This window comes from Hymenobacter negativus, from assembly GCF_017571495.1.
GTDB lineage: Bacteria > Bacteroidota > Bacteroidia > Cytophagales > Hymenobacteraceae > Hymenobacter > Hymenobacter negativus.
Genome location: NZ_JAGETZ010000001.1, coordinates 1 through 115,343, shown reverse-complemented (window position 1 = coordinate 115,343; position 115,343 = coordinate 1). Strand labels below are relative to the sequence as shown.

At 58.1% G+C, this 115,343-nt stretch carries 82 protein-coding genes, 1 tRNA gene and 1 pseudogene (1 of these 84 running past the window's edge); 48 read left to right on the top strand and 36 right to left on the bottom strand.

Annotation, left to right across the window (positions count from 1 at the left end; genetic code table 11):
* Positions 1-517, top strand: partial view of a helix-turn-helix transcriptional regulator gene (locus J4E00_RS00420; RefSeq protein WP_208173033.1) — the 3' portion only. 359 nt of this gene lie to the left of the window's left edge; only the last 517 of its 876 coding nucleotides appear in the window; its start codon lies beyond the left edge, outside the window; its stop codon occupies positions 515-517.
* 174 nt (positions 518-691) lie between these two features.
* On the opposite strand, the gene mtaB is transcribed toward J4E00_RS00420, so the two are convergent.
* On the bottom strand, positions 692-2,023 hold the full coding sequence (mtaB, locus tag J4E00_RS00415) for a tRNA (N(6)-L-threonylcarbamoyladenosine(37)-C(2))-methylthiotransferase MtaB (protein WP_208173032.1): 1,332 nt from the start codon (positions 2,021-2,023) through the stop codon (positions 692-694).
* 740 nt (positions 2,024-2,763) lie between these two features.
* Between mtaB and J4E00_RS00410 the strand changes: the two genes are divergently transcribed.
* Complete coding sequence (locus J4E00_RS00410) at positions 2,764-2,952, top strand: hypothetical protein (protein ID WP_208173031.1); 189 nt, start codon at positions 2,764-2,766, stop codon at positions 2,950-2,952.
* Between the two features lie 153 nt (positions 2,953-3,105).
* Here J4E00_RS00410 and J4E00_RS29925 read toward each other — a convergent pair whose 3' ends face one another.
* A complete protein-coding gene (locus tag J4E00_RS29925) occupies positions 3,106-4,968 on the bottom strand; it encodes an LTA synthase family protein (protein ID WP_208173030.1) in 1,863 nt (620 codons plus the stop codon).
* A 245-nt stretch (positions 4,969-5,213) separates the two neighbouring features.
* On the opposite strand from J4E00_RS29925, the gene J4E00_RS00400 reads away from it, so the two are divergent.
* A complete protein-coding gene (locus J4E00_RS00400; RefSeq protein ID WP_208173029.1) occupies positions 5,214-7,403 on the top strand; it encodes a glutamine synthetase III in 2,190 nt (729 codons plus the stop codon).
* 161 nt (positions 7,404-7,564) lie between these two features.
* On the opposite strand, the gene J4E00_RS00395 is transcribed toward J4E00_RS00400, so the two are convergent.
* Complete coding sequence (locus J4E00_RS00395; RefSeq protein WP_208173028.1) at positions 7,565-8,104, bottom strand: hypothetical protein; 540 nt, start codon at positions 8,102-8,104, stop codon at positions 7,565-7,567.
* Positions 8,105-8,307: 203 nt separating this feature from the next.
* Between J4E00_RS00395 and J4E00_RS00390 the strand changes: the two genes are divergently transcribed.
* The 3 genes from J4E00_RS00390 (at position 8,308) to J4E00_RS00380 (ending at position 10,331) form a co-directional block, all read left to right on the top strand.
* Positions 8,308-8,673 carry a hypothetical protein gene (locus J4E00_RS00390; RefSeq protein WP_208173027.1) on the top strand — a complete coding sequence of 122 codons (366 nt, stop codon included), beginning with the start codon at positions 8,308-8,310 and terminating at the stop codon, positions 8,671-8,673.
* Positions 8,674-8,708: 35 nt separating this feature from the next.
* Positions 8,709-9,254: a PAS domain-containing protein gene (locus tag J4E00_RS00385; RefSeq protein WP_208173026.1), complete on the top strand. Its 546-nt coding sequence runs from the start codon at positions 8,709-8,711 to the stop codon at positions 9,252-9,254.
* Positions 9,255-9,359: 105 nt separating this feature from the next.
* Positions 9,360-10,331, top strand: coding sequence for an NAD(P)H-quinone oxidoreductase (locus tag J4E00_RS00380; protein WP_208173025.1), 972 nt, complete (start codon positions 9,360-9,362; stop codon positions 10,329-10,331).
* 82 nt (positions 10,332-10,413) lie between these two features.
* Here J4E00_RS00380 and J4E00_RS00375 read toward each other — a convergent pair whose 3' ends face one another.
* Together J4E00_RS00375 and J4E00_RS00370 are read right to left on the bottom strand one after the other, a co-directional pair.
* The gene (locus J4E00_RS00375; RefSeq protein WP_208173024.1) at positions 10,414-11,022 is read right to left on the bottom strand and encodes a thioredoxin family protein; all 609 of its coding nucleotides are present in this window, start codon (positions 11,020-11,022) and stop codon (positions 10,414-10,416) included.
* Between the two features lie 34 nt (positions 11,023-11,056).
* Complete coding sequence (locus J4E00_RS00370; protein WP_208173023.1) at positions 11,057-11,545, bottom strand: TlpA family protein disulfide reductase; 489 nt, start codon at positions 11,543-11,545, stop codon at positions 11,057-11,059.
* A 187-nt stretch (positions 11,546-11,732) separates the two neighbouring features.
* Here J4E00_RS00370 and ispG point away from each other — a divergent pair, with 187 nt between their 5' ends.
* Both ispG and J4E00_RS00360 read left to right on the top strand, forming a co-directional pair.
* Entirely contained in the window at positions 11,733-13,721 is a 1,989-nt protein-coding gene (ispG, locus tag J4E00_RS00365) for a (E)-4-hydroxy-3-methylbut-2-enyl-diphosphate synthase (RefSeq protein ID WP_208173022.1), read from the top strand.
* Positions 13,722-13,723: 2 nt separating this feature from the next.
* Positions 13,724-14,008 carry a hypothetical protein gene (locus J4E00_RS00360; RefSeq protein ID WP_208173021.1) on the top strand — a complete coding sequence of 95 codons (285 nt, stop codon included), beginning with the start codon at positions 13,724-13,726 and terminating at the stop codon, positions 14,006-14,008.
* Positions 14,009-14,024: 16 nt separating this feature from the next.
* Here J4E00_RS00360 and J4E00_RS00355 read toward each other — a convergent pair whose 3' ends face one another.
* Entirely contained in the window at positions 14,025-14,552 is a 528-nt protein-coding gene (locus tag J4E00_RS00355) for a hypothetical protein (protein WP_208173020.1), read from the bottom strand.
* Between the two features lie 36 nt (positions 14,553-14,588).
* Positions 14,589-15,062, bottom strand: a complete 474-nt coding sequence (locus J4E00_RS00350; protein WP_236049364.1) for a nuclear transport factor 2 family protein — start codon at positions 15,060-15,062, stop codon at positions 14,589-14,591.
* A gap of 90 nt (positions 15,063-15,152) precedes the next feature.
* Here J4E00_RS00350 and J4E00_RS00345 point away from each other — a divergent pair, with 90 nt between their 5' ends.
* Positions 15,153-15,887 (top strand): phytanoyl-CoA dioxygenase family protein, encoded by a 735-nt coding sequence (locus J4E00_RS00345; RefSeq protein ID WP_208173019.1) that lies wholly within the window; start codon positions 15,153-15,155, stop codon positions 15,885-15,887.
* Position 15,888: 1 nt separating this feature from the next.
* Here J4E00_RS00345 and J4E00_RS00340 read toward each other — a convergent pair whose 3' ends face one another.
* The 3 genes from J4E00_RS00340 to J4E00_RS00330 all read right to left on the bottom strand — a co-directional run bounded on the left by J4E00_RS00340 (position 15,889) and on the right by J4E00_RS00330 (position 22,929).
* The gene (locus tag J4E00_RS00340; RefSeq protein WP_208173018.1) at positions 15,889-17,247 is read right to left on the bottom strand and encodes a carboxylesterase family protein; all 1,359 of its coding nucleotides are present in this window, start codon (positions 17,245-17,247) and stop codon (positions 15,889-15,891) included.
* Between the two features lie 237 nt (positions 17,248-17,484).
* A complete protein-coding gene (locus J4E00_RS00335) occupies positions 17,485-18,330 on the bottom strand; it encodes an SDR family oxidoreductase (RefSeq protein WP_208173017.1) in 846 nt (281 codons plus the stop codon).
* Positions 18,331-18,651: 321 nt separating this feature from the next.
* Positions 18,652-22,929, bottom strand: a complete 4,278-nt coding sequence (locus tag J4E00_RS00330; protein WP_208173016.1) for a hybrid sensor histidine kinase/response regulator transcription factor — start codon at positions 22,927-22,929, stop codon at positions 18,652-18,654.
* Between the two features lie 370 nt (positions 22,930-23,299).
* Here J4E00_RS00330 and J4E00_RS00325 point away from each other — a divergent pair, with 370 nt between their 5' ends.
* The 11 genes from J4E00_RS00325 to J4E00_RS00275 all read left to right on the top strand — a co-directional run bounded on the left by J4E00_RS00325 (position 23,300) and on the right by J4E00_RS00275 (position 40,438).
* A complete protein-coding gene (locus J4E00_RS00325; RefSeq protein WP_208173015.1) occupies positions 23,300-25,204 on the top strand; it encodes a glycoside hydrolase family 35 protein in 1,905 nt (634 codons plus the stop codon).
* Positions 25,205-25,501: 297 nt separating this feature from the next.
* Positions 25,502-28,609: a SusC/RagA family TonB-linked outer membrane protein gene (locus tag J4E00_RS00320; RefSeq protein WP_208173014.1), complete on the top strand. Its 3,108-nt coding sequence runs from the start codon at positions 25,502-25,504 to the stop codon at positions 28,607-28,609.
* A 22-nt stretch (positions 28,610-28,631) separates the two neighbouring features.
* Positions 28,632-30,176 (top strand): RagB/SusD family nutrient uptake outer membrane protein, encoded by a 1,545-nt coding sequence (locus J4E00_RS00315; protein WP_208173013.1) that lies wholly within the window; start codon positions 28,632-28,634, stop codon positions 30,174-30,176.
* An 88-nt stretch (positions 30,177-30,264) separates the two neighbouring features.
* Entirely contained in the window at positions 30,265-31,764 is a 1,500-nt protein-coding gene (locus J4E00_RS00310) for an RICIN domain-containing protein (protein WP_208173012.1), read from the top strand.
* A gap of 91 nt (positions 31,765-31,855) precedes the next feature.
* Complete coding sequence (locus J4E00_RS00305) at positions 31,856-33,388, top strand: glycoside hydrolase (protein WP_208173011.1); 1,533 nt, start codon at positions 31,856-31,858, stop codon at positions 33,386-33,388.
* A 63-nt stretch (positions 33,389-33,451) separates the two neighbouring features.
* Positions 33,452-35,848 (top strand): sugar-binding domain-containing protein, encoded by a 2,397-nt coding sequence (locus tag J4E00_RS00300; protein ID WP_208173010.1) that lies wholly within the window; start codon positions 33,452-33,454, stop codon positions 35,846-35,848.
* Positions 35,849-35,901: 53 nt separating this feature from the next.
* Positions 35,902-36,900, top strand: a complete 999-nt coding sequence (locus J4E00_RS00295) for a glycoside hydrolase family 43 protein (protein WP_208173009.1) — start codon at positions 35,902-35,904, stop codon at positions 36,898-36,900.
* 146 nt (positions 36,901-37,046) lie between these two features.
* Positions 37,047-37,220 carry a DUF6728 family protein gene (locus J4E00_RS00290; RefSeq protein WP_208173008.1) on the top strand — a complete coding sequence of 58 codons (174 nt, stop codon included), beginning with the start codon at positions 37,047-37,049 and terminating at the stop codon, positions 37,218-37,220.
* 10 nt (positions 37,221-37,230) lie between these two features.
* Positions 37,231-37,581, top strand: coding sequence for an MmcQ/YjbR family DNA-binding protein (locus J4E00_RS00285; RefSeq protein ID WP_208173007.1), 351 nt, complete (start codon positions 37,231-37,233; stop codon positions 37,579-37,581).
* Positions 37,582-37,753: 172 nt separating this feature from the next.
* Positions 37,754-38,842 carry an acyltransferase family protein gene (locus tag J4E00_RS00280; protein WP_208173006.1) on the top strand — a complete coding sequence of 363 codons (1,089 nt, stop codon included), beginning with the start codon at positions 37,754-37,756 and terminating at the stop codon, positions 38,840-38,842.
* Between the two features lie 201 nt (positions 38,843-39,043).
* The gene (locus tag J4E00_RS00275; RefSeq protein ID WP_208173005.1) at positions 39,044-40,438 is read left to right on the top strand and encodes a discoidin domain-containing protein; all 1,395 of its coding nucleotides are present in this window, start codon (positions 39,044-39,046) and stop codon (positions 40,436-40,438) included.
* Positions 40,439-40,546: 108 nt separating this feature from the next.
* Here the strand turns inward: J4E00_RS00275 and J4E00_RS00270 are convergent, their stop codons facing one another.
* Positions 40,547-42,205: a T9SS type A sorting domain-containing protein gene (locus J4E00_RS00270; protein WP_208173004.1), complete on the bottom strand. Its 1,659-nt coding sequence runs from the start codon at positions 42,203-42,205 to the stop codon at positions 40,547-40,549.
* Between the two features lie 165 nt (positions 42,206-42,370).
* A complete protein-coding gene (locus J4E00_RS00265) occupies positions 42,371-45,289 on the bottom strand; it encodes a leucine--tRNA ligase (RefSeq protein ID WP_208173003.1) in 2,919 nt (972 codons plus the stop codon).
* A 243-nt stretch (positions 45,290-45,532) separates the two neighbouring features.
* Between J4E00_RS00265 and dnaG the strand changes: the two genes are divergently transcribed.
* From dnaG to J4E00_RS00240, 5 genes are all read left to right on the top strand, one after another.
* Positions 45,533-47,623, top strand: a complete 2,091-nt coding sequence (gene dnaG / locus J4E00_RS00260) for a DNA primase (RefSeq protein WP_208173002.1) — start codon at positions 45,533-45,535, stop codon at positions 47,621-47,623.
* Positions 47,624-47,771: 148 nt separating this feature from the next.
* A complete protein-coding gene (locus J4E00_RS00255) occupies positions 47,772-48,827 on the top strand; it encodes a potassium channel family protein (protein ID WP_208173001.1) in 1,056 nt (351 codons plus the stop codon).
* 105 nt (positions 48,828-48,932) lie between these two features.
* The gene (locus J4E00_RS00250) at positions 48,933-50,210 is read left to right on the top strand and encodes a glycosyltransferase family 4 protein (protein WP_208173000.1); all 1,278 of its coding nucleotides are present in this window, start codon (positions 48,933-48,935) and stop codon (positions 50,208-50,210) included.
* The gene (locus J4E00_RS00245) at positions 50,207-51,376 is read left to right on the top strand and encodes a glycosyltransferase (protein ID WP_208172999.1); all 1,170 of its coding nucleotides are present in this window, start codon (positions 50,207-50,209) and stop codon (positions 51,374-51,376) included. The genes J4E00_RS00250 and J4E00_RS00245 overlap by 4 nt, the downstream gene beginning before the upstream one ends.
* A gap of 67 nt (positions 51,377-51,443) precedes the next feature.
* Complete coding sequence (locus J4E00_RS00240) at positions 51,444-52,670, top strand: bifunctional 3,4-dihydroxy-2-butanone-4-phosphate synthase/GTP cyclohydrolase II (RefSeq protein WP_208172998.1); 1,227 nt, start codon at positions 51,444-51,446, stop codon at positions 52,668-52,670.
* Between the two features lie 126 nt (positions 52,671-52,796).
* Here J4E00_RS00240 and J4E00_RS00235 read toward each other — a convergent pair whose 3' ends face one another.
* The gene (locus J4E00_RS00235; protein ID WP_208172997.1) at positions 52,797-53,876 is read right to left on the bottom strand and encodes an energy transducer TonB; all 1,080 of its coding nucleotides are present in this window, start codon (positions 53,874-53,876) and stop codon (positions 52,797-52,799) included.
* A 135-nt stretch (positions 53,877-54,011) separates the two neighbouring features.
* The gene (locus J4E00_RS00230) at positions 54,012-54,581 is read right to left on the bottom strand and encodes a hypothetical protein (protein WP_208172996.1); all 570 of its coding nucleotides are present in this window, start codon (positions 54,579-54,581) and stop codon (positions 54,012-54,014) included.
* Positions 54,582-54,875: 294 nt separating this feature from the next.
* Here J4E00_RS00230 and J4E00_RS00225 point away from each other — a divergent pair, with 294 nt between their 5' ends.
* The gene (locus J4E00_RS00225) at positions 54,876-55,433 is read left to right on the top strand and encodes a hypothetical protein (protein WP_208172995.1); all 558 of its coding nucleotides are present in this window, start codon (positions 54,876-54,878) and stop codon (positions 55,431-55,433) included.
* A gap of 272 nt (positions 55,434-55,705) precedes the next feature.
* Here J4E00_RS00225 and J4E00_RS00220 read toward each other — a convergent pair whose 3' ends face one another.
* Positions 55,706-57,007, bottom strand: coding sequence for a competence/damage-inducible protein A (locus J4E00_RS00220; RefSeq protein WP_208172994.1), 1,302 nt, complete (start codon positions 57,005-57,007; stop codon positions 55,706-55,708).
* A gap of 112 nt (positions 57,008-57,119) precedes the next feature.
* Between J4E00_RS00220 and J4E00_RS00215 the strand changes: the two genes are divergently transcribed.
* Positions 57,120-57,935, top strand: a complete 816-nt coding sequence (locus tag J4E00_RS00215) for a DUF4197 domain-containing protein (protein ID WP_208172993.1) — start codon at positions 57,120-57,122, stop codon at positions 57,933-57,935.
* A gap of 102 nt (positions 57,936-58,037) precedes the next feature.
* Here the strand turns inward: J4E00_RS00215 and J4E00_RS00210 are convergent, their stop codons facing one another.
* The 6 genes from J4E00_RS00210 to J4E00_RS00185 form a co-directional block, all read right to left on the bottom strand.
* A complete protein-coding gene (locus J4E00_RS00210) occupies positions 58,038-58,490 on the bottom strand; it encodes a hypothetical protein (RefSeq protein WP_208172992.1) in 453 nt (150 codons plus the stop codon).
* A 117-nt stretch (positions 58,491-58,607) separates the two neighbouring features.
* Positions 58,608-59,240 (bottom strand): ATP-binding cassette domain-containing protein, encoded by a 633-nt coding sequence (locus J4E00_RS00205; RefSeq protein WP_208172991.1) that lies wholly within the window; start codon positions 59,238-59,240, stop codon positions 58,608-58,610.
* 92 nt (positions 59,241-59,332) lie between these two features.
* On the bottom strand, positions 59,333-60,142 hold the full coding sequence (gene lpxA, locus J4E00_RS00200; RefSeq protein ID WP_208172990.1) for an acyl-ACP--UDP-N-acetylglucosamine O-acyltransferase: 810 nt from the start codon (positions 60,140-60,142) through the stop codon (positions 59,333-59,335).
* A gap of 98 nt (positions 60,143-60,240) precedes the next feature.
* Complete coding sequence (locus J4E00_RS00195; RefSeq protein ID WP_208172989.1) at positions 60,241-61,635, bottom strand: bifunctional UDP-3-O-[3-hydroxymyristoyl] N-acetylglucosamine deacetylase/3-hydroxyacyl-ACP dehydratase; 1,395 nt, start codon at positions 61,633-61,635, stop codon at positions 60,241-60,243.
* Positions 61,636-61,727: 92 nt separating this feature from the next.
* Positions 61,728-62,768, bottom strand: coding sequence for a UDP-3-O-(3-hydroxymyristoyl)glucosamine N-acyltransferase (gene lpxD, locus J4E00_RS00190; protein ID WP_208172988.1), 1,041 nt, complete (start codon positions 62,766-62,768; stop codon positions 61,728-61,730).
* A 139-nt stretch (positions 62,769-62,907) separates the two neighbouring features.
* Entirely contained in the window at positions 62,908-64,134 is a 1,227-nt protein-coding gene (locus J4E00_RS00185; protein WP_208172987.1) for an HD domain-containing protein, read from the bottom strand.
* Between the two features lie 466 nt (positions 64,135-64,600).
* On the opposite strand from J4E00_RS00185, the gene J4E00_RS00180 reads away from it, so the two are divergent.
* Positions 64,601-66,169, top strand: coding sequence for a PglZ domain-containing protein (locus J4E00_RS00180; protein WP_208172986.1), 1,569 nt, complete (start codon positions 64,601-64,603; stop codon positions 66,167-66,169).
* A gap of 33 nt (positions 66,170-66,202) precedes the next feature.
* Here the strand turns inward: J4E00_RS00180 and J4E00_RS00175 are convergent, their stop codons facing one another.
* The 5 genes from J4E00_RS00175 to J4E00_RS00155 form a co-directional block, all read right to left on the bottom strand.
* Positions 66,203-66,616, bottom strand: coding sequence for a hypothetical protein (locus J4E00_RS00175; RefSeq protein ID WP_208172985.1), 414 nt, complete (start codon positions 66,614-66,616; stop codon positions 66,203-66,205).
* Positions 66,617-66,774: 158 nt separating this feature from the next.
* The gene (locus J4E00_RS00170; protein WP_236049362.1) at positions 66,775-68,268 is read right to left on the bottom strand and encodes a polysaccharide lyase family 1 protein; all 1,494 of its coding nucleotides are present in this window, start codon (positions 68,266-68,268) and stop codon (positions 66,775-66,777) included.
* Positions 68,269-68,959: 691 nt separating this feature from the next.
* Complete coding sequence (locus J4E00_RS00165; protein ID WP_236049361.1) at positions 68,960-70,216, bottom strand: pyridoxal phosphate-dependent aminotransferase; 1,257 nt, start codon at positions 70,214-70,216, stop codon at positions 68,960-68,962.
* A gap of 71 nt (positions 70,217-70,287) precedes the next feature.
* A complete protein-coding gene (locus tag J4E00_RS00160) occupies positions 70,288-72,747 on the bottom strand; it encodes a TonB-dependent receptor domain-containing protein (RefSeq protein WP_236049359.1) in 2,460 nt (819 codons plus the stop codon).
* Between the two features lie 72 nt (positions 72,748-72,819).
* On the bottom strand, positions 72,820-75,216 hold the full coding sequence (locus tag J4E00_RS00155; RefSeq protein WP_236049353.1) for an outer membrane beta-barrel protein: 2,397 nt from the start codon (positions 75,214-75,216) through the stop codon (positions 72,820-72,822).
* Positions 75,217-75,507: 291 nt separating this feature from the next.
* Here J4E00_RS00155 and tsaE point away from each other — a divergent pair, with 291 nt between their 5' ends.
* Complete coding sequence (gene tsaE, locus J4E00_RS00150; RefSeq protein ID WP_208172983.1) at positions 75,508-75,945, top strand: tRNA (adenosine(37)-N6)-threonylcarbamoyltransferase complex ATPase subunit type 1 TsaE; 438 nt, start codon at positions 75,508-75,510, stop codon at positions 75,943-75,945.
* Positions 75,946-76,036: 91 nt separating this feature from the next.
* A complete protein-coding gene (locus J4E00_RS00145) occupies positions 76,037-77,263 on the top strand; it encodes an alanine dehydrogenase (protein WP_208172982.1) in 1,227 nt (408 codons plus the stop codon).
* Positions 77,264-77,277: 14 nt separating this feature from the next.
* On the opposite strand, the gene J4E00_RS00140 is transcribed toward J4E00_RS00145, so the two are convergent.
* The 3 genes from J4E00_RS00140 to J4E00_RS00130 all read right to left on the bottom strand — a co-directional run bounded on the left by J4E00_RS00140 (position 77,278) and on the right by J4E00_RS00130 (position 80,358).
* Positions 77,278-78,345, bottom strand: coding sequence for a cytochrome-c peroxidase (locus J4E00_RS00140; RefSeq protein WP_208172981.1), 1,068 nt, complete (start codon positions 78,343-78,345; stop codon positions 77,278-77,280).
* Positions 78,346-78,348: 3 nt separating this feature from the next.
* Positions 78,349-79,188 (bottom strand): MbnP family protein, encoded by an 840-nt coding sequence (locus tag J4E00_RS00135; protein WP_208172980.1) that lies wholly within the window; start codon positions 79,186-79,188, stop codon positions 78,349-78,351.
* A 249-nt stretch (positions 79,189-79,437) separates the two neighbouring features.
* Positions 79,438-80,358 carry a flavin reductase family protein gene (locus tag J4E00_RS00130; RefSeq protein ID WP_208172979.1) on the bottom strand — a complete coding sequence of 307 codons (921 nt, stop codon included), beginning with the start codon at positions 80,356-80,358 and terminating at the stop codon, positions 79,438-79,440.
* A 55-nt stretch (positions 80,359-80,413) separates the two neighbouring features.
* On the opposite strand from J4E00_RS00130, the gene J4E00_RS00125 reads away from it, so the two are divergent.
* The 5 genes from J4E00_RS00125 to J4E00_RS00105 all read left to right on the top strand — a co-directional run bounded on the left by J4E00_RS00125 (position 80,414) and on the right by J4E00_RS00105 (position 89,445).
* Entirely contained in the window at positions 80,414-81,352 is a 939-nt protein-coding gene (locus tag J4E00_RS00125) for a M28 family peptidase (RefSeq protein WP_208172978.1), read from the top strand.
* Positions 81,353-81,509: 157 nt separating this feature from the next.
* Entirely contained in the window at positions 81,510-82,982 is a 1,473-nt protein-coding gene (locus tag J4E00_RS00120) for an MFS transporter (protein ID WP_208172977.1), read from the top strand.
* Positions 82,983-83,189: 207 nt separating this feature from the next.
* Positions 83,190-85,106, top strand: coding sequence for an AMP-binding protein (locus J4E00_RS00115; RefSeq protein ID WP_208172976.1), 1,917 nt, complete (start codon positions 83,190-83,192; stop codon positions 85,104-85,106).
* 114 nt (positions 85,107-85,220) lie between these two features.
* The gene (acs, locus tag J4E00_RS00110) at positions 85,221-87,134 is read left to right on the top strand and encodes an acetate--CoA ligase (protein WP_208172975.1); all 1,914 of its coding nucleotides are present in this window, start codon (positions 85,221-85,223) and stop codon (positions 87,132-87,134) included.
* A 130-nt stretch (positions 87,135-87,264) separates the two neighbouring features.
* Positions 87,265-89,445, top strand: a complete 2,181-nt coding sequence (locus tag J4E00_RS00105; RefSeq protein ID WP_208172974.1) for a gliding motility-associated C-terminal domain-containing protein — start codon at positions 87,265-87,267, stop codon at positions 89,443-89,445.
* A gap of 83 nt (positions 89,446-89,528) precedes the next feature.
* Here the strand turns inward: J4E00_RS00105 and J4E00_RS00100 are convergent, their stop codons facing one another.
* Entirely contained in the window at positions 89,529-90,824 is a 1,296-nt protein-coding gene (locus tag J4E00_RS00100; protein WP_208172973.1) for an acyltransferase family protein, read from the bottom strand.
* Between the two features lie 243 nt (positions 90,825-91,067).
* Here J4E00_RS00100 and J4E00_RS00095 point away from each other — a divergent pair, with 243 nt between their 5' ends.
* Complete coding sequence (locus J4E00_RS00095) at positions 91,068-92,183, top strand: phytase (RefSeq protein WP_208172972.1); 1,116 nt, start codon at positions 91,068-91,070, stop codon at positions 92,181-92,183.
* Between the two features lie 134 nt (positions 92,184-92,317).
* On the opposite strand, the gene J4E00_RS00090 is transcribed toward J4E00_RS00095, so the two are convergent.
* The 5 genes from J4E00_RS00090 to J4E00_RS00070 form a co-directional block, all read right to left on the bottom strand.
* On the bottom strand, positions 92,318-92,866 hold the full coding sequence (locus tag J4E00_RS00090; protein ID WP_236049352.1) for a hypothetical protein: 549 nt from the start codon (positions 92,864-92,866) through the stop codon (positions 92,318-92,320).
* Positions 92,867-92,877: 11 nt separating this feature from the next.
* On the bottom strand, positions 92,878-94,035 hold the full coding sequence (locus J4E00_RS00085) for a zinc-dependent alcohol dehydrogenase (RefSeq protein ID WP_208172971.1): 1,158 nt from the start codon (positions 94,033-94,035) through the stop codon (positions 92,878-92,880).
* 303 nt (positions 94,036-94,338) lie between these two features.
* Positions 94,339-96,288 carry a right-handed parallel beta-helix repeat-containing protein gene (locus J4E00_RS00080; protein ID WP_208172970.1) on the bottom strand — a complete coding sequence of 650 codons (1,950 nt, stop codon included), beginning with the start codon at positions 96,286-96,288 and terminating at the stop codon, positions 94,339-94,341.
* Between the two features lie 67 nt (positions 96,289-96,355).
* Positions 96,356-97,840, bottom strand: coding sequence for an exonuclease domain-containing protein (locus J4E00_RS00075; protein WP_208172969.1), 1,485 nt, complete (start codon positions 97,838-97,840; stop codon positions 96,356-96,358).
* 191 nt (positions 97,841-98,031) lie between these two features.
* Positions 98,032-99,243, bottom strand: coding sequence for an AI-2E family transporter (locus tag J4E00_RS00070; RefSeq protein WP_208172968.1), 1,212 nt, complete (start codon positions 99,241-99,243; stop codon positions 98,032-98,034).
* Positions 99,244-99,597: 354 nt separating this feature from the next.
* Between J4E00_RS00070 and J4E00_RS00065 the strand changes: the two genes are divergently transcribed.
* The 9 genes and pseudogenes from J4E00_RS00065 to rplT all read left to right on the top strand — a co-directional run bounded on the left by J4E00_RS00065 (position 99,598) and on the right by rplT (position 112,548).
* Positions 99,598-100,281 (top strand): bifunctional 4-hydroxy-2-oxoglutarate aldolase/2-dehydro-3-deoxy-phosphogluconate aldolase, encoded by a 684-nt coding sequence (locus J4E00_RS00065; protein ID WP_208172967.1) that lies wholly within the window; start codon positions 99,598-99,600, stop codon positions 100,279-100,281.
* 502 nt (positions 100,282-100,783) lie between these two features.
* The gene (locus tag J4E00_RS00060; protein ID WP_208172966.1) at positions 100,784-102,727 is read left to right on the top strand and encodes a DNA topoisomerase IV subunit B; all 1,944 of its coding nucleotides are present in this window, start codon (positions 100,784-100,786) and stop codon (positions 102,725-102,727) included.
* Positions 102,728-103,683: 956 nt separating this feature from the next.
* On the top strand, positions 103,684-106,425 hold the full coding sequence (locus J4E00_RS00055) for a DNA gyrase/topoisomerase IV subunit A (RefSeq protein ID WP_410779739.1): 2,742 nt from the start codon (positions 103,684-103,686) through the stop codon (positions 106,423-106,425).
* Positions 106,426-106,656: 231 nt separating this feature from the next.
* The gene (locus J4E00_RS00050; protein ID WP_208172964.1) at positions 106,657-107,586 is read left to right on the top strand and encodes a hypothetical protein; all 930 of its coding nucleotides are present in this window, start codon (positions 106,657-106,659) and stop codon (positions 107,584-107,586) included.
* A 24-nt stretch (positions 107,587-107,610) separates the two neighbouring features.
* Entirely contained in the window at positions 107,611-108,771 is a 1,161-nt protein-coding gene (locus J4E00_RS00045; protein ID WP_208172963.1) for a tetratricopeptide repeat protein, read from the top strand.
* A gap of 125 nt (positions 108,772-108,896) precedes the next feature.
* Positions 108,897-110,831 carry a threonine--tRNA ligase gene (gene thrS / locus J4E00_RS00040; protein ID WP_208172962.1) on the top strand — a complete coding sequence of 645 codons (1,935 nt, stop codon included), beginning with the start codon at positions 108,897-108,899 and terminating at the stop codon, positions 110,829-110,831.
* Positions 110,832-111,097: 266 nt separating this feature from the next.
* Positions 111,098-111,655: pseudogene (infC, locus tag J4E00_RS00035) on the top strand (translation initiation factor IF-3); the annotation flags it as partial.
* A gap of 203 nt (positions 111,656-111,858) precedes the next feature.
* Positions 111,859-112,053, top strand: coding sequence for a 50S ribosomal protein L35 (gene rpmI / locus J4E00_RS00030; RefSeq protein WP_046242504.1), 195 nt, complete (start codon positions 111,859-111,861; stop codon positions 112,051-112,053).
* Positions 112,054-112,203: 150 nt separating this feature from the next.
* A complete protein-coding gene (gene rplT, locus J4E00_RS00025) occupies positions 112,204-112,548 on the top strand; it encodes a 50S ribosomal protein L20 (RefSeq protein ID WP_070728591.1) in 345 nt (114 codons plus the stop codon).
* A 187-nt stretch (positions 112,549-112,735) separates the two neighbouring features.
* Here the strand turns inward: rplT and J4E00_RS00020 are convergent.
* Positions 112,736-112,809: transfer RNA gene (locus tag J4E00_RS00020), tRNA-Met, on the bottom strand.
* 131 nt (positions 112,810-112,940) lie between these two features.
* Between J4E00_RS00020 and J4E00_RS00015 the strand changes: the two genes are divergently transcribed.
* From J4E00_RS00015 to rpsO, 3 genes are all read left to right on the top strand, one after another.
* Positions 112,941-113,354: an START-like domain-containing protein gene (locus tag J4E00_RS00015; protein ID WP_213017894.1), complete on the top strand. Its 414-nt coding sequence runs from the start codon at positions 112,941-112,943 to the stop codon at positions 113,352-113,354.
* Between the two features lie 96 nt (positions 113,355-113,450).
* Positions 113,451-114,902, top strand: coding sequence for an LptF/LptG family permease (locus tag J4E00_RS00010; protein WP_208172961.1), 1,452 nt, complete (start codon positions 113,451-113,453; stop codon positions 114,900-114,902).
* A 143-nt stretch (positions 114,903-115,045) separates the two neighbouring features.
* Positions 115,046-115,321 carry a 30S ribosomal protein S15 gene (gene rpsO / locus J4E00_RS00005; RefSeq protein ID WP_208172960.1) on the top strand — a complete coding sequence of 92 codons (276 nt, stop codon included), beginning with the start codon at positions 115,046-115,048 and terminating at the stop codon, positions 115,319-115,321.
* Positions 115,322-115,343 lie beyond the last annotated feature (22 nt).

The following is a 115,343-nucleotide window of genomic DNA, read 5'->3' as shown; positions in this document are numbered from 1 at the left end:
TGTTGAGTTGCCAACTTCCCGCCGCCCCAGCCCCGGCGTGGCGGGCAGCCGACTCCAGCCCGCCGAAATTGCGGCTACGCTGGCGCTCGCTTCCGCTGCTAATCAGACTGCTCGTGCCGTTGCGCCAGCACCAGAGGAGACACCAGTACCAAAAGAAATTCCGCAAATAACAACTGCGCCCGTCCCACCAGTCGGCCCAGCTTCAGCAGCTTCTCCAACTGCTGAGGTCGCTTCAATTCCAGTTGCGGAGCCTGCCGCTACGGCCCCACCCGCTCCGCCAGCGCCTACCGTAACGCCTTTGCAAGCACCAACAGTGGCTCCACCAACACCACCCCCAGCGTCGGCAGTTTCAATTCCAATGGCCGGTGTGAATCCGGAAGCCTACGTGGCCGCTGCAATTCATGCGCAACACTTACAACACCAATTGGCAATGGCCGAACTGCGCAACCAGCACCTATTAGAGCAGCAGCAGATGCTTCGCGAGATGCTGGCGATGGCCCGGCAGGCAATGGTCTGAACCACGAATTTGAGCGGATTTTTCGGATTTCACGGATTTTGTGGACGATGTGTTCCTTCAAATAAATTATTCCTAAACAAAAACGCCCGGTAGAACCGGGCGTTTTTTTATGTGCTCTAAATACTAGCTCTCGAATCGTCCACAAAATCCGAAAAATCCGCTCAAATCCGTGGTTTAGACGAGTATTCCCACTTCCTCGGCTTCCATCAGGCCCAGGGCATTTATGCCGGTCAGGCGCAGGGTTTTCATTTCGCCTACCAGCAAGGGGTCGTATTTGGCGGTCACGCGGATGTAGTTGGGCGTGAAGCCTTCCATGCGGCCATCGGTTATATCGTCTTCAAACAGCACTTCAGTTTCCAGGCTTAGGTGCTGCTCGTAGAAGAAGCGCTTTTTCTTCTCGGAGAGGCTACGCAACTGGGTGGTGCGCTCGTGACGCACCCTGTCTTGCACGCGGCCGGGCAGGGTGGGCGCCAGCGTATCGGCCCGCTCCGAGTAAGGGAATACATGTAGGTAGCTGATGGGCAGCTCGTTCAAGAAGTTGTAGGTGTCGAGAAAGTCCGCGTCGGTTTCGCCCGGAAAGCCCACAATCACATCCACGCCAATGCAGGCATGCGGCATCAATTCCTTGATGCGGGCTACGCGCTGGGCGTACAGGGCGCGGCGGTAGCGGCGGCGCATGAGGCCTAGGATTTTATCTGAGCCGCTTTGCAGCGGGATGTGGAAATGCGGCATGAAGCGTTCCGAAACCGCTACGGTTTCCAGAATCTGGTCCGTCAGCAGGTTGGGTTCGCAACTGCTGATGCGGAAGCGGCGGATGCCGGCCACGTCATCCAGCGCTTTCACCAACTGAGTAAAGTCTTCGAGCCGTTCACGCTCGGGCCCCTGCAGACCAAAATCGCCTAGGTTGACGCCAGTAAGCACAATTTCCTTTACGCCGGTTTCGGCCAGCTTCTCCACGCGCTCTACCACCGAAGCCACGCTGCCCGAGCGGCTGCCGCCCCGCGCCAGCGGAATGGTGCAGAACGAGCAGGAATAGTCGCAGCCATCCTGCACTTTGAGGAACGTGCGGGTGCGGTCGCCAAACGAATGCGCGGCCACAAACTCGGTGGCCTCCGAAATGGGCGAGGCATGAACTGCGCCCGGCTGCCCGGCGGCCGGTTTCTTAAAATCGGTCAGAATATCGACCAGCATGAATTTCTCGGCGGCACCCAATACAGCACTCACGCCGGGGATTTGGGCAATTTCCTGCGGCTTAAGCTGGGCGTAGCAGCCCACAATGGCCACAAAAGCGTCGGGGTTGTGCTTCAGGGCCTGCTGCACAACCTTGCGGCACTTGCGGTCGGCGTGGTCCGTGACGGAGCAGGTATTGATAACGTATAGGTCGGCCCCGGCTTCGAAGGCAACTTTAGCGAAGCCTTTTTCCTCAAACTGCCGGCCAATGGCCGACGTTTCGGAGAAGTTCAGCTTGCAGCCGAGAGTATAAAAAGCAACGGATTGAGGAGTCATAATCCTGCAAATTTACGACCGGCCAGCCGCTTATCGGCCTGTGGATTTTGGCTCGTCAGGGCATCAAATGCCAGATGAGTCTTTCTATACTTCGTTTATTGCGCCGCTTACTACCAACGGCCCCGGCTGCTGGCATTGGATTAACCAGTTGTATCGCAAATAAATGGATGCTGCTGGCCCTTCTGGCAGCGGTTGCCCCAGCTATCGCCCAGCCAGCTGCCGGCCTGCGCGAGGTGCAGCGACTAGAGCCGGCGGAGGGACCACCAGGGGGCTATCACCCTTCCGACGGGGCAACCGTTGGGGCTATGCCGACCGTACCGGCCGCGTCGTCATCGAACCCTGGCCTCCGGATGACCCGCGTTTTTTCGTTGGCGGGCTGTGTATTATAAGCTCACCATTTGCGAAGAATAGCCTTTTGGTAATGAACGGAAAGGTAAGTAAATACGCCTGCGCAGACGGCACTGTTTGGTAGCTGATGTGGCTGTGGCCCTGACCGCTGTGGCCCAATCAAGTGCTCTGCCTGACCAGCCAGTGGGGATGCAACTGCTTGAACGCTTTTAGCAAAGTGAGGACGACCGCAACCGCTGGTGCTATACCAGTCCGCCCGCTACCAGACCTTGGAGCAGTATGGCCGGCTGCTAGGAGGCTTCACCCCCGAAGGATTCCACCACCAACCGATTGATGCTGTTTGATGCGCAGGGCCGTCAGTTGCGCGTACTGCCCGGCGTGTGGCACGTAGTATGGTTCACAACCAAGCCGGGCGGGTGCAGGTGGTGCTGCCTGGCTGCCACAACATCAACGAGCTGCCCACCAATTTAGCCCTGCGTCAGCGCCGCTACCTACTCCATGTTTACCCCGAAATAGACCACTTTAATAATGAGAAAATGTCAGGTAGTCAGAAATTTGGCTACTTAAGCACTGCCGGCTAGCGGTTTTGGAAAGAATAGTTGTGTGATGTCACCCGCACCGCAAAATAATCGTTGTCCGTCCCCAGTTTTGGGATTGACAGTCGTAGGAACTCCTCCCGCACGTTATTATAGTCAACGGTTCGGTTATCGTGGAAAGAGCCAGCCGCTGAGGGCCTACTTCCGCGCAAAGTCCTCCAGCGAAACCTGCTCCAGGGCTTTACCGAGTTGTAGCTGCGCGTCGGGTACAGCCGCGTCTCGTTCCCACACCATGCGGCTAACGTTGTCGAAGGTGACCTGACCGGATGGTGAAACGTCGCCGAAACCGTTGTTGAAGCAGTAATGCGCGAACGATACCGGGTGCCGAGCCAGCAAATCCCGGCTCCAGACAAAGTCCGTAGCAGGCATATTCAATTGCCGGAGCAGGGTAGCCGCCACATCCGTTTGCGAGCCAATGGTGCTTATGACCTGGCCCCGCGCTTCCTGCTTCAGGGCGCCACCGGCGAATAGTAGCGGGATGTGAAACTTGCCAGGACTTTGGTTGGCGGAGTTGCCGGGTTGTACGTGACCGTGGTCGGCCACCAGCACCAGCAGCGTGTGGGCATACCACGGCTGCTGACGGGCCGCGCGCAGAAAGCGCCCAAGCTCACGGTCCGTGTAATACACCGAGTTGCGAAACAGGCTGGCCTCGTCCTTGCCTGGAAACTTCGTTTTCATGGGTACATCAAACGGCTCGTGGCTGCTTAGAGTGAAGGCCGTAACGAAAAACGGCTGCTGCTGCTGGTCCAGGTCGCTTAGCAGTCGGTCGAATAGCACACCGTCGTGGGCGCCCCATTTGGAGTTTTGATCAGCTGCAGCAAAGTCCGACCGCTCCGTGAACTTCTCATATCCCGCCGTTTGCAGGTAGCTTTTCATATTGGCAAATGCCAACTCACCGCCATAATAATAGTGTGAGCGGTAGCCCGCCGATGCCAGCACTCGGCACAGGTGGGGGAGATGCTCGGTTTTGCGCGGAAATTTAATGATGCTGGTAGTAGGCTGATTAGGATAGCCCGATAGCAGCGACACTAAACCCTTTTGGCTGCGGTCGCCGGCCGCATAAAGGTTATTGAACAGAATGCCCGTGCGCGCCAGGCTGTCAAGAGTGGGCGTCACGCCTGGTTCCCCGCCGGTGCTACCTACCAGCTTGGCCGTGAAGCTCTCTAGGATAATGAACAGAACGTTGGGCTTTGCCTCGTTGAGGTAGCTCACCGTGGTATCGGGCCGTGGCACCTGGCTCACGGCACGCGGGTACAGGGTTGCCACCAATCGCCGGGCCGTGCTATCGGGCATAAAGGGTTTGGGCGGGTGGTCCTCGCCACGCAGTACCAGCGCACTCATCAGGTTCCAAGGTGCATTCAGCGCGGCGTGGTTGGCAAAGGCAGTATGCGAGAAATACACATCGCTCTGATTCACCGGAATCTGCTGGGTACCGCCCCTTAGCGGCACTACCAGCAAGGCGGTGTAGAGCAGCCCTGCCAGCGCGGCGCGCCCCCGCCCAAACCATTCCGGTAGGGGCGGCAATTTCCCGACCACTCTTTTATATAGGAACCAGCCGCCCAGTAGCAGCCCCAGCAACAATGCCAGCAATAGCCCCACAGGCGAGCTGCCTGCCGAAGCCGCCATTTCGCCCGGCGAATTCAGATATTGCAGCGGAGTATCATCAATCCGGAAACCCCACACCCGATACAATTCCAGGTCGGCCGTCATTAACACCGCCAGTAGCGTTCCGATAGCTACGCTGTATCCCTTCACCAACCCATTGAGTGGCAGCTTGGGCAGCAGACTGCTCACTACAAAAAACAGAAACGGCAGCAGGCAGATATAAGCAGCAGCCGAAGCATCAAGCCGTAACCCGTAGGCAAGGCTCTGCAGCAAAGTGCCTGCTGAAAGCCCCGTCGCCAGCTTGTAGTGATAGGCCAGAAACAGGCATCGACTAAATTCAAAAAACAGCAGCCAGAATAAAAAGTAGCGTGGCTGGAACGCAAAGCGGTTTTTCACCCCCCAAAGATAGCCGCCTCACAAGGTGGTAAAAAAGGAGCGTTAAAAATGGTAATTAGTATTTTCGACGACTAAATTGAACAGTTGAGTTTGGAAAAGAGGGGGTACGATTGGTAAAAGTGACGATTTATCGAAAATGACCCTATTATTTTGGGGTGTTTCGGTTTGAGATATGATTCTTGCTTTATCTTTGCCTCCGAAATAAAAACACAATCTAATTAAACCTCTCGGTTCGATACGCACTTATGGCCATCCTTCGCTTTAAAGCCCTTGAACTTGTCAATCTGCGTCGCCCCCTCACGGTAGAGCCGGCCTCCGCACGTCGCTCCGACAGCTTCGGGCAGAGCGTTTTCAACTTGGATGCCATGCGCGCCACCATGCCTGGCGATTATTTCAAGAAGCTTCAGGCCGCCATTAAGCAGGGCGCAACGGTAGAGCGTAATGTGGCTGACGCTGTGGCTTCGGCTATGAAAACCTGGGCCATGGCCAAGGGCGCAACCCACTATACCCACTGGTTTCAGCCCCTCACCGGTGCTACTGCTGAGAAGCATGATTCCTTTTTCGACCTCAATTCCGATGGTCGCCCGATTGAAAATTTCAAGGGTTCGGCGCTTGTACAGCAGGAGCCCGATGCTTCGTCGTTTCCCAACGGTGGCATTCGCAACACGTTTGAGGCCCGCGGCTATACTGCCTGGGACCCCACCTCGCCTGCTTTCATCATTGAAACGGTAGGTGCCAAAACGCTGTGCATTCCCACTATTTTCGTGGCTTACACCGGCGAAGCGCTCGACTACAAAGCCCCGCTATTGAAGTCACTGGGCGTGCTCGAGAAGGCTGCCCTCGACGTGTGCCACTACTTCGATAAGGATGTGAGCCGCGTGAACACCACGCTCGGTATTGAGCAGGAGTACTTCCTGGTCGATAAGGCGTTGTATGACGCGCGCCCCGACCTCGTGATGACCGGCCGCACGCTATTCGGCCACGCTCCGGCCAAAGGCCAGCAGCTCGATGACCATTACTTCGGCTCGATTCCGGCCCGCGTACATGGCTTCATGCTGGAGTTTGAGGAAGAGGCCAACCTGCTCGGTATTCCACTGCGTACCCGCCACAACGAAGTGGCTCCCAACCAGTTTGAGTGCGCCCCCACTTTCGAGGATGCCAACCTGGCCGTAGACCACAACCAGCTGCTAATGGATGTAATGTCCCGCGTAGCCGAGCGGCACAACTTCCGCGTGCTACTGCACGAGAAGCCTTTCGCTGGTGTGAATGGCAGCGGCAAGCACAACAACTGGGCAATGAGCACCGATACTGGTGTGAACCTGCTCGCCCCCGGCCGTCGCCCTAAGGAGAACCTGCAATTCCTGGCCTTCTTCGTGACTACCATCAAGGCCGTGCACCGCTACGCCGACTTGCTGCGCGCCAGCATTGCCTCTGCTAGTAACGACCACCGCCTGGGTGCTAACGAAGCGCCGCCCGCCATCATGTCGGTTTTCGTGGGTTCGATGCTGGACTCCGTGCTCGACGAACTGGAGCGCACTGCCAAGCTGCCTCTCGACAAAGGCGACAACATCTACCTGAAGCTGGGCATCGACAAGATTCCGCCCATCCTGCTCGACAACACCGACCGCAACCGAACCTCGCCCTTCGCCTTTACCGGCAATAAGTTCGAGCTGCGCGCTGTGGGCTCGTCGGCCAACTGCTCGTCGGCTATGACGGTGCTGAACTCCATCGTAGCCGACCAGCTCATCGATTTTAAAGCATCGGTTGACGCTCTTATTGAACAAGGCAAGAAAAAGGAAGTGGCCATCGTTGAAGTGCTGCGTGAGTACGTCATCTCTTCGAAAAACATTCGTTTTGAAGGCAATGGCTACTCAAATGAATGGAAAGAAGAAGCTGCCCGCCGTGGCCTGAACAATATTGCTACCACGCCGCAGGCCCTGGATGCACTGGTTCGTGACGACGCTGCGGAACTTTTTGCCCGTCATGGCATCTTCTCGCATGTCGAGTTGCATGCCCGCCACGAGATTTTACTGGAAGAATATCAGAAGAAAATTCAGATTGAGAGCCGGGTACTTGGTGACCTTGCCGTTAACCACGTTATTCCGACGGCCCTGGCTTACCAGACCAAACTCGTAAACAACGTGCGTGGCCTGCGCGAACTGGGCCTCGACGACGAACTGAGCCAGGTAACGGTAGACATGATTAAAGACATTTCGCGTCACGTTTCGACCATCAAAACCAACGTGGATGAGATGACCGAAGCACGTAAGCAAGCAAATAAAATCGGAGACGCCCGCGAGCTGGCGGTAGCGTATTGCGATGAGATTAAACCAAAATTCGACCCCATTCGCCGCGCAGTTGACAAGCTGGAGCGCATGGTGGCCGACGAGGACTGGCCTCTGGTGAAGTACCGCGAACTTTTGTTCAGCCGGTAAGTCGTCAGCGGACGGAATCGGGTCCGGTGTTGGGTGGGAATTCTCGCCGCGCCCCGGTTTTGAAAGAGCCATCTCGGGTGAGGTGGCTTTTTTTGGCTAGGGACCGCAATCGATTGTGGTAAATATCCAGGCTTAAAACGACATCTAGCAGTGTCGTAAGCCTACTTTGGCTGTTTGCTGAGGCTATTGGTGGGGGCGGCTAAAAGCAGAGGTAAGCGGGGTATTTGCGCATCCTCGTCATCCACCACTTCGACGCTGCTACCAGGGTCGGGGACCAGCATACGCCAAGTAGCGCTGCGAAGCTCATCGAGTTTGTCGAGCGCCTCGCTGATGGTAGGGTTGGCTTTTAACTTATCAAACAGGCCACTTTTGTTGCCAGCTACAAGCAGCTTTTCGATAACGAAGGGCAGCACCCAGCCTACTACATTAGACGCGAGTGCGCCGCGCAGGCCCAGGCGAAGCAACAGGCGCGTGGTCATCTGCTCCACCAGCAGTACCCGAGCGGCAGGCAGGGCTTTATCGGCCAGGAAGTCGGCTACCAGCTTCAGGTTGCCTTTTTCTACTTCAGCCCGTAGCACATCCTGCACACTATCGAGCGCACGGGCGGCTAGCTGCCGAAACAGGCGGCCAGTTTGCCAGGCGGCAAGCCCGGTGAAACGTGCCGCGTCGATGAGCGCAGGCAGAAAGCGTGGTTTTTTCATTCGATGACGCACCGGATGAGGTCCGGAAATTATTGGCTGCGCTAGGAACGCAGTTGCTACAATTCGGGTTAACCCCGGCAGTAAATAAAAGTGGGAGTGAATGATTAAAAAATGATTAAAAATTCACTTTAGGTAATCAATTCGATAACTGTTACTCGCTTTACTCGTTAAGTTGTTGCCTTTAGGCTGCTTTATTCTTCTGTATGTCAGATTTGCTGCTGGATATAAATTTACAACAATCACCCGACGAGTATTTTGGCGGCGAATGGCAGGTAGCCAACCGCGTGCTGAATCACAACGACCCTGGCAGCCCGCTGGCATTGGCCACGCGCTTGGTGTTGGCTCCGGGCCAGCTGGAAGCCATGCCCATCCCGCCCGGCTCCAGCCAAACCGGCCAGTGGGCCGTGATGCGCGATGAAATTCTGAACCGGCCGTACCTAAGCTTCGAGTTGCCGGATGAGGCTACCCGGGCCCTGGTGACGCGCCTTCGCCGCTCGGCCGATGGCCTGCGCAGCCAGCTGAACCTGTATTTTGCGTCGGGCATGGAAATGCAGCTTGACCGCGCCTGATTCTTTCTTTCCGAACCTTAAATTCTCGTTTGTTCGTGAATAATTCTTCTCCTATTAATCCGTTGCCCGCTGACGCGTTGCCTGCCGGCATTGCGCAGGGTTTGGTTGGGCCAGAGCAGTTTACATTTCTGGCTGATATGATTCCTCAGTTGGTCTGGATTACTGACCCCAATGGGTTTCATACCTACTTTAATCAGCGCTGGATTGATTACACGGGATATGACCTAGCTGGTAGTGTGGGGCCGGATATGTGGAATAACCTGCTGCATCCTGATGACCGGGAACGGGCTCGCAAAGTGTGGGGCTACTCGTTGGAAACCGGCGACGACTATAGCATAGAGTACCGGTTCAAGGGTAGGGAAGGTGATTATCGCTGGTTTTTGGGCCAGGCCCTGCCGCGTCGGAGCGACGACGGGCGGATTATCGCGTGGTTCGGCACTTGCACCGACATTCAGGAGCAGCGCCAGATGCGTGAACAGCTGGAAGCTGCGTATTCCGATTTAGAAGCGAAAGTGATGTTTCGCACCTTGGATTTGGAACGCGAGCTGAAAGAGCTGAGGCAGCAAGCCGGTAAATATTGAACTGATAAACGCTCACTACGCATAAAAAACGGCTCTTCGGAGCCGTTTTTCGTTAGTAGCCTTACCGACGGCTATAGCATGCGCGGTAAAACCTACACCTTACTTATGAACACAATTATTATTCAGCAAGCTGGTGGTCCCGAAGTATTGCAGCTTCAGGAGCAGCCCAATCCCCAGCCAGCAGCACATGAAGTGCTGGTGCATGTTCAGGCGGCCGGCGTGAACCGGCCCGATGTGCTCATGCGGCAGGGCAAATACGGGGGCGCTGGTGACGTGGCCGGCATGGTGCCAGGCTTGGAAATAGCAGGCATTGTGGCCGCGTGCGGGACCGACGTAACCCGCTGGCAGCCTGGTGATGCCGTATGTGCCCTGCTCCCGGCCGGAGGCTACGCCGAATACGCCGTAGTGGATGCCCGGCACTGTTTGCCAGTGCCGGCGGGGTTGAGCATGGTAGAAGCTGCTGCCCTGCCCGAAACGGTATTTACGGTATGGCACAATGTGTTTCAGCGCGGCGCTTTGCAGCCGGGCGAAACGCTGCTGGTGCATGGCGGCAGCAGCGGCATTGGCACAACGGTCATTCAGCTGGCCCGGGCTTTGGGCAGCCGTGTGGCCGTGACGGCCGGCGACGAAACCAAATGCAGCGCCTGCCGTGAGTTGGGGGCTGATTGGGCCATTAATTACAAAGCCGAAGACTTTGAACAGGTCCTGAATAACGAAGGCGTTGACGTGATTCTGGATATGATTGGCGGTGACTACATCGCCAAAAACCTGCGCCTGCTAAAGGAGGACGGGCGCTTGGTATTTGTGAATGCCATGCAGGGAAACAGAGGCGAGTTCAACGCGCTGGAGGTGATGCGCCGCCGCCTGAGCATTACGGGCAGCACCTTGCGTCCCCGCTCGGCTGATTTTAAAGCGGTACTGGCGGCTGAGGTGGAAAAACACGTTTGGCCACTTATCGCAGCAGGCAAGTTCAGGCCGGTTATTTACCAAACATTTCCAATCAGTGAAGCTGCCGCGGCCCATCAGCTGATGGAGAGCAGTGCGCATATTGGAAAAATCGTGTTGGAAGTAAACTGATACCGTTTAGTAACTCAAAACGGCTGTCATCCTGAGCTTGCTCAGGATGACAGCCGTTTTTTTATGCTGACAACTCGTTCGCCTATGCGCGCTTCCACTTAATAGTGCACCCAATAGCTTTGGTGGAGTTGGTGATGGCGGGCTTGCCGGCCAGAATTTCGGTCATGGCGTTTTCCACGTATTTCGTTTTCACCAGCGTGGCGTCTTCGGAGTTGTCATCTATGGCGCCGATGTAGCTAACTACGAAGTCATTGCCCTGGCGGGTGAGGACGTAGAGGTGGGGCGTGCGGGTAGCGCCGTAGGTTTTGGCTACCTGCTGCGATTCATCGACGAGGTAAGGGAAGGCGTATTTCTTTTTCTGCATGTCGGTGTAAGAGTCGCCGGGAGATACGGCCGGGTCATTGGGATTGATGGCGACTACAGGGTAGCCTTTCGAGGCGTATTTGGTGTTCAGGTCGACAATGCGGCTTTCGTAGGCTTTAGCGAAAGGGCAGGTGTTGCAGGTGAACACAACGATGTAGCCTTTAGCTGCTTTATTATCGGCCAGCGACACCATTTTACCGTCGATGTTTTTTAATTTGAAATCGGTGGCTTTATCACCCACTTTGTAGCCATCGGTGGTCGGGCGGGCAATAAAGCTGCTCAGCAGCAGGGCGAAACAGAGGGTGAAATACGGCAGGAGCTTTTTCATGAGGAATGGATTGCAGGTGATGAGTAAAAAATGCCTATTGGGGGAATTTCTGCAAGGCAGCGGTCAGCTCAGCTTGCGAAAGCTCCTGCTCAAAAGTAGTGCGCTGCTTGGTTTTGTTGTTGACAATGAGCGTGAATGGCAGTGCGCCCGACCATTTTGCATCAAACTTGTCCATCCAGGAGTTCGGGTCGGGTTCGTTGAGCAGCAGGACTTCTGATTTCAGGCCGCGCTGCTTCACGAATGGATTTACTTTTTTATCGACCTGCGAGGCATAGTCCATGCTCACAAGCAGCACCTTTACTTTCTTATTGGCATTGGCCGCGCGAAGCTGCTCGAAGTAGGGCAATTCCTTTACGCAAGGCGCACACCAGGTAGCCCAGAAATTAACTACATAGGTAGTATCCGTTGGTTGCGCCAGGCGCTTCTGCAGCTCTGGAAACCTGATGACGGCTACCTGCTGGGCAAAAGCAGGAATGGAAAAAAATAGGCTAACGCTGAGCAGGAATAATTTCGAAGGGTGCATAGGGTGGGAATTGAACGAGGGGAGAGCCGTAAAACGGTAGGGCTTTACTGCGTTCGTGTGGCCAGACAAGCAACAGACAGCTTATCATCGCCAGAAGTTGCGGCATCAGACACGCAAGGCCCGCCCCGAACTGCTTTACCTTTGTACTACGGCGCAACTTTCGCCTTCCGACCGTAGTTTTTGGCTCATGAACAAAACGTATTGCCCCAGCCTCACCGAATACAAGCGCCGCGTAGCTCGCGTGGTCAACATTGGCGGGGTGCCAATGGGCGGTGATTTCCCCATCCGCGTGCAGAGCATGACCACCGTGGACACGATGGATACCCTCGGTTCGGTGGAGCAGACGCTGCGCATGGTGGAGGCCGGCTGCGAGTACGTGCGCATTACTGCGCCCAGCATGAAAGAGGCCCAGAACCTGCTGGAAATCAAAAAAGAATTGCGGAAGCGGGGCTGTAACGTGCCGCTTATTGCTGACATTCACTTCACGCCCAACGCGGCCGAGTTGGCCGCCCGCATCGTGGAAAAGGTGCGCGTGAACCCCGGCAACTACGCTGACAAAAAGAAATTCGAAGAAATAGAATATACCGACGCCACCTACGCGGCCGAGGTGGAGCGCATCCGGGAGCGGTTCCGCCCGCTGGTGCAGATTTGCAAGCAGTACGGCACGGCCATGCGCATCGGTACCAATCACGGCTCGCTGTCGGACCGGATTCTGAGCCGGTATGGCGACACGCCGCTGGGCATGGTCGAGTCGGCACTGGAATTCCTACGCCTGTGTGAGGAAGAAAATTACTACGACGTGGTGCTGAGCATGAAGGCCAGCAACACCCAGGTGATGGTGCAGGCCTACCGCCTGCTGGTGCAGAAGCTCGACGAGGAAGGACTGCAGCCCTACCCGCTGCATTTGGGCGTGACGGAAGCCGGCGAGGCCGAAGACGGCCGCATCAAGAGTGCTGTGGGCATTGGCACACTGCTGGAAGACGGCCTCGGTGATACCGTGCGCGTGAGCCTGACGGAAGCCCCGGAAGCCGAAGCCCCGGTGGCCCGCATGCTGATTGACCGCTACACCAGCCGTGCTGCGCTGGCTCAGCCCATAAAGCCGCTGGAAGGGGAGATGCCGATAAATCCATTCCAATATTTCCGTCGTCATACGCACGAGGTGGCCAATTTTGGCGGGCAAAATGTGCCGCGCGTCATTGTCAGCACTGCGCGCTTGCCCCGGGTAGAGTATGGCGACCTGCGCGCCGCCGGCCACCTTTATTCGCCGTTTCTGGATAAGTTTCAGATGGCCGACCACGGGGCCGACTACCTATTCAGCGGTGAGCGGCCGGTGCCGTTTATGCTGCCCAATGGGCTCAAGGAAATTGTGACATACCCCGCCTGGCGCGATGCCGGCAGCCGCCCGGACCACTACCCGGTACTAACCGCCGACCGCTACGTGGAGGACTCACAGCGCCATCCCCAGCTCAACTTCCTGCTCATCAGCTTAGATGTGCTTGACGCGGCGGTTTTGCAACGGCTGCGCCATGACACCACTGTGGTGCTGGTGCTGTACACTACCAACGCCCACGCTATGCCCGAGTTGCGCCGGGCTTTCTTCGAGCTGATGAAGCACGGAATCACCTGCCCGGTGGTCATTGCCCGCTCTTTCCCCAACCAGCCTTTGGAGCAAACCCAACTCGATGCGGCTACCGACGTGGGGGGCCTGCTCATTGATGGCCTTGGCGATGGCGTGGTGCTGGGAGTAGAACTGCTGAGCGCCCGTTCGCAGGAGGAATGGCTCGACACAGTGAGTGGGCTCAACCAGCTCTCCTTCGGCATTCTGCAGGCGGCCCGCACCCGCATGAGCAAAACCGAATACATCAGCTGCCCCAGCTGCGGCCGGACCCTGTTCGACTTGCAGGAAACCACGGCCATGATTCGCAAGCGCACCGACCACCTCAAGGGCATTAAAATCGGCATCATGGGCTGCATCGTGAATGGGCCCGGCGAAATGGCTGATGCCGACTATGGCTACGTAGGTGTGGGTAAGGGCAAAATCTCCCTCTACCGCGGGCAGGAAATCATCAAGAAATCCGTGCCCGAAGAACGCGCAGTTGATGACCTGATTGAGCTCATGCGCGAGGACGGCCGCTGGATTGAGAAGGAACTGCAGGAGGAGCCAGTGGGGCTATAAAAATGTTAGACTTCTATTTTATTCCTGACGAACTGTCGAATATGACTTCCTCCATGCATTTAAAATACGCTGGCTGCATAGAGGAGGAGGAATTTGAAATGGCGCAAAAAGCGGGTTTGATAGAGAACCATGCCGATTACTATGGCAGGTTCCGGTGGTCTCGTAGCCAGGTTTTGAATAAAGTAGAGTTGCTTGCCAATTGCCCATTTCGCATGAGCATAGCGTTGAATGAAGTTCTTACGCAGGCAAAAGCAACGGATATGGGGCTTCTTGCCATTGGTGACTAGCTGCTAAAAGCAGCATTCACCGCCCCAGAAAAAACGCTCGAAACAACTCCAGCTCTTCCCGCTCCCGTTGCACGTAGGCCCGAAAAAACGACTCCCCAACCTGCCGCTGCAATACGGAAATCCCTACGTCGATTAAGCGTAGGCCTTGTTGCGTAAGCAGAATGTTGTCGTATCGGTCGCCGGGCAGGTTCGATGGGCGGAGCAGGTCGCGGTGGACGAAGCCGGCTCGGTGTAGGGCTTGCAACTCATCCGTGAACACGTCGAACCAGATTTCCCGCATTTCTACCTCGTAAGCCCGGTAATCGAGCGGATAGATGCGTTCCATTACCAACATGTCGGCTTCCAAAGGCTCGTTGGTTTCCAGGCGATGGAACTGGACTACCAAGCCATTTACTGCATTAGCGAAGCGCATTTTTTCGGCCTCCGAGCCAATATCGGAACGGGTATCCTCGCTGAATAATTTGCCAACTTCCGTTTCGGAAAGGGCAATGGCCGCATTGTTGGCCCCGCGAGAAAGTTGCCGCGGATATCGTTTGGGTTCCATTGGTACGCGGGCTGGATTCGGTCAAAAGTACGCTGCCTACCTGCACTTCTCCTTCCGTCGCGTGTCGATAATATGCGCGATTTTCCAGCCCTCGGCTAGCTTCACCAGCTGAAAAGAGTCGTAGCCGCAGTGGCTGAATTTGCTGCCGAGGTAGAATTCATACGGCGCCCACACGCTGGCCAGGTTAGCGTCAATTAATACCTGGTCGAATTGCACCCGCTCGTCCCATACGTCTGCGTGCGGCGTGCCCACGGCTTTCAGAAAGCCGTTGATGCTTTCGGTTTGCAAGCCCACTGGCTGGCCGGGCTTGCTGCCGATGCCGTGGAAAACGGCCCCCGGCGCCAGGGTGCGGCGCACGGCGGTGCTGTCGCCGCGCCGCATACCGTCGAAGAAAGCGGTGACGGTTTGCTTCACGGATTCCATTTCAGCTTTCGCACGCTGAGCACGAGCGGGCTGGGTGGCGGCCAGCGCAAATCCGGTGAGTAGGAGAGCGGTAGCATATTTATTCATAACAAGTCAGGGCTGGTTGAGCTAAGGGCAACTGCAAGTGGCGCGGGTTGCGTCCGGTAGATATCGCGACGAATGTAGCTTTGCAGTTCTATGAAATCCCCCGTTCTCACTGAATCGGCAGCAGCGCAGTTTGCGTGTGATGGCTTTGCCGTACTGCCGAATCTTTACACTCACCACGAAGTAGCGGCGCTGCTGCAAGCCGTTGAAAATGCACCCGTGAGCGGACCCAATTTCCGGCGCAGCCAAGAAGTGTTTGCCATTCGAAATCTGGTAGGGGAAGTGCCGGAACTGTGGCCGTTGCTGGCTACTGAGGGCTTGCACACGTTGCTGGGCCAGCTTTTTCCCGAAGGCTGTCACTTGGCGAAAGCCATTTATTTCGATAAGCCCGCTGGCTCTAATTGGCTGGTGGCCTGGCACCAGGATTTGATGATAAATGTGGACCAACGGGCCGCACTGCCTGGTTTTGGGCCGTGGACAAGCAAACCGGAGGGCGTATCGGTGCAGCCGCCCGTGGCCGTGCTGGAAAATGTGTGCACCATCCGCATTCAACTCGACGATTGCGACGCCACCAACGGCGCGCTGAAGGTAGTGCCGGGCTCGCAGCAGCGGGGCGTTATCCCCGCCACGGAAATCATCCACTTCACCGCCACCGCCACCAGCTGCGCCGTGCCCGCCGGTGGGGCCATGCTAATGAAGCCCTTGTTGCTACATGCCTCCAACCGCAGCACCAGCGACCGGCCGCGTCGGGTGATACACTTGGAGTTTTCGTCAATGGAATTGCCTGCGGGTATGCAATGGCGTGAGCGGCAGCCGGCTGTTGTTTAGTCTATTGCTTGTTAAGTACACCAGATGTGGGCTCCTGTTTGACCCACAGCACGCCGGGCACCTCCACCCGGGATGGCAACACGCCGGTACGCGCAAAACCGGCCCATAGCTGCCGGACTTGCCGGCCGGCGGCCTCTACTGCCGCCCACGTAGCCTGGCCGAGAATAGGGGCGAACGACCAACTGGCCTGCGTACCCAGCAACAGTGGCAAGTCGACCGTGTGCGCGGCCCCAAACTCGCTGTCAGTGGGCCGGAAAGTCACTAGGAAACGGTAGGCGCGCCCACCGGCCCGGGCATGCCGCTTTGCAAAAGCCACCGCCGATTTCAGGTAAACCAGCCCCGAGCTAAAGGAAACCAGCGGCCGGGAAATCAGTCGGCCAAGCACGGGAAAGCCCAACAGCCGGCGGTATTTGGGGTCGAGTATGGCAAAGAAACGAGTTTCCTCCGCCGTGGCGCCGATGAGGACGTCTACGCTGGGCGCAACGGCTTCCCAGGCGCGGTCAATATCGGCTTCGGCCGGCAGGGGATAGGCGCCGTATTGGGTGCCGAATGGCATGCCGCTTTTCAGGCCGAACCGACGGGCGGCTTGCGTGGCGATGCTTTCGCGGGCTAGCACTTCGGCGACGGGAGCCGCGGGCTGCAGGGTGCCGGCAGCATCGGCCATGGCCCGGCTCATGGCCTGACGCTTGCGGGAGAGGCCCAGTGGCGCGCTGTGCATAATGACGCGCCGGAACAGCCCTTTGGCTCCCTGGGCCACCATCAGATGGGCTGCCGCATCGGCCCCAGAGGAGTGCCCAAGTAGGGTAACCAAGGCCGGATTACCGCCAAACGCGGCAATATTACGCTGTACCCAGCGCAACGATTCCAGCAAGTCCAGTAGTCCCAGGTTTGGTGGCGTACCACCTTCGCGGCCCAGAAAACCCAACAGCCCCAGCCGATAAGTAACGGCCACGAACACTACCCGTTGCTCACTCACCAGCACGGCCGGGTCGTAGATGGGCAGGTCGCCTGCGCCCGTTACATACGAGCCGCCGTGCACCCACACCATGACGGGCAGTTGCTCATCGGGTCGCACCTCGGCCGGCCGCGTGATGGATAGGCGCAAACAATCCTCATCGTAGGTGATACCGGCAAACAAGCTACCCATCACTGGTTCCAGAAATGGGTCGGCTACCTGCGGGCAGGCGGGGGCAGGCAAAGTTGCGCGAAAAGGTGAAGCGAAGGTAGGTTCGGCTACCGGCGGTCGGAACCGTTGGGCGCGGGCGTAGCGAATGCCGCTGGCGCGCACCACAGCTCCATCGCGCCGCCCAATAATGGGGCCGGCAGGCGTATGAAATTCAGGAAAGTCAGGTGATTGCATAAGAAGCTGTTTCAGTCATTTTGGACCCTGCCAGTCCTGTTGAGCGCCAGCTACTATCCGATAGCAGGCTGCGATTCAAGCAAAACACTCAAGATGACCAATCGATGGTGTACGGTTAGCGGCCTGAACGTAAAATACCGGGTTAATAGCCGGCTTCCAAGTGTGAAGTGCCTTGGAAGCCGGCTATTAACCCGGTATTTTACTTGTGTTTTCTACCTCAAAAACCAGTGTGCACGCTTACTTGAGCGCCTCGGCCACCACCGTGGCAAGGGGTGTGGTTGGGCGGCCAATAAGCTGTGAAAGCTGCCGGCTCTCGTCATACAGGGCACCGTTGGCGGCATCGGCATCCCAACTGGCCAGGCTATGGGCGAAACCGGCAGGCAAGCCGAATCCAGTGAGCGCGGCAGCGTAATCGGCCACGGATAGGTCCTTATACGGAATCGTTTTGCCACTCTGGCGCGAGATTTCGGCTGCTAGCTCTGCCAGGGTGTAGGATTCGTCGCCTGCCAGCTCGTAGGTTTTGCCCTCGTGGCCTTCGCTGGTGAGCACGGCTACGGCGGCATCAGCAAAATCGGCCCGGGTAGCCGACGAAATCCGCCCTGTCCGGGCACTGCCGATGAAGGCGCCGCCCGCCAGCGCACCGCCAACCGAGCCAGTGTAATTTTCGGTGTACCATCCGTTGCGCAGGATGGTGTAGGGAATGCCCGATGCTTGCAAATCGGCTTCGGTGGTGCGGTGTTCGTCGGCCAGGCTCAGGGGAGAGGTATCGGCGTGCAGCACGCTGGTGTATATCAGGTGCTTGACGCCAGTCTTTTTTGCCGCTTCGATGGCGTTTTTATGCTGGACGGCGCGCTGGCCTACTTCGCTGGAAGAAATCAGCAACAGCTTGTCGACACCTGTGAGGGCAGCCTCTAGGGCTTCGGGCTGGGCGTAGTCGGCTGCGCGGGCTTCTACCCCCAGGTTCGCCGCTTTGGCAGGAGTGCGCACCAGCGCAACAATTTGTTCAGCAGGTATTTGGGCTTTGAGCTTCTCGACAACGAGCCAGCCCAGCTGGCCCGTAGCTCCGGTGATGGCAATTTTCATATTCAGATTGCTTGAAGAGGGAATAAAAAAATGGGTCCTGGCCTACCTATCAGGCTAGAAACGCCACTTTCAAGGCTGAAAAGCCTTTGGTTTGATAGGACAAATTTCAACGCCCTCGTCAAAGCAGCCCTTGACCTATGGTAAGAAAATGGGGATAGAGGGTGCCTTTGAAGAACGTTTAGGGCCTTCATTGCTCCTATACTTAAGCCAATTTGCGGAATAGCCACGTGCAACGACGACTGGTAAGCCGGCCCCAAGACTTGGAAGCAGCTACCAACCATACTACTGTTTTAGGCGCCGTAAAAAGTAGAATGCCGCTTATTATTCGTCCTCGTCCAGCGGGTCATCTTCGACCAGGGCGGCCTCACGGGCGGGGCGGTGCTGGCGGGCATACTCGGAGGGCGGCATGCCGTAGATTTTCTGGAAGGTCTTGCGGAAATATTTCACGTTCTCAACGCCAACTTCGAACGCCACTTCCGACACCCGCAGGTGGGGTTGCGCCAGTAGCTGGGCGGCCCGCTTCATTCGCACGTCGCGAATAAACTCGACCGTGGTCTGACCTGTGATGCTTTTAATGCGGCGGTACACGGCCGACTGACTCATGCACAGCGCGTCGGCTAGCACCAGCACGCTCAGGCCGGGGTCGGTAAGGCGGGTCTCGACCGTGCGCATGGCCTGCTCAAGGAAGAGACGGTCGGCATCGGGAATGACTAGCTCTGTGGGCTCCAGCAATATCTGGCGCTGGTAGAATTCGCGCAGCTGGTGGCGGTTGCGCAGCAGCGCGGCCACTTTGGCTTGCAGCACCAGTGGGTTGAAGGGCTTGCTCACGTAGTCGTCGGCGCCCAGGTCGAGGCCTTCTACTTCGTGTAGGGCGGCAGTGCGGGCCGTGAGCAGCAGCACCGGAATGTGGCTGGTTTTGGGGTGCTGCTTGATTTTCTGGCACAGCTCTAGGCCGTCGCTGCGCGGCATCATCACGTCGCTGATAACCAAAGCCGGGAGTTGTTCGAGTGCTAAGCGCCAGCCTTCCAGCCCGTCGGCAGCGGCCAGTACCTCAAAGTCGTTAGCAAACAGCTGGTGCAGGTACTGGCGCACCTCGTCATTGTCTTCTACCACCAGCAGGCGCGGCGGGGTGGCCGGCGCGGTGGGAGTGTTGTGGCTTACTGCTTTTCCTTCTGGCATCGGCAGCAGCGGCATTTCCGTGGGCTCAGTCTGCTCACTGGTGGGCAGGATGTCATCGGGTTGCAGATGGGATTGGCCGAAGGGTAGCCGCAGGCTGAACGTAGTGCCTGCGCCAACCTCACTGCTGACTGCAATGCTGCCCGCATGGCGCTCGGCAAATTGCTTCACCAGCGACAGCCCAATGCCGGTGCCCGTCATGCGTAGCGTATCGGTGTGCGAAGCCTGGTAGTAGGGGTCGAAAATGTGCGCCAGCTCCTGGGCCTGAATGCCCACGCCAGTATCCACCACTTTTACTTCCAGATAATTGCCCACCAGCTGGCCGTTGGCAAATACAGCTTCGCTGCCGGGGGTACCGACTACACTAGCTGTCAACTCGATTCGGCCGCCTTCTGGTGTGTATTTAAAGGCATTGGCCAGCAGATTGGTAAGGATGATTTCGAGCTTGCTCCGGTCAAAATACAGTTGCACGGGCTCGGTGGGAGCATCCAGCAGGTAGGAGAGGCGGCGTTCGGTAGCCTTCTGCTCAAAAGCGGAGAATACGTCGGTTAGCAGCCGCAGCACGTTGCCGTAGCCCGCCCGCAGCGGAACGTTGCCAGTCTCCACTTTGCGAAAATCCAGCAACTGGTTCACCAAATCGAGCAGCTTGCGCGTCTGCTTGTGCATGAGCTGCACCTTGTCGCGCAGGTGATGCACGGGGCCGTGCGTGCCCATAATCTCCTCCATCGGCCCGAGTATCAGCGTCAAGGGGGTGCGCAACTCATGGCTCACGTTGGTGAAAAAACTCAGTTTGAGGCTGGTCAGCTCTTTCTCCTTTTCGGTCTGGAACTGCTCCAGGGCTAAGTTATTCCGCAGGTCCTGCTGCGTCATTTCCACGCGGCGGTAGAGCGCAATTGCGCCCAGCAGCGCAGCCGTGTAGAGCAGGTAGGCCCACCAGGTTTTGTACCACGGGGCCAGCACCACAAACTCCATGGTGGCTGGTTTTTTGGTCCACACGCCTTCGCCGTTGTCGGCCTTCACTTCCAGCGTGTAGTCGCCGGGTGGCAGGTTGGCGAAGCTGGCCACGCGCTGGCCAGGGCGCGGGCGCACCCAGTTTTCGTTGTAGCCCAGCAGGCGATAGGCGTAGTTGTTTTTTTGCGGATTGGTGTAGTTGAGGGCCACAAAATCGACCGAGAAGTCGTTTTCCGCTGCCCGAATGTTCACCTTCTGCGGTTGGGTTAGGGCCTGGGTCAGCAATACGCGGCCGTTGAAGGGCTGGCCCACTGCCACCGGCTGGTCGCCCACGCGCAGTCCTGTGAGCTGCACCACCGGCGGGTTAGGATTTGCCTGGATGGCCCAGGGCTGGAAGTAATTGATGCCGTTGATGCCTCCGAAGTAGAGGGTGCCGTCGTTGGCGCGGGCCGCCGCTCCAATCTTGAACGAGTTGCTTTGCAGGCCGTCGGCCACGTCGTAGCGCAGGTAGCGGCGCGTGGCCGGTGTGAAGCGGTAGAGCCCCGTGCCGCCCACCCACACGTTGCCGGCTTCATCGGCTAGTAGGCCCTCTACGTCGCTTTCGGGCAGGTAACGGCTGTATTGTCGAATGACGTCGTGCCCCTGTGCATCGGTGCTCAGCTGGTGCAGCCCCCCGCCGATGGTGCCAATCCAGAGCGTGCCGCCCTTGCCCAGCAGCAGCGGCCATGTGTAGTTGACCCGCAGCCGCTTGCCCGGCGCTGAGCGAAAGGCGAACTGTTCCAGCACGCGCAAGGAGTCGGCGGTGACGCGCAGCTTGAGCAGGCCCGCGTTGCGGGTACTGGCCCATAGTACGTTGCGAGCGGCATCGTAGAGCAGGAAGGTGAATCGATTGGTAGGCAGCTGGCTGTGGGCGTCGTCGTAGTGCGCCAGCAAGCGGCCATCGGGGCTGAGCCGGAAGAGGCCCTGCGAAAACGTGGCCACCCAGAGCATGCCCTGACCATCCTGCGCCAGGTGCTCGATGCTTGTGGTGGCCAGGTCGAAACCGCCCGGCAGCTGGCGGTAGGTGGTGAGCTGTTCGCGGCCGCCCTGTCGGCGCAAAGCCACCAGCCCGTTGTCGCGGGTGCCAAACCAAAGCGTGCCATCGGCGGCCCGAAAAATTGTGGCTACGTCGATGCCCCGCACCGTGTCCGACTGCTGGTTGAGGTAGCTGCGGTAGGTGTGCCGGGCCAGGTCGTAGGCCGAAACACCATTGCGGGAGCCCAGCCACAAGGTATTGGTGGCCTCTTCCTTGTAAATGGCGTTGATGTAGTTGTTGGCGTTCGACAGCGCCGGCTGGCCCGTGAGCTGGTGCCGCAGCTGCCCAAAGGCCCGCTGCCGTAGGTCCACCTTGTTCAGGCCGCCGGCCGAGGCACAGAGCCACACCAGCTGGTCGCGCCCCTCAAAAATCTGGTGTACCCGCTCCGAGTTCAGGCCGTGCACCTCGCCGTCGCGGGGTAGGAACAGGGTAGGGCGCTTGACTTGTAAAGGCGGGGCTATGCCCGTCACGGCCCCGGCTTCCCATATGTACAGGCCGTAGAGCGTGCCTGCCCATAGCCGCCCAAACGAATCGAGGTGCAGGGCCTGAATGGGGGGGTAGTGGTGGGGCAGGGGCGTGGCAGTGAGGGACGCTCCCGCGTGGCGGCTGGCCGATGATACCCAGAAAATTTGCCGTTCGGTGCCAACCCATAAATCGCCCCGGCGGTCGAGTTTCACCGCGCTCACCGGCAGGCGCACTGCCGTGGTTTCAACCGGCAGCTCGGGCTCGTCGGCCCGCACCAGCAGCAGGCCCGATGCCATAGACCCAACCCACACGTTTCCATCGGCATCCAGAGCCATACTCGTAAGAGAAGACAGCAAAGCGCGACCTGGAGCCACGACGGGCAGCTGGCGCAAGGCCTGTGGCTGGCCCTGCGCATCGAGGCTTACGATGAACAAGCCATCTAGGGCGGTGGCTACCCAAAGGCGGCCTTGCCCATCAATAGCCAGCGCTTTCACATCGCTCTGTGCCAACCGGTTGGCCGTGGCTCGGTAGGCGGCTGGTGCGGCCCAGGAAGCCAGGGGTACGAAGACATCGTGCGCAGCGTCGTAGTAGCTCAGGCCCGAGGTTTCGGCACCTACCCACAGCTGGCCGTTGGGGGCGGCCAGCAATACCGATATACGGTTGCCCGATAGGCCATTGCGCGGATTGATGGGCAGAGAGTAGGGTTTGAGCTGGTAGCCGTCGTAGCGGTCGATGCCCCGGTTAGTGCCAATCCAGATGAAGCCGTCGTGGTCCTGGGCCATGCACATGGCGTCGCTATGGGTCAGGCCCTGGTCTACGGTAAGGTGCTCGAAGCGAAACTCGCCGGGGGGCGTGTCCTGCGCCTGGGCGGCTGGTCCGGCCTGCATCAGCAGTCCGCAAAGCAGCCAGTACCACCAAAATTTGCGCAGCATATTCATGAAATAGGAAAGAGATATTCTGCCCCGTGCCCGGCAAAGACCAGGGACAAAGGTCATCGACAGCTAGCGACAACGAGGGCGGCAAAAGTGTTCAGCGGGCTGTTTGTCCGGGAAAAAGCTGGGCCGCACCATGACCCGAGACGGGGGTAAAAATGCGCTGGCAAGTAAGCGTGGTGCTGTGCTTTTTCAACGTTTTAAGGCCATTTGAACCCCTTTTTGCTGAAAATGCACCCCCTGATGCCCTCCGTAGGCGGATACTTTTGCTTAGCAAAAATAAGCACTCACTCACCTCTTTCAGGTGGCTCGCTGAGCGCAACATATCCGCCTTTCTGGTTCTTCCACAATTCCGCAATTATTCCCTGCTATGACAAGTACTACCTCCCGAAATAAGCTTGCTGCACTGCTACTCCTCGCCGGCCTAAGCGAGGCGCCGCTGGCCGCGCCGCTCTCCGCCCGCACCACCCCGACCCCCCGCGCCAAACCCGCCACCAGGCGCCTGCCCACCCACACCTTCACGCTGGGCACCGACCACTTCATGCTCGACGGCAAGCCCCTGCAAATGATTTCGGGCGAGCTGCACTACCCGCGCATCCCCCGCGAGGCTTGGCGCTCACGCCTGAAGATGGCCAAGGCCATGGGCCTGAACACCATTGGTACCTATGTTTTCTGGAACGCGCACGAGCCCCAGCCAGGTAAGTATGATTTTACGGGCAATAACGACGTGGCCGCCTTTGTGAAGATGGCCCAGGAAGAAGGCCTCTGGGTGATTCTGCGCCCCAGCCCCTACGTGTGCGCCGAGTGGGAATTCGGCGGCTACCCGTACTGGCTCCAGAACATTCCTGGCCTGAAGGTGCGCAGCCAGGAGCCCCAGTACGTGGCTACCTACAAGCGCTACCTCGAAGCCGTGGGCAAGCAGCTGGCCCCGCTGCAGGTAAGCCACGGCGGCCCTATTCTCATGGTGCAGGTGGAGAATGAATACGGCTCTTATGGTGCTGATAAAGAATACCTAGCACTTAATAAAAAGCTCTTTATCGACGCTGGTTTCGACGGCCTGCTCTATACCTGCGACCCGGTGAAGGACGTGGCCGACGGCCACCTGCCCGGCCTGCTGCCCGCCGTGAACGGCACCGACAAGCCCAGCCAAATCCGTCAGCTGGTGCGCTCCAACCACAGCGGCCAGGGACCCTACTATGTGGCCGAGTGGTACCCGGCCTGGTTCGACTGGTGGGGCACCACGCACCACACCGTACCCGCGTCTAAATACACGCCGGGCCTGGATTCGGTATTGAAAGCGGGCATGTCCATCAACATGTACATGTTCCACGGGGGCACTACCCGGGCGTTTATGAATGGTGCTAACTACAAGGGCGACAGCTCGCACTATGAGCCTCAGGTAAGCAGCTACGACTACGACGCGCCGCTGGACGAAGCCGGCAACCCGACCGCCAAATTTCTTGCCTTCCGCGAAGTCATTGCCAAGTACCGGCCGGCTGGCCAGCCTTTGCCACCTGTGCCCGCAGCCAAGCCTTCCATCGCGCTGCCCGCCATGCAGCTGACCAAAACCGTCAGCCTGCTCGACCGCTTGCCGGCTCCGGTGGCCAGCGCCAAGCCGCTGACCTTCGAAGCCCTGAAGCAGGCCTACGGCTTCGTGCTCTACCGCGCCACGGTTACGGGCGGTGGTAGCAAAAATCTTAAAATCAGTGACCTGCGTGATTATGCGGTGGTGATGGTGAATGGCAAGCGCGTCGGCACCCTCGACCGCCGCCTCAAGCAGGAAAGCCTGGACGTGGCCTTGCCTGCCGGGCAGGTACAACTCGATATTCTGGTAGAAAACCTGGGCCGCGTCAACTTCGGCGAGTACCTGCTCCAGAACAACAAGGGCATTACCAAAAGCGTGAGCCTGGGCGGGAGCGAAGTGAAAAACTGGAAGATGTACGGTCTGCCCTTCGACCAAGCCCCGACGGTAGCCAAGGCTGGTACGGCCACACCCGCAGCCAGCACCGGCCCGGTGCTGCGCTCCGGCACCTTCACCGTCGCCACCCCGACGGATACCTACCTCGACCTGCGCCAGTGGGGCAAGGGCAGCGTGTGGGTGAATGGCCACAACCTGGGGCGCTACTGGGCCATCGGCCCGCAGCAGACGCTGTATGTACCAGCCGAATGGCTGAAAAAAGGTGCGAACGAGATTACCGTGCTGGAGCTGTTAAAGCCCCAGCAAACCACGCTGGCCAGCCTCGACCACGCCATTTTGAGCGACCTGCGGCCCTGATTTGGGGGGTGGCCTAATGGCCACTCCTCATACCAAACAAGACTTACACAATCGATTGACTTTGAATAGAAATGCAATCGATTGAAAAGACGTGAAAAAGGGACAATTGCCAGATTTTATACCCCTTTTTGTTTGAAAATGACCCCTTGAGGCGGATAAGGAGCAAATACTTTTACATCCTCTTCGCGCCTCGCTTCCTATAGCTAACGGCTTCGCTCTGCCCGCTCGCGCTCCAACTCCTGATTCCGTTTTTTCCCACCCATGTCGGCCTTGTTCCGACTCAAAACCTCCTTGCATATGCAGGCAAAATCTTTACTCCTGTGCGGAGCCTTCCTGCCATTGGCAGCGGCTGCCGCACCTGCCACTCCGGCAGCCGCGCCCTTCGCGCTACGGTCGTGGAGCCTGGCCGCTTCCACCATTACGGGCACCGTGCTCGATGAAAAAGGAACGGGCCTGCCCGGCGTCACGGTCCTGCTGAAAGGCACCACCGTGGGCGCAACCACCGACGCCAGCGGCAACTTCTCGCTGACCATCCCTGACGGAGCCAGCGACGCAACGCTGGTGATTTCATCCATCGGTTACTTGTCGCAGGAAGTGCCGGTGGGCAGCCAGACCAGCTTCACGGTGCGGCTGGTGGTGAGCTCCCAGCAGCTCGACGAGGCGGTGGTTGTGGGCTACGGCTCGCAGGAAAAGCGTACTATTACCAACGCCGTGACCACGGTGCAAGGTGCTGAAATTGCGAAAATTACCACCGGCGACCTCGGCGGCGCGCTGCAAGGCAAGGCGGCGGGGGTGACGGTGCTGGGCGCGGGTTCGGAGCCCGGCTCGGCGCCGCAGATTCTGATTCGTGGTATTTCGACCATCAACGGCAACAGCCCGCTCTACGTGGTGGACGGCCTGCCGGTGGCCAATATCAACTACCTCAACCCCAAGGATATTGCCAGCCTGAGCGTGCTGAAAGATGCCGCTTCGGCGGCCATCTACGGCTCGCGGGCGGCCAATGGCGTGATTCTGATTACGACCAAAGTAGGCGTGAAAGGGGAGCCCCGGCTCACCTTCGATGCAACGTATGGCGTGTCGAATCCGACCAAGATTCCAAAAATGGCGTCGGCCAGCGAATACGCCCGCATTATGAACCTGGCGGCCACCAATTCGGGCAACCCGGTGGTGTACCAGAATCCTGGGCAGTACACTTCCACTACCAATTGGTGGGACCAGATTAAGCAGCAGGGCATTACTCAAAACTACTCGGTGGGGCTGTCGGGCGGCAGCGACAAGGTGGTTTATTCCACCGGCCTGAGCTACTATAAGGAGCGGGGCCTGGTGACGGGCTCGGATTTTGACCGCCTTTCGCTGCGCATCAAAACCGAATACCAAGCAGCCAAGCACCTGAAAGTGGGGGAGGATTTCAACATCTCAACCACCAACCAGAATTACCTCAACAGCGGCTCGCTGTTTCGCGATGCCTTTAACGATGACCCGATTACGCCGGCGCGCATGCCCGGTACCTCGGGCAACCCTTACGACTACTACGGCGCTTCGCCGACGGACGTGGGCAACCCGCTGGCCACCATCGAGCGCAACGACGACAAGCGCAAGCAATACTTTTTGGTGGGCACGCTATACGCCAACTACGAGTTTGCGCCGGGCCTGATTTTCGAGACGCGCTTCGGCTCGAATAACAACGTATACCGCCGCAACTCGTTTTCGCCCTTCTACACCATCGACGCCAACGAGCGCAACCAGGTGAACTCGGTGACGCGCGAGCACAACATCGAAATCAACTGGAACAACACCAACACGCTGAACTACACGCACTCGTTCGGCGACCATAACCTGACCGCCCTGGCCGCCGTTACGCTGGAGCGCTTCCAGACCAGCACCGAGTCGGCGTCGGGCCAGGCCATTCCGAGCAACGACCCCAGCCTGCGCTACCCCGAGGCGGCCACCACCGGCTTCGCCATTCGCGGCAACGACTACACCAACACCATTGCCTCGCTCATCGGTCGGATTAACTATGACTACAAGGGCAAGTACCTGCTGGGCGCCAGCATCCGCCGCGACGGCGCCTCGGTGTTCCCGACGGACAACCGCTGGGGCACGTTCCCGTCGGTATCGGCCGGCTGGCTGGTGTCGGAGGAAGAGTTTTTGAAGGACGTCAGCGCGGTGAACTTCGCCAAAATCCGGGCGAGCTGGGGCCGCGTGGGCAACCAGAACATCAGCAGCCTGACCAACAGCGCCTATACCGGCACCATTGGCAAAACCTACTACGCCACCGGTCCTGACCGCACCCTGCAACTGGGCGCCGTGCAAAGCAACGTGCCCAACCCGAACGTGAAATGGGAAACCGTGGAGGACTACGACCTGGGCCTGGACCTGGGCTTCCTGCAAAACCGCCTCACGGCCACCTTCGACTTGTTCCGTCGTAACACCTACGACATGCTCATGTTCCAGTCCATTCCGGGGCACGCCGGCTACGGCTACAACAGCCCCGTAACCAACGTGGGCAGCATGAAAACCAACGGGTTGGACTTCACGGTGGGCTACGCTAAATCGACTGGTGACTTCACCTACGGCCTGAGCGTGAACGCCACCCGCGCCATTAGCAAAATCGACAAATTGGCCAACGGCCAAGCGCTGTACTCGGGCAACACGCCCACTTTCGGTCGGCCATCCAAAACCGAGGAAGGGGGCTACGTAGGCGCATTCTACGGCTACGAGGAAACCGGCATCTTCCAGAACCAGGGCGAGATTGACAACTACCGTTCGACCAGCGGTAGCCTGATTCAGCCCAACGCCAAGCCCGGCGACTTCCGCTTTGCCGACCTCGACGGCGATGGCGTGATTACCGACAAGGACCAGAAGTACATCGGCAACCCGGTGCCCAAAATGAGTTTCGGCGTGAACCTAAACCTGGGCTACAAGGGCTTCGACCTGCTGGCCTCGCTGGTGGGCAGCCTCGGCAACGACGTGGTGAACGCCAACAAAGCCTGGTGGTACTCGGGCAGCTACAACTACAACAAGATTGCCGGCCTCGAAGACAAGGCCTGGCACGGCGAAGGCACCTCCACCGATGTGCCCCGCATCGTGGCCAACGACAACAACCAGAACCTGACCCGCTTCTCAAACTTCTACGTGGAGAATGGCTCGTATGCCCGCCTGCGCAACCTGCAGCTTGGCTACACCTTCCCCAAGCTCATCACCACGGCTACGCACACCAGCAGCCTGCGCCTCTACGTGAGCGCCCAGAACCTGTTCACCATCACCAACTACAGCGGCGTGGACCCCGAAATCGGCAATGGCCGCTCCTACACCGATGGTTCGTCGGCCCTGAACCGCGGCGTTGACCTCGGCAACTACCCCACGGCCCGCACCTACCTCGTAGGCGCCAACATCGCCTTCTAATCAACTCCCACCCGCCACTGTCATGAAAAATATCCGCCTTACGCTTGCCCTGATGATGGGCCTGGGCCTGAGCCTGCAAAGCTGCAAAGACTTCCTCGACGAGCCCCCGCAGGGCCAGCAAAACGTTAACAACTACTACTCCAACGCCGATGAGTGCAAGGCGGCCGTAATGGGGTGCTACTCCCTGAGCGACCAAGACGACTGGTGGAAAATTGACCGCACCCGCATGTTTGGCGATGCCGGCTCGGACGATGCCTGGAAGGGTAACGCCATTGCCGGCGACCAGCGCGAGTTCGGCGATTTTGCCCGCTTCTTCTGGCTGCCAAACAACGAGTGGTTCGATAACCGCTACACACACATCTACCAGGCTATTGGCAACTGCAACGCCGCCCTGGTAGGCATCGCCAAGGCTCCTATTGATGCTACGCTGAAGGACCAGCTGCTGGGGGAGGCGAAGTTCATCCGGGCCTACAACTATTTCGAGCTGGTGAAGGGCTACGGCGGGGTGCCGCTGGTGCTTACGCCTGTTGCCCCCAGCGAGGCGCTAGCCTTGAAACGGGCTTCGGCGGCTGAGGTCTATGCCCAAATTATCAATGATTTGAAAGACGCGGCCGCCGTTCTGCCCGAGAAAAGCGCCCGTGCCACCATCGACCTGGGCCGCGCCACCAAGGGCTCGGCCAATGCCTACCTGGCCAAGGCTTACCTCTTCACCGAGCAGTGGGCCCTGGCCCAGACGGCCGCCGAGACGGTGATGAATTCGAACCAGTACAACCTGAGCGGCGAGTTCAGCAACATCTGGAACGTGAACAACCCCAACGGGCCGGAGTCCATTTTTGAGCTGAACTACAGTGCCGACCAGACTTTCAACGTCGGTACGTCCCTCACGGTGGTCATGCGCAGCCGCGCCGACGGTGGCTGGGGCTTCAACACGCCCACCAGCAACTTGGAGCAGGCCTTCATTCAGGAGAATGACCCGCGCCGGCAGTGGACCATCATCAAGCAGGGCGACAACGTGGGCCCCCGCACGGCCGGTTTCGATTACTCGAACTACGATACCAAGCCCTCGGAAAACGAGTCGGGTCGCATCAGCCGCAAGATGTTCCTGCCGGTGGCCAACCGCCCCGCCAACGAGTCGAACCACTCGCCCCTCAACCGCATCGAGCTGCGCTACGCCGACTTGCTGCTGATGCATGCCGAGGCCTCGTACCGCCTGGGCCAGGAGTCGAAAGCCCTGTCGTCGTTGAACCTGGTACGGGCCCGCGCCAACCGCCTGCAGCCCGGCACGGTGCTGCCCCGTACCTCAACGGGCACGGCACTGCTCAACCACATCTGGCTGGAGCGCCGCCTGGAGCTGGCCATGGAAGGCCACCGCTACTACGACCTGGTGCGCCAAAAGCGCCTCGTGGCCGTGATGCAGGCCTTCAACGCCTCGCAGCTCACCAGCACCGACCCCTACGACCGCGGCAAGGTGAAAGACCAGATTTCGGAGAAGAACAACCTGTTCCCAATTCCAACGCCCCAGATTCAGCTTTCGGGCGGCAACGTCACGCAGAATCCGGGCTACTAGCTAGCAAATGGGCTGCCTCGGTTGAGGCAGCCCATTTCGGTTTTGCCAAAGTCCCGTCTGTTATCCTACCTCCTTTCCCACCCAAATTATGGAGAATTCCTACCGAGCCCTGCCGATTTTTGGCCGTGCCTTCCTGCTGCTGGCGGCGCTATCATTCGGCTGCTCCAAAGAAAAAGAGGCAGATACGCCCGTTCCGGTTGATGAGCCGGTGGTCTATACGCCTATTACGGGCCTGGGCGCGGCGGGCATCGCCGGCCTTAACTGGGCCGACCCGCGCGACAATTTCGTGGACGATGCACTGGTGTTGTCAGGCCTGGCAGCGGGCGACGATTATGCCACCGTCCAGACCAAAACTGACCTCATCATCAACGGCTTTCTCAGTCGCACCAGCGCCAACACGGTGCGCATGCCCATCAACCCGGTCACGGTATCGGGCAGCAGCTGGACGCCCTACACGGGCGCCATCGACAAGGCCCTGGGCAAGGGCATGAAGGTAATACTGGCCTGCTGGGAAGGCAATTCCTCGCGCAACGGGCTGGTGGACGACAACACGCAGTTTTTCAACATGTGGCAAACCGTTGTCGCCAAATACGGCAGCAATGCCAACGTGTATTTTGAGGTTTTCAATGAGCCCCACGGTTATACGCTGACCAATTTGGGCAGCCTCTACGCCGACTGGTTGAGCCGCTACCCCAGCGTGCCGCGCAGCCGCGTGCTGCTCGACGGCCTGGGCTATGCGCAGGACATCAAGGGAATCGGGGCCGACAGCCGCTTTAGTAACTGCTTGCTGTCCATTCACCTCTACGACTTTTTCTACAACAACCCCACCAACACGGCCGCCAGCTGGGAAAATGCCTTCGCGGCCAACCTGGGCAGCTACGCCAGCCGGGCGGTGCTCACGGAGTACGGCGCTTTCCTGACTACGGGCGTGAACTTCAACAGCGCCATCGAGGGCGATGTGAAGAAGTCGTACCTGCTGGGCATCACCAATTATTGCCGGCAGAAGGGCATTGCCAGCGTGTACTGGCCCGGCTTGCGCACCGGCGATTCCTACAGCCTGCTGCAGTTTGATGGGCGCAACACATCCATCAGCAATGCCTCGGGCCTGGGCCGCGTGCAGTTTGCCTGGGGCAGCGGCGCGGGCGGTACCGATGCCTTTTACCCCACTGCCTACTACCGCCTCATCAACCGCAACAGCGGCCAGGTGGTGGACGTGAACAATGCCTCCACGGCCGTTATGGCTCCCACCATTCAGTACCCCGGCAACGGCGGCAACAACCAGCAGTGGAAGTTTCAGGCCGCCACCGGCGGCTACCAGCTGCTGAATCGCAACAGCAACCTGGCCCTCGACGTGATGAGCAGCTCGACCGCGCCCGCCGCCAGCGTGGTGCAGAATACCGTGGGCAGCGGCAACAGCCAGCAGTGGCAACTCGCCGCCAACGCCGAGGGCTACTACAAAATCACGAACCGCAACAGCACCCCGCAGGTACTCGATGTGAACGGCCGCTCGACCACCGCCGGCGCCAACATCATCCAGTACACCCCGAATGGTGGCAACAACCAGCAATGGCTGGTATGGCAGCAGTAAGGTAGCCGCAGCTACCCACCCCAACTTTTCCAGTCCGGCCACTTCTCGCATCCCGCAGAAGTAGCCGGGCTACCTGTTTAAACCTTTCCCAATGCCCTTTCCCCTGAAAATAAAAACAGCTGCTTTGCTCACCGCCGTGCTGCTGGGTGCGGCGAGTGCTGCCGCCGGGCAGGCTCCCGTCGTTACCACCGTGCGCATTGATGCGGCCAAGCCCCAGCAGACCATTGCCAACTTTGCCGCCTCCGATGCGTGGTCCTGCCAGTTTGTGGGCAACTGGCCGACGGCCAAAAAGGAAGCCATTGCCGACTTGCTCTTCAGCCAGGAGAAAGGCATTGGTCTGTCGATGTGGCGCTTCAACATCGGGGCGGGCAGCGCCGAGCAGGGCGACGCCAGCGGCATCAAGGACGAGTGGCGACGCGCCGAGTCGTTCCTCACGCCGGAAGGCCGCTATGATTTCACGCGGCAGGCCGGGCAACTGTGGTTTCTGAAAGCAGCCCAGCAGCGCGGTGTGAAGCAGTTTTTGGGCTTCCTGAACAGCCCGCCGGTGTCGCTCACCATCACCCGAAAAGCCTACGCTAAAGACGACCAAACCAACCTGGCCCCCGCCAACTACGCCGCCCTGGGCACCTATTGCGCCACCGTAGTGCAAGGCATACGTCAGGCCACTGGCATCACCTTCGACTACCTCAGTCCCATCAACGAGCCGCAATGGGACTGGAGCGGCGGCGGGCAGGAGGGCAGCCCCTTCCGCAACACCGAAATAGCTGGCGTGGCCAAAGCCAGCAGCGCCGCCCTGGCCGCCCAGCGCCTGCCCACCAAAGTACTGGTAACGGAGGCTGGCAAACTCGACTACCTCTTCACCACCGCCGACAAGCCCGGCCGGGGCGACCAGCTGGCCGCCTTCTTCGGCGATAAAACCGCGCCGACTTACATAGGTGGTACATCTCAGGTCGCGCCCATCATCGCGGGGCACAGCTACTTCACCACCTCGCCCGCCGCCACGGCCGTGGCCACGCGCAGGCAGCTAGCGGCCCGGGTAGCAGCTGTGAAAGGCTTGACTTACTGGCAATCGGAATACTGCATTTTGGGTGATAACGCGGGCGAAATCAACGGCGGGCCGCGCGACTTGGGAATGAAGCCGGCGCTATATCTGGCCCGTGTCATTCACACCGACCTGGCCGTGGGCAATGCCGCCGCCTGGCAATGGTGGCTGGCCATCTCGCCTTACGACTACAAGGACGGCCTCGTGTACATCGACCAAAAGAAGACCGACGGCACGTATCAATCCAGCAAAATGCTCTGGGCCTTGGGCAACTACAGCCGCTACCTGCGCCCCGGTGCCATCCGCCTCCACGCCCAACTAGCCGACTCGGTCAGGGCCGGCCAACCCTTGGTTTCGGCCTACAAAAGCCCCAATGGCAAGCAGCTGGTAACCGTCGTGGTGAATGATTTTGACACGCCCGCTACCGTGCAACTCGTGCTGAGCAGCGGCCGGCTGGGCGCAGGCAAGCCCTACGTCACCTCCGCCACGGCCGATTTGCAACCCGGTCCGGCTGTGCCGGCGGGCCAGCCGCTGCCGGTGGCCCCGCGGTCCATCACCACGCTGGTGAGCGAACTGCGCTAACCGGGCCGCGGGTGGGGTCCAACGCCCGCGCAGTCATCTACACCTTCCTCCAAATCCCGCCCAATGAAAACAGCTCTCATCCTCTTCATCGCCTGCCTCTTTGGCCACCAATCCTACGCCCAGCGCCAGCAAATCCTCTTCAACGCTGATTGGAAATTCCATCTCGGCGACGTGCCTGGCAGCGAGCAGCCCCGCGCTGCCGATAAGGACTGGCGCACCCTCGACCTGCCGCACGACTGGAGCATCGAGGGGCCGTATAGCCAGGAGTGGGCCAGCGCCACGGCCTTCCTGCCGGGTGGCATCGGCTGGTACCGAAAGACGTTTGCCGTGCCCGCCGGCTTTCGTGCCAAGAAGGTGTTCATCTACTTCGATGGCGTGTACAAAAACAGCGAGGTGTGGCTGAATGGCCATTCGTTGGGCAAGCGTCCCAGCGGTTTCGCATCCTTTCAGTATGAGCTGACGCCTTTCCTGAGCGCTACCGGCCCCAACGTGTTGGCCGTGAAAGTCGACCACCACGAAGCAGCCGATTCGCGCTGGTACACCGGCTCAGGTATCTACCGCAACATGTATTTGCTGGCAACCGCCCCCGTGCACATCCGCCCCTGGGGCGTGGCCTTCACCACGCCCACGGTGAGCGCTGGCGCCGCCACGGGCCGGGTAGGAGTGAGCTTCACCAACGCCTCGGCCAGCGCCGCCAGCGTTACCGTCACCAGCACTTTGCTCGATGCCAAAGGCCAGACCGTGGCCACGGCCAAGCAAACGGTCGCGGCCAAGCCCGGCACCGATGCTATGGCCAATCTTACGTTTCCCATCAAGCAGCCCGCGCTGTGGTCCGTGGCCCATCCCAACCTGTACCGGCTGCGCACCACGCTGGTCGTTGCGGGCCAGCCCGTCGATGAGGTAGCTGAGGAAGTGGGCGTGCGCACCATTCGCTTCGATGCCAACGAGGGCTTTTTCCTGAACGGCGAGAACATGAAGCTGAAGGGCTTATGCATCCACGACGACGCCGGCGCACTGGGCGTAGCCGTGCCGCCTGAGGTGTGGGAGCGCCGCCTGCAGAAGCTGAAAGAGGGCGGCTGCAACTCGTTGCGCATGAGCCACAACCCGCACGCCGACTACCTCTATCAGCTTTGCGACCGGCTGGGCTTGCTGGTGATGGACGAGGCCTTTGACGAGTGGGAGCACGGTAAGAACAAGTGGGTGGCTGGCTGGAACGTGGGCACGCCCGCGCAGTTTGGCGCGCACGAATACTTCAAGGAATGGGGCGAGCGAGACCTGCGCGACATGGTGCTGCGCAACCGCAACCGCCCCAGCATCATCATGTGGAGCATCGGCAACGAAATCGACTACCCCAACGACCCCTACACCCACGAGGTGCTGAACACCGGCCGCAACCCCCAGATTTACGGCAAAGGCTACCTGCCCAACCACCCGCCCGCCAGCGAGATGGGCCCCATTGCTAAGCGCTTGGCGGCCGTCGTGAAGAAGGCCGACAACTCGCGCCCCGTCACAGCGGCGTTAGCCGGCGTGGTGATGACCAACTTCACCGATTATCCGGCCGCGCTCGACGTGGTGGGCTACAACTATCAGGAGTTCCGCTACCCCGAAGACCACCAGAAGTACCCCAACCGCGTCATCTACGGCAGCGAAAACGGCATGGCGCGCGAGGCCTGGGCCGCGGTCGATTCCAACGCCTACGTCTCGGCCCAATACCTCTGGACGGGCATCGACTACCTCGGCGAGGCTGGTAAGTGGCCCCAGCGGGCCAACGGCGCCGGCTTGCTCGACCTGGCCGGCTTTCCCAAGCCCGAGTTTTACCTCCGCCAAAGCCTCTGGACCAGCGCCCCCATGCTGTACCTGGTAGCCGCCGAAGCGCCCGCGGCTGGGGCCACACCCAGCCGGCGCCAGCGCGGCACCGCCACGTGGAACTGGCCCGCCGCCAGCCAGGTGCGCGTCACGGCCTACACCACCAACGAGGTCACCGAGCTATTCCTAAATGGCCAGTCATTGGGCCGGAAAACCGGCCGCCAGCCCACCTGGGACGTGCCCTACGCCGCCGGCGAACTCTCCGCCAAAGGCTACCGCAGCGGCAAAGCAGTGAGCGAAATGAAGCTGCAAACCGCCGGTGCGCCCGCTGCCATTCAGCTCAAGCCCGACCGTAGCACCCTGCTCGGCAAAACCTGCGGCCTGGCCCAGTTGGAAGTCACCATTGTAGACGAGGCTGGCCGCCCCGTCCTCACCGCTACCGATGAAATAACTGTGGCCCTCACCGGCCCCGCCCGGCTGCTGGGCATCGAAAACGGCGACTTGGCCAATCATGATAATCCCACTACACCCCAGCACCGCGCCCACAACGGCCGGCTGCTCGTGTACGTGCAAGCTACTGGTCCTGGCACTATCAGCGTCACGCTCACTGCACCGGGCTTGCCCGCCGCCGTCACCGAACTGCGGGCAGAGTAGGGTTCGCCCTGGCCCCATGTTGGGCCATGCGCTTTGACTTTCAACCAAACGCTATGAAAAACTTCCCTTTACTTGCTAGCCTACTGTTGCCGCTCGCGGTAGCAGCTCAGGGAGCCCCTCAGCCCATCCGGAAAAATATTCCGCTGGATTCCATTCGGCTGAGCGACCCCTTTATTCTGGCCGACCAGCCCAGCCACACCTACTACATGACGGGCACGGGCGGCAAGCTCTGGAAAAGCAAAGATTTGAAGGTGTGGGAAGGCCCGTACACCGTAGCCCAACCCGACCCCGCCTCCTGGATGGGCCCGAAACCGATGATTTGGGCCGCCGAAATTCACGCCTACAAAGGCAAGTATTATTACTTCGCCACCTTCACCAACTCGGCCCTAACCATCGATACTGTGCAGGGAAAGCCCGTGGAACGCCGGGCCAGCCACGTGCTGGTCAGCAACCAACCCGCCGGCCCCTACGTGCCGATGAAGGACGCCACCTACCTGCCGGCCAACAAGTCGACCCTCGACGGTACGTTCTGGGTTGATAAGGACCAAAAGCCCTACCTCGTGTACTGCCACGAATGGCTGCAGAACATGGACGGCACCGTGGAGAAAATTCTGCTGAAGCCGGACCTGACCGGTACCCTCGGCACGGGCAAGGTGCTGTTTCAGGCCAGCGCCTCGCCCTGGAGCCGCGAAAACCCGCGCAATGGTCCCGTCCGGCCCAATAAAGTTACCGACGGGCCCTGGGTGTTTCGCACCAAAAACGGCCGGCTCGGCATGCTCTGGACCAGTTGGGTATACGACGTGTATACGCAAGGTGTGGCTTATTCCAGCAGTGGTACCCTCGACGGCCCCTGGGTGCAGGAAAAGGCCCCCATCACCCCGCCCAACTACGGCCACGGCATGTTGTTCCGCACCTTCGAGGGCAAGCTGCTCATGTCGGTGCACAGCCATAAGGACGTAAACGGCAGGTATATCCGAGTGCCGCGGCTGCTGGAAGTCAACGATTCCGGTGATAAGCTGGTGGTGAAGCAGCCGGTGGCAAGTAGCCACTAGGCAGGAATTGCACTGCTGCCGCGACTCTCGTAAACCGGCCCGTTAGGCTTGCTTTACAGAGGCGCTTTTTGGCAGTAATTGTGGGCCGCGGCAAATCATTCTGCCGGGCTTGGTGTTACCTTCATGCCACCAAAACCCGCCTCGCCATGAACGGTAAAAACCTCTTCAATTTCGGCCCCGTCCTCGGTTACTACTTCCGCAAGCACGACCCCAACCGGAAGAATAACTTCAACATGAAGACCATGCACTTCATCAATAAGCTCAGCCTGGCCATGTTCCTGGTGTGTTTGGTGATTATGCTGTTCCGCTACGTGCTGTAATAGACTGCGAATGAACATCGAGGATTTTCGCGACTACTGCCTTCTAAAAGCCGGCGTGACCGAAGAAACACCTTTCGGCCCCGAAACGCTGGTATTCAAAGTAGGCGGCAAAGTTTTCGCCTTAACCGACATCGATACCTTCGGCAGCATCAACCTGAAGTGCGACCCTGAGCGGGCCGAGGAGCTGCGCGAGGCGCACGATTACGTGCTGCCCGGCTACCACATGAACAAGAAGCACTGGAATACCGTCCTCATTGGCACGGGCGTGCCCGAAGGCCAGCTACGAGAGCTGATTGACCACTCGTACGAACTAGTGCGGGCCTCGCTGCCAAAAGCCGTAAAGGCTGCGCTGGACGCATAGCAATACGGCAGATTTTACCCATTAGCTAAAAGCCCCGCCAGCATGCTGGTGGGGCTTTTAGCTAATGGGTAGCAAAGGGAGGCAGTACAGTCATGAAAATGGGAAAGTCCAAATCCGCCCATCAGCATTTGCCTGATGTAGCGTAATTTTGATTTCAATTTTTAATTGCTAGATGAAACCAGTTCTATCCGAGCCGTCGCCTTTCGAAACCGAAAAAGATGCTAGTCCAGTTGGAGAGGCCACCGCAGTCCCGGCGGCCCCGCGTGCCAAAGCGCACATTACCATCCTGGACGGGCTGCGGGGCATTGCCGCGCTCAGCGTCTGTCTGTTTCACTACACCACCGGCGCCTTAAGCACCTTCCGGCACCCGATAATGCAGTTTGTGGGCCACCGTGGGTACCTGGGAGTAGAAATATTCTTCGTGATATCCGGCTTCATCATTCCGTTTGCACTGGCTCGCAGCAACTACTCGCTCAAGAAATTTGGTCAGTTTATGGTGCGTCGCTTTGTGCGCATCGGACCGCCGGCTTACCTCACCATGGTCATCTTCGCGGGCGTCTGTTTCCTGGTCGATTATTTCCATTTAACGGCGTCACCGTTCTCGAAGCCCATCACCGTGCCCATGCTGGTGCACAACCTGCTGTTCACTATCCCCTTCACTACGTATCAGTGGATTAATGGCATCTTCTGGACGCTGAGCATCGAGTTCGAGTTTTACCTGGTGCTGGGGCTGCTGTTCCCTTTGCTGCGCAAGTATTCGTGGGGCATCATGGCCCTGGGGCTGGCCCTGAGTGCATCGTACTACATCCCCGGCATGCCCGAGCAGACGCTGTTTCACTACAACGTGCTGTTTACCTTTGGCATGGCTACTTGGCTGATGTTCGATAAGTTGATTTCGCGCAACTACTTCTTCGCTGTGCTGGCGCTGTTCTCGGTTATCGGCGTGTTTCAGGTGACGTCGGCACCCGTGCTGGCCGGTGTAGCCACCGCGCTGGCCATTATCTACCTGCGCTTCAGCAACCCGGTGGCCACGTTCTTCGGCAATATTTCCTATTCGCTCTACCTGCTGCACATCATCGTGGGCGCCACCATGGAACTGCTGCTCATCCGCCTCATTCCGGTGGTGAACCTGGCCACGGTTGTGCTCGCGCTCATTGTCTGCATTGGTACCGCAGTGGGTATTTCCTACTTGTTTTACCGATACGTTGAAACGCCCTGCATGCGGCTTTCCGGCCAGCTCTTCCGCGCCAAGCGCGCCTAAACCACGAGTACGATGCACGAAAAAGCCCCGGCTGAGTTTTCAGTTCGGGGCTTTTTCTATGCGGACGAACCGGGCCTGGCAACCACCGGGAAAATAGCTCCGATAGTCGCGCAAATGGTCTGGTTCAACGTTTTTGCATCCCTGGCTGCTGGCAGGGCCGGTAATTTTGGGCTCAAGCTAGTCGCTTAAAAGATGAGCCTTATGAAATACAATCTGCTACACCTGACCTGTCTACTGGGACTTCTGCTCCTGGCCTGTCTTCCTACCCAAGCCCAAAATCTTGCCTTGGGTAAAACGGCTACCGCTTCTTCGGCGTCCCAACCAGCCGCGCGTGCCATCGATGGCGACGGCAACACCCGCTGGGAAAGCGCTTCTTCCGATAACCAGCAGATTACCGTTGACCTGGGCACGGTTCAACCCATCGACCGGGTTCGGCTGAGTTGGGAAAATGCCTACGGCAAGGACTTTACCATTCAGGTATCGAGCGATAACATGGCCTGGACCACGGTGGCAACGGTAACCGGCAATGCCACAACCTACAGTGATTTCACGGGCCTGGCCACTTCCGGCCGCTACGTGAAAATGGCTGGCACGGCGCGGGCCACCTCTTATGGGTACTCGCTCTATGAGTTTGAGGTGTTTAGGACGTCCCCCAATCCGGCCAACAACCTGGCCTTGGGCAAAACGGCGGTTGCCTCTTCGGACCAGGGCGGGTTTGAGCCGGCCAAGGCATTTGATGCCAACAATACCTCGCGCTGGGGCAGCACCTACAACGACAATCAGTGGCTGTACGTGGACCTAGGCCGTAGCACCAACATCACCCAGGTGAACCTGATTTGGGAAATTGCCTACGGCAGGAATTTCCACCTCGATGTCTCGAATGACGCCACCAATTGGACCACAATTACGACCGTAACCAACAACACCAGCCACGTCAACGAAATAGCCCTCACGACCACCGGTCGCTACGTGCGCATGTTCGGTGTAACCCGCGGCACCGGCTACGGCTTCTCACTCTATGAGATGCAAGTGGTGGGCAGCTACGTCGCCCCACTGCCGGTCGAACTGACGGTTTTTCAGGCTACCGCTGCTGGCGCGGCCGTGAACCTGTCCTGGAGCACTGCATCCGAGAAAAACAGCCTGGGTTTTGAGGTGCAGCGCTCTGCCAATGGCGAGGCTTTCACGAAGCTGGCTTGGGTAGAAGGTGCCGGCACCAGCCAGGTTGCCCGCAGCTACAGCTACCGGGATGCTGCGCCGTTGAGCGCCGTGAGCTATTACCGCCTCAAGCAGGTAGATGCCGACGGTGCGGCCAGCTACAGCCCCGTGCAAACCGTGACGCGCACCGTTTCCACGGCCATCACCGCATACCCCAACCCCACGGCTAGCCAGGCCACCATCGCCTGGCCCGCCACTGATGCCATGGCCACGCGCTGGGTGCTAACTAATGCCTTGGGCCAGCAAATTGGTGCCGCCGCCCTGGCCGCTCCCGCCAGCTTCTCGTTGGACCTGAGCCGCTACCAAGTTGGTACCTATTACCTCACCGTAGTGGCCGGTGAGCGAGTGCTGGGCCGCACCAAGGTGCAGAAGGTGCAATAAATGAACCCGTCACTGGCAAACTCAGGAAAAGCATTAACACGAACAGTGGGTTCATAAAAAAGGGACTGGCGATATCGCCAGTCCCTTTTTTAATCAACATCAACAGCATTATTTCACAACAAGCCGGTTGGTCCACTGCTGGCCATTGGGAGCGGTGGCTTGCACCACGTACACGCCCGTTGCCAGGCCTGCCAGAGACAACGCCGGGCCGGCTGGCCGCCGCACTATGCGGCCCAGCGCGTCGGTAAGGGTAAGGGCAGTGCCGGCCGGCAGCTGCGGAAGAGTCACCGCATCGGTAGCCGCGGCAGGGTTGGGGTAGAGGGCCAGTTGCGCCACGGGCTGCGCCGAGCGGGAGGCCGTGACAACCGAGCCCATGTGAGCAAGGAAAATGTTGCCAACGGGCGCGTTTTGGCCGGTGAGGGCGGCGGTGCCAAACAGGCCAGCTCCGTTGAGGATGCCCGCTACGGCGAGGCGGTTGGTGCCATCGAGCGACACATAAAGGGGGGATTCGTCGCCAACACCGTCGGTTTTGACCGACCAGTTCACGTTGCCGGCCGAAGAATAGCTGGCAATCAGCCCATCCAAGCCACCGGCGTTGGAGAGGGTAGCCGTGCCGAGGGTGCCCTGGCCGCTAAACTGCCCGGCGGCGTAGATGTTGCCGGCCGCATCAGTCGTCACGCCCCGATAGGCAGCGCCCACGGTGCCGCTCAGGGCACGGACCCAGCTACTGGCCCCGGTAGCCGGATTTAGTACCCACACGTAGCCGGTGGCAACGCCCGCCGGGGACGCTAGGGTCTGGCTGCCGAAAGTGCCCGCGCCCGAAATGAAGCCCGGTACCACGAGCCGGCCACTGGCATCGAGCGCGGTGTTGCCGGCAAAATCGAGGCCGGGGCTGCCGACTCGCTGCACCCACTGCGGCGTACCCTGCGTGTCATACTTCACTACCAACACGTCTGCATCGCCGTAGCCGGCGGGCATGGACAACGACCCGAAACCGCCCGCATTGGCGTTGCAGGTCCAGGTGAGGTACACGTTGCCGCTGGGCTCCACGGCCAGGCTATTGTAGTAGAAGTTGGTACCGGTGCCTGACGGTGCTGCCGACCGGCCGCCCTGCTGCGCCCACAGCGGAACGCCCTGCGGAGAGACTTTAACCAGGAATTGGTCGAAGGCGATGCTGGTGCCCACGATGGGGGTGCTGAGGGAGAAGCTGCCAAAGGTGGCGCTGAGGCCAAACGTGCCGCTGATGTAGCTGTTGCCAGCAGCATCCAGAGCCATATCGGCAATGATGAGCGAAGAACCGCTGCCCACTTCCGTCATGGAAAGCACCTGGCCCTGCGCATCGAGCTGCGTGACGACGACTACCGGGCCGAAACCATTGCTGGAGAAAGTGAAGCCGCCAATCTGGGCCCCGTCGCTCGACGAGCCCACCAGCGTCACCTTGCCGGTGCCGTCAATCAGTACCTTTTGAAAGCCGTCGTTGAAAAAACCGGCTAACTGCCGCGACCACAGCAGCGTCCCCGAAGGGTCGTACTTGGCCACAAAACCATCCTGGCCGGAGCTGGTGGTGAGCACGGTGCCGGGGGCCAGCGTGAGGGGCTGGCTAAAGCCCCCGGCCAGGTAGGTATTGCCGGCGGCGTCGGTGGTCATGGTACCGGCGCTGGTCAGATTGCTGCTGGCAAGCATTTTGGCCCAGGTCCAGGCCGGAGTAGATTGTGCTTGGGCACCCAGGGAGAAGGCGCTCAGGAGAAAGGGTAATAGTTTTTTCATGAAAAAAAGTTGGCGATAAATGAGCGGTAAAGATACCGGCAGCATCTAGCCACCGGTCATTTCTGAGCAATTAATTAGCTCTTTTTGCATAGCAACAACCATATAAAAAACGCCCGCTGGAATTCCAGCGGGCGTTTCGTTTTTTAAGCAAATTTGCTCTGGTAATTACACTACCACGTTCACCATGCGGCCGGGCACCACAATCACCTTCTTGGCCGACTTGCCTTCGCCGTGCTTGGCCAGGAAATCGGAGGCCAGCACGGCGGCTTCAATCTCGGGGGCGGTGGCGGTGGCGGCAAACTGCATCTGCTCGCGCACTTTGCCGTTGATGGCCAGGGGGTAGGTCACGGTGTCTTCGACCAGGAATTCCTGGCGGAACTCGGGGTAGCGGGCGTGGCTGATGCTGCCGGCCTCGTGGCCCAGCTCCTGCCACAGCTCCTCGGCGAGGTGCGGCGCGAAGGGCGACACCAGCAGCACGAGCGGCTCCAGGATGGCGCGCTTGTGGCACTTGAGAGCCGTGAGCTCGTTCACGGTAATCATGAACAGGCTGACGGAGGTGTTGAAGCTGAACTTCTCGATGTCTTCCTGGGCCTTCTGAATGGCTTTGTGCAGCACCTTGAGCTCGGCCGGGGTGGCGGGCTCGTCGGTGATGGACAGGGCACCGTCTTCGGGGTGAAAGAGGCGCCAGAACTTCTTGAGGAAGCCGCCCACGCCGCTGATGCCGTTGGTGTTCCAGGGCTTGTACTGCTCCAGCGGGCCGAGGAACATCTCGTAGAGACGCAGGGCGTCCGCGCCGTATTTGTCGATTAGCACATCGGGGGTAACAACGTTGTGTAGAGACTTAGACATTTTCTCATTTTCGATTACGCCACATTTCACAATGCCGTCTTCTGTAATGAATACTGCGTCTTCAAAGTCATCCCGCCATTTTTTTAAGCCTTCAGTATCTAGAATATCTTTTTCTGCAAGCTTGATATCAACATGAAGGATATCAAAATATAATCTAGGAGTTAAGACAATATCATTGTCTTCCAAATACTGCTTGCCGAGACGTTCTTCAAGTAGTTTGAAAACCTCCTGTGGAGTATAGACACCTTGAGGCAAATGAGGAACGTAAGCGTTAACACCAGCAAGAATTTGCTGAGCAATTCCAGCTGAGAAAATGATATTTGTGCCTCTAAATCTGTAAATCAGATTCGACCGGCCCAGAATCATGCCTTGGTTAATCAGTTTCTGGAAGGGCTCGCTGCTGCTGACGAGGCCCAGGTCTTTCAGGAAGAGGTACCAGAAGCGGGCGTAGAGCAGGTGGCCGGTGGCGTGCTCGGCCCCGCCCATGTAGAGGTCCACGGAGCCCCAGTACTGCTCGGCGCCTTCGCTCACGAAGCGGGCGTCGTTGTGCGGGTCCATGTAGCGCAGGTAGTACCAGGAGGAGCCCGCCCAGCCGGGCATGGTGCTCAGCTCGTAGGGGTATTGGCCGCGGTAGAGCCAGTTTTGGGCGCGGCCGAGGGGCGGCTCGCCGGTTTCGGTGGGCTTGTACTCGTCGATTTCGGGCAGCACCAGCGGCAGGTCACTCTCGGCGATGCCGTAGGCGGTGCCTTCCTTGTAGTAGATGGGAATGGGCTCGCCCCAGTAGCGCTGGCGGCCGAAAATGGCGTCGCGCTGGCGGAAATTCACCTTGCCCTTGCCCAGGCCCTTTTCTTCGAGGAAGGCGATGAGGGTGGCGGTGGCCTCCTTGTAGGTGAGGCCGTTGATGATGCCCGAGTTGATGTAGCGGCCTTCCTTGGTGGGGTCGGCCTGCTGGTCGATGTCCTTTTGGGCATCGGAGATAACCGGGATGGGCAGGCCGAAATGCGTGGCAAACAGCCAGTCGCGCTGGTCGCCGCTGGGCACGGCCATCACGGCGCCGGTGCCGTAGCCGGCCAGCACGTAGTCGGCCAGCCAGATTTGCACGGGCTCGTTGTTGACCGGGTTCAGGGCATACGCGCCGGTAAACACGCCCGACACGGTTTTGGCGTCGGCCATGCGGTCGCGCTCCGAGCGGCGCTTGGTGGCGGCAATGTACTCGTCCACCGCCGCGCGCTGTTCGGGCGTGGTGAGCTGGTCTACCAACTCATGCTCCGGGGCCAAAACGAGGAAGGTGGCACCGTAAATGGTGTCAACCCGCGTGGTGTAGACCTTGATTTGCGCCGTTTCGGAGCCCTGCACCGGGAAAGTCACTTCGGCCCCGATGCTCTTGCCAATCCAGTTGCGCTGCATCTCCTTCACGGCGTCGGGCCAGTCGAGCTGGTCGAGTCCCTGCAGCAGGCGGTCGGCGTAGGCAGTGATGCGCAGGCTCCACTGCGGCATGAGGCGGCGCTCGACGGGGAAGCCGCCGCGCTCCGAGAGGCCGTCTTTCACTTCATCATTGGAGAGCACCGTGCCCAGGCCGGCGCACCAGTTCACAAAGGTGTCCTGCTGATAGGCGAGGCGGTAGGGGAGCACAGCGGCCAGCTTCTGCTTTTCGCTCATCATCTGCCACTGCCCGGCCGTAAATACTTGCCGCTCCTCGTCATCGCCGGCGGCGCGGATGCCCTCGCTGCCGCTCTCGGCAAAGCGGGCGGTGAGCTCGGTGAGAGGCTCGGCGCGGTCGGTGTCGAGGTTGTACCAGGAGTTAAACAGCTTGAGGAAAATCCACTGCGTCCACTTGTAGTAGCTGGGGTCCGACGTCCGCACCTCGCGGCTCCAGTCGTAGCTGAAGCCCAGGCTACTGAGCTGTTTGATGTAGGTGTCGATGTTTTGCTCCGTGGTCACGGCCGGGTGCTGGCCGGTCTGGATGGCGTACTGCTCGGCGGGCAGGCCGAAGGAGTCGAAACCCATGGGATGCAGCACATTGAAGCCCTGCAGGCGCTTGTAGCGCGTCACAATATCGGAGGCAATGTAGCCCAGCGGGTGCCCCACGTGTAGGCCCGCTCCGGAGGGATAGGGGAACATGTCGAGTACGTAATACTTGGGCTTGTCGGAGTGGTTCTGGGCCTGGAACGTGTGGTGCTGTTTCCAGTGGGCCTGCCACTTCTTTTCGATTTCTTCGGGACGGTATGCGGGCATCTTGCGCGGAGTTTATTCCGGGCAAAGGTAGGACGTAGGAGAAAGTAGGGCGAAATTTGTTGTGTTGCGTACTGTCTTACTACCAGAACGTCATGCTGAGCGTAGTCGAAGCATCTCGTGTGTGGTCGTAATAAGACCGCAGAACGATTGAATTAGTGGCGGCACGCCTGATGCTTTGACTGCACTCAGCATGACGTTCTGGTAGTATCCGTTCGCCCCATTTGCCCCCGATACCCCGCCCCGATGGCCCGTATTCCCAAAGAGTTAGTTGACCACATCATCCAGACCGCCGACATTGTGGAAGTCGTCGGCGACTTCGTGCAGCTCAAGCGCAAGGGCCAGAACCTATGGGCTCCGTGCCCGTTTCACAACGAGAAATCGCCCTCGTTCTCGGTAAACCCGGCCAAGTCGCTCTACAAGTGCTTCGGCTGCGGCAAGGCCGGCGGCGTGGTGCAGTTTGTGATGGACGTGGAGGGCACCAGCTACGTCGAGGCCCTGAAATACCTGGCCAAGAAGTACGCCATTGAGATTCAGGAGGAGGAAAAGACGCCCCAGCAGCAACTGGAGCAGAACGAGCGGGATTCCCAATTCATCGTCTCGGACTTCGCCAAAAACCACTACCACCGCCTGCTGCTCAACTCCGAAGAGGGGATGAGCATCGGCTACGGCTACCTCAAGGAGCGGGGCCTGACCCTGAACACCATTCAGACCTTCGAGCTGGGCTACTCGCTTGATGCCTGGGACGACCTGATGAAAGCCGCCGAAACGGCCGGCTTCGACAAGAAATACCTGGAAAAAACCGGCCTCACCGTCATCCGCACCGACGACCAGGGCAAAGACACCGGCCGGCGCTACGACCGGTTTCGGGGTCGCGTAATGTTCCCGATTCACAACATCAGCGGCCGGGTGGTAGGCTTCGGGGCGCGCACCCTGAAGCGCGACGACAAGATGGCGAAGTACCTCAACTCGCCCGAATCGGAGATTTATCACAAGTCGGACGTGCTCTACGGCCTGTTTCAGGCCCGGCAAGCCATTCGGACGCAAGAGGTTTGCTATCTGGTAGAAGGTTATCTGGACGTTCTTTCACTCTATCAGGGCGGCATCAAAAACGTGGTGGCCTCGTCCGGTACCTCGCTCACAGAGGGCCAGATTCGACTTATCAAGCGGTATTCGGACAATGTGACGGTGCTCTACGACGGCGACGCGGCCGGCATCAAGGCCTCGTTGCGCGGCACCGACTTGCTGCTCGAAGGCGGCCTGAACGTGCGCGTGGTGCTGTTTCCCGACGGCGACGACCCCGACTCCTACATCCGCAAAGTCGGCGACCAGCGCTTCACCGAGTACATCGAAACCAAGAGCCAGGACTTCATCACCTTCAAAACCACGCTCGTGGCCCGCGAGGCTTCCGGCGACCCTGTGAAGAAGGCCGAAGCCATCCGCGACGTGCTCCACAGCATTGCCAAGGTGCCCGACGCCATCAAGCGCCAGGTGTTTTTGCAGCAGACCTCGGCCACCTTCGGCATAGACGAGCAGGTGCTCATCACCGAATACAACAAGCTGGTAAAGTCGCCTAGCCAGCAAACCAAGCACAGCGGTGGCAGCGGTGACAACCTCGGCAACTACGGCCAGGGTGCTGGTAGCGCCAACGCCGGCTACCCGCCCAGCGCCAACCCGCGCTCGGCACCGGCCCCGCGCCCAATGTCGGACGAAGAAGAGGCCGAAATGCTCATGTACGGCGGTGCTGAAGCCGCCGAGTCGCTGGGTACCTCGTTCCAGTCTACCACCAAAGCTGCCGAAAACGAGCCGCTGCCCGACATGCTCCAGCTGTGCGAGCGGGAAGTACTGCGCCTGCTGGTCCTCTACGCTGGGCGCGAGATTGACCCCGAAGTGAGTGTGGCCGGCTACCTCATGGGCCAGCTCGGCGAGTACCCGCTCACAGTGCCGCTCTACGCCGAAATGTGGGAAATCTGCCGCCAGGAGCTACTAGCTGGCCGCTTTCCCGACGCCCGCCAACTGGCCCAAAACGAGCGCGAGGACATCCGCCAGCTCATCACCGACCTGGCCACCGAGCGCTACGAAATCAGCCCCAACTGGCGCACCAAAGAAATCTATGTGTTCAACGAGGTCGACCTGCCCCAACTGGCCTGCGACAACGCCGTGCTTCGCCTCAACAAAGTGCACGTGCAGCGCGAGCTCGACCAGTGCCTCGAAAAGCTGCGCCACCCGCTCGACGACGCTGAAATGTTCGAAATCCTCGGCGACATCAAGCGCCTCAAGGAACTCGATAACGAGTTGGCTGCACTACTGGGCACCGTGGTGGCCCGCGGCGCCTGAGTTATTGAACGAGCAAAAACAACGTCATGCAGAGCGCAGCGAAGCATCTCGCGTGCCACCACTAATTATTAACGATTGAATTACTCACAGCACGCGAGATGCTTTGCTGCGCTCTGCATGACGTTCTTGTAGTCCGTTCTCGAAAAAAATGCTCCGAAGTCTCAACATCAACCGCCTGATTCTAGCCGTCGTCCTCACCGGGCTGAGTTTGGTGTTTGGCATGGCGGGCTTCATGGGCATCGAGCACTACCATCCGGTCGACGCGTTTTACATGACCGTGACGACCATTGCTACCGTGGGCTTTGGCGAAATTCACCCGTTTTCACACGCCGGACGGCTTTTTGTCTCGTTCTACATTCTTTATAACCTCGTGGTAGTGGCCTACCTCGTGTCGGTTTTCTCCTCGTTTATTTTTGACGGCGAGCTGCGCAAAATTTACAAGATGATTCGAATCGACCAGGAAATTAAGCGCTTCAGCGGGCACGTTATCGTGTGCGGCTTCGGCCGCAACGGCCGCCGCGCCTACCAGGAGCTGCGGGCCAACGGGGCCCGTGTGGTAGTGATTGAATCGGACCAGGAGTTGATGAAGAACATCACAGATGGCCACACCGGCGAAGATTACGACGGCGACGGTATGGCCGGCGGCAGGATTTTTACCGTACTCGGCGATGCCACGACTGACCTCGTCCTCAAGCAGGCTGGGGTGGAGCGGGCCTCCGCCCTCATCACCGCCCTGCCCAAGGATGCCGACAACGTATTCGTGGCCCTGTCGGCCCGCGCCCTCAACCCGCGCCTGAAAATCATCGCCCGCGCCTCGCTCAAAACCTCGGAAAGCAAGCTGCTCTCGGCCGGGGCAGATTCGGTGGTGATGCCTGACGAAATCGGCGGCTCCCACATGGCCAAGCTAGTGGTGCGCCCCGAAGTCATCCGCTTCCTCGACCTCATTTCCGGCCTCAGCGCGGATAAGCTGCGACTGGAAGAAATGAGTTTCCAGCAGCTGCGCCGTGATTTGCACGGCCGCAGCATCCGCGAGCTCGACGTGCGCTCCATCACCGGGGCCACCATTATCGGCCTGCGACAAGCCAGCGGCACGCTGCTCGTGAGCCCACCCGTCGACTACGTGCTCGAAGCCGGCGACGTGCTGCTGGTACTCGGCAGCGAGGAACAAATCGAAAGCTTTGAGGTGCGTTTCCGGCAACTCTAGAACGTGTACCCAGAAGTTTCAATTTGGCCCGCTTTGCACAAGTAATCCCGACGCGAGCCGAAGAGGAGCTTCTGGATAAGCAGCAACACTACCTTTGCGGGCCCTATGCACATTCTGCAACTCTGTCCACGCGTTCCATTTCCCCCTCATGATGGTGGGGCCATTGCCATGTATGACGTGGCAGCGGGCCTCGTTCAGGCCGGGCACCGCGTCACGCTGCTGGCCATCAACACGCCTAAGCACCGCCAGCCCGCCGACGCCCTGGCCCACCTGGGTCCTAACATGCGGCTGGTAACGGTGGAAGTCGATACCGATATTTCGGCCGTGCGGGCTCTGAAAAACTACTTCTTCAGCCGTCAGCCTTATAATGTCGAGCGATTTATTAGCATGGATGTGCTGGGGAAACTCGCCGAATTGCTATTTGATGACCAAGAAGAGCCCATTTCTGTTGTTCAGTTTGAAGGCACGTTTGTAGCCGCATACATCGAACTGCTTCGCCGTGGTATGGAAGGCACAGCAATGGAAGATGATTTCCAGATTCCACTGGTGCTGCGGGCGCACAACATCGAAAACACCATCTGGCACAAGCTGGCCCGGTGGGAGAAAAACCCCTTGAAGCGGCTGCTGCTACGCACCATGGCCACCCGCCTGGAGAAATTCGAGCGGCGCTACCTGCGCCAGTTTGACGCCGTAGCCGCCATCACCGAAGCTGATGCCGACCGTCTGCGCGCCCTGCACTGTCCCGAGCCGGTGGTGTTCATCCCGGCAGGCGTGGAACTGAGCCGCGTGCAAATTGACCACGCTATTCAGTCCAAGCAGCGCACGCTGTTCATGATTGGCTCGCTCGACTGGCTGCCCAACCAGGAGGGGGTCGACTGGCTGCTGCGCGAAGTCTGGCCCGCGTTTCACGCCGAGTTTCCGGAAGTGGAGCTGCACATTGCCGGCCGCAACGCGCCCGCGCACTTGCTGAATCTGAAGGCGGATAATGTCTTTATGCACGGCTTCGTGGAGTCGGCGCCGGCTTTTATGCAGCAGTATGGGCTGATGTTGGTGCCGCTACTCAGTGGCGGCGGCATGCGCGTCAAAATAATCGAGGGCATGGCGCTGGGTAAGGCCATTCTCAGCACCGGGCTGGGGGCCGAAGGCATTGCCGTGCGCGACGGCCACGACATCATCGTGCGCGACTCGCCCGCCGAGTGGCTGGCTTTTTTGCGCACCTGGGCCCGGGGTGAAGCTAACTTGGGTGAAATAGGGACCAATGCGGCCCGCACTGCCGCCGACGTATACGATAACCGCCGCGTAGTGCAGCGCTTTGTTGACTTGTACGAGCGGCTGCTCGTGCCCGCTCCGGCCGGTACGCCTGCCCATTCGCCGCCCGCATGAAGCTATTTGTGCTCCTTTCGCGCTTCCCGTACCCGCTCGACAAGGGCGACAAGCTACGCGCTTTCCATCAGCTCCGCTACCTGGCCGAGCGTCACGAAATCTGCCTGTTTGCCCTGTCTGATGAAGAGGTTTCAGCCGACGCAATGGCGCAGGTGCGGCTACTCTGCCGGGCCGGGCTGGTAGTGCACCGGCTGAAGCGGCCGCGCATTGCCCGCAACATGGCGCGGGCGCTGGCTACCGGCCGGCCCCTGCAAGTGGGTTACTTTCACGATGCGCTGGCCCAGCGCCAGGTTGATGGCTTGTTGCGCGACTTCCAGCCCGACCATGTGTATTGCCAGCTCATTCGCATGGCCGAATACCTGCGACCCCACGTCGGGGAAGTGCCCATGACGTTGGATTACATGGATGTGTTTTCAGCAGGCATGGTGCGCCGGGCTACCCAAGCGCCGCTGTGGCAGCGCGCTGTGTGGGCCCTGGAGGCCCAGCGCCTGCTGGCTTACGAGGCGGCGGCGTTCAATTGGTTTCAACACCACACCATCATCAGCGACCAGGACCGTCAGCTCATTCAGCACCCACGGCGCAACGAGATTGAAATCGTGCTCAACGGCATCGATACCGACTTTTTTCAGCCCCAACCGGCAGTAGAGAAAACGTGCGACGTGCTGTTTTGCGGTAACATGAGCTACCATCCCAACGTGGACGCCGCCTGTTTTCTGGCCGAGGAAATTATGCCGTTGGTGCGGCAGCGGCACCCGGCGGCGCGGCTGCTGGTGGCCGGTACCACGCCCGCACCCCGCGTGCAGGCGCTAGCCTCCGCACACGTCGAAATCAGCGGCTGGGTGCCCGATATCCGAGCGGCATACGCGGCGGCACGGGTATTTGCGGCCCCCATGCGGGTGGGCACCGGGCTGCAAAACAAGCTGCTGGAGGCCATGGCCATGGCCTTGCCCTGCGTAACTACGCCGCTGGCCAATAACGCTCTGGGCGGCACCGATGGCGAAGAGCTTTTGGTGACAAAAACGCCCCAGGAGCTTGCGCAGGCCATTATTGCCTTGCTCGATAACCCCAGCCAGGCGGCGAAATTAGCGACGCGGGGCCATGCGTTCGTGAAAGCGCACTACACCTGGGCGGGCGCCACAAGCCGGCTGGAAGCGTTGTTCGGGTAGGGGTGGCCGGTGGCGGCTAACTTTGCAGCGGCTACCGTTGTTATGGCCGAAATATCAACTCCCACCAATGCTAGATTCCATCGAATCCGCCATCGAAGATATTCGCGCTGGCAAAGTAGTCATCGTTGTCGACGACGAAGACCGTGAAAACGAGGGCGACTTCATCTGCGCCGCCCGCTCGGCCACGCCCGAAGTCATCAATTTTATGGCCACCCACGGGCGCGGCCTTGTGTGCATGGCCCTCACCGAGGAGCGCTGCGAAGAGTTGGGCCTGAACCTCATGGTGGGCCACAACACGGCCTTGCACGCTACGGCGTTCACCGTATCGGTCGATTTGCTGAAGAATGGTGTGACCACCGGCATCTCGGCTTCGGACCGTAGCAAGACCATCCAGGCCCTTATCGACCCCACCACCAAGCCCGAAGAACTAGGCAAGCCCGGCCATATTTTTCCTCTCAAAGCCCGCAAGGAAGGCGTGCTGCGCCGCGCCGGCCACACCGAAGCCACCGTGGACCTGGCCCGCCTAGCCGGGTTTGAGCCGGCCGGTGTACTGGTCGAAATTCTGAAGGAAGACGGCGAGATGGCCCGGCTGCCTGACCTCGAAATCGTGGCCAAAAAATGGGGCCTGAAGCTGATTTCGGTTCAGGACCTCATCAAGTACCGCCTCGCCAACGAAAGCCTGATTACCCGCGAAATCTCGGTGAAGATGCCCACTGAGCACGGCGATTTCGACCTCTACGCTTTCACCCAAAACTCGAACGGCGCCAAGCACCTGGCCCTGGTGAAGGGCGATATCTCCGGCCCGGAGCCGGTGCTGGTGCGCGTGCACAGTTCCTGCGTGACGGGCGATATTTTCGGCTCCTGCCGCTGCGACTGCGGCCCGCAACTACACCAGGCCATGCGCGAGATTGAGCGCGAAGGCCGTGGTGTTATCGTCTACATGAACCAGGAGGGGCGTGGCATCGGCCTGCTCAATAAGCTGAAAGCCTATAAGCTACAGGAGCAAGGCCGTGATACCGTGGAGGCCAACGAGGACCTCGGCTTCAAGGGCGACGAGCGCGACTACGGCGTGGGCGCCAGCATTCTGCGCGACCTGGGCGTGCGCCAGATGCGCCTGCTCACCAACAACCCCCGCAAGCGCACGGGCCTCATCGGCTACGGCCTCGAAATCGTGGAAACGCTGCCCATCGAAATCCATTCCAACCCGCACAACGAGGCCTACCTCACCACCAAGCGCGACAAAATGGGCCACGACATCATGCGCGTAGCAGCAGCTGAAACGCCAGCGGCTTAATTCATTCGCACCTTTCCAACGAAAAGGGCCAGCCAATTAGCTGGCCCTTTTCGTTGGAAGTAATTTAGGAAAATAGATTTATACTGGTTAAGGCAAAATGGCATTAACCCAGGCCCAGCCTAAACCTTACTGGCTTTGAGCACTTTTCCGATTATGTTTGGGAGTGACTCTTGGTTTCATCACTGAAACAGGGAAAGTCAAGGACACATTTAAGGGTCGCCCATTTTGCCGGCCGGGGACCAGCGGTGGCAGTTGCCTGGCCGCCGCAAGCACTGCCGAGTCGGTTCTTGGATTCAGGCCTTTTGCAATGCGTATATTCCGCACATCACCCATTTTGTCTACTTCAAGGCTTAAAAACACCAGCCCCTCCACTGCATCGCGGGGCAGCACGAGCCACGGCTGGATGAGTTGGTTGAGTCCTAGCCCCAGCTCTCTTTCTTGCCCGCCTGGGATGGTCGGCATTACTTCCACATAAGTATACACCTTGTCGTCTTCTACGGGCAGAGGTGGTGCGCTGGCAGGCTCAGCGGGTGGTGTTGGCTGCTGGTTTTCCCTTCTCCACGGCTTGCTCACTACAAAAGGGCGATACCCCGAATACGTCTGGACGACTCCTTTCAGGGAGTCCACATCGACGGTCACCTTGCAAACGGTGGCCCACCACTCCTTTTTGTTGAATGATTGGTCCGGGTGGAGGTAATTGGCAGCGTCCGCGGCATGGATATGGCCAACAGGTTTCTCAAAGAGAAGAGCTTGCGTCTGGTAAAGAGTGATTTGTGTTGTCGTGATATCACTTAGCCAGCCGGTGCTAGTGGTTACCTCGACGCTCACGTCTCCATCCCAATACACAACATCGGCCGAACGCAGGGCTATCCACAGGAAAAGCACGGGAACAAGCAGCGGAGTGAGGAGCGACTGTGCCCGGGCCAGAAACCAGGCACTTCCCGCAACCAAGGCCAGCTTCGTGCGGAGCCCCGCCATGAGCCCGCTGCCAAGCACAACGAGGGCAATCAGCGTGGGGTAGCGAATGCTCAGGTCCCAACTGCTGCAACTCACCAGTATGGCAACCAGAGTCAATACTCCGCTTCCCCGGTGCGCCCACTGCAACGAATCCCGCACTGCCTCTGGGTGCAAGTACTGGGGCACGACGGTAAGCAGTAAAAAATAGAGGGCAATGGAGCCGCCTACTAACCCAAGAATAACCAGCATGCTACTTCGCGACGAGTTGGCAAGACCAAGGCTCATCGAAACAGTCTGGCAAGCAACGCTCGCGTTGCTTGCCGACACTAAGACTCTTCTTGTTCAAATTATTACTAGTCATCTTGTCGGATATGATTACCGCGCTTAGCTGAGACATTCCACAGCTGAGGCGGTCTTTGCATACTGCGGGATTTTGCGTAGCAGGCGCTCGTTGCGTACGGGCTGGTGAAAAATGACGGCCTTTACATCTGCAAAGGGCTCGTCCAACAGGTGCAGAAAATTCCAGTTGGCAATGGAAAGCGCTTTGCGTCCGCGGCGGAATGCCTGGATAAAAAGTCCCCATTTGTCGGGCATTACCAGCATAGTAAACGCGGCTGTTGCCAAGGTAAAGGGTGAAATCTTTCCATTGGCGACCAAAAAGAATTGCATGGCCGCTTCATCCTCCAAACTGGTAGAGAAATCTAGCAGAATGTGAAAGGCATCGTGCCGCTCTATTCGGTCCACAGGTTGGAGGCTCTCACGCGTTAAGAAGAGCCCCAACTCGTGGCCCAGGGTTCCCGTGGGATACTGGAGCATGTCCTCGCGCAATAGTCCCCAGACAGGACGTCGGGTGTAGACTCTGGCGTGAACTGAGACGACGTTGTCGAGCAGCCAGAGCAGGGCGCGCTCGCGGAAAGAATACTCTTGCCGGTAGGAAATGATGATTGATTTCATTGTTTTTCAAATTACTTTGGATTGCAAAGTAAATGAATAAATATTGAACGGCCTTCATAGTGACCATATAAGTTTGGTCCCAGTCCGGTTCTCCTGAAGGGAACACCAAGCGGCTCCTTATCCGCAAGCCAATAAATTTGTGTTGCTACAGAATGACCTTACCGCCCACCTTCCGGCCATTTTCTCCCAAAGCTCATTGGCCATCGTAGCTCCTGGCTGCTTCGCAAACTACTGGGTTATATAGTACGATTCGGAAGCTGCTATCTTGTTCCCGTATCGCTTTTTTAACTACCCATGCTGCAAACTAATCCAAAAGATTTCGTTGCGTTACTTGAAGTGTTTAGCATTGGACTAACCAATAAAATAGTGAGCACCCGCCAGGTTATCGACTGGGCAGATGCGATTATCCAACAAGACGCGGAGCCAGACGACTTCATCATTGAACTGGCCATGAGCGGTAGCCAGAGCATCAATGATTTGATTTCCCTAATCAATGTCTATGTCGGCGATGCCATCCCCAGTGTTGCCGGCCGCGCAACATTAGGCTTGCTTTATCACGAATACATTGCTGGAAAAATAGATTTATACCGCGTTGTTCGCACCATCGATTGGCTGGTTAGGCACAGGGATTTCACTGCCGAAGAGCACGGCTTCATGTGTGGGGTCGACGATGAGTATGCAATGGCCGCGGAAGGCATCTACGGCTCTGTGGCTGGTGTTGCAGATTACGTCCTCCGGTTTCTTAACTTTTACCAAGCCTTTCATTTAGCAAACATGAAAGAGTGGGATGAAATCAATGAATCAGTCCCCGGGAAAATGCTGGCACTCTACAACCAGTTGAAAATTTCATAATACGGGTTGCTGACGCGCGCCAGCGGGGCCGGCGTTAGAGTCCATAACAAGTGGACGAATGTATTCCATCTAAAGCCTGTACAGGGTGCTCAATCCGGCTTTGGTCCGCATTTAAGTGAGTGATTTGCGTTGGACTCAAGTGTAGCTTGCGGGATAGACAAAGGCCAAGCCATACTGCGGTCTGCAACCAAGGAAAAAGATGCATATAAGGCCCGCACTCCTGAATGTAGAGTGGTTTAATTAAATGGTGGTCAAATTAAAGTGTGACGAGCTTACACTCCCGCCAACTGCTGCCGCAGCAGCGTGAGCACCGATTGCGCGGCGTATTCCACATTCAAGGCCCGGCCACGGTCCAGCACGTATTCGCGGCTGATGGTTTGGGTGCCGTCGGCGTAGGCCAGGCACACGGTGCCTACTTTCTTGGTGGCGGTGGCGCCGGTGGGGCCAGCAATGCCGCTGGTGGCCACGGCTACGTCCACACCCAGGCGGCGGCGGGCGCCTTCGGCCATCTCGCGCACGGTGGCCTCACTTACGGCCCCGAACTCGGCCAGAGTTTCGGCCTTCACGCCCAGTTCTTCCTGCTTGATATCGTTGTGGTAGGCCACAATGGCACCCCGGAAGTACCCCGAGCTACCCGAGACGCTGGTGAGGCGCTGCGAAACTAAGCCGCCGGTACAGCTTTCTGCGGTACCTACAGTCAGGCCTTTAGCCATCAGTAGTTTGCCGATGGCAGCTTCGAGCGTCGTTTCTTCTTCGGCAAAAATGTGCTCACCGATGCGCTCGCGCAGGGCAGGCAGCAGAGCCAGCATGCGGCCGCGCAGGTCGGGCTGGCCGTCATCGGTGCCGGTCAGGCGCAGGCGCACCGCCCCGAAGCTGGGCAGGTAGGCCAGCTTGACGTTGGCGGGGAGGGCATCTTCCCAATCCTCAATTTTCTTGGCCAGAAACGACTCGCCCAAGCCGGCCGTCATCACCACCACGTGCTCGATGGGTGCGATGTGGAACTGGCTTTGCAGGCGGGGCAGCACGTGGTCAGTCATGAGCCGCTTCATCTCAAAGGGCACGCCAGGCATGCTCACGAAGATGGTGCCTTGGTCGTTGAACCACATACCGGGGGCTGTACCCACGGCGTTGTGCAGCACCTCGCAATTGGCCGGTACCAGGGCCTGCTGGCGGTTCACGTCCAGCATGGGCCGGTCGAAGCGTTTGAAAATTTCCTCCACGTGACGCAACGTAGGCTCGTGCATCACCAGCTCGGAGCCGAAGTAGCGAGCCAGTACGTGCTTAGTTAGGTCGTCTTTCGTCGGGCCCAGGCCGCCGGTAATGAGCACCACTTGTGCCCGCTGCCGCGCTTGGTCCAAGGCTGCTACAATCTCATCGGCGCGGTCCGAAACCGACGAAATCTGCCGCACGCGCAGGCCGATTTTGCCCAATTCCTGGCCCATAAAGGCCGAGTTGGTATCAATGACCTGTCCGTACAACAACTCGTCGCCGATGGTCATGATTTCGACATTGGGCGGAGCGGTGGGCGTGGAGTTCGACGTGTTAGGAGCGGGGAGTGGGCTGGGTACAGACATTGATGAGCGAAAAAAATAGGTTTGGCCGCAAAATTGTCTTCACTTTGCAGCAGCGGCGGCCTTAGGACAGCCACAGGGGCCTTCCGGTTTTCCCGTCGCAGCAGTTTATTCCATGTTTACTCGTATTGCCAGTGCCTTGCTCGTAGCCGGCCTGCTGGCCGCCACGGCACCCGCCGCCCACGCCCAGACCACCGCCGCCAAAAAAGCGGCCGCTGCTAAAGCTGCCGCTGCCAAAACCGCCGCCGCCAAAGCCGCTGCTACCAAGGCCGCCGCTGCGAAAGCTGCCGCCGCCAAGCCCGTCGTAGCGCCACCCGCGCCGCTCACTGAAGCCCAGGCCAGCGCCGGCATCAAAGACGCCCTGAATAAGGGCATTACCAAAGCCGTCCAGTTCGCATCGGAGCCCGACGGCTTCAACCTGAACGACGATATTCACATCCCGGTGCCGCCCGATTTGGAAATCGTGAAGTCGACTGTGGGCCGCCTGCCGGGCATGACCACCGTGTTCACGCAGCTCGAAACCCAACTCAACCGTGCCGCCGAAGCTGCCGCGCCCAAAGCCAAAGACATCTTCCTGAATGCGCTGACCAATATCAGCATTACCGATGCTTTGTCGCTGGTAACCAGCAGCTCGACTGATGCCGCTACCCAGTTCCTGCGCAAATCGACGCAAGCCCAGCTCGTCTCGGCTTTCCACCCCGACATTGAGGCCGCCATCGACCAGGTTGGAGCCGGCCGCGCCTATGCTACCATTACCGACAAATACAACAAAATCCCGCTGATGACACCGGTGAACCTCAGCTTGGCCGATTACACCACGCAAAAAGCCGTGGATGGCCTGTTCGTTCTGCTAGCCCAGGAAGAAGCCAAAATCCGCAAAAACCCGGCGGCCCGTACCACCGACATCCTCAAGCAGGTATTTGGTCGGTAGTATAGCAGCAATAACCCAGTAGCAAGACTAAAAGAGGCCCCGCCTGGAATTGCCAGGCGGGGCCTCTTTTAGTCTTGCTACTGGGTTATTGCTACTAAAATTCTAGTAGTCGTCGCTGTCGAAGCTGCTGCCACGGCGGCTTCCCCGACCACTGCTGTAGCCTTCGTCCTCATCGTCGTCCTCATCGGCGAAGTCGTCATCATCGTCGTCATCAAGGCTGGTAAAACCGCCGCGGTCGGAGTTTTCGGCGCGCTCGGCTTCTACAAATTCTTCTTCGGTCATATTGGCCAAATCCAGTGCCTCGTCATGCGAGGAACCGGTATCGGTCCACATCAGGTAGTCGGCGTATTTAGCCGAGAGCCGGTCTTCGGTATTGCCGATGGCGGCAGCGCCACCTTTCTTGGCATAGGTATCGAGGTCGTCGTCGTCGTCGAGCAAGTCGTCGTCCAGGTCGTCGTCATTAATCATGGCCGGGGCGGGGGTATTTAGAGTGGAAGATAGAGTGCCGAAGCTGGCTGCGAAGATACGCGGCGCGTGGATTTTCGGTTGACTCACCGAATAGAATTTATGGGCAAAATCTAAGCTGAAGCGTCACGAAAGCCGTTTTTGTGCTGCTTTAGCAAGTCACAGGTCCCCAAAATAACAAGAAGTTTTTACTCCGTTGTAATACGACTAGCTTGACCGCGCCACCTGAAAATCTGTCACCACAATGTGCTCATCACAAAAGTCATATTCAGCCGGTACATTGGAGCTGAGCAGCAGCGTGCGGCCCACCCGGGTAGCTTGCACATGTTCCAGATACCAAGCTGCGCCAGTGGTATCTAAGTTGGTGGTGGGCTCATCCAAGAGCAGCAGTGGCGCATCGGCATAAAGCGCCAGCGCCAGCTTAAGGCGCTGCTTCATGCCCGACGAAAACTCGCGAACCAATTGATGGCGGGCCTTTTCAAGGTACATCATCCCGATGAGCTTATCGAGTGAAATCCCAGCCCGTAACGGCTTGAACCGGGTGTGAAACTGCAGCAGCTCCAGCAGTGTCAACTCCTCCAGCAGCTCCAGATAAGGGGCGGCGTAGGCCAGATGGGCCGGAATATCTTCAACCGCCACCGTTTTGCCGGCCAGTGAATAGGCCAGCGTGCCCTCAGTTGGCAGCAGCTGACCCGAAAAGGTATTTAGCAGCGTGCTTTTGCCGGCTCCGTTGGGTCCCAGCACGGCCGTAGCGCTACCCGGCTGGAACGTGTGCGTAAGACCCCGGAAAATCCAGTCGCGCTTGAAGCGCTTACCAAGGCCGGTGGCGTTGATTTGCAAAACGGTATCAGTGATTATAAATCAGCAGCACGTCAGGCTGAGCGAAACGCTCAGCCTGACGTGCTGCTGATTTAAGCGCAATAAAAAATGGTTTATTCTGCTTCGCTGCCATCTGTCGGCCGGCCGCGCTTGGGGCCCTTAATGATGCCGCGTGTGGCAGCCCGCACAAAGCCTACCGCCGTATCACGCTCCGTCGAGGCAGGCAGCTCCTGCTCGATTTGCGTGAGGGCATCGTGTGTATTCAATCCGCCCAGAAACAATGTGCGGTACAATTGCTGCACCATGTTAATGGATTCTTCGGAGAAGCCCCGACGGCGCAAGCCTACCGAGTTAGCACCGGCGTAGGAGAGAGGCTCGCGGCCGGCTTTCACGTACGGTGGCACGTCTTTGCGCACCAATGAGCCACCCGAAATCATGGCGTGGGCTCCGATTTTGACGAACTGGTGCACGGCAGATGAACCACCTACAATGGCGTAGTCGCCGATTTCGACGTGGCCGGCCACCTGCACGGTATTGGCCAGGATGCAGTTGTTGCCAATTATGCAGTCGTGGGCAATATGTACATAGGCCATCAACAGGCAATGGCTGCCCACGCGGGTTTCGCCCCGGTCCACAGTGCCACGGTTCACGGTTACGCACTCCCGAATTACGGTGTGGTCGCCGATTACGGCAGTGGTTTGTTCGCCGGCAAACTTCAAATCCTGCGGCACGGCTCCAATCACAGCGCCTGGAAATACCTGGCAATGTGCCCCAATACGGGCTCCGTTCATGATGGTCACATTCGGCCCAATCCAGGTGTCCTCTCCAATTTCAACATCGGCCGCAATGGTCGTAAACGGTTCAACGGTTACGCCCGGCGCGAGGCGAGCATCGGGGTGAATATAGGCGAGGGGGGAAAGCATTCTTTACTTTAATGAAGAATGAGGAACGAAGAATGAGGAATTATGCAACAGAAACCAGATGCAGTTCTTCATTCTTCATTCTCCATTATTAATTCAAATTAGGCGTCTTTGCGGACGATTGCGGCGCTCATTTCGGCTTCGCATACTACTTTGCCGTTCACGAAGGCTTGGCCGCGCATTTTGGCGATGCCGCGCTTGATGGGTGCCAGCAGCTGGCAATGATACACGATGGTATCGCCGGGCAGCACGCGCTTACGAAAGCGGGCATTTTCAATACCCAGGAAGTACTGCCAGTAGTTTTCGGGGTCGGGTACGGTGTTCATCACCAGAATGCCGCCGGTCTGCGCCAAGCCCTCGATTTGCAGTACGCCGGGCATCACCGGATTGCCGGGGAAGTGGCCCTGGAAGAATGGCTCGTTGATGGAGACGTTTTTCACGGCCGTTACCACTTGTTCGTCAAGGTGAATGACCTTGTCAATCATGATAAACGGGAAGCGGTGGGGCAGCACCTGCATGATGCGGTTGATGTCCATCACCGGCTCGCGGCTGGGGTCGTACACCGGCACGGGGTTGGTGCGCGACTCCAGCATCTTCTTCTTGATTTTCTTGGCGAAGGCGACGTTGGCGGCGTGGCCGGGGCGGGCAGCCAAAATCTGGCCTTTTAGCGGGCGGCCCACCAGGGCGAGGTCGCCCACGAGGTCGAGCAGCTTGTGGCGAGCGGGCTCGTTCTTGTGGCGCAGGTCCACGTTGTTCAGAATGCCCTCCTTCTTCACCGATACGCGGGGTTTACCCAGCATTTTGGCAAGGTCGGTCAACTCGTCATCACTCACCACCCGGTCAACTACTACAATGGCGTTGCTCAAATCGCCGCCGCGGATGAGGTTGTTTTTGTAGAGCATTTCCAGCTCATGCAAAAAACAGAAGGTGCGCGAGGAAGCAATTTCTTCGCTAAACAGCCCAATATCCGTCAGGGTGGCGTGCTGCGAGCCCAGTACCGGCGAGTTGTAGTCTACCATCACCGTGAGGCGGTAATCTGTCAGGGGCAGGGCCGCGATTTCGACGCCGCGCGCATTGTCCACATACCGAATGCTTTCCGGGATTTCGTAGTAGTTACGTAGCGCGTTCTGCTCTTCAAAACCTACCGTCGTGAGGGCTTTAATAAACTCGGCCGACGAGCCATCCATGATGGGCGGCTCGGGGCCGGAAAGCTGAATCAGCACGTTATCAAGCTGCAAGCCCACGAGGGCCGCCAGGGTGTGTTCCACGGTGTTGACGCGGGCCCCGTTTTGCTCGATGGTGGTACCGCGGCTTAGGTCCACCACGTTGTCTACGTCGGCATCGACGGTGGGCTGCCCGGGCAAATCGACCCGCTGAAACTTGTAGCCGTGGCCCACCGGAGCGGGGCAAAACGTCATGGTGGCCTCAACGCCGGTGTGCAGGCCAATGCCGCGTACCGTCACGGGCGCCTTGATAGTGTGTTGCTTATCGTTCATCTCGGATAGTTATTAGCTATTTGTTGTCAGCTGTTAGTGCGTTAGCCCCAAAGGCCTGACAACTGCTAACAAACAACTAAGAGGCTGCAAAGCTAGGGCTTTTCCGTTGTGTTTTTGGCCTTCTCCAGCTGGGCTACGCGCTGTTCGAGCTCGGGCAGGCGGCGGAAAACGATTTGGGCGCGTTGGTTCTGCTTAAAATCGAAGGCCGTGGAGCCTTGCAGGATGGTGCCTTCCTGCTTCACATTTTTGCCGATGCCCGATTGGGCTGTGACCGTCGTTTTATTGGCCAGCGTGACGTGGCCAGCCATGCCCACCTGTCCGGCCAGCACGCACTGGTCGCCGATTTTAGCCGAGCCGGCAATGCCCGTTTGGGCCGCAATGACGGTGTTTTTGCCGATTTCGACATTGTGAGCCAGCTGCACGAGGTTGTCGATTTTGCTGCCTCTGCCTATACGGGTCGAGCCCAGGGTGGCGCAGTCCACGGTGGCGTTGGCGCCGATGCTCACGTAGTCTTCCAGCACCACATTGCCAATTTGCGGGATGGCCTTATAAGAACCATCCGGCTGCGGTGCAAAACCGAATCCATCAGAGCCCACCACTGCGCCGGCTTTGATGACGCAAAACTGGCCGATGACCGTATCCGGATAGATTTTGGCCCCGGCATGAATGATGCTGCCGGCCCCAATCGTAACCCGGTCGCCGATGTAGGCGTGGGGGAAAATCAGTACGTTTTCGCCCAGTTTGCACTGCTCACCGATGTAGGAAAAGGCACCCCTATAGTGCCCGGCACCGATTTCGGAAGTCTCGCCAACGTAGGACGGCTGCTCGACGCCGCGCTTGCCGGTGCGGGTGGCCTGGGCATAAAATTCGAGCAGCTGGCTAAAAGCAGTGTACGGATTCTCAACCCGAATGAGCGTAGGTTTAATGGCTTCGCGCAGCGTTTGGGCATTGCCCACGATGACGGCTGAGGCACCGGTTTCGTAGAGAAACGGCTCGTACTTGGCGTTGGACAGGAAGGTGAGCGAACCGGCCTGAGCTTCTTCAATCTTGGCGAGGCTGGAGATGCGCTGAGTGGCGTCGCCCTCCACGGTGCCGCCGAGGACTTCGGCAATTTGCTGAACGGTAAATTCCATAGGAGCGCAAAAGTAGTTCGGCAGTCTGTTTTCTGTCTGTAGAAATGATGAGGCTGCGATGAAGCAAGCCGCCAGGCAAAGGGCAAATAGCCCCTCATGCTTCGGCTGCGCTCAACATGACGGCCTGCAGGCTGAAATGCTACACGATTTCCTTGGGGTAGCAGATATAAAATTTCTCAACTCGCTGGCTGAGGGCGCGAATGTTCGGCAAATCAGAGGCTTCCATGACGTTCACCACGTCGCCTTTTTTGGTGAGGATTTCGATGGGCTCGCCGCTGGGGTTGTAGGCGCTATTGCTCAGGCGGCCCGGAATCATAAGGAGCTCGGCTTCTTCGGAGGAGAGGTGAAATTTATCCTCAATTAATTCGCGAATGCCGAGGCGGAAGTCCTCATCGAAGGGCTCGGGAGCCAGCACAATTTTGAGCAGGTTGCGGTGCAAAATGCTCTTGGCAAGGTAGCTGAGGACCTTGTCCGGGTGGCCGGCCCAGGCTTTGATAGCCGACCAGATGTCGTAGTCGTCCAGTTCCACGAAGTGGCTGAGAATTTTTTCGTCTTTCTCAAATTCGGCCAGGCTCACGGCGCGGCCCAGAAAGTAGCCCAGGCAAGTATTGGCAGGCACTTCGACGCCGCGCCGGGCCAGGTCGCGGGCGCGCTGCACCACGCGGATAACCATTTGCTCGGCGCTGGTGACGGTTTTGTGGAGGTACACCTGCCAGTACATCAGGCGGCGGCTTACAAGGAAGTTTTCAACGGAGTATACTGCTTTTTCTTCGAGTACCAGCCGCTCGTCGTGCACCCTCAGCATTTTGATGAGGCGGTCGGCGCCGGGGCGCCCTTCCTCCACGCCGGTGTAGAAGGAGTCGCGGTTGAGGTAATCGAGGCGGTCCATGTCGAGCTGGCTGCTCACCAGCTGATGGAAAAACGGCCGGATGTAGGTGCCTTTGAACATGTCGATGGCCAGACTCAGCTTGCCGTGAAACTCTGTATTCAGCCGCTCCATTAAAAATAATGACAGCTGCTCGTGCGGCACATCCTGGAAAATAGCCGTTTCCAAGGCGTGAGAGAGGGGACCATGGCCGACGTCGTGCAGCAAAATGGCGGCCAGCGCGGCCTCGCCTTCGGCCGCCGAAATCTTCACGCCCTTGTCCTTGAGGGTGCGCAACGCTAACGACATCAGGTGCATGGCGCCCAGCGCATGGTGAAAGCGCGTATGTAGCGCTCCCGGATACACGAACCCCGTGAGCCCTAGCTGCTGAATGCGCCGTAGCCGCTGAAAGTAGCGGTGCTCAATGAGGTCGAATAGAAACTCCGTCGGAATGGTGACAAAGCCGTAGACGGGGTCGTTGAAAATCTTCTTTTTATTCACAGGAGGGACTAGGTAGGGTCTTGGATGCAAGCAGGCGAAGCGCTAAAACTTTATGCGGCACGTAGCCGAAGCATCTCTACCACAATAGTGATTCTACGGTTCAACGAAGCTGTAAAGATGCTTCGTTGCGCGCTGCAAGACGTTCCTTTGGGTTTATGCTGGTTCGAGCAGGAGTCAAATAATTCATTGCCGGGGAAACTTCGTCGCACCCGGCACACTTGCAACGTCAGCGCATCGCCTTCCGGCCAAATTCTTTGCTTGCGGAAATCGAACATGGCAACAGTTGTGCGGTGGCGGAATGGCTGCTGGTAAAAAGCAAAAGGCAACATTTGTAGCCGTAGCCCGTCAATGACTGAGCACGAAGCTACGGCGCACCGTTGAGCCAACTGATACAATCCAGGCGGCGCGGAGCTGTTATCGAATAAAAAACCAAGACCCTAAGTCTCCAAGACCCCAAGTCCCCACTATGCAACAAACCACCATTCTTTGGGCCGACGATGAAATCGACTTGCTCAAGCCGCACCTGCTGTTTCTTAAGGAAAAAGGCTACGACGTGACGCCCGTCAACAGCGGCGCCGATGCCATCGAGGAAATTCAGGAGAAGAGCTACGACCTCGTTTTTCTCGACGAGAACATGCCCGGCCTCACTGGCTTGCAAACCCTCACCGAAATCAAAGCCATTCGGCCCACCGTGCCCGTGGTGATGATTACCAAGAGCGAAGAAGAGCACATCATGGAGTCGGCCATTGGGGCCAAAATCGCCGATTACCTGATTAAGCCGGTGAATCCCAGTCAGATTCTGCTATCGGTTAAAAAAGTGCTTGATAACAAGCGCCTCATCAGTGAAGCCACCAACTCGGGCTACCAGCGTGATTTCCGCCAGCTCGGCATGCAGCTTTCCGACCGCCTTTCGCCCTCCGAATGGGCTGAAGTGTACAAAAAGCTGGTGTACTGGGAGTTGGAAATCAACGAAACCGAAGGCAAGAGCATGGCTGAGGTCTTCAACATGCAGAAGGACGAGGCCAATACCTATTTCGGCCGCTTTATCACGGAGAGCTACGAGGATTGGGTGAATGGCGACGACAAGGACGCGCCGCTTATGTCACACCAGCTCTTCAAAGAGCGGGTGTTCCCGACGCTGAAAGCCACCGGCGACACGCCGGTGTACTTCGTGCTCATCGACAACCTGCGCTACGACCAGTGGAAAGTGCTGGAGCCCATCATCACCGAAATGTTCACCGTGGACAGCGAGGAGATGTATTACGCCATTCTGCCGACGACGACGGCCTATGCGCGCAACGCCATTTTCTCGGGCATGATGCCGTCGGATATTCAGAAAAAATACCCCAACCTGTGGGTGACCGACGACGACGACGAGGGCAAAAACCTGCACGAAGCAGAGTTCATGGAAATCAATTTCCAGAAGAATAACCAAAAGGTTAAGCACAGCTACCACAAGGTGACGAACCTGCAGGCGGGCAAGGATTTGCTGGGTAAGATGAGCAACCTGCACAACAATTACAAGTGCAACGTCATCGTCTACAACTTCGTGGATATGCTCTCGCATGCCCGCACCGACATGGCCATGATTCGCGAGTTGGCGGCTGATGAGTCGGCCTACCGCAGCATTACCCGCTCGTGGTTCCTGCACTCACCGCTGTATGAAATGATGCAGCAGATTGCCGAGAAAAAGGGCAAGCTCATCATCACCACCGACCACGGCACCATTCGCTGCAAGCGCCCTTACAAGATTGTGGGCGACCGCAACACCAACACCAACCTGCGGTACAAACACGGCAAAAACCTGGGGTTCGACGACTCGCGCGACGTGTACGTAGTACGCAAGCCGGAATCCATTTTCCTGCCCCGCGAGAATGTGAGCACTGCGTACGTGTTCACGATTGGCGACTATTTCTTCGCCTACCCCAACAACTACAACTACTACGTGAACTACTATAAGGACACGTTCCAGCACGGCGGGATTTCGCTGGAGGAATGCATTATTCCTTATGTGACATTGACGCCGAAAGGGTAGTTTAACTCAGGATGTAAAAGCAGAAAGACCACCTCAGTCGAGGTGGTCTTTCTTTGTAAATAGCCGATTTATGTATTTGGCAGGAAATCGCTTGGTCGTTATTATAATTGCTCCATCTGCACCTTTAGAGCCATAAAGAGCAGTTGCTGCAGAATCTTTTAGTATGATGATTCTAGTGATATGAGTCGGATGAATTAATGGCACAACGTCAGTCCAGATTGCCTTACCATCTATCACGTACAAGACGGTCTTTGTGCTAAAAATAGGAGCCCGGTTAGCCTCCTTCATCTTGCGCCTTTCTAGATTATTATGCAGTTCATCATTTAGAACACCAATAGGCTTTAATACTATACGTGTAATCTCTACTGACTGAGCCTGAGTATAGCCGCAAAACAGCACTTCGTCTAAACTTGCTAGTGCCAGCATGTATTTGATTTTTAATTGCATATGCGGGCAAAGCTAGTAAAGGAAGGTGAGCTAAAAACGGCATGCTTATTAGATGCTAGTCCTGTTTAATTTGCACATTGGCTTTTCGTGACTTCTTCAGCAGGGTATGTTTTGGCATCTTAAATATTACACTTGCTAAGCATAGCTCCCACGCGCAATCAGCGCTTTTGCCGCTGCCGCAATGAACTGGGTATAGCCGTCGGTCTGCTGGTGTTGACCAAGCTGTTGAGGTATTCTTCGAGGTGGGTGTAGCCGCTGGTTCCAAGGCTATTGCGGTCGGCGTCATTCCTGGGATTCAGACCGTGGCTGGTTTCCCAGGCATCGGGCATGCCGTCGTGGTCGGTGTCGGGAGGTGCGGTGCCGCCTTTGTATTTGGGCCAGCCGCCGACATCCGTTTGCGAATCAATAATGCCTTGGTGTAGGCTGTAGGTGGCGCTGCCGCCAAGGCTGCTGCCACTCGCCGTGCCGGTGCGGGTTTCCTGCACAATGCGTGCATCCACTGCGTCGCGCACCGGTACGGTGGCTCCGGCATCGACTAGCACAGCGCGGTAAGCGGCTTCAGCCGATTGGGTGGTGATGGGCGCCAGATTAAGTGTTTCCGCCGTTTGCCGGAAGCGGGCGAAATTGGCCGTCGTGGCGGAGTAATAGTGCAGCCGGATGCCTTTCCAGTTGTCGGCCGTCACGGCGGGGTAGCCCGAATCGTAGTTGCCCGCCGCATACACCGTGGCAACTGGCTTATCAGGATTGGCGGCATCGTAGGCTTCGGTAATATCAAAGATGAATGCTGCCCGGTCGGCCGGGGTGGCTGGCCCTCTTTTGTAATAGTTGTTTACCATGTTCAATTGACCCGAGCCGCCGTTGATTTTGACCTCGTTGCCATAGGCGGCGTGCATGTTGCCCCAGTTATAAATCACGTTGTTACGGTAGTCAACCACCGCCGTGGTATCGTGGGCCCGCGCGCCGTTGAAGCGAATGGCCCGGCTGTGGTGGTGCGCAATCAGGTTATGATGGTAGGAGGCGTACTGCCCGCCCCACACGCCAGCGTAGCCGTGGTCGCCCTTGCCATTGAATGAGGAGTTCAGGCTCTCGCTCACCAAACACCATTGCACAGTCGAGTACTTGTTATCGTAAAAAGTGGCCGCTTCTTCAATCGACCAGCTCATGGAGCAGTGGTCTACAATAAAGTTGCGGCAGTTTTCCATGTTCAGCCCATATACCCCCGATACATTGGCCCCTGACGTATTGCCGGGCCGTGAGCGCAGGTAGCGCACAATCAGGTTAGTGCCGTGTAGTTTAAAGGTGTAGTTCTTCAGGCAGATGCCGTCGCCCGGAGCGGTTTGCCCCGCAATGGTGATGTTGGAGCGCGAAGGTTTCAGGGTTGACTTAAGTTCAATGATGCCGCCGACCCGAAACACAATGGTGATGGGCTCGCCAAGATATTGCGTGAATGCTTCGCGGAAGCTGCCCGGCCCGGCGTCGGCTAAGGTTGTCACTTCGACAACTTTGCCCCCACGGCCGCCGGTAGCCAGCCGGCCAAAACCTTCCGCTCCGGGAAAAGCAACGACTTGAGCATAAACTGACATCGCCGTTGCTGCCCCTAGCACCAGGGCTAGGGAGAGGCCGCGTAGAAGTCGGTTTGGAGAAGTAGTCATGAGCATATGTGAGTAGAAAAGCGGACGATTAGCGCACTTGAGCAAGTTGATGTGGTGTAGCTGCTCAAAGTACCCGCAATTTCTCCTCCTAGTCGGTTCAAATGGCTATAGCATCTTAGCCCTTTGCTGGTTGGTATTAACTATTTCTGCTCAGAGAGAATTTAGTGCATAAAGTACCTGCTCTGCTGGTGAAATAGAATTTAACTCAGGTGTCGACAATTTATAGCAACTAGCTGATTTTTCTTTACCACGCTTGTTGCCTCATAATAAGGAAGAAGGGTTTCGAAAAAGTGGAGGTTGATGGAAAAAGTGCAAAAATGGTTTGCACTTTAAGGTATGGTCGCCTTACATTTGTAATGTAATAAGCGAGTGCAAGTAGTGTTTTTATAAGTATTAAGGCTGATAAAGTTGTTATTGATTGTACTTTAAATACTAAGTGGTTTATTAAGGTTAAAGCACGTTTTAATAAAGTGTTATATTTTTTTATATGGTGAAAGTCGAATTGCAATCAGGAAAACTGCTTGGGTGAGCAGGGAAGAAGAGGCCTGATTTGCATTTGACCGTATAGAAAGGCTGTCAGCATTGCTGGCAGCCTTTTTTGCATTAAAAAAGGGACGGCTGGAATGGCGTCCCTTTTTTAATCTGTCGTTTACAGTAGTCAGTGTATGCGTGACACCTTATTTATTCCGGTTTACTTCAGCTTATCCAAAGCCGCTTTCAGACGTGGTAGGGCCGCTTGAATCGACTCGACCGTCTCGGCGCCAACCGAGGCGCGGAACCAGGGCTCCGAGGCGGGTGAGCCGAAGGCGCTGAAGGGTACCAGTGCCAGCTTGGCTTCGGAGATGAGGTAAGAGGTAAGCTCGGCCGTGCTGGTGAGCTCGGTGCCGTCGGGGGCGGTGCGGCCCAGCACATCAATCTTGGCGGTGAGGTAGATGGCACCGGCCGGAGCCACGGCATCAACGGGGTAGCCTTCGGCTTTCAGCGCCTTGAGGCCTTCAAAGAGGGCCGTGAGAGAGGTTTGCAGGCGGCCTTTGATGCTGGTCAGGAACTCATCGACGGCGGGGGCATCGGGCAGGAATTTTCCGGTGGCCACCTGCTCGGCCTTGGGAGCCCAGGCACCGACGTGGCCCAGGATGGACTTCATCTTATCGATGATAGTGGCGGGGCCGAAGCTGTAGCCTACGCGCACGCCGGTGGCCGCAAAGCACTTCGAGGTGCCGTCGATGTAGATGACGTAGTCGCGCAGTTCGGGGCGCAGGGCCACGGGGTCGTAGTGCTTGGCCGCGCCGAAGGTAAGAAGCCAGTAAATCTGGTCGTAGAGCACGTAGAGGGGCTTTTCATCGGGGCCGCGACGACGATTTTCGGCAATCACCAAGTCGCAGATTTCTTCCAGGCCTTCCTTGGTAAATACTGTGCCGGTGGGGTTCAGGGGGGAGCACAGGGCCAGCAGGTTGGCACCCGGCAGGTGGGGAGCCAAGTCGGCGGCAGTGGGCATGAAGTTGTTTTCGGGCAGCGTGGGCACAGCTACCGGAGTGGCCCCTACCAGGTGGCAGTAGTGGTTGTTGTTCCAGCTCGGCAGCGGGAAAATGGCGCGGTCACCGGCATCCAGAATGGCACGGTAGGTGGCGTAGATGAGCGGGCGCGAGCCACCGGCAATCAGGATGTCGTTGGGGCTGTACTCCAGGCCCTGGCGGGTTTTTAGGAAAGCGGACACGCTGTTACGCAACTCTCCCATGCCGGCAGCGGGTGGGTAGTTGGTCTGGCCGTCCTGATAGGCTGCGATGATGCCGCTGGTGAGGCCCGCCGGAATTGGGAAAATTTTGGAGTCGAAATCGCCGATGGTCAGGTTGCAGATATTCGCTCCCTGGCGCACCTGCTCACTTACCTGGTTGCCAATTCGAATGATTTCGGAGCCGATGAGGCCGGCTGCCATCTTGGATACTTGCATAGGAAAACGGGAAATAAGTGCCGCTTCGGCCCACGAAGGTATTTCAGCGCTTCCGATAAATACCTGATTTTTTAGCCGGCGCGGCGCTTTTCGTCCTCCGCTCCGCTGGCGCGGCGGCGCGTGGGCGCCACCTTCTGGTTGCCGAAACGGTAGGTAAAGGCCAGCGTTACCACCCGCGAATCGAAGCGCTGGTAGAATTGCTCCTGATAGTTATTGTAGGTGGATGTGGCGCGGGTTTTTTGGGTGTAGAGTACGTCGGCCGCGTTCAGTTTCAGGGTGCCTTTGTTTTCCAGTACGCCCTTGGAAACGCCGAGCGTGAGCTGGCCCTGGGCTTGCAGGTCGAAGAAACCGTAGAGCTGGCGCGACTGATAGGTACCGGTGAGGTCGGCGCCCCAGCCGTGGCCCAGCGTGAAGGTGCTGGTGGAGGTGAGGTTGAAGGCCGGCCGGCCTTTGTCGAGGGCGGTGCCGGCCAGGTTGCCCACGAAACGGGCATAGTACACCACGACGTTGTTGTTGGTAGTCCACCACTTAAAGGGTTCCAGCGCGGCCCCAAGGGTGAGCGTGTAGGTATCCTGCCGGTCGAGGTTGACGTCGCGGGCCACCACAAAATTACTGCCATCCGGAGCCGGCTGCACCGCGTTGATGATGGGGTTGCTGGTAATGGACCAACTCAGGCCGGTGGTAAATTTCTGACGGAAAGTATGGTTCAGCTCCAGATTGTAGCTGGTTTGGGGCAGCAGGCCGGGGTTGCCGGAGCCATAGGTGGTGGCGTCGATATAGGAGCGGAAGGGGTTGAGCTGGTTATAGGTTGGCCGGTCGATGCGGCGGCTCAGGGACAGGGAAACCTCGTGCTTTTCGTTGAGTACCTGCCGCACGGCCGCACTCGGGAAAAACTGCGTGTAGTGGCGCGGGGCAAATGGCTCGCCGCCTACTTCCTGCCGGCCAGTGGCGTTGGTTTGCTCGGCGCGTAAGCCCGCCGTGAGCGTGGTTTTAGGCGTGCTGTGGCTGACCGTGAGGTAAGCCGCATTGATATTTTCCTTGTATATAAAGTGGTTTGACTGATTGGTGTCGATGGTAGTAGCGCCGTCCTGGGTATTGAGAAACAACACGTTGTTATCAGAGTGGACCAGGCTGGTTTTTACGCCAGCTTCCAGTTTAGCCAGCTTGGAAAGCGGCTGCACATAGTCGGCTTTGAAGGACTGGATGGTGAGCGTGCCGCGCTGGTCACTGTCGAGAATAATGGGGCTTTGTATGGGCAGCTCAAAAGCCGTAGTCAGGGTTTGGAGGCGCACGCTTTGGTAGCGGGCGTAGTCGGCGTCGGCCGTCAGCTCGCGCTGGCCCAGCGAGTCGACAAATTCATGTTTGAAATTTAGATTGGCCGCTGCGTTGGGGAAACGTAGCTTGCGCTGGTTATCGGCCAGGTAGCGGCGGGTGGGCACGCCCGTCGCATCGGCCTGCGCGGCGGTGCTGGGGCCATTTTGGGTGACGTGCACGGATTGGCCATTCACCGAAACCCCCACGGTAGAGCGCTTGGTCAGGTTGTAGTCGAGCCCGGCATTGTAGGTGTGTGCCGCGTTTTGAACGACTAAAGAATTTTCCTGGTCGCTGGTGCCTGTGATTTGGCCGCTGCTCAAAAAGTCGCGGTGAATGGTCAGGGCCTGGAAGCCGTCGCGCTCGGCAAAGCCGTAGGTGCCGAACAGGTTGAGGGGGCCACGCCGGTGGTTGAGGCTGAGCGTAGCGTTGTACTTGTTGTACTGGCCCCGGCCGAAGCTGGTGCTCAGGTTGCCGTTGGTGCCCTGGCGCTGGTCTTTCTTGAGGTTGATGGCGATGATGCCCGCGCCGCCCTGGGCATCATACTTGGCGGGCGGATTGGTAATCAGCTCGATGTTTTTAAGCTGGTCGGCGGGAAGGTTACGGAGATAATCGGCCAGTTCAGTGCCGCTCATAGCCACGCGCTTGCCGTCAATCATCACCAGCACACCCTGGCGGCCCCGCAAGCTCAGCGCATCGCCGGAGCCCACCGTCACGCCCGGCGAGCGGGTCAGCACATCCAGCGTAGTCGAGCCGGCGGACAGCGGACTGTCTTCCACATTTACCACGGTGCGGTCGGCCTGTCGCTCAAACAGGGGCTTGCGCGCCGTCACGGTCACTTCCTTGAGTGCCGTGGCTATACTGGCCTTCAGGGCAATAGCTGGCAGCGCCAGTCCCGCTGTCGGCAGCTCAAACGGCGCGCTCCAGTGCCGCTCAAACCCAACCTGCGCCGCCGATACGCGGTAGCGTCCGCCGCTGGGCGCTTCTAGCTGAAAGTGGCCCTGGGCATCACTAAATTCTGATTTGACCACCGTGGAATCGGCGGCGCGGTGCAGGGTAATGGTAGCAAATTCTATTGGTGCTCCGGCGGCCGTGGCCAGTGTGCCAGTAATGGTGGCGCGGGTCTGGGCGGCTACCGGGCCCGCTAACATCAACCAATAAACCAGCAGCACGGATGGGCTGATGCTAAAAAAACGATGCAGAAAAGAGGGGAGCAGCATAAGGCAAAAGGGCTAAATATACCCCAATGACTATTCGCAATATTCCCCGTTGCACGCCGGGCTATACTGATTTTATTGCCCCCCAGCCCGACGCAGCTCATCGTCGGCTCCGATGGTGCGCTTGCGGGCGGCAGCCACTTTGCTGTTGCCAAACCGGTAGGTGAAGGCCGCCGTGACCACGCGCAAATCCTCCCGGCGGTAGAACGATTCGGTAAAATTGTCATAAGTCGACACCGCCCGGTTGGGTGTGTTATAAAAGATGTCGGCCACGTTCAGGCGCAGGGTACCCTGCTTTCCCCACACGCTTTTCTGGATGCCGACGCCCACCTGGCCCCGCGGCCGGATAGTCTGAAAGCCGTACTGCTCCTGCGACTCATAAAACCCATTCAAATCGGCCGCCCAGCCGTGGGGCATTGTGAAGCTGCTGGTGGCCGTGAGAATGCATGTAACCTGGCTCCTGTTGAGGGCCGTGCCGGAGAGCTCACCCACGTAGCGGTTATAAAAAAAGACCCCATTGGCGTACAGTGTCCACCATTTGGCGAGGTCCAGCGGTGCGGTGAGCGTGAGGCTGTAATAGTGCAGCGTACTCAGGTTCACATCGCGGTTCACCACCAGGCGGCCGCCATCGAGCGAGGGCTGCACCACGTTCACGATGGGCAGATTGGTCTGGGCGTAGGCCAGTGCGGTGGTGAATTTCTGGCGGTAAGTATGCGTCAGCTCAATGTTGTAGCTGGTTTGGGCCACCAGGTCGGGGTTGCCGGCGCGGTAGGAAGTGGCATCGAAGTAGTTGCGCAGCGGATTCACCTGCACATAGCTGGGCCGGTCGATGCGCCGGGCTACGGACAAGCCCAGCGCGTGCCGCTCGCTGAGCGTGCGCTGCAGCGTGGCACTTGGGAAAAGCTGGAAGTAGTGCCGCTCCCGCAGGCTTTCGCCCAATAAATCGGCCCGTGTGTTGGTTTGCTCGCCGCGCAGCCCAACCTGGAAAGTGGTTTTGGAGGCAGCACCGCGCAGGCTGACGTAGGCCGCGTTCACGTTTTCGCGGTATTCAAACTGATTGGAAATAGCTGGGTCAAGCACCGTGATGCCGTTCTCAATGCTGGTAAAAGCGACGTTGTTATCAGAGGTTACCTGCGTTATTTTGGCCCCGGCTTCGAGGCGGGCGCGGCGGGGCAGGGGCTGACTGAAATCAACCTTAGCGGCGGCAATGCTGAGGTTGCTGGTTTGGTCGCCGCTGAGCAGGGCATTGGCCTGGGCCGGCGTTTCGTAATACGTGTTCAGGGCCAGCAAGCGTGCAGTGCGGTAGCGGGCGTAGTCGGCATCGGCCGTTAGACTGGCCGCGGTGGCCGAATCGGCGAAGGCGTGGCGCAGGTTGACGTTAAGGCTGCCGTTGGGGCGGTTCACGTCCTGCGCAGCCACGGAGCGGTAACGGTCCGTCGGCTCGCCCTGCGCCCCCAGAACCTGGGTCTGGTTGGTCGTATTATACGCAGTCTGACTGGTCAGAATGGTAGCTGATACGCCCAGCAGCGTGCGTTTTGAAAGCGTAAAATCACCCCCCACCTTGCCGCTGTGGGAACGTAGCCACGTCAGCTGCTCAGTGTTGAGCAGGCCGCTGGCGGCCGTCAGTGCTGGCGTGGCGGCAAACTGCCGGGTGAAGTCGAGCCGCAGGAAGCCCCGGCGGTCGGTGTAGGCGTAGTTGCCGTAGAGGTTCACGTTTTTGCGGCGGTGGTTTAGCGCGAAGCCCCCCGTAAACTTGCCATACTCGCCCCGGCCATAGCTGGCGTTTGCGCTGCCGTTAGTGCCCAGGCGCTGGTCCTTTTTGAGGTTGATGGCGATGACACCCGCGCCACCCTGGGCGTCGTACTGCGCCGGTGGGTTGGTAATCAGCTCGATGCTTTGCAGCTGCTCGGCGGGCAGCGCGCGCAGGTAGTCGGCCAGCTCGGTGCCGGTGAGGGGCACGCGCTTGCCATCAATCACCACCAATAAGCCCTGACGGCCGCGCAGGCCCAGGTTGTCGCCAGCATCCACGGTCACGCCGGGCGAACGGCCCAGCACGGCCAGCGTGGTCGAGCCAGCAGAAAGCGGGCTGTCGGCCACATTGACCACGGTGCGGTCGGCCAGGCGCTCAAACAGAGGCTTGCGTGCCGTCACGGTTACTTCCTGCAAGGCAGTGGCCTGACTGGTTTTCAGTACAATAACCGGCAGCGTCAGACCAGTAGCCAGCAGTTCAAAAGTCGAACTCCAGGAGCGCTCAAACCCCACCTGCGCGGCCGAAACCAGGTAGCGTCCACCCGCAGGCAAGGTGAATTGAAATGCCCCCAGCAGGTCGCTGAACTCGGTTTTTACTACCGTAGAATCGGCGGCGCGGTGCAGCGTAATGGTGGCAAACTCAACTTTGCCTGTGCCATTGAGTACGATGCCGCTCACGGTAGCGCGGTTTTGCGCGGCCCCTGCTAACGGCAGCACGAGCATAACAACCCCAGCCGCCAGATGACAGCAGCAACGGGACCGGAAAAATCTGTTTTGACTAAGGTAGAGATGGAGCATCGCGCCGTGATTGGGTAGAAATCGAGGAGAGAAACGTTGCCACGCTACCAGGCCCCGCGTAGTGGGGGACTGGCGAAAAGCGAATTTACTAAACCGAAGCTTACTGTGTTTGCAATGAATTGGTTAAGCGACCGGTAAAATTGTAAGAGGAGGCTTGGTGTATTGCGGTTAGGGAAATAGCAGGCTCTTCTGCTGGCTGGGCGGTATTTTTGTCATATGCTTCCTCTGAGTTTCACTGTGCCCGACCTGGCTGCGCTACCCACCGCCGCCCACCGCCTGCAAGCCGCCATCGCCGAATCAGGTTGCACGGTGGTGGCCTTCGAGGGGGAAATGGGTGCTGGGAAAACCACCCTCATCCGGGCTCTGGCCGCTACGTTGGGCGTGGCCGACGATGTGAGCAGCCCAACCTTTGCCCTGGTTAATGAGTATCGTGAGGGCAACGGTAAACCTGTGTACCACTTTGATTTTTACCGCATCGAATCCCTTGATGAGGCCGAACGGATGGGCGCGACGGAGTACCTCGATTCCGGGTATCTTTGTTTAGTGGAATGGCCTGCCCGGGTGGCGGCGTTATTGCCTGTCCCCCGACTTGAAGTACGCATTGAAGCCCTAAGTGCCGAAAGCCGGGTAATTGACTTAAGAATTATTAATTAAAAATTAAAAAACAGTTGATTTAAGAATTTGAAGGACAGGAGTTGAGCCTGTGGTTTTTGATTCTTAATGGCTGCTTTTTAATTGCACATCCATGGCTGAACAGCTACCCTCCGGTTTTGAATCATTGGCTACGAGCCGCGCCTACTTCACGCAGGAGTCCATGCTGGCCGTGGAAACGCGCAAGCGCAAGCTGTTCATCGGTTTGCCGCGTGAAACCTCGCTTCAGGAAAACCGCATTGGTCTCACGCCTGAGGCCGTGCAGCACCTCGTATCGGCCGGGCACGAAGTGGTGATGGAAGCCGGCGCTGGCGAGCCCAGCAAGTACGCCGACCACGCCTATTCCGAAGCCGGAGCCCAGATTGCTTACTCCACCGAGGAGGTTTTTAAGGCCGATATCCTGCTGAAAGTAGCGCCGCCCACCCTCGAAGAAATTGAGCTGCTGCACCCCGGCCAAACCCTGATTTCGGCCCTGCAAATGGGCTCGATGACCCAGGAATACATCGCAGCTCTCTCACGCAAAAAAATCAACGCCATTGGCTTCGAGCTGATGAAGGACCCCAGCGGAGCCCGCCCCGTGGTGCGCGCCATGAGCGAAATCGCCGGCTCCACCGTCATGCTGATTGCGGCCGAATACCTGGCCCGCTCCAACGAGGGCAAAGGCATTATTCTGGGCGGTATCACGGGCGTGCCGCCGTCACAGGTGGTCATCCTCGGGGCCGGCACGGTGGCCGAGTACGCCGCCCGCGCCGCTACTGGCCTTGGGGCCGAGGTGAAAGTGTTTGACAACCACCTCTACAAGCTGCGCCGCCTCAAGCACAACCTGGGCATGCAGCTCTATACCAGCACCCTGGATACGTTCGCGCTCAGCCAGCAAATCCGTCGGGCCGATGTTGTTATTGGCGCATTGGCGGTAGAAGATGGCCGCATCCCTTTCATGGTGCCCGAAGAAATGGTGGCTAGTATGTCGCCCGGCTCCATCATCATCGACGTGAGCATCGACCAAGGCGGCTGCTTCGAAACCAGCGAGATGACCAGCCACAGCAACCCGGTTTTTCGCAAGTACGACGTCATCCACTACAGTGTGCCCAACATCGCCTCGCGCGTGCCCCGCACCGCCACCAACGCGCTGAGCAATATCTTCACGCCCATTCTCCAGGAAATCAGCCAGCACGGCGGCATCAACGAAGTGCTCTTCACCAACGAGCATTTCCGCAGCGGCGTCTACATCTACCGCGGCTCACTGACTAATGCGATGATTGCGAAGAAATTCAACCTGCGGTATAAGGAACTGGGGCTGCTGATTGCCGTGCGGAATTAGAAAGTGCGAATGCGCTAGGGATGCTCCGCGAGCCGGCTATCCGTGATGAAGCTTTGGTCGGTGAGAGTTTGAAGGAAGGCAAGCAGGTCGTCTTGCTCTTGGGTAGTGAGGGCAATGCCCAGCCGGCCGCCGGGCGGGCGCAAGGCCGGGTCCAGCGTTGGCGAAGCAATTACGCCGTGGTCGTAGTGCGCCAATACCTGCGCTAAGGTCTGGAAACGGCCATCGTGCATATAGGGCGCAGTCAGGGCCACATTGCGTAGGGTTGGTACCTTAAAGCGGCCCACATCGGCGGGCTGGCCACTGATTTGAGCCCGGCCTGAGTCGCGGGGGAAAGCCGCGTCGAGGCCGTTGTTGCGGTAGGACTCATCAGTGAATAAATCGGTGGCGTGGCAGCTGGCACATTTGCTGGCTACCAGGGCGATGCCCCGCGACTCGCTGGCCGATAGGGTAGTGCCGCCTTCGTGGCGTACGGCCTTGTCGTAGCGGGAATTACTGCTGGTGAGGGCCGCCAGAAATTGGCTGAGGGCGCGCAACAGGCGGTACGAATCAATCGGTCCCGGGCCGTATATCGCGGTGAAGCGCCGCCGGTATTCGGCGTCGCCGTTGAGCTTGGCGAGCAGGCTACTCAGGGTTTCGCCCATTTCCAGCGGGTTTGTGAAAGGGGCCAGGGGCTGGTTTTCCAGATTGGCAACGGCACCGTCCCACATCAGCTCCCGGCGCCAGCGCAGGTTATGCAGCGCCGGTGAGTTGCGCGTGCCCAGACGGTTGCCCACGCCGTGGCTCAGCGCATGGCTCGCGTTGGCAAAGGCGGCGAATTGCTGGTGGCAGGAGCCACACGACACCGTGCTGTCGCGCGAAAGCCGGGCATCATAAAACAGCGTCCTTCCCAACTCAAACGTAGCCTTGTCCGGCGGATTCTGGCTAAGGGCATACGCCATCGCCGGAAAATTGGCGGGTTGCGTAGCGCCGGGCACCTGTTCTGTTAGGGCTGCCGCATCGTCTGCCTGTTTCTGACAGCTACTCAGCAACAGCCCGCCTAATAAAGCCCCGCCAATAAGGGAATTGGTAATGCGTTGTCGCATAGGCTAGTCGTTATGAATGGCCGCGACGGTGAACATCGAATTGGTACCGGGTACATGGCGGTCGGTGCTGCCGCTGTAGTTGTTGACGATGGGGACAATCTGACTGCCGCCCACGGCCATCCAGAAGGGCCCAAACAGTACCGAGTTGGTGAGGGCGGGCGAAGGCCCGGCGAACAGCCGTAGCAAGTCGGCCCGCAGGTGCAGGGTGGGGGCGTGGCCCTGTCGCACCTGAATGTTGCCGCCGCTGGGGAGTGGGGGCGCTACTATTCGCAGGTTGTTGGGGCGGCGAAAATCACCGACGTGGTAGGCCAGCATGTGGGTGCCGGGTTCGCCCGACCGGGACGAGTTGCCTTCCATTTGGAGGAAGATGTAGCCCTGGCTCCACGTCCAGAACATATAATTATCGGGCGAGAGCGCACCGGTTTGTGCCCCGGTCATGTTACGGTCCTCGTCTACCCCAATCAGGAAAGAAATGCCGGTGTAATTACCGGCCGGAATGCTATCCAGCACAAAGTGTTTGCCGTTGTCGGGGTTGGGGCCGGTGGGGCGCTCCCGAATCAGGAAATAGCTTTCGGGTACGGCATACTCACTGCCATCGGCCCGTTGCAGCTTGAAATTCGACAGGTAATAATTGAAGCACGATACTGTGAATGGCTCCCCGGCCGGGCTGGTGTAGGTACTCCGGTCGAGCACGAGTGGGGCAGACCCTACCACGTTCTCCATATCTATTGTCAGCGTGCCCACGGTGGCGGCCGGTGGCTCGGCGCTGTCCTTCTTGCAGCTACTAAATAGCAGCCCGGTGAGGAGCACAAAGGGGAGGCCGACAATAGTTGCTTGTTTCATAAGGTAGTTCTTAGGCCCGGCTTCAAAATGACAGATAAGCTGTTGGATGAGCTTATTCTTGAGATTAAACAAATATAGCGTTCAATCTTTCTCCTGTTTGCTCATTTGCGGCCTTTTTTCAGAAAATCAGGAACATGCATGCTAACCAAGAGCAATGCCTTATGCTGTTTTTCCACCGGCAGCCCTTTAGTCTGAGACCAGTCAACCAGTTGCCGCCAATTATTTGGTTGCGTGGATTAAAGTCATTGCCTACTCTACCAGCAGCACCTTCCAGGCCTCCACCAGTCGTCCTTCCGCCAGAAACTGCCGGCCCAACTGGAGCAGCTGTTTCTTAAGCTGCGGGGCATCGTCGCGGTATTTGTTCAGCGTGTAAGCCACCATTGGCTCGGCCTTGAATTCTTCGACTTGCGCCGGCGTGGGCAGGGAGTCGCGCTCGATGTTGGCGAGGCGGCCCAGCTCGTTGCCGGTGAGAACGTCCGAAGTGCGCAGGTGCTCGGGCAGCTGGTCGATGCCGATGCCGATGTGGCGGTTGGGCTTGGGCACTTCGAAAAGGCTGGTGCCACTGGCGCGGCAGTAGCAGTCGCCGCCGAGGCGGGCCACTGCGTCCAGCTTGAAGGGGTCGATGCCGGTGGCGTCGGGCAGGAGGATATCGGGGCGAAAGTGGGCCCGCACCACCCGGCAAATAATAAGGTTGCCGGCTCCGTGGTTCTGGCCCAACTCAATAATTTGCTCCACTACGCACTCGAACGCGGCGGGGGCCTCGGCCACGCGGGGCGGGCGCACCCGCTCGGACGCCAGCTCGGTGAGGCCGGCTTTGGTGAACTCGTTCACGCCCTTGGCGTACTCGGTGCTGGCCAGCGACATCTGCTCCACCATGGCAAAGTCGCAGATGTTGATGACGACTTCGGGCACCTCGCGCACGTTTTCGAGCGTGTGCTTCTGGGTGTTGTCGCGCACGCGGTTGGCGGGCGAGAACACCAGGATGGGCGGGTTGGCGCTGAAGGCGTTGAAGAAGCTGTATGGACTCAGATTCACGCGGCCCTCGGCATCAACGGTGCTGGCGAAGGCAACAGGACGCGGGGCCACGGCTCCCACCATGAACGGGTGCCACTGGGCGGGCGTGAGGTCGGAAGGGGTGAGGGAGTGGAAGCTGGGAGTGGAATTGAGCATGACCGGGAAAAAGTGCGGGACGAAACAGTTGGCCAAAGCTAAGTAGCTTGGTCACATGAAACTGACTTTATTGGGAATGCTGCTATTGGCTGGGTTAGCCATAATCCCCCCTGCCGCTGCCCAAAACCTGCCAGCCGATACCACCCGGCTGCGCCAGCACTTGGTGTTTCTCACCACCACGCCGCAGCCGCGCAACTATCAGCACCCGGCGGTGCTCGATTCGGTAGCTACTTACCTCCAACAGCAGTTGCGGGCCGCTGGGGCTACGGAGGTGGGTGCGCAGCCCTACGCCGTGCGCGGCCAGACCTACCAAAATGTCCTCGGCTCATTTGGCCCGAAAGACGGACCCCGCCTCATTATTGGGGCGCACTACGACGTGTGCGGCGACCAGCCCGGCGCCGACGACAACGGCACGGGCGTGGCCGCCCTGCTGGAACTGGCTCGTTTGCTGGGGCGGCAAGCAACCCTGCCATATCGTATCGACCTGGTGGCCTACACCCTAGAGGAGCCACCGTTTTTTCGCACCAAAAACATGGGCAGCTATGTGCACGCCGCCGCATTAAAGGCCGCCGGGGTGCCGGTGCGTGGCATGGTGGCCCTCGAAATGCTGGGCTATTACGACGACCGTAAGCACACCCAGCAGTACCCCATCGGCCCGTTAAAATTCATTTATGGTACCCGAGGCAATTACGTGACCGTGGCCCAGAAATTCGGCAACGGCCGCTTCGGGCGGCAGTTTGCGCGGCACTACCGCCAGCAGGCCCAACTGCCAGTGAAGCGCTTCGAGGCCCCCGCCTGGCTGCCGGGCATCGACTTCTCCGACCACCTCAACTACTGGAAATTCGGTTACCCGGCCGTGTTGGTCACGGATACCGCATTCTACCGCAACCACAGCTACCACGAAGCCACCGACACGCTGAACCGGCTGGATATGCGCCGTCTGGGCTTGGCCGTGGATGCGTTGCTGGCCGTGGTATGTAGCGAGAACTTTTAGTTCACGTGCCAGCACGATACCCGAACGACGCGGGGACGCAAACTAAAAATTCGCGCTACAACCCATCAACTGCAGAACTACCCTAAAGCCGCAACGCGTGCGATAGGCGGCCTGAGGCTTTTGCGTGCTTACATTCCGCTTTTAATTCACGTTCTGCATGGAATCCAAACTTACCCCACCCACCGAATCCCTGGCCGATACTTCGGTAGCCCACGACAACAACACGACCACAACCCGCCAAATCTGGCAGGTGATAACGGCTTCCTCCGTGGGCACCGTCATCGAGTGGTATGATTTCTACATTTTTGGCTCGCTGGCCGCCATTATTGGGCCGGTGCTGTTTGGGTCGAAAGGCAAGCCCGAGGAAACACTGCTGGGCGCGCTGGCTGTGTTTGGGGTGGGCTTCATTGTACGTCCGTTCGGAGCGGTAGTGTTTGGCCGCATCGGTGACATGATTGGGCGGAAGTACACCTTTCTGGTAACGCTGCTGATGATGGGCGGAGCCACCGTGGCCACCGGCCTGGTGCCGAGCTACGACAAAATCGGGTGGGTGGCGCCGGCTATTGTGCTGGTATTGCGCCTGTTTCAGGGGTTGGCGCTGGGCGGGGAATATGGTGGAGCCGCCACCTACGTGGCGGAATACGCGCCCGACAGTCGGCGCGGCTACTTCACCAGCTACATCCAGATTACGGCCACGGCCGGCCTTGTCCTGAGCATCCTCGTGATTGTGCTCACCAAAAAAGCCATGCCCGATGCCGAATTCAAAACCTGGGGCTGGCGCATTCCTTTCCTGATCTCGGGCGTGCTCATTATCGCCTCCTACTACATCCGCAAGCAGCTGCACGAGTCGCCGCTCTTCGCCAAAGCCAAGGCCGAGGGCAAAACCAGCACCAACCCGCTGCGCGACTCCTTCGCCAACCCGGTGAACCGCCGGCTGGTGCTCATTGCGCTATTTGGGGCCACCATGGGGCAGGGCGTGGTGTTTTACACCAGCCAGTTCTATGCCTATTCCTTTATGCAGAATGCGTTGAAAATGGATTTGATTGACGCCAGCATTGTGCTGGTAGTGAGTATGGTGGTGGCTACGCCGCTTTTTATCTACTTCGGTTCACTCTCCGACCGCATCGGGCGTAAGCGCATTATTATGACCGGGATGCTGTGCGCGGCCCTGTTCACGGTGCCACTGTTCTATGGCATCAAGGCCTACGCCGGACCGCTCACCGAAGTAACACCGGCCACGGTGGACGCCGCTGGGCATGCGGTGGAGGCCGTCAAAAAAGCCCTCGCGCCCAACCTGCCCATGATGACGGTGCTCACCTTCTTCCTCGTGCTGTTCGTCACGATGGTGTACGGGCCCATCGCGGCCTACCTCGTCGAGCTGTTCCCAACCAAGGTGCGCTACACCTCGCTATCCGTGCCCTATCACATTGGGAATGGCATATTTGGCGGCTTCGTGCCGCTGGTGGCAACCTGGATTGCAGTGTGGGCCAAGGCCCAGCCCGACGGCACGTTCTTAAAGGAGCACGCCGCGCTATCGGGCCTGATTTACCCGGTGGTTATTGCGCTGCTGTGCTGGGCCATTGGCTCGGCGCTGATGAAGGACTCGCGCAACGTGCGGATTATGGAGTAGGGCCTCGTTTGTCATCCTGAGCGAAGCAAAGGACCTTCTCACCGAAGAACGATGAGAAGGTCCTTCGCTCCGCTCAGGATGACAGCCGCAGTAGGAAGACCATCTGGTCGGCTCTATAGCAACTCTAAAAACCCGTCAGGCTGCGTTGCCGACGGGTTTTTTAGTACATTGACGGCCTCACGCACTCCCACCAAATTCCCACCATCCATGAAACCCGCCTGCTCTTATGCTGCTACTTATGCCGCCAGCCTGGCCAACCCGGCCGGCTTCTGGGCCGCCCAGGCCCACCACCTGCACTGGGATAAGCCCTCCCACGAACCGCTGAGCCAAGACGAGAACGGGTTTTACCGTTGGTTCAAGGGTGGGGAACTGAATACGGCCTACCTCTGCCTGGACTACCACGTAGCCAACGGCCGCGCCGACCAACCCGCCCTGATTTACGACTCGCCCGTCACCAACACCCAGCGCACTTACACCTACGCCGAACTGCTGGACCACACGGCCCGCCTGGCCGGAGGGCTGCGCGAATTAGGTGTGGCCCTGGGCGACCGGGTCCTCATCTACATGCCCAACATGCCCGAGGCCGTGATGGCCATGCTGGCCTGCGCCCGCCTGGGGGCCGTCCATTCGGTCGTTTTTGGTGGTTTCGCGCCGCATGAGTTGGCCGTGCGAATCGACGACGCGCAGCCCCGCGCCGTCATCTGTGCCTCGGGCGGTATGGAGTTTGACCGCGTGATTCCCTACAAGCCGCTGGTAGACGAGGCCCTGGCCAAAGCCCGTTTCAAGCCTGCGCACGTCGTGGTTTGCCAGCGTGATTTCGTGACGGCTGACCTGCAAACCGGCCGCGATATTGATTTTCAGGCGCTGCTACAAGCTGCCCCCGTACCGGCCGTGCCGGTGCCGGCCACGCACCCGCTCTACATATTATATACCAGCGGCACCACCGGCCGGCCCAAGGGCGTGGTACGCGACAACGGCGGTCATGCCGTGGCCCTGCACTTCAGTATGCGCGCCATCTACGCCCTCGAGCCCGGCGAAGTCATGTTTAGCGGCTCCGATATTGGCTGGGCCGTGGGCAGCAGCTACATCGTGTACGGACCGCTGTTGCGCGGCTGCACCACCGTCTTGTTTGAGGGCAAACCCGTGCGCACGCCCGACGCGGGCACTTTCTGGCGCCTAATCGCGCAGTATAATGTCAACGTGATGTTCACCGCGCCTACTGCCATCCGGGCCATCAAAAAGGAAGACCCTGACGGGCTGCTGGCTAAAAAATACGACCTGAGCAGCCTGCGCTACCTCTTCCTGGCCGGCGAGCGTTGCGACCCCGACACCTACCACTGGGCCGGTCAGCTCCTGGGCGTGCCCGTCGTCGACCACTGGTGGCAAACCGAATCGGGCTGGCCCATGCTGGCCACGCTGGTGGGCCTCGAATGCATGCCGGCAGCGCGCCCCGGCAGTGCCGGCCACCCGGTGCCGGGCTACGACATTCAGATTCTGGACGAGGCCGGCCAGCCCGTGCCCGCCGGTACCACCGGCTTGGTAGCGGTAAAACTGCCGCTGCCCCCCGGCTGCTTCCCTACGCTTTGGCACGACGATGCTCGCTTTCGGGAAAGTTACCTGGAGACTTTTCCGGGCTACTACCTCAGCGGCGATGGCGGCTACCGCGACGCTGATGGCTATACCTACATCATGGGCCGTGTCGATGACGTCATCAATGTGGCTGGCCACCGCCTCAGCACCGGCGAAATTGAGGAAATACTGGCCGCCCATCACGCCGTGGCCGAGTGCGCCGTCCTCGGCATTGCCGATGCGCTGCGCGGCCAAGTGCCCGTGGGCATTGTGGTGCTGAAAGACGGCCAAACGATAGGAGCCGAGGCCCTTGAGCAAGAATTGGTGGGCGCGGTGCGCAACCAAATTGGGGCGCTGGCCTGCTTCCGCCAGGTGCTCGTGGCCAAGCGCCTGCCCAAAACCCGCTCCGGCAAAATCCTCCGCAAAACCCTCCGCCAGCTCGCCGATGGCGAAGACTTTCCGATGCCCGCTACTATTGACGACCCGCTCATTCTGGACGAAATTCGCGCTGGCCTGCAACGGCAGGGCATTGGAGCCGCCTTTGAGACACATTAAAACAGCCTAAAAACTTCTTGCTAAACTTTTCTGCTTCGGCTCCGCTCCGCAATACGGTCAATTAATCCCCTTCCACTCCTCGCTCACCACTTCATACCTCACCAAATCACCTCCATGTCTGCAGTTCGCACCCGCACCCTCGAAGAATATCACGTCGATTATAAACAGTCCATCGAAGACCCCGATGCCTTCTGGGCCGAGGCTGCCGAACCCTTTACCTGGCGCAAAAAGTGGGATTCTGTGCGCGGTGGCGAGTTTTCGCCGGCCGGCACCAGCACCTGGTTCGATGGGGCTACGCTCAACATCACCGAAAATTGCCTCGACCGCCACCTAGCCCAGCGCGCCAACAAGCTGGCCATCGTCTTCGAGCCCAACGACCCCAAAACCCGTCACCTGCGCCTCACCTACCGCGAGCTGCACGAGCAGGTGTGCCAGTTTGCCAACGTATTGAAGAAAAACGGTGTCCAGAAAGGCGACCGTGTGGTGCTCTACCTGCCCATGATTCCGCAACTGGCCGTGGCTGTACTGGCCTGCGCGCGCATCGGAGCAGTGCACGGTGTCATTTTCGCTGGGTTCTCCGCCACCGCCATTGCCGACCGCATCAACGACGCCGATGCCGCCTTCGTCCTCACCGCCGACGGCCTGAACCGCGGTGCCAAGCAAATTCCCGTCAAGAGCGTGGTAGATGAAGCCTTGGAGCACTGCCCCGGCGTGCGCCGCGTGATTGTGGTGGAGCACACCGGCTGGCCCGTGCAGTGGAAAGAGGGCCGCGACGCGTGGTACCACGAGGAGGTGAAGGACGTCGAAAAAGATTGCCCAGCCGAAGAAATGGCCGCCGAAGACCCCTTGTTTATCCTCTACACCAGCGGCAGCACCGGCAAGCCCAAGGGCGTGGTGCACACCCAGGCCGGCTATATGGTATGGGCCGACTACACCTTCCGCAACGTGTTTCAGGTGGAGGAAAACGACATGTACTGGTGCACTGCCGACATTGGCTGGGTGACGGGCCACACCTACGGGCTGTACGGCCCGCTGCTGGCCGGTAGCACCACGCTGTTGTTTGAGGGAGTACCCACGTTTCCCTCGCCGGGCCGCTTTTGGGAGGTGATTGACAAGCACCACGTCACCGTTTTTTACACCGCGCCCACGGCCATCCGCTCGCTCATGGCCGCGCCCATCGACCACGTATTGGCCTACTCGCTCAGCAGCCTGCGGGTACTCGGCTCGGTGGGCGAACCCATCAACGAAGAGGCCTGGCACTGGTATCATCAGCATGTGGGCAAGGGCCGTTGCCCCATCGTGGATACATGGTGGCAGACCGAAACCGGCGGCATCATGATTTCGGCCATGGCCGGCATCACGCCCAGCGTGCCCGCCCGCGCCGGCCTGCCGCTGCCCGGTGTGCAGCCCGTGTTGCTCAACCAGGATGGTACCGAAATTGAGGGCAACGACCAGGAGGGCTATCTGGCCATCAAGGCCAGCTGGCCGGGCGTTATTCGCACCACCTGGGGCGACCACGAGCGCGCCCGCCAGACCTACTTCCAGCCTTATCCCGGCTACTATTTCACCGGCGACGGCGCCCGACGCGACGAAAACGGCCTCTACCGCATCATTGGCCGCGTCGATGACGTCATCAACGTGAGTGGCCACCGCTTCGGCACCGCCGAAATCGAAAACGCCATCAACGAAAGCCCCGAAGTGGTAGAAAGCGCCGTAGTAGGCTACCCGCACGATGTGAAGGGCCAGGGCATCTACGCCTACGTCATCTGCCAGCACGGGGTGCCCGACAACGACCTCGACCGCCAGCGCGTGGAGTCCAGCATCATCGAAGCCGTGGTGGCCAACATCGGCCGCATCGCCAAGCCCGATAAGATTCAGCTCGTGTCGGGCCTGCCCAAAACCCGCTCCGGCAAAATCATGCGCCGCATCCTGCGCAAAGTAGCCGAGGGCGAAACCAGCAACCTTGGTGACGTAACCACGCTGCTCGACCCGCTGGTGGTGGATGAGATTCTGGCGGGTAAGAAGTAAGTGCGTAACGGAAGCTCTACCACGCCGGTGGGGCTTCCGTTAGTGTTTTTTAGCAGTTGATAAAGCCGCCTGTTATCCTAATAGCTACCAATTAATCCCCACTCCCTCAATTACTTTTCATCAGGCAATAATGCTTATCTGCTTGCTCCTCATTCTGTTTGCATTGTTGGCCGTTTTTAAGCGTAGCAGCCGGGCTTTCAAGGTGCTGGCCGTGCTGGCGCTGGGTCTTTCCGGTCAAGTGGCCGTTGCGCAAAAAGAATTTGATAACTGGTATTTTGGGTATCAGGCGGGGATTTCCTTCACCAGCGGTACTGCCCGTGCGCTGTCCGATGGCATGATGGTTTCGGGCGAAGGCTCGGCCTCCATTTCCGACGCGCAAGGCAACCTGCTGTTCTACACCAACGGCATATACGCTTGGAACCGACTGCACCGCCGGCTGGTGAACGGCAGCAACCTGGGCGCGTTCAAGGACAGCACGCGCACCGAGTTGCGGCCCAACTCGGCGACTCAAGGCGTGGTCATCGTGCCGCGCCCCGGCAGCAGCACCGAGTACCTGGTCTTCACCGTCGATGCGGCCGAGAACGGCCTAGTGGGGGGCCTGCGCTATTCGGTGGTGGATATGGCCCGGCAGGGGGGGCTGGGGGAGGTGACCAGCAAAAACAACCCGGTGGCCGTGCCCGTGGGCGATGGTCGGCTGACGGAAAAGCTCTTGGCCGTGCGCCACGCCAACCAGCGCGACATCTGGATAATGGTGCATGCCTGGAACAGCAACGTGTTCCTGAGCTACCTGCTCACCCCCACGGGCCTGGCTGCCCCCGTGCTTTCGGCCGGAGGCATTATCCATCAGGGCGGCAATAACCCGCGCCGCGACTACAACTGCATCGGCTACATGAAAACCTCGCGCGATGGCCGGAAGCTGGCCGTGGCCCAATACAACAACAGCCTGGAGCTGTTCGACTTTAATTACGGCACCGGCATTGTATCCAACCCCCGTTTGATAGGGCAGCAGGCTAACCCCTTGAACTTGGCGGGCTTCTACGGCGTCGAATTCTCGCCCAATGGCAACCTGCTTTATGCCAGCTCCGGCTCTGCTATTACCCAATACAACCTGATAAGTGGGGGGCAGACCCAGTTTTTTACTCCCTATTATGGGGGAGCTTTGCAGCTCGCTGCCGATGGCAAAATCTACATAGCGTGCACCCAGCCCTTTGGGGCAGCCGATTCCATTTACATGGTTGATTCACCCGATACCCCCGGTACTGGCTGTGGCTACCATTCTAGCAGGCCCTTATGGGGAGCGGGCCGCGGCAACTACTTGGGCCTGCCCAATGTGATGGTCCGCCCGCCTGTACCGGGTATCGTGCTATTCAACTACGGGGTAATAGGCACCGATGTGTGCGCAGGCGAAACCAGCTCCTTCACCGCGTCGGTTTACCCCGCTATTCCTGATGCGGTATTTACCTGGGATTTTGGTGACCCGGCCAACCCCGGAAACACTGCCAGCGGCCCAACCGCACAGCACCGCTACCCCCGGCCGGGTAACTACGTAGCCACCCTGACGATGCGCGAAGTCAGTGGGACGGTGCGCACCTATTCGCAAACCGTACGGATTCTGCCGCGTAGCTCTGCTCGGTTGCAGTCCAGTCTGGCAGGTGGGTGCATCGGCAGTAGCTCTTTGCTGACCGTCATCCCCACGCAGCCCCTCGGCACTACCTACCGTTGGCAGGATGGCAGCACGGCCTCGCAGCTACGCGCCACCACCAGCGGCATCTATTGGGTGGATGTGACGCCGCCTCAGCAATGCACGGTGCGGGACACGGTGCGGCTGTCATTTTCTGCGAATCCCACGGTCGCGCTTCGTCCGGAATATCTTATCTGCGCCGAGCAAAGCCTCGTGCTCGACCCCGGCCCACAGCCAGTGGGAAGTACCTACCGCTGGCAGGATGGCAGCACCGCCCCGCAGCTTTCGGCCGTCGCGCCCGGCCGCTACGCCGTCACCATCGTCAACCCCAGCGGCTGCTCCTCCACCGCCGAAACCCAGGTGCGATTCGGCGACGACTGCCCTTACAAAATTCCCAACATCATCACCCCCAACCACGACGCCAACAACGACATGTTTGTGCTGGAAGGCTTGGAATTTAAAGGCTGGAACCTACAGGTATTCAACCGTTGGGGCGGGCTTGTGTACCAGCAGGAGCATTACGACAACCGGTGGGATGCCGCCGGGCAGTCGGCTGGGGTTTATTATTTTCTGTTGGTCAATGCCACCTCGGGTCGCCAACTGAAAGGCTGGGTAGAGGTAGTGAAATAAGAGAGATGGCCGTTAAAAAAGGGAAAGATTCGTGAATATGTTATTCAAGAATCTTTCCCTTTTTTAACGGCCAATGGTATGAGCTAGCTAATGGCTAGAGGCCGGACACTAGGTTTTTCACTAAACCGCGCTTTAAACCACGGCTGAATTTTAAGTTCCAGCAAGTAGCCTGCTGCAATAACCAGCACCACATCGAGTAGGAGGCGAATACAGTACGTAACCGCTGTTCCACTGAATACTGGAATGCGGGAGAGCATGATACTGATGGGAAAGTGGATAACGTATACGCCATAGGAAATGGCACCGAGCTTGATGAATACGGTTGGCAATGGGTTAGCCTCAGTGGATTGAGGCCGGATGGCCCCCACTACCAGGCAGGCAGTACCAAGCAGGAACGTTGCAATTGGTACCAGTAGATAAGATACTTGTGAAGAGTGCAGGCCGTAGCGGCGCGCGATGTAGGCAAAATATAGAAGCCCCAACCCGACAACCGCAGCAAGAAAAACGTTGGCCCCTTTAAAAGAGAAGTTGGTAAAGCGCAGAAATAGGTAAAAGCAAAACGGCAGCTGGCAGAGGTCGCTGAACGTGATGGATGCACCGCCTGGATTGGCGAAGTGCACGTGCAGCTTGGTATCTAATAGCAATACAGCCATGGTCAGAGGGTTGAGAAACTCATAGCCTAGAAACAAAAACACCAGCCCAAACAGCTCCCAATGAGAAGCATAGCGCAAGGAGAAGAAAGAAGTGTTTTGGGCCAGCCACAGGCCGCTTACCCAGAACACGAAGCCGAAGCTATACGCGCTCAAATAAGGCATTGGCAGAATAATACCGGCGATGACCCCAACCACGGCCGCTCCCAAGCAAACCTTACCAGGGCTCAGCGCGAAATAGGAGATGGGAATGAAGGCCAGGTAATACAGAACCTCGTAGTTCAGGGACCAGAGGGGGTTGTTTTCGAAGATGTATGGTACGACCGAGTTTTGTAAGAATAAAAAGTGGCCCAACACCGTCGTCAACGAGTACTGGTGTGTGGCAATAATCAAGGCAAAGAGTAGGCTGATAGTGTAAATAGGGTAAAGCCGAACAATACGCTTGCGTAAATAAGGTAGTATGGTGCTTTTTGTCAGAGGTTTTGTATTGGTAAGTCCGATGACATAACCAGATAGAATAAAAAACACCAACACACTGCTATGGCCTGATAGAGGGTTGGCCCAAGCCCCTTTGGGGGAATAACCAGGGTCTAGGCTCAGCTTATGCAGAATCGCATGGTGAAAAACCACAATAAGCGCCGCAAATCCGCGCAAGGCTTCTAAGTTGAATTCAAATTTGCGGCGTGGTAAACTCGGACTGGCAGATGAAGAGGTAGAAATTGGCGTCAAAGTGCTCGGATTTAGTAGTAAAAGAGAAATGGTAGTACAAAGTAATGGCTAAATTTCTTGCTGGTTAACTTCATGCAGAGCTATGCTTGAGTTTTACCTGACACCTGCTCCGACTTGACACCAAAGTATTGTTGGTTGAGAATGGTTGTATTCCTGCATGTCCAATCAACTCATGTGCTATGCTCAACACCGCCGCCTCTAGCCCCGTACGCAATACCTTGCGCCTGCTGTTCAACCCTGCTAATGCCCGCTTCCCCTCGTTTCCGTCGGTTCTCCACCGTCACCTTGCTCATCGTCACGGGCCTGCTCAACACCCACTGCGTCCGCACTGCCAAACGCCTGTTGGGCATCACCAATGGCAGGCCCAATACCGGTCCGGGCGTGGTGCAGCCAGTAGTAGTTACCTCGCCCGTTCGTTACGATTCCGACGACCCCGCCATCTGGATAAACCCCGCCGACCATTCCCAAAGCCTGATAGTAGGCACTGATAAAGACTCGAAAGGCAGTCTTTTCGTATTCGATTTGCAAGGCAGAGAAATTCCCGGTAAAACCGTTCATGGCCTCAAGCGCCCCAACAACGTAGACATCGGCTACGGGCTGAAAATAGGAGGGAAGCCCACCGATTTTGCCCTCGTTACGGAGCGCAGTACCAGCAAGCTGCGCGCCTTTCGCCTGCCCGACATGGCCCCGCTCGACCACGGCAACCTCGACGTATTTGTGGGCGACGCGTCCGGGCACCGCCAGCCCATGGGCGTGGCCATTTACACCCGCCCCACCGACGGGGCTAGCTTCGCCATTGTGAGCCGCAAAGACGGACCCCGCGAAGGCTACCTGGCCGAATACCGCCTTGATGACGACGGCGCCGGCCAAATCCGCATGACCGAAGTACGCCGCTTCGGTACCTACAGTGGCAACAACGAGATTGAGTCCGTGGCCGTGGACAACGAACTGGGCTTCGTATACTACTCCGACGAAGGCGTGGGCGTGCGCAAGTACTACGCCGACCCCATCCGCGGCAACGCTGAGCTGGCCCTGTTTGCCCAAACCGGTTTCAGCAAGGACCACGAAGGCATCTCCATCTACAAAACCGGCCCGCGCACCGGCTATCTTCTGGTATCGGACCAGAAAGCCAGCACCTTCCACCTTTTCCCCCGCGCCGGCACCCCCACCGACCCGAACGCCCATCCGGAATTGAAAGTGGTGAAAGTAGCTGCCCACTACAGCGACGGTTCCGATGTGACCAGCACGACGCTGGGACCGCAGTTTCCGCACGGGATGTTCGTAGTCATGTCTGATAACCGCACCTTCCATTACTACCGTTGGGAAGATATTATGGGCACGGAGTTGAAGGGTAATTAAACGGCCCGGCTTTTTAACTTCTTGTCATCCTAAGCGTAGCGAAGGACCTTGTCACATCTGCTAAACAGTGCAACCACTCCGAATAAAAAAAGGCCACCCTCGACAGGTGGCCTTTTTTATTTTATCGATAGAAATTACAAGCTCACCCGAGCCTTGCTGCCCGAGGCGTAGCGACCCTGTGCCACTGTTTTCGAATGGCGCTTATTCTTAGGCAGCAGCCAGTACACCACACCCGCAGCTACGGCCGTAGCGGCGGCGAGCTTCACAATCATGCCTTTGCGGTCGTATTTCCACTGGGCATTATAGCCTTTCTCAGCCCAGATGTTGGGTAAGGTGCCGTGTGCTAAGTCATCAATGATGCCTTCCACCACGTTCACCTTATCAGCTACGAGTAGAGGCAGCCAGTGCCGGTACTCATTCTCGCTGTACCGGAAGGCAAAGCGCCGAATCATGCCGCTCAGGCCGGTAGGCGGCACCGAGTTGCCGACAACGGCCGAGTAGTTAGGCCGCTCATTGGAATGCAGGATTTCTTCGTCAAGAACCTGCTGCTCGGGCCGCTGCCAGGAGTAGCCGTCGTGCTCCTCGCCGGTGCGGTGGCGGTTGGGGTAAGTGGGTTCGTTTTCGGGGTCGGCATCGATGCCCCAGCCGGGGATGTGGGCAAAGTCTTCTGCGGTCTTTTTCATGGTGCGCGACGTTACGAATTAACGGTTGAGGGGATGAGCACGGGCTTGATGCAGTTGTCAAGCTTCGCAGAGAACAGGCGGTAGCCATCGGCTACGTCCTCCAGCGGAATGCGGTGGGTAATGAGTTGGCTGGGTTTGAGCACGCCACTCATCACGTGTTCGATGAGGCGGGGCAGGTGGCGCTTCACTGAGGCTTGATTGCCCCGAATGGTGAGGCCCTTGTTGACCACGTTGCCAATCGGCACAAGGTTATCAGTCGGCCCGTATACCCCCACAATGGAGATGACACCGCCTTTGCGCACCGAGTTGATAGCCCAGTGCACTGCCGTAGCCGACCCGGCCTGCAACAGGGACTTGCGCCCGGTAATGGTCTGCATGGCGTCGCCAGCCGCTTCGGCACCTACCGCGTCAATGCAGGCATCGGCTCCAATCCAGTCGGTTTGCTTTTTGATGAATAGGACCGGGTCGTCCATGTCAGTGCGGAAGTTATAGGCCTCGCACTTGGCGAAGTTCTTGGCAAATTCCAAGCGGTAGTCGTACTGGTCGATGATGATGACGCGGCCCGCCCCAAACAGCCAGCTGCACCGCGCCGCCATGATGCCCACGGGGCCCGCGCCAAATACCACTACCGTGTCGCCGGGCTGAATACCAGCCATTTCGGCGGCCTGGTAGCCAGTCGGCGTCACATCGGTCAGCATCACGGCATCGTCGAGGTCCATGCCTTCGGGAATGACCGTTGGGCCGAAGTTGGCGTAAGGCACCCGCACATATTCGGCCTGGCCCCCGTTGTGGCCGCCAGCGGTGTGCGAGTAGCCATAAATACCGCCCACAGCCGTAGCTTCGGAATTGGATTCGTGGCAGTTGCCGAACATGCCCTGCTTACAGAAAATGCAGCGGCCGCAGGCAATGTTGAAGGGCACCATCACATTGTCGCCCACTTTCACATTGGTCACATCGGAACCAACCTCCACTATTTCACCAATGAATTCGTGTCCGAACGTCATTCCGACGCGGGTATCCGGCACATTGCCGTTATATAGATGCAGGTCAGAGCCACAGATGCAGGTGCGTTTCACCCGCACAATAGCATCCTCGGGATGCTTGATTTCGGGCATGGGTTTCTGAACGGCGCGGACCCTTTTCGGGCCCCGAAAGTCCATTGCTAGCATAGCATGAAAAATTAGGAGTGGAAGGTGCGAATTGCCTCAATCCTTACTTTCGCGCCGGGCTTAAGTTGCCATTAGCAAGCGTTTGGTCCATAAATACGTATTTGCCTAAGATGCAATCGGACAACTACGTAAGCACAAATTCGGAAGCACAAATGCCTTTTTATCCAGTTGATTCTACCGTCCAGCTCTGCCGCCCGCAGTTGTGTGCCTGCCGGATAAGCTGCCCTATGCCGCTGCTCTAGCATAAGGCATAAGGATGTTATAAGTGCCCGCTACTCTCAGTACCCTCCGTGCGAAACGGTGCTACTCCACCACCAGTTGTCGGCTGAGCGCGGCACCGGTAGCTGGCTCACGCAGGCGTAACACGTAGAGGCCCGAAGCCAGGCCGGCCGGCAGGGGCAGGGCTTCGGTGCCACTGGTGTGGCGCACCGTTTGGGTTGGCAGCATGGTGCGGCCCAATGCATCTGTAATGGTCAGGGTAAGCAATTTGGCCGGGCCGCCCAGGTACAATGCCGGTGCGTTGCCACGGCCAACAGGATTCGGAGCCAGCTCAGCTATCAGGTCGTTGAGGAGGCCTGACTGGGTTGCCAGTGGCGTAAAGGCTCCTTCATCGGCGCCAATGTCGGGGCGCGTGGCGTTGCGCACGTCGCCATCCAGGTCGGTGGGCACGGGCAGGAGGGTAGCGGCTAGGGACGTGCCGCCACCTTCGGCGCGGGTGGGCTGCCCAGCCAGCAAGTGCGGATTAGTAATTGTGTTCACGAAGGGCGGCAGTTCCGTAATGGAAGCCTGTTCTACTGCCGCAAAGCGGGTCTGGTACTGGGCCAGCGTTTGGTCGAGGGCGGCCGGGGTGGTGCCCACGGCCGCGCCATAGAAAATCAGCTTTTCCGTTGACGGTGGCCCGGCGTAGTAGATATTATTATTCGAGCCAGCGCTGACGCTGGTTGTAATGGTGTTGTTTTTGAAAAAGGCTGCCGCAATGCCGCCCCCGCCGCTGGTTAGGCCACTCACCAGGTTCACGAAAATATTGTTGCGCAAGTCCACCGTCGGCCCACCCGACATGTACAGCGCCCCGCTCTTGTTGGCCGGGTTGGTAGCAGTATAGCTTAGCACCACCGTATTGTGGTAGGCATAGGCATTGCCGCCCCGAAAGCTGAAGGCCCGTACCGACGTGCCCGCGCCGCTGGCCGCTGCCCGTACGTCGTACACCATGTTATTAGCCAGGTAATTATTCGTGCCACCCGTGATATCAAAACCTGCCGCGAAGCCGCTGGTGCCCAGCGCTTCAATGTCGTGGGTACGGTTGCGCAGGAAGCGGTGGGTTGCGCCGTTGTTCACGTACATGGCCATTACCGCGCCCGTAGTGCCGCTGCTGCTCATGCCGTGCACCCGGCAATCGGTCACCTCCACGCTATTAGTCGTGCCGGTGGAGTAGATGCCGTAGGTGCCGTTGGTACCTGTCACGCCGTTGATTTCGGTGTTGAAGACGCGGGCGTTGGTCTGCGATTTCAGATATATACCGTAGATGCTGAAGGCAATGCCACCCGGTGTGCCCGTAGGTGGCACGCCAATGCTAAGCAGCTGGCTAACGGATGCTGTGCTGCCGGGGACCGGACCAATCTCAAGGCCGTCGTCGTAGAGCGCGGTGGTGCCTTCCAGGTCGTAGCCATAGGAGCAGTTTTGCACCGTGAGGCCGTAGAAGTGGTTCTGGTCGTTGCCGCCGTTGAGCACGGCCACGCCATTGGTGCGGTTAGTATTGGCCCGGTTTAGCGTCACGGTAGCGGCGCTGAAGGTGTTGTGAGTGGCACCGTTTTGGAGCAGAATCCCATATTCCAACTGTTGAACGGCCGTCGTGTTGGTTGCCTTGTCCTCCACGTCAATGCCGATAAATTGCACGTAATCGGCACCATCCAGCGTCAGCGCCGCATCGGCCGCACCCGTGCCGGTACCCTGGATTTTGGGGTTGACCGCACCAGCGGTTTTCTGAAAGATAATGGGCCCACTAGCTGTACCACTGACGGTGATAGGCGGCACTACCTCATCAAAAACTGTTGCCGCTTGCACGTTGAACGTGACGCCGCTGGCCGCCACTCCGGCCGCATTCAACGCCGTCACGGCCGCCCCAAAAGTGAGGTAATTGTTGGCCCCGGTTCCAGTAGGGTTGATGGTTTTGACGCCGCTGAGTTGGGCCTGGGCAACGGGTGCGGCCGCCAGGAACAAGCCGCTAATGAGCAAACGAGAGACGAGGTGTTTCATGGACAAGGAGGGACGAAGAGAACATTCACTTTCGTAAATGTAGAAAAATCCCAACTCCTTATCGAAATCACCCAAATACCTTCACTTTTTCGCCCTTGCGCTTAATGCGCAGGTGGTTACGGATAATCTGCTGAATGTCCTTATTGTCGGTATACAGCTTGATAGCGTCCCGAAAGTCAGCCAGCTTACGTGCCGAAAACGTCTCATCCACGTACCCAAAGCCCCGGTAGCGCCCGTTTTCCACCAGCACAATGCTCTTCTCCAGCTCCGTGCGACCCGGCCCAATGACCACGAACGACTCGTGCTCATAGCTGATGCTGTCGATGGCTTCGTCCACGCGCAGGTTGTAGGTCTCCGGCGGTTCCTGGCCCACGCACGCGCCCAGGCAGCGGTGCACCTGGTAGTCGAAGCACGGTCCCTGGGTTTTATACAGCCCGCACAGCTTCTGGCAGAGGTTGTATTTGGCCACTTTGTGGTACAGAAAACCTTGGGCCTTGTACTGATTGCCCAGCGCAATAATGGGGATTTCAGCGTTTCGTGCATCGGCGCGGCCGTAGGCCAGACGCTTATAGCCCTGCTCATCAATCCGCAGGTAAATGCCCGCCGGAAACACCGAGCGCCGCTGGGCCCGGTTATATGCCGGCTTCATGTGCTTAATCAGATGCGACTCATACAGCAGCGCCACCAGCTCCGAGCCCGTTAGCTCCCAGGTAATATCGGCAATGGAATTCTTGAACTCCAGGCTCTTGCGCGACTTCACATCCACCGCAAAATGCTGCTGAATGCGCTTGTAAATATTAATCGACTTGCCCACGTAGATTACCTCTCCCGCCTCGTTGTGGAAGTAGTACACACCCGTGGCCTGCGGCAGGTTGGCCACCACCGAGGCTGGCAGTAGCGGCGGCATCAGCGCCTCTTTGATGGCCGTTTGCACAGCGGCCACGCGTTTGGGCGAAGGCTTCTTGGTGCCGTCGGGCCGGCGGCCGGCGGGGGCCAGGGCATCCACGCGGGCCAGGGTGTGGCTGGTATCGGTGCCGTGGGGCAGGTCGTCGGTTTCGCTGGTGATTTTCAAGAGTTTGCCGAAGAGCAGGGCGGTGGCGTGGGCGTCGCCAGCGGCGCGGTGCCGCCCTTCCAGTGGGATGCCAATGTTCTGACACAGCTTGCCCAAGCTGTAGCTGGGCTGGCCCGGAATCAGGCTGCGCGACAGCCGCACGGTGCACAGCGTTTTGCGCGAATAGTTGTAGCCCAGGTCGGCAAATTCCTTCTTTAGAAACGAGTAGTCGAACCGCACATTATGGGCCACAAACACGCAGCCTTCGGTCATCTCCACCACCTTGCGCGCCACTTCGTGGAACTTGGGCGCGTCGCTCACCATGTCGTTGGTAATGCCCGTGAGCTGGGTGATGAACGGCGGAATGGCCCGGCCAGGATTGAGCAGCGTAGCGTATTCGTCCACGATGCGCTCCCCGTCGTGGATATAAATAGCTATTTCGGTGATGCGGTCCTGGGTGGGCTGCCCGCCGGTAGTTTCAAGGTCAATAATGGCGTACAAATCGCGGCGCGGAAGGTGGTCGAAAGGAAAGCTAACAAGTTTAGCCCCGTAGAAGGTTGCAGAAAAAAAGGCTGTCCTTTAGGATAGCCTTTTTTTAGTGGTTAACGGTTAGTAATTACTAATCAATTCGCGGATAGTGCAGGTCAAACATTAGTAAGTAGACTTCGCGTCATTCACAGATTAATCATCCGTCACATTCGTTTAATCATGCGCCAGGCTTTGGCAAAAAAGCCTGGGTTGTCATCCGATGTATCGGCTTGAGTATCCTCGCCGTCGGTTACATCGCCCAGCAGAAAGCCCCAGGGCTCGGTGGCTTTGCCAGAATCAAACACTACTTTGAGTACTGCTACCAGCGGAATGCTCAGAATCATGCCCGGCGTGCCCCACAGTTCGCCACCCAGAATAAGGGCAATAATGGCGGCCATGGGGTTGATGCTCACTTTTGAGCCCGTAATCATGGGCGTGATAAAGTTGCCTTCCAGGAACTGCACAAACACGAAAACGCCCACCACAGCCGCTGCTTTGCCCGGCGAACCGGTTTCAACCAGCGTTACCAGCGCCGGAATGGCCGAGCCCACCATGATGCCGATATAGGGAATGATGGCCAGCACGGAGGCAAACACGGCGAAGAAAATGGCAAACTTCACCCCCAGCAGCAGCAGGCCGATGGCATTTAGCACCGACACCACCACAATCACCGTGAGCAGGCCTTGAATGTAGGCCTGCACCACGGTCTGAATATTATCCATGGTGTGTAGCACACTGGTGCGCTTGTCGGGTGCCACGAAGCGGAACAGGAATTGCCGCATGTGGTCGCGGTAATACAGAAAGCAGAAAATGTAGATGGGTATCAGCGTGGTTACGCTCAGTACGCCCGCCGTAGTACTCAGCGTGGAACCCAGAAAGCCTCCCGCCGATTTCTTCACCGATTTCATGGAAGAATCAATCAGCTCTTCCTTGCTCATTGGCTCGTAGCCAAACTTCAGGCTGGCCCATTGCTGCACAGAATCAAAGTACTCTAGGCTCTTTGCCTGAAGCTTCGGCCATTCGTCGCGCAAGCTCATCAGCTGAGTGCCGAACAGGTAGAACAGGCCCGTGAGGGCGACAATCACGAGCAGCAGCGTCACAATAATGGCCCAGATGCGCGGGAATTTCCAGTTTTCCAGGCGCACCACCAGCGGCAATAGCAGTACCGCCAGCAGCCCGGCAAACAGGATGGGCAGCAGTACACTATCCAGCTTGCGCAGCACAAACACAAGCAGCGACAGGCCGATGAGCAGGAAGGTATAATGAACAACCGGCGACTGCTTTACCTCGGCGGGCGCGTGTTGTCGCGAGGGCGAGGGAATGTTGGTGGGTAAGTTGAAGCCGTTGGGGCGCGGGAGCGTAGGACGTGGAATCATTCGTAGGTTTCGGGTTAAGCTGCTTCGACCGCCAAAAAGAATTTTCAATTGGCATCGGCACAAGCGCTTTGCCGTGTACGTGCCACTAGTCCCAAGATGTTCCAATAAGCTACTCGTTAGGCTTGGCCGAACCCGAGCTGCTCAGGCATTGTCAGCACCATGCGCCCGCCCCTTTGTCGAGCCCGACCTGGGAGCCTTGCTAAAGCATGTAGATAGCTTCTTTGTAAATGCCTTTCAACCATGAATATTGGCTGATAAGGGCCTTGAACCCTCCCGTAAAAAAGCAGGTGCCCACAGGATACAACCAAGCCGTGCCACGCCTACTTTTATCCCATCTTCTTTAAAGTAAATTCCATGTTCCAAGAATTCCACCATCAAACCCTCGACCGGCTGTTGCGCCACCCGGTGGTCCCCGTTTTCTATCACGCCGACATCGCCTACGCGCAACAAGTAGTTGACGCCTGCTACGCCGGCGGCGTCCGAGTGCTTGAGTTTAGCAATCGGGGCGAAGAAGCCCTGTCGGTCTTCACGGCCTTGCGTGAGTACGTTACCCGTCAATACCCCGACCTGACCCTGGGCGTCGGCACCGTCTACACTGACCGCGAAGCTGAAGTGTTCGTCGAAGCGGGCGCCGATTTCCTCGTGCAACCGGTTATCTCGGCCACCGTTGCCGCCGTGTGCCGCCACTACGACCGCCTCTGGATGCCCGGCGCCATGACCGTGAACGAGATTTACCAGGCTACCCGCATGGGGGCCACCATTGTGAAAGTTTTCCCGGCCCACGTAGTCGGCCCTGCCTATGTGAAAGCCGTGCACGGTCCCATGCCCAACGTGAAGGTGATGGTGACCGGCGGCATTGCACCCACCGCTGAAAGCCTGCGCGAATGGTTTGGCGCGGGGGTAAATGCTGTTGGCATCGGCTCGCAGCTGTTCAACAAAATCACCAACCTGTCAGAACTCACCACCCGCTTCGCCGAACTGGGCGTAGTAGCGGGCGGGCTGATACCCGCCGCTAGCGCCGGCGTAGCGCCCCGATAGCTGGCATGGTTGTCCGGTTTCGGGCTTATATCATCGGATAGCCGCTTAGCAGCGACTTGTTCATCCCACGCCGAAAGGCGAAAAGCCGCGTAGCGGTGACAGATTCCCAGTGTTTCTGTCACCGCTACGCGGCTTTTTGGCTGTTGCAACTCTTTGCTGTAAATATGTCATTGCATCGCGGCTGTTCTGCACTTGTGGCTTAATGAGGGTAGTAAAGCACGCCAAGACTTGATTTGAGGTTGACATACTTTTCTGGTACCTTTACACCAGTGGTTTTAGTAAATGCGTTTTTTTAGCTTGTAAGAACTAAGGAAACTGGATTGCTCCCAATCATGTTAGCGGAACGGGTGTTGGAACAGGTGCTGAATGGTAGCTGAAATACCCGTTAAGGCTACAAGCAGTTGATGGTCCTGAAGCACCTTTTTGCCTGAACCGCCTCCGCCCAACTTTAACCGACGGAGCGCTATTTTATTCTAAAAAGCCCTCCTTATTTATTCTTTTGATGAAAGACGACCTACTTGCTGCCGAACCGGAAACTCCCACCAAAACTCCGGACCACGGCTACAACGAAGACAGCATCCGTTCGCTCGACTGGCGCGAGCACATCCGCTTGCGGCCCGGCATGTACATCGGCAAGCTCGGCGACGGCTCGGCTTATGACGATGGCATTTACGTGTTGGTGAAGGAGGTGGTCGACAACTGCATTGATGAGCACGTGATGGGCCACGGCCGCACCATCGATATCAAGATTTCGGATTCCAAGGTGCAGGTGCGCGACTACGGCCGCGGTATCCCGCTGGGCAAGGTGGTTGATGTGGTGAGCAAAATCAACACCGGTGGCAAGTACGATTCCAAGGTTTTCCAAAAGTCCGTGGGGCTCAACGGCGTGGGTACCAAGGCCGTGAATGCCCTCAGCGGCTATTTCCTGGTACAAAGCGTGCGCGAAGGCACGATGAAAGCTGCTGAGTTTGCCCAGGGCAAGCTGGTGCAAGACCCCAAGCCTCAGAAAACCAGCCAGCGCAACGGCACACTGGTCGTTTTCCAGCCTGATGAGACGATTTTTAAGAACTACCGCTTTATCCCGGAGTACCTCGAAAATCAAATCTGGAACTACGTCTACCTCAACGCGGGCCTCACCATCAACTTCAATGGCCAGAAGTATTACTCCGAAAACGGCCTGCGCGACCTGCTCGCCCGCAAAGCCGATGAGGAAAGCATGCGCTACCCCATTATCCACTTGAAGGCTCCGGATATTGAGATGGCTATGACCCACGGTAATGACTACGGCGAGGAGTACTATTCCTTTGTGAACGGCCAGTATACCACGCAGGGTGGCACGCACTTAGCGGCCTTCCGCGAAGCTGTGGTGAAGGCCGTGCGCGAGTTTTACAAGAAGGACTACGACGCGGCCGATATCCGGGCCAGCATCATTGCCGCCATTTCGGTGCGCGTGCAGGAGCCCGTGTTCGAAAGTCAGACCAAAACCAAGCTCGGTAGTGTAAACATGGGCGAAGACGGTCCGACCGTGCGCGGTTTCATCGTCGATTTCGTTAAGGATAACCTCGACAACTACCTGCATAAAAATGCGTTGGTGGCCGAGGCCTTGCGCAAGCGCATCGAGCAAAGCGAGCGGGAGCGCAAGGACATGGCCGGCGTGAAAAAGCTCGCCAACCAGCGCGCCAAAAAAGCCAACCTGCACAACCGCAAGCTGCGCGACTGCCGTTTCCACTTGGGCGAAAACGTGAAGGATGGCGCCGAGAAAGAAGCCCTAACCACACTCTTCATTACCGAGGGCGACTCAGCCTCGGGTAGCATCACCAAGAGCCGCAACGTGGAGCTGGAGGCCGTGTTCAGCCTACGCGGCAAGCCGCTGAACTGCTACGGCCTGAAGAAGAAAATCGTGTACGAGAACGAGGAGCTAAACCTCCTGCAGCACGCCCTCAACATCGAAGAAGGTATCGAAGGCCTGCGCTATAACCGCGTGGTGGTGGCCACCGATGCCGACGTCGACGGCATGCACATTCGCCTGCTCATCCTTACGTTCTTCCTGCAGTTCTTCCCCGATTTGGTGCGCAACGGCCACGTGTTCATCCTTGAAACGCCGCTCTTCCGCGTCCGCAATAAGAAGGACACCATCTACTGCTACACCGAGCAGGAGAAGCAGGCCGCCATGCGCAAGCTGGGCAAGAACCCCGAAATCACCCGCTTCAAAGGCCTGGGCGAGATTTCGCCGGAGGAATTCGGCAAGTTCATTGGGGAGAACATCAAACTGGAACCCGTCATCCTGCAATCCGACCGTAGTATCCAGCAGGTGCTCACCTACTATATGGGCAAAAACACGCCCGCCCGCCAGGAATTCATCATCGACAACCTGCGTCTGGAAAAAGACCTCATCACCTCCGATGTACTGCCCGTAGCCGAAGTAGCTGAGGCCGATTTAGCATAAGCTGTTGCCAGTCACTGCTGACGGCTACCAAGCCCCTGTCCTGCATAGCTACCGGACAGGGGCTTTTTCGTGGGTTTTATTGGGCACGAGTAATTTGCTAATGCTAGCTGAGGACTGAGTACTCGCCTTTGATTGCACCATCCTTGCCGAACACCATATCAAACCCTAGACATGTCAGGGTGGTGCACAACTCAGCGGGCAACATTGTGACCCCAATACCACCGCCAATACTTGGATGCTGGTGCAATATGAGGGACGCTACTGTTTGAAATGAGGCAAATAGTTGCACTGGTAAAGAGCAATGCTTCGCCAACTTTTATACTGTGAAAATTGCCCAAATAAGTAGTGAAAGTTTGGAAATAATTTTTTTGTGCGTACGTTTGAACCGTCGCCTAGGGGTAGACTAGTCGACAAATTCCACGGAAAAGCCCGAGCCTTTGGCTCGGGCTTTTTTCTTTCCGGGACCAGTCGACCAATCGCACCAAAATATTGTGGTGAAGCGAGTGTAGGCATGGCTATTCTGGTTAGCTTGTTTTTGAGCTGAAAAATAGCGTAATTTGAGGGCGGAGCGAATATTTGTGCACAATCGATAATTATTGGTTTTGTGTATTTTGCTAAGAAATTTGGGAACTTTATACCCATAGTTAAAATTGTAATTTATTGCGCTCCGCGCTGATTCCGGTATTTTTGACGGCAGTACGCCGACCTCATTCGTTTCCCTCGTGGCCACTTCCGATACTCCTGCTTCCGACGCTCCCGACCAAAATTTTTTACAGCCGGGTGATTCCGTCGATTTTGATTTGTCTGCTTTCTCACCGGCTGCGGCGGCCGATGCCGAAGAGCTCACCGAAACCTCAGATGCTACAGCGGAAGAGCCCGCTTCCGATGACGAGGGGCAGCTAACCCCCGGTGCCGATTTGTTTGGCCACGCCCCGGCAGTAATCGAAGCCGTTGCCATTGAAGCTGAGCCCGAAACGGAGGAAGAGCCCCGGTTTTCGCCCGGTGAAACCATTCATGACGTGGCTACCGTGCGCGGCATGTACCAGAACTGGTTTCTGGATTACGCCAGCTACGTGATTCTGGAGCGGGCCGTGCCCGCCATCGAAGATGGCCTCAAACCTGTACAGCGGCGCATCCTGCACGCCATGAAGGAGATGGATGACGGCCGTCTCAACAAGGTGGCCAATATCATTGGCCAGACCATGCAGTATCACCCGCACGGCGACGCCAGCATCGGCGATGCGATTGTGAACCTGGGCCAGAAAGACCTGCTCATCGACCACCAGGGCAACTGGGGCGATGTGCGCACCGGCGACAGCGCCGCTGCTGCCCGCTACATCGAAGCCCGCCTGAGCAAGTTCGCGCTCGACGTCGTGTTCAACCCCGACACCACCGAGTGGCAGCTCAGCTACGACGGCCGCAAGCGCGAGCCCACTACGCTGCCCGTGAAGTTTCCGCTGCTGCTGGCGCAGGGCGTGGAGGGCATTGCCGTGGGCTTGAGCACCAAGATTATGCCCCACAACTTCCGCGAGCTGTGCGAGGCCAGTATTGAGGTGCTGCGGGGCCACGACGTGCAGCTGTTTCCAGACTTTTCGACCGGCGGCTTATGCGATGTGAGCAACTACAACTCGGGCCTGCGCGGGAGCAAAATCCGCCTGCGCGCCACCATCGAAAAGGTCGATAAAACCCTGCTCATTATCCGCGATATTCCCTACGGCACCACCACCACGGCGCTGATGGAGAGCATCGTGAAGGCTTCGGAAGCCAACAAAATCAAGATTAAGAAGGTGGTCGACAATACGGCGGCCAACGTGGAAATTCAGGTACAGCTGCCCACCGGTGTCTCGCCCGACCTCACGATGGATGCCCTTTACGCCTTCACCGATTGCGAAATCAGCATCTCGCCCAATACCTGCGTCATCATTGATGAGAAGCCGCGCTTTGTGGGCGTGGAGGACGTGTTGCGCCAGAGTACCAAGGCCACGGTGCGCCTGCTGGAGCGCGAGTTGGAAATCCGCCAGGAGGAGCTGTGGGAAAAATGGCACAACGCTTCGTTGGAGAAGATTTTCATCGAAAACCGCATCTATCGCAAGATTGAGGAGTGCGAAACCTGGGAGGAAATCCTGGAGACTATCGAGAAAGGCTTGAAAAAGTTTGTGCGCCTTGCCACCGACAAAGCCAAGGCCGACGACCAGCGCATCGTGCTCCGCCGCCCAATCTCGGAGGAAGACCTCACCCGCCTGACCGAAATTCGCATCAAGCGCATTTCAAAGTACGATGGCTTCAAGGCCGATGAGTATTTGCAGCGCCTGGAGGAAGAACTGGCCGAAGTGGCCGACCACCTAGCCAACCTCACGCGTTACGCCATCAATTACTTCAAAGGACTGCTGAAGAAGTACGGAGCAGGCCGCGAGCGCAAAACCCAACTCCGGACTTTCGACGTGGTGACGGCCCAGAAAGTGGCCGTGGCCAACCAGAAGCTCTATGTGAACTACGCCGACGGCTTTGTAGGCTATGGTCTGAAAAAGGACGAACATGCCGTGACCATTTGCGACTGCTCAGACCTAGACGACATCATCGCTATCCGGCGCGATGGCACGTTCACGGTGAGTAAAATTGCGGAAAAGACCTTCGTGGGCAAGGACATTTTGCATGTGGGCGTTTACAACAAGAACGACGACCGGTTGGTGTACAACATGGTGTACCTGGATGGTGCCTCGGGCATCAGCTTCGCCAAGCGTTTCCTAGTATCGGGCATTACCCGCGACAAAGTATACGACCTGACCAAAGGCACCAAGGGCACCAAAACCCTATATCTCACCGCCAACCCCAACTCCGAGTCGGAAATTGTGAGCATCCAGCTTTCCGACAAGGCCCCGGCGCGGGTGAAGCAGTTTGACTTCGACTTTGCCGAGCTGGCCATCAAGGGCAAGGGCTCGATGGGCAACATCGTAACCAAGCATCCCATCAAGAAAATTACCCAGAAAACCGTGGGCGACTCCACGCTGGGCGGGCGCGAGGTGTTCTTTGATAGCGTGGTAGCCCGCCTCAACCATACCAATCACGGCCGTTACCTGGGCACCTTCGACACCGACGAAACCATTTTGGTGATATACAAAGACGGCTCGTACGAGTTGAACGCGCCCGACCTCAGCAAGCATTTCGACCTGGCCAACATTGTGTTGCTGCGCAAGCTGGAACCCGAAACGGTGCTGAGCGTGGTGTATATGGAGGGTGAGACGAAAATCCACTACGTCAAGCGCTTCAAAATCGAAACCAGTACGCTCGACAAGCGCTTCACCTTTATCTCTGAAACCAAAGGCTCTAAGCTGTTGGCCGTGACGGCCAACCCCGAGCCGCTCGTGGAAGTGACCATCCAGAAAGACAAGAAGGCCGACAAGGAGAAAGAGCAGATTACCCTACACGAGTTTATCGATGTGAAAGGCTGGAAGGCCATGGGCAATAAGCTCAACTACTTCAAAATCCACACCCTCACGCTCCTCACCGACGAAGGCCCCGAGCCGCAACGGCGCGAAGTAGCCAAGCGCCGCCCTGCCGTGCCCAAACCCGGCGAGGCGGGCGCTGAGGCCCCTACTGCCCGCCCAGAGCCTGCCGGTCCAGTTGATGTGACGGCCGAAGAAGTAGCCCGTGCCCAGGAACTGCTGAAGCGGCCCAAGGCTCAGTTGGGCTTGTTTTAGTGCGATAATAGTGATAAACCGGCCACTTCGTCAAGGCTATTTTGCCTTGACGAAGTGGCCGGTTTAATATTTGTAGGTGCCTTTGAATCGTTCGAACCATGCGAAGCGGCCACTAAGCGGCCGTGTTTGAGCCTGCTTTCCTGTTTCTTTGTCGCCATGCATGTGTTATCTCGGTTGTGGTCGTGCCTTGCCCATCCCGCTCGGACGAGGTGGGGTAAGTGGCTCTTTCCAATGCTGGCCGGGCACTTGCTGGGTTTGCCAGCCGCTGGACAGCTTCGGTCACACACCACCAAGCCCGCACCCGTAGTCACCGCCGTACCCGCCAATGCTCCGGCTCCCGACCCTCCGGCCGTGCGCATCAAGCTCTTTCAAGCTGCTAGCCTCACCAACAGCTTCAAGGATTCGGAAGCTTTGGGCGTATATCAGGAAGTGCTCAAGCTGGTTCCCAACCACTACCTGGCCCTGTGGCAATCTGCCGTGTTGAGCGTGAAAATAGGTGCCCGCTATTCGGATGAAACCCGCAAAAACGCCTATTTTGACGCCGCCAGAAGCTACGCCGACCGCGCCCTGCTATTGCGGCCCGAAGGCGGTGAAAGCAACTATGCCGTAGCGCTGGCACTGTTCAACCAAGCTACGCTATACCGCGCCGGGGCGCGCCTCAAGGCCTTTCATGACCTGCGCTCGCACGTCTACCTAGCCACTGAGCGCCGCCCCGACCTGCCCGAAACCTGGCAGCTGCGCGGCCGCTGGCAGTACCGGGTAGCGCACTACAACGTGCTGGAACGCCTCTATAGTCGCTTGGTGCTGGGTGGTGTGCCCGACGGTGGTGACAGCCGCGAAGCCATGACCGACTTGGAAAAAGCCCACGAGTTGGCCCCGCGCAACCTGCAATTCTGCTACGACCTAGCCCGCATGTACCGTTATCAGGGCCGCCGGCGCAAGGCTATTGCTATTCTGCGCGAAGCCGAGCGCCTGCCCACCATTACCAGCGAGGACTTGGTGGTGAGCCGCCTGTGCCGTAAAATGCTGCCGCCGCTGGTTCGGGCCGATGCGCGCCGCCAAAAGCGCCGCGAGCGCGAAGGAAAATCCGCGAAACCGCCCATTCTGGCTCCCGGCGATGCCAGTAAGGTTCGCCCAGATAGTCTTAGCCGCAAACAGTAGCTGCTAGCTTTGCAGCCCATGACGATGCGTTTTCCCGTTTTACTTCGGCATTTCAACATTTGGCTGCTGCTGGCGGCGGGGCTGGTAGCCTGCCAATCGACTCCGTCGGAGCAGCCCGATACTCTTGTGAACCTTGCTACTGTGCAGAGTGGGCCTCGGGTTCAGGCCGATGAGCTGAACGGGGCCATAACACGGGAGCCGCGCAATACCACGCTGCTGGCCCGGCGGGCCACCTTGCGCTTGGCTGCCGGCCAAGCCAGAGCGGCTCTCGACGATGTCAACCGGGCTCTGACCATTGACGATTCCAATGGCCAGTTATATTTTCTGCAAGCCCGGGCGTATCGGTCGCTGGACCAGTTGCCAGCGGCCCTAGCTGCCGCTCGCCAAGCCGCTGAGCATGGTTTCTCCGGGCCCGAGCTGCCGTTGCTAGTAGGAGAGACGCACCTCGCCGCCCGAAACTACCCCGCCGCCCTCGACAACCTCGACCGCACCCTGCGCCTCGACCCCGACCAGCCTGCGGCCCTGTTCTATAAAGGCTTGGCCTACGCCGCCACTGCCGATACCAGTACCGCCGTGCAGTACCTGCAGGATGCCCTGGCCCGTGACCCACGCGAGCCCGAGATTCTACATCAGTTGGCCTTCCTTCTCAATGCCTGGCGTATCCCGGCTGATGCTGCTAAATACGCCGCCCTAGGCATGAAGCTGGATACCGCTTCCGGCCTGTTGCGCTACGACTACGGCCGCCAGTTGGAGCTGCAAGGCCGCCCGGATAGTGCCCTGTGGTATTACCGCCGCGCTTTGGCACTTGATACCACGGTGTATCGAGCCGACTACCGCTTGGGTCTGGCTGCTGCTAAGCTGCGCCAGCCCGCTGCCGTTGTTCAGCATCTAACCCGCGCCTTGCGCCGCAACCCGCGCCTGCCCGAAGCCCGCGCCCTGCTCGCCGAAGCCTTCGAAACCCAGAATCGCCTGCCCGAAGCCCTCACCCAATACCGCTTGCTGGTGAACGAAAACCCCGGCAATGTACATTGGACCTTCAAAGTCTGGAAGACCAATGAGCGGGTGCAGGCTTCACTGCCCGACAGCCTGCGCACGGTCCCGCGCTATTACTACCGCCGCCCCGCCGCCCCGTCCCGGCCAGAGCCCATCGCGCCGCTGCCTTTGCGCGCACCCGGCGCCGGCTAAGGCTTCGGCGTGGTATTAAGGATGAAATTTGAACGACAATTCTTCATTTCTCATTCTTTATTCCTCAATAAGCAACGCGTAACTTGCGCCCCGCTTTGCCGCTCTGGCAACCTTTTAGTATCAGTATGCTCAACATCACGCTCCCCGACGGCTCGCTTCGCCAGCTTTCCGACGGCGCCAGTGGCTACGACCTGGCCGCCAGCATCTCCGAAGGCCTCGCCCGCAACGCCTTGGCCGTTTCGGTCAACGGCGAAGTCCGCGACCTCCACCGCCCCTTGCCTGACAACGCGCAGGTCAGCATCCTCACCTGGAACGACACCGCTGGCAAATCCACCTATTGGCATTCCTCGGCTCACCTTATGGCCGAAGCCCTCGAAGCCCTGTATCCGGGTGTGAAGCTGGCCATTGGCCCAGCCATCGAAAACGGTTTTTACTACGACGTCGACCTCGGCGAAGGCCGCAGCATCAGCAGCGAAGACTTTCCCGAAATCGAGAAGAAAATGCTGGAACTGGCCAAAAATAAAAGCCAGTACATCCGCAAGGAAGTATCCAAAGCCGACGCCATCGCCTACTTCACCGAGAAGCAGGACCCCTACAAGTTGGAGCTACTCGAAAACCTCGAGGACGGCAATATCACTTTCTATACGCAAGGTGGCTTCACCGACCTCTGCCGCGGCCCACATATCCCCGACACCGGCACCATTAAAGCTGCCAAGCTGATGAACGTGGCCGGTGCCTACTGGCGCGGCGACGAGAAGAACAAGCAGCTAACGCGCCTATACGGCATCACCTTCCCCAAAGCCAAGGACCTCACCGAGTACCTTGAGCGCCTCGAAGAAGCTAAGCGCCGCGACCACCGCAAGCTTGGCAAAGAATTAAAGCTTTTTGCTTTCTCGGAGAAAGTAGGCGCAGGCCTGCCGCTATGGCTGCCCAAAGGCACTGCCCTGCGCGAGCGCCTTGAGCAGTTTCTGCGCAAAGCCCAAGTGAAAGCCGGCTATTCGCCCGTCGTAACGCCGCATATTGGTTCAAAGGAGTTGTATGTGACCAGCGGCCATTACGAGAAGTACGGTGCCGACTCGTTTCAGCCCATTAAAACGCCCAACCCCGGCGAGGAGTTCTTCCTCAAGCCGATGAACTGCCCGCACCACTGCGAAATCTATAAAACCGAGCCCCGCAGCTACCGCGACCTGCCGGTGCGCCTCGCCGAGTTCGGCACGGTATACCGCTATGAGCAGTCGGGCGAGTTGCACGGCCTTACCCGCGTACGCGGTTTCACGCAGGACGATGCCCATATCTTCTGCCGCCCTGACCAAGTGAAAGAAGAGTTCATGAAGGTGATTGACATCGTGCTGTACGTGCTCAAAGCCCTTGATTTCCCTGATTTCACCGCCCAGATTTCGTTGCGCGACCCCGATAACAAAACCAAGTACATTGGTTCCGACGAGAACTGGGAGAAGGCCGAAAGCGCCATCCAGGAAGCTGCCCTTGAGAAAGGCCTTAACACCGTAACCGAGTACGGCGAAGCCGCTTTCTACGGTCCCAAACTCGACTTCATGGTGCGCGATGCCATTGGCCGTCGCTGGCAGTTGGGCACCATCCAGGTCGATTACAACCTGCCCGAGCGCTTCGACCTTGAGTACACCGCCGCCGATAACTCCAAGCAGCGCCCCGTGATGATTCACCGTGCGCCGTTCGGTTCGCTGGAGCGTTTCGTGGCTGTACTCATCGAGCACTGCGGCGGCAACTTCCCACTGTGGCTTACGCCTGAGCAGTTCATCGTACTACCGATTTCTGATAAGTACAGCGACTACGCGTATCAAGTGAAGGCACAGTTGGAGCAACACGACCTGCGCGGTACTGTAGACGGCCGTGACGAGCGCATCGGCCGCAAAATCCGTGATGCCGAAATGAGCAAAATTTCTTACCTGCTGGTAGTAGGGGAGAAGGAGGCCCAGGACAACATCATTTCCGTGCGCAAACACGGCGAGGGCGACCTTGGCTCCATGCCACTGGATGCATTCGTAAAAAGCGTGCAGAGCCAGATGGTAGAAGCGATGTAAATGATGCAATTGCCTATAAAAGAACGTCATATTGCGCTGGTCGAAGCACCTTTACCGCCACAGTAAATTAATTTACTTGCGTGGTAGAGTTGCTCCGACCAGCGCAGCATGGCGTTCTTTTTTGCTTTTGCAATAAATACAATGCGTACCAAGCTTGTCTTTCCAATATAAAATACCGATATTTGCCCCCTGATTGCCAGGCCTTACCAAGCCTAAACCGCCTAGAATCTTATTCCCCGCCACTTTTTTAGCAGGAGGACCAAACCATAGCAGCTCCGAATCGTCGGTACGTGCCCCGCCAGCAGGTGGAAGAGCCGTTCAAAATCAACCAAAAAATCACTGCTCGCGAAGTGCGCCTTGTCGGCGACAACGTAGAGCAAGGCATCTACCCGACCGACCAGGCCCGGAAGATGGCGCAGGAGCAGAATCTCGACCTCGTTGAGATTTCGCCCACTGCCGTGCCGCCTGTTTGCCGTGTCATCGACTACTCGAAATTTAAGTACGAGCAGAAGAAGAAGACCCGCGAACTGAAGGCCAAGCAGACCAAGGTGGTTCTCAAGGAAATTCGCTTCGGTCCCAATACCGATGAGCACGACTTCGCATTCAAAGTGAAGCACGCCCAGGAATTTTTGCGCGAAGGCGCGAAAATCAAGAGCTATGTACACTTTGTTGGCCGTAGCATCGTATTTAAAGAGCGTGGCGAAATCCTGTTGCTAAAGTTTGCCCAAGCCCTTGAGGACCTGGCCAAAGTAGAGCAACTACCTAAGCTCGAAGGCAAGCGCATGTTCCTCTACCTGGCTCCCAAAGCCGCTGCTGTAGTGAAGCCTGCCACCAAGGCTGCCGCACCTGCTGACCCCAAGGCTGAGAAAAAGCCAGCCAAGCCAGCCGATGCTGCTCCCCAGCCCTCCGAAACGGCTCCGGCTACCACCGACGCCGCCGAATAGCATTACCCGGTTGAAGATGACTTCCCAGCCCTTGGTTGGCGAGTAATCAACAATCAACAACCAACCCTCCAATAACCATTACAATGCCGAAAGTAAAGACGAAATCCGGTGCTAAGAAGCGCTTTGCGCTCACCGGAACGGGCAAGGTGAAGCGGAAGCACGCCTTCAAATCGCACATTCTGACCAAGAAAACGACCAAGCAAAAGCGTGGCCTGACCCACACGGGCTTGGTAAGCAGCGCTGATATGAATCGTGTGCGTCAGATGCTCAATATCTGATTCGTTATCAGTTGCTCGTTGTCAGTTGTTAGCTCGTGCTGGCAATGCATTCGAAACCAGTAACTGATACCAACCAACAACTAACATTTTCACCAGGCTTCCGGCCTTAAGACTTTCACCCGTCGCCGGCTGCCAAAAACTCTCTAGGTTATGCCAAGAAGTGTCAACCACGTGGCCTCGCGCCACCGCCGTAAGAAAATCATGCGTTTGGCGAAAGGCTATTATGGCCGTCGCAAAAATGTATGGACCGTAGCCAAGAATGCCGTTGAAAAAGGCCTCTTGTATGCTTACCGCGACCGTAAAGTAAAGAAGCGCGAATTCCGTGCTCTTTGGATTCAGCGTATCAACGCCGGTGCCCGTGAGCATGGTCTGTCGTACTCGCAGCTGATGGGTGGCCTGAAAAAGGCCGGCATTGAACTCAACCGCAAAGTTCTGGCCGACCTAGCCCTGAACCATCCGGCTGCCTTTAAAGGCATCGTGGAGAAGGCAAAGTAATTGCCCCTTTAGCTATCAACCAAGAAAACGCTGGCCCTTGGGTTCAGCGTTTTCTTGGTTTTAGCCCTTCGCGTTTTCAGCCCTTCGCGTATTGTAACGCAATTAGCGCTGGTACGCACCCAAATCAGCACCAGCCCGCTGAAAGCAAAAAAACCGCTTCAGTACTAGACTGAAACGGTTTTCGACGTAGCGGGAGGCGGGCTCGAACCGCCGACCTCAGGGTTATGAATCCTGTGCTCTAACCAGCTGAGCTACCCCGCCGGGTTTTTTGTGGGTGCAAAGGTAACGTTGCAATTGGCCTCGAAACAAGCCGTAGGCCAAAAAATACTGTATTTCTCCCGCGCCGGGCTGGTTTAGCGCCACCTGTAGCCCGGGCTCTCCGACCTCGTTCTATGGCATTGCCTGATACTCAAACCAAAACGCGTTTCGTAATAGAATTCCCTATCAACGCATCGCCCAAAATTCTTTTTCCTTATCTGGCCACTGCATCCGGACTTTCGCAATGGTTTTGCGATGATGTGCGCTATGTGGAAGGCCAGCGACTCAATTTTATATGGGACCAGGAAAACCATTATGCCGAAATTTCGGGCCAACGTTTGAATCGGGCGGTGCGCTTCGTCTTTCTTGATGACCACCGCCAGCCGGTTACCGACGCCAATTTTCTGGAGTTCACCCTTGATTCATCGCAGGTAACCGATGAGGTATACTTGCGGGTTATTGATTATTCGGGTGGCCACGTTGCCGCCGAGCAGCATGAGTTGTGGGAGGGGCTAGTGGCCAAATTGCGGGAACAAGTAGGAGGGTAGCCCCGTTAGGTTGCTGTTTTCAGCAACCGCGGTACTTTTTTTGCTGGTATTTCGTTTCTCGCCGGCGTGGCCTTGTAGCTGCGCCCAGCCCACTATATGCTCAAAAAGCTCGACAAACTCATTCTAAAGGCCTTTGCCGGGCCGTTTCTGCTCACCTTCGCGGTAGTGCAGTTTATTCTGCTAACGCACACGCTGCTCAAATACCTCGATGATATTATCGGCAAGGATTTGGGCACCGGCGTGTTGTTGCAGCTGCTTTTCTACTTCAGCGTGCTCATCGTGCCTGTGTCATTGCCGCTGGCGGTGTTGCTGTCTTCGCTGATGACCTACGGAAATTTGGGCGAGCATCATGAATTGACCGCCATTAAGGCTTCCGGCATCGCACTGACGCGCATCCTGCGGCCGGTACTGCTGCTAACCGTTGGGCTGGCCGTTGGCGCTTTCTGGTTTAATGAGACGATTGTACCTAGAGCCAACCTGAAAGCCTACAGCTTGCTCTGGGACGTGCGCCAACAGAAGCTGGCGCTTGATATTCGGGAAGGTGTTTTTTACAATGGCATTCCCGGCTACACCATCAAGGTGGATAAGAAAACTGGTGAGAATGGTGACCAGTTGCACGGGGTAATGATTTACGACCACACCCAGAAGTCGGGCAATGCTACCGTAATGCTGGCTGATTCGGGCCGCATGTTTACCCGTTTCAATGGAGGCTACCTAGGATTGGAGCTGTTTCATGGCCACAATTACGTTGAGCAGCCGGATGCTTCCAACCGCGCCGGTGCCAGCTTCATCCGTCAGGGATTCGACCACAGCACAGTTACATTCTCCTTAGCTTCTTTCGATATCACTCGTACCAAAGAAGAGTTGTTTTCAACAAACCGGATGATGCTGAACATCCCGCAACTGCATTACGCTACCGATTCGGTACAGAAAATGCTTCACAAGGAAGAGCATATGCTGCCGCGTACGATGAATGCGTACTACACTTTCGTCCGGTTTGATACAACCAACCGAACCGCTAACCGGAAAGTGGAGAGCTGGCAGGTGCCGCCTGCTAAGCTGGCTGCTCCGTCCATGTCCATTCTGGAGCAGGCCATCAGCCGCGCCCGCAACCTGCAAACCTTCGCTGATACAACCAACGAGCGCCTTAACGAACTGGCCAAGAACTCGGCTCTCTTCCGCATTGAAGTGTATCGCAAGTACTCCCAGTCCGTTGCCGTACTGCTAATGTTTCTGATTGGTGCCCCGCTTGGGTCCATCATCAAAAAGGGAGGCTTGGGGGTTCCCATTCTCATTTCTATTCTCTTCTTCATTGTGTACTACGTCCTTAGCATTATGGGCGAGAAATATGGGCGAGAGTTCGTGATGCCAGTTGGCATAGGTATGTGGATGTCGAACTTGGTGCTGTTGCCGGCCGGCTTGTTTTTCCTCTACCAGGCCTATAATGACTCCGGTTTGCTGGAAATGGATTTCTGGCGGCGCTTGCCGCAACGTTTGGGCATTCCCGCACTACGCAAAATCACCGCCCCAGTGGAGGAGGTAGCATAAGCAGTTGCTGATGCTGTAAAAAAGCCGTGTCGGGCTTTTATCCTGTTTTTAAATTCCGTACCTTTGCGGCACCCCAATGTGTGGGGTATTTATTTTTCTTTTTTTCATCTTTAATCCAAAGACGGGGTAACACCTATCAGCCGATGATTCTGAACACCGAAGCAAAACAGGCCATCTTCGAAAAGAACAGCCTGCAGAAAGTAAAAACCGACACTGGTTCGGCCGAGTCGCAAATTGCTCTCTTCACTCACCGCATCACCCACCTGACGGAGCACCTCAAGGTGAATAAGAAGGACCACAGCACTCGCTTGGGCCTGCTGAAGCTGGTAGGTAAGCGTCGTAGCATGCTGGATTACCTGCAGCACCGCGAAATCAACCGCTACCGCGCCATCATTAAGGAGCTGGGCATCCGTAAGTAAGTCCAGAATCTGAGAGTAGGGA

Excerpts from the sequence above, each read along its gene's own strand:
- mtaB (WP_208173032.1), bottom strand. The coding sequence starts at position 2,023 with ATGACTCCTCAATCCGTTGCTTTTTATACTCTCGGCTGCAAGCTGAAC.
- J4E00_RS00410 (WP_208173031.1), top strand. The coding sequence starts at position 2,764 with ATGGTTCACAACCAAGCCGGGCGGGTGCAGGTGGTGCTGCCTGGCTGC.
- J4E00_RS00400 (WP_208173029.1), top strand. The coding sequence starts at position 5,214 with ATGGCCATCCTTCGCTTTAAAGCCCTTGAACTTGTCAATCTGCGTCGC.
- J4E00_RS00395 (WP_208173028.1), bottom strand. The coding sequence starts at position 8,104 with ATGAAAAAACCACGCTTTCTGCCTGCGCTCATCGACGCGGCACGTTTC.
- J4E00_RS00390 (WP_208173027.1), top strand. The coding sequence starts at position 8,308 with ATGTCAGATTTGCTGCTGGATATAAATTTACAACAATCACCCGACGAG.
- J4E00_RS00380 (WP_208173025.1), top strand. The coding sequence starts at position 9,360 with ATGAACACAATTATTATTCAGCAAGCTGGTGGTCCCGAAGTATTGCAG.
- J4E00_RS00375 (WP_208173024.1), bottom strand. The coding sequence starts at position 11,022 with ATGAAAAAGCTCCTGCCGTATTTCACCCTCTGTTTCGCCCTGCTGCTG.
- J4E00_RS00370 (WP_208173023.1), bottom strand. The coding sequence starts at position 11,545 with ATGCACCCTTCGAAATTATTCCTGCTCAGCGTTAGCCTATTTTTTTCC.
- ispG (WP_208173022.1), top strand. The coding sequence starts at position 11,733 with ATGAACAAAACGTATTGCCCCAGCCTCACCGAATACAAGCGCCGCGTA.
- J4E00_RS00360 (WP_208173021.1), top strand. The coding sequence starts at position 13,724 with ATGTTAGACTTCTATTTTATTCCTGACGAACTGTCGAATATGACTTCC.
- J4E00_RS00355 (WP_208173020.1), bottom strand. The coding sequence starts at position 14,552 with ATGGAACCCAAACGATATCCGCGGCAACTTTCTCGCGGGGCCAACAAT.
- J4E00_RS00350 (WP_236049364.1), bottom strand. The coding sequence starts at position 15,062 with ATGAATAAATATGCTACCGCTCTCCTACTCACCGGATTTGCGCTGGCC.
- J4E00_RS00345 (WP_208173019.1), top strand. The coding sequence starts at position 15,153 with ATGAAATCCCCCGTTCTCACTGAATCGGCAGCAGCGCAGTTTGCGTGT.
- J4E00_RS00340 (WP_208173018.1), bottom strand. The coding sequence starts at position 17,247 with ATGCAATCACCTGACTTTCCTGAATTTCATACGCCTGCCGGCCCCATT.
- J4E00_RS00335 (WP_208173017.1), bottom strand. The coding sequence starts at position 18,330 with ATGAAAATTGCCATCACCGGAGCTACGGGCCAGCTGGGCTGGCTCGTT.
- J4E00_RS00330 (WP_208173016.1), bottom strand. The coding sequence starts at position 22,929 with ATGCTGCGCAAATTTTGGTGGTACTGGCTGCTTTGCGGACTGCTGATG.
- J4E00_RS00325 (WP_208173015.1), top strand. The coding sequence starts at position 23,300 with ATGACAAGTACTACCTCCCGAAATAAGCTTGCTGCACTGCTACTCCTC.
- J4E00_RS00320 (WP_208173014.1), top strand. The coding sequence starts at position 25,502 with ATGCAGGCAAAATCTTTACTCCTGTGCGGAGCCTTCCTGCCATTGGCA.
- J4E00_RS00315 (WP_208173013.1), top strand. The coding sequence starts at position 28,632 with ATGAAAAATATCCGCCTTACGCTTGCCCTGATGATGGGCCTGGGCCTG.
- J4E00_RS00310 (WP_208173012.1), top strand. The coding sequence starts at position 30,265 with ATGGAGAATTCCTACCGAGCCCTGCCGATTTTTGGCCGTGCCTTCCTG.
- J4E00_RS00305 (WP_208173011.1), top strand. The coding sequence starts at position 31,856 with ATGCCCTTTCCCCTGAAAATAAAAACAGCTGCTTTGCTCACCGCCGTG.
- J4E00_RS00300 (WP_208173010.1), top strand. The coding sequence starts at position 33,452 with ATGAAAACAGCTCTCATCCTCTTCATCGCCTGCCTCTTTGGCCACCAA.
- J4E00_RS00295 (WP_208173009.1), top strand. The coding sequence starts at position 35,902 with ATGAAAAACTTCCCTTTACTTGCTAGCCTACTGTTGCCGCTCGCGGTA.
- J4E00_RS00290 (WP_208173008.1), top strand. The coding sequence starts at position 37,047 with ATGAACGGTAAAAACCTCTTCAATTTCGGCCCCGTCCTCGGTTACTAC.
- J4E00_RS00285 (WP_208173007.1), top strand. The coding sequence starts at position 37,231 with ATGAACATCGAGGATTTTCGCGACTACTGCCTTCTAAAAGCCGGCGTG.
- J4E00_RS00280 (WP_208173006.1), top strand. The coding sequence starts at position 37,754 with ATGAAACCAGTTCTATCCGAGCCGTCGCCTTTCGAAACCGAAAAAGAT.
- J4E00_RS00275 (WP_208173005.1), top strand. The coding sequence starts at position 39,044 with ATGAAATACAATCTGCTACACCTGACCTGTCTACTGGGACTTCTGCTC.
- J4E00_RS00270 (WP_208173004.1), bottom strand. The coding sequence starts at position 42,205 with ATGAAAAAACTATTACCCTTTCTCCTGAGCGCCTTCTCCCTGGGTGCC.
- J4E00_RS00265 (WP_208173003.1), bottom strand. The coding sequence starts at position 45,289 with ATGCCCGCATACCGTCCCGAAGAAATCGAAAAGAAGTGGCAGGCCCAC.
- dnaG (WP_208173002.1), top strand. The coding sequence starts at position 45,533 with ATGGCCCGTATTCCCAAAGAGTTAGTTGACCACATCATCCAGACCGCC.
- J4E00_RS00255 (WP_208173001.1), top strand. The coding sequence starts at position 47,772 with ATGCTCCGAAGTCTCAACATCAACCGCCTGATTCTAGCCGTCGTCCTC.
- J4E00_RS00250 (WP_208173000.1), top strand. The coding sequence starts at position 48,933 with ATGCACATTCTGCAACTCTGTCCACGCGTTCCATTTCCCCCTCATGAT.
- J4E00_RS00245 (WP_208172999.1), top strand. The coding sequence starts at position 50,207 with ATGAAGCTATTTGTGCTCCTTTCGCGCTTCCCGTACCCGCTCGACAAG.
- J4E00_RS00240 (WP_208172998.1), top strand. The coding sequence starts at position 51,444 with ATGCTAGATTCCATCGAATCCGCCATCGAAGATATTCGCGCTGGCAAA.
- J4E00_RS00235 (WP_208172997.1), bottom strand. The coding sequence starts at position 53,876 with ATGCTGGTTATTCTTGGGTTAGTAGGCGGCTCCATTGCCCTCTATTTT.
- J4E00_RS00230 (WP_208172996.1), bottom strand. The coding sequence starts at position 54,581 with ATGAAATCAATCATCATTTCCTACCGGCAAGAGTATTCTTTCCGCGAG.
- J4E00_RS00225 (WP_208172995.1), top strand. The coding sequence starts at position 54,876 with ATGCTGCAAACTAATCCAAAAGATTTCGTTGCGTTACTTGAAGTGTTT.
- J4E00_RS00220 (WP_208172994.1), bottom strand. The coding sequence starts at position 57,007 with ATGTCTGTACCCAGCCCACTCCCCGCTCCTAACACGTCGAACTCCACG.
- J4E00_RS00215 (WP_208172993.1), top strand. The coding sequence starts at position 57,120 with ATGTTTACTCGTATTGCCAGTGCCTTGCTCGTAGCCGGCCTGCTGGCC.
- lpxA (WP_208172990.1), bottom strand. The coding sequence starts at position 60,142 with ATGCTTTCCCCCCTCGCCTATATTCACCCCGATGCTCGCCTCGCGCCG.
- J4E00_RS00195 (WP_208172989.1), bottom strand. The coding sequence starts at position 61,635 with ATGAACGATAAGCAACACACTATCAAGGCGCCCGTGACGGTACGCGGC.
- lpxD (WP_208172988.1), bottom strand. The coding sequence starts at position 62,768 with ATGGAATTTACCGTTCAGCAAATTGCCGAAGTCCTCGGCGGCACCGTG.
- J4E00_RS00180 (WP_208172986.1), top strand. The coding sequence starts at position 64,601 with ATGCAACAAACCACCATTCTTTGGGCCGACGATGAAATCGACTTGCTC.
- J4E00_RS00175 (WP_208172985.1), bottom strand. The coding sequence starts at position 66,616 with ATGCAATTAAAAATCAAATACATGCTGGCACTAGCAAGTTTAGACGAA.
- J4E00_RS00170 (WP_236049362.1), bottom strand. The coding sequence starts at position 68,268 with ATGACTACTTCTCCAAACCGACTTCTACGCGGCCTCTCCCTAGCCCTG.
- J4E00_RS00165 (WP_236049361.1), bottom strand. The coding sequence starts at position 70,216 with ATGCAAGTATCCAAGATGGCAGCCGGCCTCATCGGCTCCGAAATCATT.
- J4E00_RS00160 (WP_236049359.1), bottom strand. The coding sequence starts at position 72,747 with ATGCTGCTCCCCTCTTTTCTGCATCGTTTTTTTAGCATCAGCCCATCC.
- J4E00_RS00155 (WP_236049353.1), bottom strand. The coding sequence starts at position 75,216 with ATGCTCGTGCTGCCGTTAGCAGGGGCCGCGCAAAACCGCGCTACCGTG.
- tsaE (WP_208172983.1), top strand. The coding sequence starts at position 75,508 with ATGCTTCCTCTGAGTTTCACTGTGCCCGACCTGGCTGCGCTACCCACC.
- J4E00_RS00145 (WP_208172982.1), top strand. The coding sequence starts at position 76,037 with ATGGCTGAACAGCTACCCTCCGGTTTTGAATCATTGGCTACGAGCCGC.
- J4E00_RS00140 (WP_208172981.1), bottom strand. The coding sequence starts at position 78,345 with ATGCGACAACGCATTACCAATTCCCTTATTGGCGGGGCTTTATTAGGC.
- J4E00_RS00135 (WP_208172980.1), bottom strand. The coding sequence starts at position 79,188 with ATGAAACAAGCAACTATTGTCGGCCTCCCCTTTGTGCTCCTCACCGGG.
- J4E00_RS00130 (WP_208172979.1), bottom strand. The coding sequence starts at position 80,358 with ATGCTCAATTCCACTCCCAGCTTCCACTCCCTCACCCCTTCCGACCTC.
- J4E00_RS00125 (WP_208172978.1), top strand. The coding sequence starts at position 80,414 with ATGAAACTGACTTTATTGGGAATGCTGCTATTGGCTGGGTTAGCCATA.
- J4E00_RS00120 (WP_208172977.1), top strand. The coding sequence starts at position 81,510 with ATGGAATCCAAACTTACCCCACCCACCGAATCCCTGGCCGATACTTCG.
- J4E00_RS00115 (WP_208172976.1), top strand. The coding sequence starts at position 83,190 with ATGAAACCCGCCTGCTCTTATGCTGCTACTTATGCCGCCAGCCTGGCC.
- acs (WP_208172975.1), top strand. The coding sequence starts at position 85,221 with ATGTCTGCAGTTCGCACCCGCACCCTCGAAGAATATCACGTCGATTAT.
- J4E00_RS00105 (WP_208172974.1), top strand. The coding sequence starts at position 87,265 with ATGCTTATCTGCTTGCTCCTCATTCTGTTTGCATTGTTGGCCGTTTTT.
- J4E00_RS00095 (WP_208172972.1), top strand. The coding sequence starts at position 91,068 with ATGCCCGCTTCCCCTCGTTTCCGTCGGTTCTCCACCGTCACCTTGCTC.
- J4E00_RS00090 (WP_236049352.1), bottom strand. The coding sequence starts at position 92,866 with ATGAAAAAGACCGCAGAAGACTTTGCCCACATCCCCGGCTGGGGCATC.
- J4E00_RS00085 (WP_208172971.1), bottom strand. The coding sequence starts at position 94,035 with ATGCTAGCAATGGACTTTCGGGGCCCGAAAAGGGTCCGCGCCGTTCAG.
- J4E00_RS00080 (WP_208172970.1), bottom strand. The coding sequence starts at position 96,288 with ATGAAACACCTCGTCTCTCGTTTGCTCATTAGCGGCTTGTTCCTGGCG.
- J4E00_RS00070 (WP_208172968.1), bottom strand. The coding sequence starts at position 99,243 with ATGATTCCACGTCCTACGCTCCCGCGCCCCAACGGCTTCAACTTACCC.
- J4E00_RS00065 (WP_208172967.1), top strand. The coding sequence starts at position 99,598 with ATGTTCCAAGAATTCCACCATCAAACCCTCGACCGGCTGTTGCGCCAC.
- J4E00_RS00060 (WP_208172966.1), top strand. The coding sequence starts at position 100,784 with ATGAAAGACGACCTACTTGCTGCCGAACCGGAAACTCCCACCAAAACT.
- J4E00_RS00050 (WP_208172964.1), top strand. The coding sequence starts at position 106,657 with ATGCTGGCCGGGCACTTGCTGGGTTTGCCAGCCGCTGGACAGCTTCGG.
- J4E00_RS00045 (WP_208172963.1), top strand. The coding sequence starts at position 107,611 with ATGCGTTTTCCCGTTTTACTTCGGCATTTCAACATTTGGCTGCTGCTG.
- thrS (WP_208172962.1), top strand. The coding sequence starts at position 108,897 with ATGCTCAACATCACGCTCCCCGACGGCTCGCTTCGCCAGCTTTCCGAC.
- rpmI (WP_046242504.1), top strand. The coding sequence starts at position 111,859 with ATGCCGAAAGTAAAGACGAAATCCGGTGCTAAGAAGCGCTTTGCGCTC.
- rplT (WP_070728591.1), top strand. The coding sequence starts at position 112,204 with ATGCCAAGAAGTGTCAACCACGTGGCCTCGCGCCACCGCCGTAAGAAA.
- J4E00_RS00015 (WP_213017894.1), top strand. The coding sequence starts at position 112,941 with ATGGCATTGCCTGATACTCAAACCAAAACGCGTTTCGTAATAGAATTC.
- J4E00_RS00010 (WP_208172961.1), top strand. The coding sequence starts at position 113,451 with ATGCTCAAAAAGCTCGACAAACTCATTCTAAAGGCCTTTGCCGGGCCG.
- rpsO (WP_208172960.1), top strand. The coding sequence starts at position 115,046 with ATGATTCTGAACACCGAAGCAAAACAGGCCATCTTCGAAAAGAACAGC.